Source organism: Pigmentiphaga litoralis, from assembly GCF_014651835.1.
GTDB classification, from domain to species: Bacteria; Pseudomonadota; Gammaproteobacteria; order Burkholderiales; family Burkholderiaceae_B; genus Pigmentiphaga; species Pigmentiphaga litoralis.
Genome location: NZ_BMXQ01000001.1, coordinates 1,312,472 through 1,427,814, shown reverse-complemented (window position 1 = coordinate 1,427,814; position 115,343 = coordinate 1,312,472). Strand labels below are relative to the sequence as shown.

At 65.7% G+C, this 115,343-nt stretch carries 99 protein-coding genes and 1 pseudogene (2 of these 100 running past the window's edge); 65 read left to right on the top strand and 35 right to left on the bottom strand.

Annotation, left to right across the window (positions count from 1 at the left end):
* The 3 genes from nuoN to IE116_RS06250 form a co-directional block, all read left to right on the top strand.
* Positions 1-1,204 carry the 3' portion of an NADH-quinone oxidoreductase subunit NuoN gene (gene nuoN, locus IE116_RS06260; RefSeq protein WP_189610756.1) on the top strand. Its footprint begins 278 nt before the window's first position, so the window shows 1,204 of its 1,482 coding nt (coding positions 279-1,482); the start codon falls outside the window, past its left edge; its stop codon occupies positions 1,202-1,204.
* 120 nt (positions 1,205-1,324) lie between these two features.
* Positions 1,325-1,645, top strand: a complete 321-nt coding sequence (locus IE116_RS06255) for a DUF2818 family protein (RefSeq protein ID WP_189610754.1) — start codon at positions 1,325-1,327, stop codon at positions 1,643-1,645.
* On the top strand, positions 1,642-2,268 hold the full coding sequence (locus tag IE116_RS06250) for an NUDIX domain-containing protein (protein WP_229828020.1): 627 nt from the start codon (positions 1,642-1,644) through the stop codon (positions 2,266-2,268). The genes IE116_RS06255 and IE116_RS06250 overlap by 4 nt, the downstream gene beginning before the upstream one ends.
* A 107-nt stretch (positions 2,269-2,375) precedes the next feature.
* Here the strand turns inward: IE116_RS06250 and IE116_RS06245 are convergent, their stop codons facing one another.
* Entirely contained in the window at positions 2,376-4,553 is a 2,178-nt protein-coding gene (locus tag IE116_RS06245; protein WP_189610751.1) for a malate synthase G, read from the bottom strand.
* A 452-nt stretch (positions 4,554-5,005) separates the two neighbouring features.
* Here IE116_RS06245 and IE116_RS06240 point away from each other — a divergent pair, with 452 nt between their 5' ends.
* The 4 genes from IE116_RS06240 to IE116_RS06225 all read left to right on the top strand — a co-directional run bounded on the left by IE116_RS06240 (position 5,006) and on the right by IE116_RS06225 (position 8,859).
* Complete coding sequence (locus IE116_RS06240; RefSeq protein ID WP_189610749.1) at positions 5,006-5,650, top strand: biliverdin-producing heme oxygenase; 645 nt, start codon at positions 5,006-5,008, stop codon at positions 5,648-5,650.
* 102 nt (positions 5,651-5,752) lie between these two features.
* Positions 5,753-6,697, top strand: a complete 945-nt coding sequence (locus tag IE116_RS06235) for a heme/hemin ABC transporter substrate-binding protein (RefSeq protein ID WP_189610747.1) — start codon at positions 5,753-5,755, stop codon at positions 6,695-6,697.
* A complete protein-coding gene (locus tag IE116_RS06230; RefSeq protein WP_189610745.1) occupies positions 6,694-7,797 on the top strand; it encodes a FecCD family ABC transporter permease in 1,104 nt (367 codons plus the stop codon). The genes IE116_RS06235 and IE116_RS06230 overlap by 4 nt, the downstream gene beginning before the upstream one ends.
* Before the next feature lie 3 nt (positions 7,798-7,800).
* On the top strand, positions 7,801-8,859 hold the full coding sequence (locus tag IE116_RS06225; protein ID WP_189610743.1) for a heme ABC transporter ATP-binding protein: 1,059 nt from the start codon (positions 7,801-7,803) through the stop codon (positions 8,857-8,859).
* An 80-nt stretch (positions 8,860-8,939) separates the two neighbouring features.
* Here IE116_RS06225 and IE116_RS06220 read toward each other — a convergent pair whose 3' ends face one another.
* Positions 8,940-10,568: an electron transfer flavoprotein-ubiquinone oxidoreductase gene (locus IE116_RS06220; RefSeq protein ID WP_189614475.1), complete on the bottom strand. Its 1,629-nt coding sequence runs from the start codon at positions 10,566-10,568 to the stop codon at positions 8,940-8,942.
* A 172-nt stretch (positions 10,569-10,740) separates the two neighbouring features.
* On the opposite strand from IE116_RS06220, the gene IE116_RS06215 reads away from it, so the two are divergent.
* From IE116_RS06215 to ftsB, 7 genes are all read left to right on the top strand, one after another.
* On the top strand, positions 10,741-11,439 hold the full coding sequence (locus IE116_RS06215; RefSeq protein WP_189610742.1) for a CoA transferase subunit A: 699 nt from the start codon (positions 10,741-10,743) through the stop codon (positions 11,437-11,439).
* Between the two features lie 10 nt (positions 11,440-11,449).
* Positions 11,450-12,112 (top strand): CoA transferase subunit B, encoded by a 663-nt coding sequence (locus IE116_RS06210; protein ID WP_189610740.1) that lies wholly within the window; start codon positions 11,450-11,452, stop codon positions 12,110-12,112.
* 88 nt (positions 12,113-12,200) lie between these two features.
* Positions 12,201-12,839 (top strand): hypothetical protein, encoded by a 639-nt coding sequence (locus tag IE116_RS06205; RefSeq protein ID WP_189610738.1) that lies wholly within the window; start codon positions 12,201-12,203, stop codon positions 12,837-12,839.
* A gap of 111 nt (positions 12,840-12,950) precedes the next feature.
* On the top strand, positions 12,951-14,609 hold the full coding sequence (gene pyrG, locus IE116_RS06200; RefSeq protein WP_189610736.1) for a CTP synthase: 1,659 nt from the start codon (positions 12,951-12,953) through the stop codon (positions 14,607-14,609).
* Positions 14,606-15,490 carry a 3-deoxy-8-phosphooctulonate synthase gene (gene kdsA, locus IE116_RS06195; protein ID WP_229828019.1) on the top strand — a complete coding sequence of 295 codons (885 nt, stop codon included), beginning with the start codon at positions 14,606-14,608 and terminating at the stop codon, positions 15,488-15,490. The genes pyrG and kdsA overlap by 4 nt, the downstream gene beginning before the upstream one ends.
* An 18-nt stretch (positions 15,491-15,508) precedes the next feature.
* Positions 15,509-16,792 carry a phosphopyruvate hydratase gene (gene eno, locus IE116_RS06190; RefSeq protein ID WP_189610733.1) on the top strand — a complete coding sequence of 428 codons (1,284 nt, stop codon included), beginning with the start codon at positions 15,509-15,511 and terminating at the stop codon, positions 16,790-16,792.
* Positions 16,793-16,804: 12 nt separating this feature from the next.
* Complete coding sequence (gene ftsB / locus IE116_RS06185) at positions 16,805-17,185, top strand: cell division protein FtsB (protein WP_189610731.1); 381 nt, start codon at positions 16,805-16,807, stop codon at positions 17,183-17,185.
* Between the two features lie 26 nt (positions 17,186-17,211).
* Here ftsB and IE116_RS06180 read toward each other — a convergent pair whose 3' ends face one another.
* Together IE116_RS06180 and hslO are read right to left on the bottom strand one after the other, a co-directional pair.
* Positions 17,212-17,841, bottom strand: coding sequence for a TadE/TadG family type IV pilus assembly protein (locus IE116_RS06180; protein WP_189610729.1), 630 nt, complete (start codon positions 17,839-17,841; stop codon positions 17,212-17,214).
* A 181-nt stretch (positions 17,842-18,022) separates the two neighbouring features.
* A complete protein-coding gene (gene hslO, locus IE116_RS06175) occupies positions 18,023-18,991 on the bottom strand; it encodes an Hsp33 family molecular chaperone HslO (RefSeq protein WP_189610727.1) in 969 nt (322 codons plus the stop codon).
* A gap of 94 nt (positions 18,992-19,085) precedes the next feature.
* On the opposite strand from hslO, the gene IE116_RS06170 reads away from it, so the two are divergent.
* A complete protein-coding gene (locus IE116_RS06170) occupies positions 19,086-19,964 on the top strand; it encodes a ferritin-like domain-containing protein (RefSeq protein WP_189610725.1) in 879 nt (292 codons plus the stop codon).
* Here the strand turns inward: IE116_RS06170 and IE116_RS06165 are convergent.
* A pseudogene (locus IE116_RS06165) lies at positions 19,888-21,636 on the bottom strand (acetate--CoA ligase); the annotation flags it as partial. The gene IE116_RS06170 and the pseudogene IE116_RS06165 sit on opposite strands and share 77 nt — an antisense overlap.
* A 205-nt stretch (positions 21,637-21,841) precedes the next feature.
* On the opposite strand from IE116_RS06165, the gene IE116_RS06160 reads away from it, so the two are divergent.
* Genes IE116_RS06160 through greB form a run of 3 tightly spaced genes read left to right on the top strand, consistent with a single transcriptional unit; the run spans position 21,842 to position 24,173 of the window.
* Positions 21,842-22,726, top strand: coding sequence for an alpha/beta fold hydrolase (locus IE116_RS06160; protein WP_189610724.1), 885 nt, complete (start codon positions 21,842-21,844; stop codon positions 22,724-22,726).
* Positions 22,727-22,752: 26 nt separating this feature from the next.
* Complete coding sequence (locus tag IE116_RS06155; protein ID WP_189610721.1) at positions 22,753-23,595, top strand: 3',5'-nucleoside bisphosphate phosphatase; 843 nt, start codon at positions 22,753-22,755, stop codon at positions 23,593-23,595.
* Positions 23,596-23,603: 8 nt separating this feature from the next.
* Positions 23,604-24,173 (top strand): transcription elongation factor GreB, encoded by a 570-nt coding sequence (gene greB, locus IE116_RS06150; RefSeq protein WP_189610719.1) that lies wholly within the window; start codon positions 23,604-23,606, stop codon positions 24,171-24,173.
* A 190-nt stretch (positions 24,174-24,363) separates the two neighbouring features.
* Here greB and IE116_RS06145 read toward each other — a convergent pair whose 3' ends face one another.
* The 5 genes from IE116_RS06145 to IE116_RS06125 form a co-directional block, all read right to left on the bottom strand.
* Positions 24,364-26,634 carry a RelA/SpoT family protein gene (locus tag IE116_RS06145; protein ID WP_189610717.1) on the bottom strand — a complete coding sequence of 757 codons (2,271 nt, stop codon included), beginning with the start codon at positions 26,632-26,634 and terminating at the stop codon, positions 24,364-24,366.
* Between the two features lie 229 nt (positions 26,635-26,863).
* Entirely contained in the window at positions 26,864-27,067 is a 204-nt protein-coding gene (gene rpoZ, locus IE116_RS06140) for a DNA-directed RNA polymerase subunit omega (RefSeq protein WP_189610716.1), read from the bottom strand.
* Positions 27,068-27,126: 59 nt separating this feature from the next.
* A complete protein-coding gene (gmk, locus tag IE116_RS06135; RefSeq protein ID WP_189614473.1) occupies positions 27,127-27,768 on the bottom strand; it encodes a guanylate kinase in 642 nt (213 codons plus the stop codon).
* Between the two features lie 37 nt (positions 27,769-27,805).
* Positions 27,806-28,498: an MlaC/ttg2D family ABC transporter substrate-binding protein gene (locus tag IE116_RS06130; RefSeq protein ID WP_189610713.1), complete on the bottom strand. Its 693-nt coding sequence runs from the start codon at positions 28,496-28,498 to the stop codon at positions 27,806-27,808.
* 87 nt (positions 28,499-28,585) lie between these two features.
* Positions 28,586-29,737 carry a mechanosensitive ion channel family protein gene (locus IE116_RS06125; protein ID WP_189610712.1) on the bottom strand — a complete coding sequence of 384 codons (1,152 nt, stop codon included), beginning with the start codon at positions 29,735-29,737 and terminating at the stop codon, positions 28,586-28,588.
* 185 nt (positions 29,738-29,922) lie between these two features.
* Here IE116_RS06125 and IE116_RS06120 point away from each other — a divergent pair, with 185 nt between their 5' ends.
* Entirely contained in the window at positions 29,923-31,791 is a 1,869-nt protein-coding gene (locus IE116_RS06120) for an alpha/beta hydrolase family protein (protein WP_189610710.1), read from the top strand.
* A 49-nt stretch (positions 31,792-31,840) separates the two neighbouring features.
* Here the strand turns inward: IE116_RS06120 and IE116_RS06115 are convergent, their stop codons facing one another.
* Positions 31,841-32,893: a VWA domain-containing protein gene (locus tag IE116_RS06115; protein WP_189610708.1), complete on the bottom strand. Its 1,053-nt coding sequence runs from the start codon at positions 32,891-32,893 to the stop codon at positions 31,841-31,843.
* A gap of 218 nt (positions 32,894-33,111) precedes the next feature.
* On the opposite strand from IE116_RS06115, the gene IE116_RS06110 reads away from it, so the two are divergent.
* From IE116_RS06110 to IE116_RS06095, 4 genes are all read left to right on the top strand, one after another.
* Entirely contained in the window at positions 33,112-34,167 is a 1,056-nt protein-coding gene (locus IE116_RS06110) for a S1C family serine protease (protein ID WP_229828018.1), read from the top strand.
* Positions 34,168-34,233: 66 nt separating this feature from the next.
* Complete coding sequence (locus tag IE116_RS06105; protein ID WP_229828017.1) at positions 34,234-35,250, top strand: AAA family ATPase; 1,017 nt, start codon at positions 34,234-34,236, stop codon at positions 35,248-35,250.
* Positions 35,225-36,247 (top strand): DUF58 domain-containing protein, encoded by a 1,023-nt coding sequence (locus tag IE116_RS06100; RefSeq protein WP_189610703.1) that lies wholly within the window; start codon positions 35,225-35,227, stop codon positions 36,245-36,247. Before IE116_RS06105 ends, IE116_RS06100 begins: the two co-directional genes overlap by 26 nt.
* A gap of 9 nt (positions 36,248-36,256) precedes the next feature.
* Complete coding sequence (locus IE116_RS06095; protein WP_189610701.1) at positions 36,257-37,309, top strand: VWA domain-containing protein; 1,053 nt, start codon at positions 36,257-36,259, stop codon at positions 37,307-37,309.
* 408 nt (positions 37,310-37,717) lie between these two features.
* Here IE116_RS06095 and IE116_RS06090 read toward each other — a convergent pair whose 3' ends face one another.
* Complete coding sequence (locus IE116_RS06090) at positions 37,718-38,734, bottom strand: tripartite tricarboxylate transporter substrate binding protein (RefSeq protein ID WP_373302953.1); 1,017 nt, start codon at positions 38,732-38,734, stop codon at positions 37,718-37,720.
* 159 nt (positions 38,735-38,893) lie between these two features.
* On the opposite strand from IE116_RS06090, the gene IE116_RS06085 reads away from it, so the two are divergent.
* From IE116_RS06085 to IE116_RS06020, 14 genes are all read left to right on the top strand, one after another.
* Positions 38,894-40,615, top strand: a complete 1,722-nt coding sequence (locus tag IE116_RS06085) for an IlvD/Edd family dehydratase (RefSeq protein ID WP_229828398.1) — start codon at positions 38,894-38,896, stop codon at positions 40,613-40,615.
* Between the two features lie 89 nt (positions 40,616-40,704).
* The gene (locus IE116_RS06080) at positions 40,705-41,406 is read left to right on the top strand and encodes a GntR family transcriptional regulator (protein ID WP_189610697.1); all 702 of its coding nucleotides are present in this window, start codon (positions 40,705-40,707) and stop codon (positions 41,404-41,406) included.
* A 99-nt stretch (positions 41,407-41,505) separates the two neighbouring features.
* Positions 41,506-42,369, top strand: coding sequence for a helix-turn-helix transcriptional regulator (locus tag IE116_RS06075; protein ID WP_189610695.1), 864 nt, complete (start codon positions 41,506-41,508; stop codon positions 42,367-42,369).
* 82 nt (positions 42,370-42,451) lie between these two features.
* Positions 42,452-45,622 carry a xanthine dehydrogenase family protein molybdopterin-binding subunit gene (locus IE116_RS06070; protein WP_373303036.1) on the top strand — a complete coding sequence of 1,057 codons (3,171 nt, stop codon included), beginning with the start codon at positions 42,452-42,454 and terminating at the stop codon, positions 45,620-45,622.
* Positions 45,619-46,437: an FAD binding domain-containing protein gene (locus IE116_RS06065; RefSeq protein ID WP_189610693.1), complete on the top strand. Its 819-nt coding sequence runs from the start codon at positions 45,619-45,621 to the stop codon at positions 46,435-46,437. Before IE116_RS06070 ends, IE116_RS06065 begins: the two co-directional genes overlap by 4 nt.
* On the top strand, positions 46,434-46,988 hold the full coding sequence (locus IE116_RS06060) for a (2Fe-2S)-binding protein (protein ID WP_189610691.1): 555 nt from the start codon (positions 46,434-46,436) through the stop codon (positions 46,986-46,988). The genes IE116_RS06065 and IE116_RS06060 overlap by 4 nt, the downstream gene beginning before the upstream one ends.
* Entirely contained in the window at positions 46,981-48,585 is a 1,605-nt protein-coding gene (locus IE116_RS06055) for an AMP-binding protein (RefSeq protein ID WP_189610688.1), read from the top strand. The genes IE116_RS06060 and IE116_RS06055 overlap by 8 nt, the downstream gene beginning before the upstream one ends.
* Positions 48,578-49,384, top strand: a complete 807-nt coding sequence (locus tag IE116_RS06050; RefSeq protein WP_189610687.1) for an enoyl-CoA hydratase/isomerase family protein — start codon at positions 48,578-48,580, stop codon at positions 49,382-49,384. The genes IE116_RS06055 and IE116_RS06050 overlap by 8 nt, the downstream gene beginning before the upstream one ends.
* Before the next feature lie 70 nt (positions 49,385-49,454).
* Positions 49,455-50,642 carry an ABC transporter substrate-binding protein gene (locus IE116_RS06045; protein WP_189610685.1) on the top strand — a complete coding sequence of 396 codons (1,188 nt, stop codon included), beginning with the start codon at positions 49,455-49,457 and terminating at the stop codon, positions 50,640-50,642.
* Between the two features lie 31 nt (positions 50,643-50,673).
* Positions 50,674-51,567: a branched-chain amino acid ABC transporter permease gene (locus IE116_RS06040; RefSeq protein WP_189610683.1), complete on the top strand. Its 894-nt coding sequence runs from the start codon at positions 50,674-50,676 to the stop codon at positions 51,565-51,567.
* Positions 51,560-52,522: a branched-chain amino acid ABC transporter permease gene (locus IE116_RS06035; RefSeq protein ID WP_189610681.1), complete on the top strand. Its 963-nt coding sequence runs from the start codon at positions 51,560-51,562 to the stop codon at positions 52,520-52,522. The genes IE116_RS06040 and IE116_RS06035 overlap by 8 nt, the downstream gene beginning before the upstream one ends.
* Positions 52,519-53,319, top strand: a complete 801-nt coding sequence (locus tag IE116_RS06030; RefSeq protein ID WP_229828016.1) for an ABC transporter ATP-binding protein — start codon at positions 52,519-52,521, stop codon at positions 53,317-53,319. The genes IE116_RS06035 and IE116_RS06030 overlap by 4 nt, the downstream gene beginning before the upstream one ends.
* Positions 53,312-54,019 carry an ABC transporter ATP-binding protein gene (locus tag IE116_RS06025; protein WP_189610679.1) on the top strand — a complete coding sequence of 236 codons (708 nt, stop codon included), beginning with the start codon at positions 53,312-53,314 and terminating at the stop codon, positions 54,017-54,019. Before IE116_RS06030 ends, IE116_RS06025 begins: the two co-directional genes overlap by 8 nt.
* A 230-nt stretch (positions 54,020-54,249) precedes the next feature.
* On the top strand, positions 54,250-55,806 hold the full coding sequence (locus IE116_RS06020) for a sensor histidine kinase (protein WP_189610678.1): 1,557 nt from the start codon (positions 54,250-54,252) through the stop codon (positions 55,804-55,806).
* A 58-nt stretch (positions 55,807-55,864) separates the two neighbouring features.
* Here IE116_RS06020 and paaG read toward each other — a convergent pair whose 3' ends face one another.
* The 3 genes from paaG to IE116_RS06005 are packed head-to-tail and all read right to left on the bottom strand — an operon-like array spanning position 55,865 to position 59,243.
* Positions 55,865-56,782: a 2-(1,2-epoxy-1,2-dihydrophenyl)acetyl-CoA isomerase PaaG gene (gene paaG, locus IE116_RS06015; protein WP_189610676.1), complete on the bottom strand. Its 918-nt coding sequence runs from the start codon at positions 56,780-56,782 to the stop codon at positions 55,865-55,867.
* Positions 56,779-58,023, bottom strand: coding sequence for an acyl-CoA dehydrogenase family protein (locus tag IE116_RS06010; protein ID WP_189610674.1), 1,245 nt, complete (start codon positions 58,021-58,023; stop codon positions 56,779-56,781). Before IE116_RS06010 ends, paaG begins: the two co-directional genes overlap by 4 nt.
* Positions 58,024-58,052: 29 nt before the next feature.
* Positions 58,053-59,243, bottom strand: a complete 1,191-nt coding sequence (locus IE116_RS06005) for an acyl-CoA dehydrogenase family protein (RefSeq protein ID WP_189610672.1) — start codon at positions 59,241-59,243, stop codon at positions 58,053-58,055.
* A gap of 165 nt (positions 59,244-59,408) precedes the next feature.
* Here IE116_RS06005 and IE116_RS06000 point away from each other — a divergent pair, with 165 nt between their 5' ends.
* From IE116_RS06000 to IE116_RS05980, 5 genes are all read left to right on the top strand, one after another.
* On the top strand, positions 59,409-59,888 hold the full coding sequence (locus IE116_RS06000) for a Zn-ribbon domain-containing OB-fold protein (protein ID WP_189610670.1): 480 nt from the start codon (positions 59,409-59,411) through the stop codon (positions 59,886-59,888).
* Between the two features lie 44 nt (positions 59,889-59,932).
* Positions 59,933-61,105 carry a thiolase family protein gene (locus IE116_RS05995; protein ID WP_189614468.1) on the top strand — a complete coding sequence of 391 codons (1,173 nt, stop codon included), beginning with the start codon at positions 59,933-59,935 and terminating at the stop codon, positions 61,103-61,105.
* Between the two features lie 121 nt (positions 61,106-61,226).
* A complete protein-coding gene (locus IE116_RS05990; RefSeq protein ID WP_189610668.1) occupies positions 61,227-62,777 on the top strand; it encodes a class I adenylate-forming enzyme family protein in 1,551 nt (516 codons plus the stop codon).
* Positions 62,778-62,892: 115 nt separating this feature from the next.
* Positions 62,893-63,870: a Bug family tripartite tricarboxylate transporter substrate binding protein gene (locus IE116_RS05985; protein WP_189610666.1), complete on the top strand. Its 978-nt coding sequence runs from the start codon at positions 62,893-62,895 to the stop codon at positions 63,868-63,870.
* 2 nt (positions 63,871-63,872) lie between these two features.
* Positions 63,873-64,844: an NAD(P)H-dependent flavin oxidoreductase gene (locus IE116_RS05980; RefSeq protein WP_189610664.1), complete on the top strand. Its 972-nt coding sequence runs from the start codon at positions 63,873-63,875 to the stop codon at positions 64,842-64,844.
* Here the strand turns inward: IE116_RS05980 and IE116_RS05975 are convergent.
* Complete coding sequence (locus tag IE116_RS05975; RefSeq protein ID WP_189610662.1) at positions 64,831-65,874, bottom strand: Bug family tripartite tricarboxylate transporter substrate binding protein; 1,044 nt, start codon at positions 65,872-65,874, stop codon at positions 64,831-64,833. The genes IE116_RS05980 and IE116_RS05975 overlap by 14 nt on opposite strands.
* Before the next feature lie 185 nt (positions 65,875-66,059).
* Positions 66,060-66,971 carry a LysR family transcriptional regulator gene (locus IE116_RS05970; RefSeq protein WP_189610660.1) on the bottom strand — a complete coding sequence of 304 codons (912 nt, stop codon included), beginning with the start codon at positions 66,969-66,971 and terminating at the stop codon, positions 66,060-66,062.
* A 102-nt stretch (positions 66,972-67,073) separates the two neighbouring features.
* Between IE116_RS05970 and IE116_RS05965 the strand changes: the two genes are divergently transcribed.
* The 3 genes from IE116_RS05965 to IE116_RS05955 are packed head-to-tail and all read left to right on the top strand — an operon-like array spanning position 67,074 to position 70,094.
* Entirely contained in the window at positions 67,074-67,988 is a 915-nt protein-coding gene (locus IE116_RS05965) for an SDR family NAD(P)-dependent oxidoreductase (RefSeq protein WP_189610658.1), read from the top strand.
* A 7-nt stretch (positions 67,989-67,995) separates the two neighbouring features.
* Positions 67,996-68,874 (top strand): MaoC family dehydratase, encoded by an 879-nt coding sequence (locus IE116_RS05960; RefSeq protein WP_189610656.1) that lies wholly within the window; start codon positions 67,996-67,998, stop codon positions 68,872-68,874.
* Positions 68,871-70,094: a CaiB/BaiF CoA transferase family protein gene (locus IE116_RS05955; protein WP_189610654.1), complete on the top strand. Its 1,224-nt coding sequence runs from the start codon at positions 68,871-68,873 to the stop codon at positions 70,092-70,094. The genes IE116_RS05960 and IE116_RS05955 overlap by 4 nt, the downstream gene beginning before the upstream one ends.
* 7 nt (positions 70,095-70,101) lie before the next feature.
* On the opposite strand, the gene IE116_RS05950 is transcribed toward IE116_RS05955, so the two are convergent.
* Genes IE116_RS05950 through IE116_RS05935 form a run of 4 tightly spaced genes read right to left on the bottom strand, consistent with a single transcriptional unit; the run spans position 70,102 to position 74,729 of the window.
* Entirely contained in the window at positions 70,102-71,028 is a 927-nt protein-coding gene (locus tag IE116_RS05950) for an ABC transporter permease (RefSeq protein WP_189610652.1), read from the bottom strand.
* A complete protein-coding gene (locus IE116_RS05945) occupies positions 71,028-72,104 on the bottom strand; it encodes an ABC transporter permease (RefSeq protein ID WP_189610650.1) in 1,077 nt (358 codons plus the stop codon). The genes IE116_RS05950 and IE116_RS05945 overlap by 1 nt, the downstream gene beginning before the upstream one ends.
* Complete coding sequence (locus IE116_RS05940; RefSeq protein WP_189610648.1) at positions 72,101-73,618, bottom strand: ABC transporter ATP-binding protein; 1,518 nt, start codon at positions 73,616-73,618, stop codon at positions 72,101-72,103. The genes IE116_RS05945 and IE116_RS05940 overlap by 4 nt, the downstream gene beginning before the upstream one ends.
* A gap of 49 nt (positions 73,619-73,667) precedes the next feature.
* A complete protein-coding gene (locus IE116_RS05935) occupies positions 73,668-74,729 on the bottom strand; it encodes a BMP family protein (protein WP_189610646.1) in 1,062 nt (353 codons plus the stop codon).
* 575 nt (positions 74,730-75,304) lie between these two features.
* On the opposite strand from IE116_RS05935, the gene IE116_RS05930 reads away from it, so the two are divergent.
* Positions 75,305-75,937, top strand: coding sequence for a TetR/AcrR family transcriptional regulator (locus IE116_RS05930; protein ID WP_189610645.1), 633 nt, complete (start codon positions 75,305-75,307; stop codon positions 75,935-75,937).
* A 47-nt stretch (positions 75,938-75,984) separates the two neighbouring features.
* Here IE116_RS05930 and IE116_RS05925 read toward each other — a convergent pair whose 3' ends face one another.
* Complete coding sequence (locus tag IE116_RS05925) at positions 75,985-78,300, bottom strand: bifunctional diguanylate cyclase/phosphodiesterase (protein ID WP_189610642.1); 2,316 nt, start codon at positions 78,298-78,300, stop codon at positions 75,985-75,987.
* Positions 78,301-78,418: 118 nt separating this feature from the next.
* Entirely contained in the window at positions 78,419-80,962 is a 2,544-nt protein-coding gene (locus tag IE116_RS05920; protein ID WP_189610640.1) for a hybrid sensor histidine kinase/response regulator, read from the bottom strand.
* Between the two features lie 346 nt (positions 80,963-81,308).
* On the opposite strand from IE116_RS05920, the gene IE116_RS05915 reads away from it, so the two are divergent.
* Both IE116_RS05915 and nadC read left to right on the top strand, forming a co-directional pair.
* Positions 81,309-82,280 (top strand): NUDIX hydrolase, encoded by a 972-nt coding sequence (locus IE116_RS05915; protein ID WP_189614467.1) that lies wholly within the window; start codon positions 81,309-81,311, stop codon positions 82,278-82,280.
* Positions 82,281-82,441: 161 nt separating this feature from the next.
* On the top strand, positions 82,442-83,338 hold the full coding sequence (gene nadC / locus IE116_RS05910) for a carboxylating nicotinate-nucleotide diphosphorylase (protein WP_189610638.1): 897 nt from the start codon (positions 82,442-82,444) through the stop codon (positions 83,336-83,338).
* 94 nt (positions 83,339-83,432) lie between these two features.
* Here nadC and IE116_RS05905 read toward each other — a convergent pair whose 3' ends face one another.
* On the bottom strand, positions 83,433-83,627 hold the full coding sequence (locus tag IE116_RS05905) for a hypothetical protein (RefSeq protein WP_189610637.1): 195 nt from the start codon (positions 83,625-83,627) through the stop codon (positions 83,433-83,435).
* A gap of 96 nt (positions 83,628-83,723) precedes the next feature.
* On the opposite strand from IE116_RS05905, the gene IE116_RS05900 reads away from it, so the two are divergent.
* A complete protein-coding gene (locus IE116_RS05900; protein ID WP_189610635.1) occupies positions 83,724-84,647 on the top strand; it encodes a bestrophin family protein in 924 nt (307 codons plus the stop codon).
* A gap of 94 nt (positions 84,648-84,741) precedes the next feature.
* Here the strand turns inward: IE116_RS05900 and IE116_RS05895 are convergent, their stop codons facing one another.
* Positions 84,742-85,929: an esterase-like activity of phytase family protein gene (locus IE116_RS05895; protein ID WP_189610633.1), complete on the bottom strand. Its 1,188-nt coding sequence runs from the start codon at positions 85,927-85,929 to the stop codon at positions 84,742-84,744.
* Between the two features lie 117 nt (positions 85,930-86,046).
* Positions 86,047-87,213: an MFS transporter gene (locus tag IE116_RS05890; protein WP_189610631.1), complete on the bottom strand. Its 1,167-nt coding sequence runs from the start codon at positions 87,211-87,213 to the stop codon at positions 86,047-86,049.
* Between the two features lie 76 nt (positions 87,214-87,289).
* Here IE116_RS05890 and IE116_RS05885 point away from each other — a divergent pair, with 76 nt between their 5' ends.
* Positions 87,290-88,186 carry a LysR substrate-binding domain-containing protein gene (locus IE116_RS05885; RefSeq protein WP_189610629.1) on the top strand — a complete coding sequence of 299 codons (897 nt, stop codon included), beginning with the start codon at positions 87,290-87,292 and terminating at the stop codon, positions 88,184-88,186.
* Positions 88,187-88,355: 169 nt separating this feature from the next.
* A complete protein-coding gene (locus IE116_RS05880) occupies positions 88,356-89,561 on the top strand; it encodes a hypothetical protein (protein ID WP_189610627.1) in 1,206 nt (401 codons plus the stop codon).
* A gap of 103 nt (positions 89,562-89,664) precedes the next feature.
* Here the strand turns inward: IE116_RS05880 and IE116_RS05875 are convergent, their stop codons facing one another.
* The 3 genes from IE116_RS05875 to IE116_RS05865 all read right to left on the bottom strand — a co-directional run bounded on the left by IE116_RS05875 (position 89,665) and on the right by IE116_RS05865 (position 93,043).
* Entirely contained in the window at positions 89,665-90,831 is a 1,167-nt protein-coding gene (locus tag IE116_RS05875) for an alpha-hydroxy acid oxidase (RefSeq protein ID WP_189610625.1), read from the bottom strand.
* A 63-nt stretch (positions 90,832-90,894) separates the two neighbouring features.
* Positions 90,895-92,013, bottom strand: coding sequence for a Fic family protein (locus tag IE116_RS05870; RefSeq protein WP_189610623.1), 1,119 nt, complete (start codon positions 92,011-92,013; stop codon positions 90,895-90,897).
* A 112-nt stretch (positions 92,014-92,125) separates the two neighbouring features.
* Positions 92,126-93,043 (bottom strand): YicC/YloC family endoribonuclease, encoded by a 918-nt coding sequence (locus tag IE116_RS05865; RefSeq protein ID WP_189610621.1) that lies wholly within the window; start codon positions 93,041-93,043, stop codon positions 92,126-92,128.
* Between the two features lie 258 nt (positions 93,044-93,301).
* Here IE116_RS05865 and rph point away from each other — a divergent pair, with 258 nt between their 5' ends.
* The 6 genes from rph (at position 93,302) to ntrC (ending at position 100,588) form a co-directional block, all read left to right on the top strand.
* Entirely contained in the window at positions 93,302-94,060 is a 759-nt protein-coding gene (gene rph / locus IE116_RS05860) for a ribonuclease PH (protein WP_189610620.1), read from the top strand.
* Between the two features lie 99 nt (positions 94,061-94,159).
* Entirely contained in the window at positions 94,160-94,759 is a 600-nt protein-coding gene (rdgB, locus tag IE116_RS05855; protein WP_189610618.1) for an RdgB/HAM1 family non-canonical purine NTP pyrophosphatase, read from the top strand.
* A gap of 34 nt (positions 94,760-94,793) precedes the next feature.
* On the top strand, positions 94,794-96,047 hold the full coding sequence (gene hemW, locus IE116_RS05850; protein WP_189610616.1) for a radical SAM family heme chaperone HemW: 1,254 nt from the start codon (positions 94,794-94,796) through the stop codon (positions 96,045-96,047).
* A 348-nt stretch (positions 96,048-96,395) separates the two neighbouring features.
* Entirely contained in the window at positions 96,396-97,808 is a 1,413-nt protein-coding gene (gene glnA, locus IE116_RS05845; RefSeq protein ID WP_189610614.1) for a type I glutamate--ammonia ligase, read from the top strand.
* 57 nt (positions 97,809-97,865) lie between these two features.
* Positions 97,866-98,957 (top strand): nitrogen regulation protein NR(II), encoded by a 1,092-nt coding sequence (gene glnL / locus IE116_RS05840; protein WP_229828014.1) that lies wholly within the window; start codon positions 97,866-97,868, stop codon positions 98,955-98,957.
* Between the two features lie 50 nt (positions 98,958-99,007).
* Positions 99,008-100,588: a nitrogen regulation protein NR(I) gene (gene ntrC, locus IE116_RS05835; protein WP_189610613.1), complete on the top strand. Its 1,581-nt coding sequence runs from the start codon at positions 99,008-99,010 to the stop codon at positions 100,586-100,588.
* Between the two features lie 103 nt (positions 100,589-100,691).
* Here ntrC and IE116_RS05830 read toward each other — a convergent pair whose 3' ends face one another.
* Entirely contained in the window at positions 100,692-101,228 is a 537-nt protein-coding gene (locus tag IE116_RS05830; RefSeq protein WP_189610611.1) for a MarR family winged helix-turn-helix transcriptional regulator, read from the bottom strand.
* 187 nt (positions 101,229-101,415) lie between these two features.
* Between IE116_RS05830 and IE116_RS05825 the strand changes: the two genes are divergently transcribed.
* The 8 genes from IE116_RS05825 (at position 101,416) to IE116_RS05790 (ending at position 111,636) form a co-directional block, all read left to right on the top strand.
* Entirely contained in the window at positions 101,416-102,561 is a 1,146-nt protein-coding gene (locus IE116_RS05825; protein ID WP_189610610.1) for an ABC transporter substrate-binding protein, read from the top strand.
* A gap of 9 nt (positions 102,562-102,570) precedes the next feature.
* Positions 102,571-103,611, top strand: a complete 1,041-nt coding sequence (locus tag IE116_RS05820) for a branched-chain amino acid ABC transporter permease (RefSeq protein WP_189610607.1) — start codon at positions 102,571-102,573, stop codon at positions 103,609-103,611.
* Between the two features lie 2 nt (positions 103,612-103,613).
* Positions 103,614-105,440 (top strand): branched-chain amino acid ABC transporter ATP-binding protein/permease, encoded by a 1,827-nt coding sequence (locus IE116_RS05815; RefSeq protein WP_189610605.1) that lies wholly within the window; start codon positions 103,614-103,616, stop codon positions 105,438-105,440.
* 5 nt (positions 105,441-105,445) lie between these two features.
* Positions 105,446-106,279, top strand: coding sequence for an ABC transporter ATP-binding protein (locus tag IE116_RS05810; RefSeq protein WP_189614465.1), 834 nt, complete (start codon positions 105,446-105,448; stop codon positions 106,277-106,279).
* Positions 106,276-107,061: a crotonase/enoyl-CoA hydratase family protein gene (locus IE116_RS05805; RefSeq protein WP_189610603.1), complete on the top strand. Its 786-nt coding sequence runs from the start codon at positions 106,276-106,278 to the stop codon at positions 107,059-107,061. Before IE116_RS05810 ends, IE116_RS05805 begins: the two co-directional genes overlap by 4 nt.
* Before the next feature lie 109 nt (positions 107,062-107,170).
* Positions 107,171-109,048, top strand: coding sequence for a feruloyl-CoA synthase (locus IE116_RS05800; protein ID WP_229828013.1), 1,878 nt, complete (start codon positions 107,171-107,173; stop codon positions 109,046-109,048).
* Between the two features lie 18 nt (positions 109,049-109,066).
* Positions 109,067-109,828, top strand: a complete 762-nt coding sequence (locus IE116_RS05795) for an SDR family NAD(P)-dependent oxidoreductase (RefSeq protein ID WP_189610601.1) — start codon at positions 109,067-109,069, stop codon at positions 109,826-109,828.
* An 11-nt stretch (positions 109,829-109,839) separates the two neighbouring features.
* Entirely contained in the window at positions 109,840-111,636 is a 1,797-nt protein-coding gene (locus IE116_RS05790) for an acyl-CoA dehydrogenase (protein ID WP_189610599.1), read from the top strand.
* Here the strand turns inward: IE116_RS05790 and IE116_RS05785 are convergent.
* From IE116_RS05785 to xth, 5 genes are all read right to left on the bottom strand, one after another.
* A complete protein-coding gene (locus tag IE116_RS05785; RefSeq protein WP_229828390.1) occupies positions 111,624-112,721 on the bottom strand; it encodes a porin in 1,098 nt (365 codons plus the stop codon). The two genes, IE116_RS05790 and IE116_RS05785, sit on opposite strands and share 13 nt — an antisense overlap.
* A gap of 188 nt (positions 112,722-112,909) precedes the next feature.
* Positions 112,910-113,779 carry a ZIP family metal transporter gene (locus IE116_RS05780; protein WP_189614463.1) on the bottom strand — a complete coding sequence of 290 codons (870 nt, stop codon included), beginning with the start codon at positions 113,777-113,779 and terminating at the stop codon, positions 112,910-112,912.
* A gap of 46 nt (positions 113,780-113,825) precedes the next feature.
* The gene (locus tag IE116_RS05775; protein WP_189610595.1) at positions 113,826-114,437 is read right to left on the bottom strand and encodes a superoxide dismutase; all 612 of its coding nucleotides are present in this window, start codon (positions 114,435-114,437) and stop codon (positions 113,826-113,828) included.
* Between the two features lie 135 nt (positions 114,438-114,572).
* Positions 114,573-115,064, bottom strand: coding sequence for a DUF2753 family protein (locus tag IE116_RS05770; protein WP_189610594.1), 492 nt, complete (start codon positions 115,062-115,064; stop codon positions 114,573-114,575).
* Between the two features lie 100 nt (positions 115,065-115,164).
* Positions 115,165-115,343, bottom strand: the 3' portion of a protein-coding gene (gene xth, locus IE116_RS05765) for an exodeoxyribonuclease III (RefSeq protein WP_189610592.1). It continues 601 nt past the right edge of the window; 179 of the gene's 780 nt are visible here — the last part of the coding sequence; the start codon falls outside the window, past its right edge; it ends in the stop codon at positions 115,165-115,167.

The following is a 115,343-nucleotide window of genomic DNA, read 5'->3' as shown; positions in this document are numbered from 1 at the left end:
CTATGGCCGCAGCTATGCGCATCTGCGTGGCATGCTGCGAGGCGGCGAACTGTATGTCCTGTCGCTGCTGGCGCTGCTTGGCCAGATGATCATGATCTCGGCGGGCAACATGCTGACGATCTATCTTGGCCTTGAACTGATGTCGCTGTCGTTCTACGCGCTGGTTGCCCTGCGCCGCGAGCATCCGGTGTCGACCGAAGCGGCCATGAAGTACTTCGTGCTGGGCGCGCTTGCCTCGGGTTTCCTGCTGTACGGCATGTCGATGATCTACGGATCGACCGGTACGCTGACGCTGGACGGCATCGCCCGCGCCGTGGCCGACCAGAACCAGGATCGCATGATCATGGTGTTCGGCCTGGTGTTCCTGGTCGCGGGTCTGGCGTTCAAGCTGGGCGTGGTGCCGTTCCACATGTGGGTGCCCGACGTCTACCAGGGCGCACCGACCCCGGTCACGCTGCTCCTGGGCGGTGGCCCGAAGCTCGCTGCATTCGTCATCATCCTGCGTCTGCTGGTCGAAGGCCTGGGCGATCTGTGGGCCAGCTGGCAGCCCATGCTGGCAATCATGGCCGTGGCCTCGCTGGCGATCGGTAACCTGGCCGCCATTGCGCAGACCAGCCTGAAGCGCATGCTGGCCTACTCGACCATCTCGCACATGGGCTTCGTGCTGCTGGGCCTGATGTCGGGCATCGTCGACGGCAACGCCGCCAACGCCAACAATGCCTACAGCTCGGCCATGTTCTACGTCGTCATCTACGTGCTGACCACGCTGGGCTCGTTCGGGATCATCCTGCTGCTGTCGCGTGCCGGTTTCGAATGCGACGAGATCAAGGACCTGGCCGGCCTGAACCGCCGGAATCCCTGGTACGCGCTGATCATGCTGCTGCTGATGTTCTCGCTGGCCGGCGTGCCGCCCACGGTGGGCTTCTACGCCAAGCTGTCGATCCTGCAATCGCTGGTGGGCGTGGGCCACGTCGGCCTGGCCATCACCGCCGTGGTGTTCTCGCTGATCGGCGGTTACTACTACCTGCGTGTCGTCAAGACCATGTACTTCGACGAGCCCACCGACACCTCGCCCATCGTGGCATCGATCGGCTTCAAGTCGGTCCTGTCGGTCAACGGCGCCCTGATGCTGGTGCTGGGTATCCTGCCCGCGCCGCTGATGGCCCTCTGTGTCCAGGCCATCGCCACGTCACTGAAGTTCTGAGGTCGATGCCCCGGGATTCTCGTCCCGGGGCATGATGCTTCTTCAAGGCCCGCCTGAACCGGGACCGCGTCCACCGCGACGCGTGTCCCGCCAGGCTTCCCTGCAAGGTGGTGCACGCTCTTGAAACAAACGCTCGCCATCTACGTTCTCGTATTCCTTGCGCTGGTCGGCGCGAATCTTCCCTTCCTTACCGAACGCCTGTTTGCCGTGCTGCCGTTCCGTCGCGCAGGCGCGATCGTTGCTAAGCCATTCTGGCTGCGCTTTGTCGAACTGGTGGTGTTGTACCTGCTGATCGGTTTGATCGGGCGCGGCTTCGAAGCCAGCCTGGGCAACGTCTTTCCGCAAGGATGGCAGTTCTATGCCATTACTTTCGTGCTGTTCCTGGTGCTGGCATTTCCCGGCTTCGTACACCGGTACTTGATGAGAAAGAGGATCGCATGACGGCAGACGAACTGCGCAAGGACCTGGACGCCGCGTCGGCGCGCATGAAAGAAGCGACACTGACCAGCGAATCCGTCTTCAAGGGCAAACTGCTGGACGTCTGGCGTGATACCGCGCAGCTGCCCAACGGCGCCACCGCCACCCGCGAACACTTCCACCACCCAGGCGCGGCGGCGATCGTGCCGGTCCTGCCCGACGGCCGCCTGGTTCTGGTCAAGCAGTATCGCTACCCGATGCACCGCGCCTTCGTCGAATTCCCGGCCGGCAAGATCGACGAGGGCGAAGCCCCCCTGGCCACCGCGCAACGCGAACTGCTGGAAGAGACGGGGTATCACGGCGGCGAGTGGACCGAGCTGACCACGATCCACAATGCCATCGCCTACTGCGATGAGCGGATCATCCTGTTCATGGCCGACGGCATCCAGGCGGGCAAACAGAACCTGGATGAGAACGAGTTTGTCGAGGTATTCACGGCCACGCTGGAGGAACTGCTGTCGTGGATCGCGGCGGGCGTGGTCACCGATGTGAAGACGATCATCTCGGCGTTCTTCGTCGAGAAATTTCGCGAGGGCAGGGGTGACCAGGTGCCGGTCCAAGGGCAGCCGGTGTCATCGGGCGCGTAGCGCGTCGCGGTCGACCGATAAAAAATGCCGCAGCGGCTCAGGCCCTGCGGCATTTTTCGTTGTTGGCGTCAATGCGGCGCCAGGGCGCTGGCGCCCTGGCCGGTTCATTAGGCCCGAGCCGCCTTCTGCTCCAGGCGGAAGCGATGCAGCAGCGGTTCCGTGTAGCCATTCGGCTGCGCCAACCCTTCAAACACCAACGCACTGGCGGCCTTGAACGCCAGCGACGTCTTTTCATTGCCCGACATCGGCTCATAGATCGGATCGTTGGCGTTCTGCTGATCCACGACTTTGGCCATGCGCTTCATCACTTCCTTTACTTCCGCTTCGGTCGTGATGCCGTGGCGCAGCCAGTTGGCGATGTGCTGGCTGGAGATGCGCAGGGTGGCGCGGTCTTCCATCAGGCCGACGTTATGGATGTCGGGCACCTTGGAGCAACCGACGCCCTGGGCGATCCACCGGACCACGTAGCCCAGGATGCCCTGCGCGTTGTTTTCCAGTTCCTGCTTGATGTCGGCGGCGGACCACTTGGAGGGGTCACCAATCGGCACGGTCAACAGGCCTTCGAGCAGTTGGTCGTCCACGTCGGCCAGACGGGTCTTTTCCAGTTCCTGCTGGACGGCCTGCACATCCACCTGATGGTAGTGCAGCGCGTGCAGGGTGGCGGCGGTAGGCGAGGGGACCCACGCGGTGTTGGCGCCGGCCTTGGGGTGCGCGATCTTTTGTTCGAGCATCGCTGCCATCAGGTCCGGCATGGCCCACATGCCCTTGCCAATCTGGGCGCGGCCACGCAGGCCGGCATCCAGGCCGATCAACACGTTGCTGCGCTCATAAGCGGCGATCCAGGCGGACGCCTTCATGTCGCCCTTGCGCATCATGGGGCCCGCTTCCATGGCGGTGTGCATCTCGTCGCCGGTGCGGTCCAGGAAGCCGGTGTTGATGAACGCCACGCGTTCGCTGGCGGCGGCGATGCACGCTTTCAGGTTGACGCTGGTGCGGCGTTCCTCGTCCATGATGCCCATTTTCAGGGTGTGACGGGGCAGGCCCAGCAGGTCTTCAATACGGTCGAACAGTTCATTCGCGAAAGCGACTTCGGCGGGGCCGTGCATCTTCGGCTTCACGACATAGAACGATCCGGCCCGCGAATTCTGCTTGCGCTTCAGGTCAGGCAGCGAGGCCAGGGTGGCCACGACGCCGTCCATGATGCCTTCCGGGATCTCCAGACCGTCCTTGTCCAGGATGGCAGGGTTGGTCATCAGGTGGCCGACGTGACGCACGAACATCAGCGAGCGGCCATGCAGCGTCAGGTCCTTGCCATCGGCACCGGTGTAGGTGCGATCGTCGTTCAGGCGGCGGGTAAAGCGCTTGCCGCCCTTGCTGACTTCTTCGGTCAGCGTGCCCAGGTTCAGGCCCAGCCAGTTGCGGTACACGTGCACCTTGTCTTCGGTGTCGACCGCGGCGATCGAATCCTCGAAGTCCATGATGGTCGTGAGGGCGGCTTCCATCAGCACGTCTTTCACGCCCGCCTTGTCGGTGCTGCCGATCGAATCGCTCTTGTCGATCTGGATCTCGAAGTGCAGGCCGTTGTGGCGCAACAGCAGTGCAGTCGGGGCCGAGGCATCGCCCTGGTAGCCGCGGAACAGCGACGGGTCTTGCAGACCGGTCGCCTTGCCGCCCAGGTCGACTTGCAAGCCGCCATCCACGACGGTGTACGACGTGGCATCGACGTGCGAGCCGCCGGCCAGCGGCGCTGCCTGGTCCAGGAAGGCGCGGGCGCGGATGATCACGGCCTGGCCGCGCTTGGGGTTGTAGCCGGCGCCGCGTTCCGCGCCGTCGGTGTCCGGCAGCGCGTCGGTGCCGTACAGGGCGTCGTACAGGCTGCCCCAGCGGGCGTTGGCCGCATTCAGCGCGTAACGCTGGTTCGATACCGGAACGACCAGCTGCGGACCGGCCTGTTCGGCGATTTCGGTGTCGACGTTGCGGGTGCTGGCCTTGACGGTAGCCGGCCGGGCCTGCAGGTAGCCGATGCTTTCCAGAAAGCTGCGATAGGCCGGCATGTCGGTGATCGGGCCGGGGTGGGCCTGGTGCCACGTATCGATGTCGGCCTGCAGACGGTCGCGTTCCTTCAGCAGCGCGCGATTCTTGGGCGCCAGATCATGCACGAGGCGGGAGAAGCCCTGCCAGAAGGTCTCGCTGTCCAGGCCGGAATCCTTGAGGGCTTCCTCTTCGATGAAGCGGTCCAGCAGCGAGGCTACCTGGAGGCCGTGGCGGGCGATGCGTTCAGTCATGGGGGGTTCTCCACACAATCTTGGGTAAGGAATCCGGGCGTGTACGGTGCAGCGCCCGGCAATAAGGGTTACGGTCGATGATAAACGCCAGCGCGCGTCACGCGGGCGCCGGATAGCGTGTATTGCAGTCACTAGTCTTTTGCGTGGGGAGTGGGGAAGGCGGCAACGGCGTCAAAAGATGAATCTGCCCATGACCTGCTCACTGCTAATGCGTATCATTGTCATTGAATGACCCAAGCGCCGTTCAGGGAACATCGCCTGTCCCCAGCCTGACTCGGGCTGGCCCAGGCAACGAGCCGGTCCAATGACGCGGTATCCTCCCTATACGCAGCGTGTGCGGCTACGCCCGGCCTGGTTCATTTTTATTTCAGCACGCGTTACCGCGGGGGTGCGGACGCCGGCGTCGGCCGCGACGTTCGCCTCAGTGTCAGCAAACGATTTTGAATCCATCCATGCAGAGTCCTTCCGTGTCGTCCCCCGTTTCCACCAATGCATCTGCCGGCGCAGCCACCCACGATACGTTGACCCTGTCCCGGCGGCTCAAGGCCGAGACGACCGCGCTGCATGACATGCTCGATCAACTGGTCATGTCTACCAAGCCATTCGACAACCGCGAGAACTACGGCCGCTTCGTGCTGACCCAGTATCTGTTCCAGCGGGATATCGAGTCGCTGTATGACGACGCGCGCTTGCAGGCCATGATTCCGGATCTGCCGTCCCGGCCGCGCCTGGCTGCGGCTGCGCTGGATCTGCAGGACCTGGGCGTAGTGGTGCCGGACGATGGCGATGCGCCCGCGGCGGCGCGGCTCGATATGGAAGAGGGCCTGGGCTGGTTGTATGTCTCGGAAGGCTCCAAGCTGGGCGCGGCGTTCCTGTTCAAGGAAGCGGCGGCCCGCCTGGGGTTGAGCGAGACGGTGGGCGCACGCAACCTGGCCGCGCCGGAAGGCGGCCGCGGGTCGGCCTGGAAGCGGTTCGTGCAGGTGCTCGACCACAACGATTTGTCGGCTGATGACGAAGACCGCGTCGTGGAAGGCGCGCGCCAGGCCTTCCACCGCTTCGCCGAGCTGCTGCGGCGCAGTTTTGGTCTTGTGGCGTAAGGGGTGGCCGTGGCGATAGATCAAGACGGCCAGCCGACGGAGCCCGGGTCGCCCGCTGCGGCGGTATCCGCGGGACGTCGCCGAGTACTGGGAGCGGCGCCTGTGTTGGCCCTGGCCTTGCCTGGTGCCGCGCTGCTGTCACGCGTGCTGCCAGCGCTTGCCGCCGCCGGCGTGCTGCCGATGTCTGCAGCGCAGGCTGCGACCACGGCGGCATCGCCATCCGCCGGCCCGGTCACAGCGCCCGCGGCGCGGCCCCGTCTGGTATCCGTCGGCGCCGGCACGACCGAGATCGTGTACGCCCTGGGGGCGCAGACGCAGCTGGTGGGCGTCGATACCAGCAGTCTGTACCCGGCCGTGGCGCAGGCGCTGCCCAAGGTGGGCTATCAGCGAACGCTGACTGCCGAAGGCGTCATGTCATTGGCCCCGCAGGTGCTGCTTGCCAGCCAGGATGCCGGGCCGCCTGCCGTCCTGGCGCAGATTGCAGCGGCGGGTGTGACGGTGGTGCGCGTGGATGGCGCCTATTCGTTCGAAGGCCTGCTGCAGCGTATCGGGCAGGTGGCCCACGCCACCGGACGGCTCGATGAAGGCGAAAAACTGTCGGTCTCGCTGGCTGCGCGCTGGGCCGACGTCATGGCGCAAGTGGACGCCAGGCCCCTGCGAACATCGTCGGGCACGCTGGCGACGGTTGCCTTCCTGATGCGGCACGGGCCGACCGTGATGGCGGCAGGCAGGGGGACGGGGGCGGACGCCATCTTGCGTCTGGCCGGCGCCCGCAATGCCTTTGGCAACGCGTTCGACAACTACAAGCCGTTGTCGGCCGAGGCGCTTGCCCAGGCCGCGCCGGACGTCATCATCGGTACCTACGACGGTACCCTCAGGCCTGGGGACACCGAGGCGCTCAAGGCGCTGCCGGGTGTTGCGCTGACACCTGCCGGGCGTAGTGGAGCCATGCGCAGCTTCGATATCGTGTTGCTGCTGGGCTTCGGTCCGCGGCTGCCCGACGCAGTCGAGGCGCTGCATCAAGGGCTGCTGCAGGCGGTGCGATGACGATCGCTTCAAGGCCGGCACCGACGCCCGTTTTTGCACGCTCCGGCAGCCCGGGCCGGGTGCCGGCGCCCGCCCTTTTTGGCGTGCTGGTTGCGCTGCTGGTCCTGGTGCTCGTCACGGCTGCAGGGAGGGGTGCCTATCCCATCTCGCCTTCGCAAGTGCTGGCGATTCTTCTCAGCAAACTTGGCGTATCCGACGGCGGTTTTGATGCGCAGCAGATGGGGGTGCTGTGGACGATCCGGCTTCCACGCGTCGTGCTGGGCGCCGCCATCGGCGCCTTGCTCGGGATGGCGGGCGCCACAATGCAGAGCCTGTTCCGCAATCCCCTGGCCGACCCCGGCCTGATCGGCGTGTCGAGCGGCGCTGCGCTGGCGGTGGCGCTGACGATCGTGTTCGGCAATCTGTGGTGGCCCGAATTGGCCGCGCAGGTCGGTCTGGCGCTGTACCCGCTGGCAGCCTTTGCAGGCGGCGTCGTCACTACCTTGCTGGTCTATCGCATTGGCCGGACATCGCTGGGCGTCTCGGTCGCGGCCATGCTGCTGGCAGGCATCGCGCTCAATGCCATCGCCTTCGCGCTGATCGGCCTGGCCAGTTATGTCGCCACCGACGAACAGTTGCGCAGCATGACGTTCTGGAACCTGGGCAGCCTGGCGGCGGCGTCGTGGCCGGTGGCCGGCGTGGTCAGTGCCGGCGGCGTGATGGCGCTGTTCGGCATGTGGCGGCTGCGGATTGGCCTGAATGCCATGGCATTAGGCGAGGCCGAGGCGCGGCATCTGGGTGTCCATGTGGACCGGCTCAAGACCTTGTCGATTGTTTTCAGTGCGTTGGCGGTGGGTTTGGCTGTGGCGTTCTGCGGCATGATCGGGTTCATCGGGCTGGTGGCGCCGCACTGCATTCGCCTGATCGCCGGGCCGGATGCCCGCGTCGTGATGCCGGGGTCCGCCTTGCTGGGCGCGGCGCTGACCGTGGGCGCCGATGTGGTGGCGCGGACCGTGGTCGCGCCTGCCGAGATGCCGATCGGCGTGCTGACGGCCCTGATCGGCGCCCCGTTCTTTCTGGTCCTGCTGCTGCGTGGCAAGGACCGGATGATGGAGGGCTGAACAATGACGGGACAGAGGTTTTTCTTGCGCGTGCCCAAGCCTGCGGCTGTCATGCCGGCCCGGTCCGCGTCGGTTAGCAAGACGGCCAGCACCGCTGCCGGTACCTTGGCTGCCTCGGTCATGGGCACTGACTATGCTACCGTTGCCACCACCACGCCTGTGTCGAGCCTCTACGCCGCGAACACCGCCGCCCAAGTGCCCGTGCTGCGTGTCGACGGCCTGAACGTCCATCGCCGGCAACGCGGCGGAGCAGACCATGCCGTGCTGCGAGACGTATCGGTATGCGTCGCCCCAGGCGAACTGGTCATGCTGATCGGTCCGAACGGCGCAGGCAAATCGACGTTGCTGGCCGCCGTATCGGGCGACTTGACGCCTGCATCCGGCCACATCGCGTTCGACGGCAAGCCGCTTGCGGCATGGCACCGAAAAACGCTCGCGCAGCGCCGCGCCGTCCTGCCTCAACGCGCCGGGCTCAGCCTGCCGTTCACGGTTCAGGAAGTCATCCAGCTCGGTTGCCTGGCCCGGACCGGATCGCACGCCGCGCTGGCGCGCATCGTCAACCAAGCGGCCACTGCCGCAGGCGTGGACCACCTGGCCGACCGGTCAATGACGCAGCTGTCGGGCGGCGAGCAAGCCAGGGTGCACCTGGCGCGGGTGCTGGCGCAGATCTGGCCGGAAGCCGAAAACGGGGCGGATGCCAGAACCTGGCCGGAAGGCGGAGCCGGGGCGGAAGCCGGCACGGTGCCGCCAACTCGCAATCTGTTGCTGCTCGACGAACCGTGCGCGAGCCTGGATCCCCATCATCAACACGCCGTCTGCACCGTGGTGCGGGATTTTGCGCACCGGACCGGCACGGGCGTGGTGATCACGATGCACGACATGAATCTGGCTGGCCAGTATGGCGACAGGGTGGTGGCGCTGTTGGACGGTGCCGTGGTCGCCGATGGAACGCCGCGCGATGTGCTGACGCGGTCGTTCGTGCAGCAATGCTTTGCTGTCGACGCCGCCCGCATGGATACCGACCGCGGGCTGATGGTGGCCACGCGGCCCTGGTCGAGCTAGGCCAAGCCAGCCAGGCCAGCGCGAAAAAAAAACCACCGTGCGGCAAGCACGGTGGTTTTTTCTTTAGCTGTGACTTGCCATCACATCTCGGTATACACCGGTCCTTCGCCGCCCTGCGGCGTGACCCACACAATGTTCTGTGTCGGGTCCTTGATGTCGCAGGTCTTGCAGTGCACGCAGTTCTGCGCATTGATCTGCAGCTTGTCGGCGCCGGCGTCGTCCTTCACGTATTCATACACCCCGGCCGGGCAGTAGCGGCCTTCGGGTCCGGCATACGTCGGCAGATTGATGCGCGTCGGTACGGTCGGATCTTTCAGGGTCAGGTGGACCGGTTCGTCTTCTTCATGATTGGTGTTCGAAATGAACACCGAGCCCAACCGGTCGAAGGTCAGCTTGCCATCCGGCTTGGGGTAGACGATAGGCGTGCATTCACTGGCCGGCTTCAGGTACACGTGGTCGGGCTTGGTGCGGTGGATGGTCCAGGGCATGTTGCCGCGTAGCACCAGCTGCTCGATGCCCGTCATCAGCGTCGCCACGGTGCGGCCCTTCTTGAACCACTGCTTGAAGTTGCGCGCCTTGTTCAGTTCTTCGAACAGCCAGGACGCTTCGAATGCGGCGGGGTAGGCCGTCAGTTCGTCATGGCGGCGATCGGCGACCACGGCGTCGAAGGCGGCCTGCGCAGCCAGCATGCCGGACTTGATCGCGGCATGGCTGCCCTTGATGCGCGACGCGTTCATGAAGCCGGCTTCACACCCGACCATGGCGCCCCCCGGGAACACCAGCTTGGGCAAGGACAGAAGACCCCCAGCCGTGATCGACCGCGCGCCGTACGAAATGCGCTTGCCGCCTTCCAGGAAGGCACGGATCGTCGGGTGCGTCTTGAAGCGCTGGAACTCTTCAAAGGGCGACAGGTAGGGATTGGCGTAATCCAGGCCCACGATCAGGCCGATGGCGACCTTGTTGTCTTCCTGGTGGTACAGGAAGGACCCACCGTAGGTGTCGCTTTCCAGCGGCCAGCCGGCGGTGTGGATCACCAGACCGGGCTTGTGTTTGGCCGGGTTGATCTCCCAGAGTTCCTTGATGCCGATGCCGTAGCTTTGCGGATCCTTGCCGTCGTTCAGCTTGAACCGCTCCATCAGCTGACGGCCCAGGTGGCCGCGCGATCCTTCGGAAAAGATCGTGTAGCGCGCATGCAGTTCCATCCCGGGCTGGAACTGGTCGGTCGGTTCGCCGTCGCGGCCCACGCCCATGTTGCCGGTGGCCACGCCCTTGATCGACCCGTCGTCGTTGTACAGGATCTCCGCCGCGGCAAAGCCCGGAAAGATGTCCACGCCCAGGCCTTCCGCCTGCTCGCCCAGCCAGCGGGTGACCTTGCCCAGGCTGACGATGTAGTTGCCCTCATTATGAAAACAGGGCGGCAGCATCCACGACGGCGTGGCGCGCGCGCCGGTGTCCGACAGGAACAGGAAGCGGTCTTCCGTCACGGGCACGTTCAGCGGGGCGCCTTTTTCTTTCCAGTCGGGAATCAGTTCGGTCAGCGCGCGGGGGTCCATCACCGCGCCCGACAGGATGTGGGCGCCGATCTCGCCGCCTTTTTCCAGCACACAGACACCGATCTCGCGGCCGGTCTCGGCGGCCAGTTGTTTCAGGCGAATCGCGGTGGAAAGTCCGGCAGGGCCGCCGCCAACGATGACGACGTCATATTCCATCGACTCGCGTTCAATCTCTTGCATGAGGAAAGTGCTCCGCGTGGGCGGGCGACGGGCCGCAGGGCCGGATGGCGGTTCCGTCACCAATAGGTTGGAAGTATTATTCTCGGATTGTATTTTAGGCGTTCACGTACGATCACGCTGAAACCAGCAGTCAACGAGGAAAAGATCAATGAATAAAGTCTATGCGAGCGCCAGAGACGCGCTGCTCGACATCGTGCGCGATGGCCAGACCATCGCGGTGGGCGGTTTTGGCCTGTGCGGGATCCCCGAGGCGCTCATCGACGCGCTGCGCGATTCCGGCGCCAGCCAGTTGACCTGCATCAGCAACAACGCGGGCATCGACAATGTCGGCCTGGGCAAGCTGCTGGCCACGCGGCAGATTCGCAAGATGATCGCCTCGTACGTGGGCGAAAACAAGGAATTCGAGCGGCAATACCTGGCCGGCGAACTGGAAATCGAATTCACGCCGCAAGGCACGCTGGCTGAAAAGCTGCGTGCGGGCGGCTCGGGCATCCCGGCCTTCTTCACCGCGACGGGCGTCGGCACGTTGATCGCCGAAGGCAAGGAAACGCGCGAATTCGACGGCCAGACGTACGTGATGGAACGTTCGCTGGTGCCGGACGTGTCGCTGGTCAAGGCGATGGTGGCCGACAAGAGCGGCAACCTGATCTTCAACAAGACCGCTCGCAACTTCAACCCGAACGTCGCCATGGCCGGCAAGGTCACGGTGGCCGAGGTGGAAAAGATCGTTGAAGTCGGTGAACTCGATCCCGACCAGATCCACCTGCCCGGCATCTTCATTCATCGCCTCGTGTTGAACGCGAATCCCGAAAAACGTATTGAACAGCGCACAACGCGCCCCGCCTGAGGAGACGACCATGGCTTGGAACCGTGAACAAATGGCGGCTCGCGCTGCGCAGGAACTGCAGGACGGCTTTTATGTGAACCTGGGCATCGGCTTGCCGACCCTGGTGGCGAACCACGTGCCGGCCGGACTGGAAGTCTGGCTGCAGTCCGAAAACGGCCTGCTGGGCATCGGCCCGTTCCCGCTGGAAAGCGAGGTCGATCCCGACATGATCAATGCCGGCAAACAGACGGTGACGACCCTGCCGGGTTCGTCGATCTTTTCGTCGGCCGACTCATTCGCGATGATCCGCGGCGGTAAGATCAACCTGGCCATCCTGGGCGCCATGCAGGTGTCCGGCAAGGGCGATCTGGCGAACTGGATGATCCCGGGCAAGATGATCAAGGGCATGGGCGGCGCAATGGACCTGGTCGCGGGCGTAGGCCGGGTCGTGGTGCTGATGGAACATGTGGCCAAGAAGAAAGACGGCACGACCGACATGAAGATCCTGCCCGAGTGCACCTTGCCCCTGACCGGCCTGGGCGTGGTGGATCGCATCATCACGGATATGGCCGTCATCGACGTGACGCCGGACGGCCTGAAGCTGATCGAGACGGCGCCTGGCGTGACCGTGGCGCAGGTGCAGGAACTGACGGGCGTCCCGCTCGACACGTCGGCGGTGACGGTTGCGGCCTGATATCAAAGGGGTTGCACGCAGGGCGGTTGCACGCAGGGCGGTTGCAAGCGGCGCAGCGGGCAGGGCAGGGGCGAGTCGTTTCACGGCCGTGCTGGTGCTGGCAGCGTTTGCTGCATTCGGCGCGGGCCTGGCCCGGGCCGAAGCGCCGGGGCCCTTGCTGCCACCGGCCCTGGCCATTCCGGCCGTGGCGTCGTCGGCACAGGCCTTCGTTCCTGACGGCTTTACCCTGGCCACTGAAGTCACCGGGGATCTGGGCGGCGCCTATCCGGGCGTCGTCCAGGTTTACGAAAACCGGCAGGGCCGCCGCGCCATGCTGGTGGGGCTGCGCCGGCCCAACGGCTTCGAGGCCACCGGCTGGGGCTTCGTATTGCCCTGCCGCACCTGCGGCGCCGACCTGCCTCCCGACCGCAACCTCCAGATCCGTATCCAGGGCGGGGCGATCATCGTGGTGGACCGTAGCGCATCGTCGGCCGACGGCACCACCACGCAGGCCGAACTGGTGTTCCGCCCCGCGGATGATCGCCGCGGCTGGCTGCTCACGACGCTGACGCAACTGACGGTGTTCACCAAGCAAGGGCGCGCCGAACAGTCCTACATCGACTATCGCCGTGGCGATACGCAGGACGCCGTAGGGCGTTTTGACGGCGCGCGTTTCGTGCCGGATCGCATAGACTCTGGTCGCACTGACGCAAGGGAATTGCCGCTGGACACGCTTGCGTTGTACTGAGCAGGTGGGCTGTCTCCAACGGTTACCGCACACAGTCCGGCAGGCCTGGCGCATACCCGCTATAATTCCGATTTCCCGCAAGCGCTCGGCAAAAACCGGGTGCAATTGGCAATGACCAAGTACGTATTTGTTACCGGTGGCGTGGTGTCTTCCCTTGGCAAGGGCATCGCTGCGGCATCCCTGGCTGCGATCCTTGAATCGCGTGGCCTCAAAGTCACCATGCTCAAGCTGGATCCCTACATCAATGTGGATCCCGGCACCATGAGCCCCTTCCAGCACGGCGAAGTGTTCGTCACCGAAGACGGCGCCGAAACCGACCTGGACCTGGGCCACTACGAGCGCTTCATCAGCACCCGCATGCGGAAGGTGAACAACTTCACCACCGGCCAGATCTATGAATCCGTGCTGCGCAAAGAGCGCCGCGGCGACTATCTGGGCAAGACCGTGCAGGTCATCCCCCACATCACCAATGAAATCCAGGACTACATCGCACGGGGCGCAGCCGCCGCGTGGGATGGCCAGGCCGACGTCGCGATCGTCGAGATCGGTGGCACGGTCGGCGACATCGAGTCGCTGCCCTTCCTGGAAGCCGTGCGCCAGATGAGCCTGCGCCTGGGCCGCAACAGCGCGGCGTTCATCCACCTGACGCTGGTGCCGTTCATTGCGTCCGCAGGCGAACTCAAGACCAAGCCTACCCAGCACTCGGTGCAGAAGCTGCGCGAAATCGGGATCTACCCGACAGCGCTGCTGTGCCGTGCCGACCGTCCGATCCCCGACGATGAACGCGCCAAGATCTCGCTGTTTTCGAACGTGCAGCTCGACGCGGTCATTTCGGTGTGGGATGAGGACTCGATCTACAAGATTCCGGCCATGCTGCACAAGCAGGGCCTGGACGATCTGGTCTGCGAAACGCTCAACATCCAGGCCAAACCTGCTGACCTGACGGTGTGGGACAAGCTGATCGAAGCCAAGGAACATCCGGAAAACGAGATCACGATCGCCATGGTCGGCAAGTATGTTGACCTGACCGAATCGTACAAGTCGTTGACGGAAGCCCTGACGCACGCCGGCATTCACGCTCGCACCAAGGTCACGGTCGAATACCTCGACTCCGAAGTGATCGAGACCGAAGGCGTGGGCGCGATGGCCAAGTACGACGCCATTCTGGTGCCGGGGGGCTTTGGCCGCCGGGGCACCGAAGGCAAGATCCAGGCAATCCGTTTCGCGCGTGAAAACAACGTGCCATACCTGGGCATCTGCCTGGGCATGCAGCTGGCCGTGATCGAATACGCCCGCCACGTGGCAGGCCTGAGCGACGCCAACAGCACCGAATTCGAACCGGATACGCCGCACCCGGTGGTAGCGCTGATCACCGAATGGATGGATCGCGAAGGCCGTACCGAACAGCGCACCACAGCGTCCGACATGGGCGGCACCATGCGCAAGGGCGCGCAGCGCGTGCCGGTCAAGGCCGGGACGCTCGCGCAGCGCATCTATGGCGATGAAGTGAACGAGCGCCATCGTCACCGCTACGAAGTGAACAACGTGTATGTTCCAAAGCTGGAATCGGCCGGCATGGTGATCAGTGCGCGCACGCCCACCGAAAACCTGCCTGAAATGATGGAGCTGCCGGCCCATCCGTGGTTCGTGGGTGTGCAGTTCCACCCCGAGTTCACGTCGACGCCGCGTAATGGCCACCCGCTGTTCTCGGCCTATGTGCGCGCCGCGCTCGACCGCAAACAGAAGACCTCTACCAAGGAAAACGTATGAGCCAGCTCGACGCGATGACCCGAACCCATTCGTTCTGCGGCTTCGACGTCGGCTTGCAGCATCCGTTCTTCCTGATCGCGGGCCCGTGCGTGATCGAATCCGAGCAGATGGCGATCGATACCGCCGGCACGCTCAAGGAAATCACGACGCGCCTGGGCATCCCCTTCATCTACAAAAGCTCGTTCGACAAGGCCAACCGCAGCTCCAGCAAGACCTTCCGCGGTCTGGGCATGGACTTCGGCCTGCGCGTGCTGTCCGAGGTGAAGTCGCAACTGGGTCTGCCGGTGCTGACCGACGTGCATGACATCGAACAGGTCGGCCCCGTGTCGTCCGTGGTCGACATGCTGCAGACGCCCGCCTTCCTGTGCCGCCAGACCGACTTCATCCGGGCCTGCGCCGCGTCGCTCAAGCCGGTGAACATCAAGAAAGGCCAGTTCCTTGCCCCGCACGACATGGTCAATGTCGTGGACAAGGCGCGCGAAGCCGCGATCGAAGCCGGCGGCGACGGCAGCAACATCCTGGTCTGTGAACGCGGCGCTTCGTTCGGCTACAACAACCTCGTGTCCGACATGCGCTCGCTGGCGATCATGCGCGAGACGGGCTGCCCGGTCGTGTTCGACGCGACCCACTCGGTGCAATTGCCGGGCGGGCAGGGCTCGACATCTGGCGGCCAGCGCGAATTCGTGCCGGTGCTGGCGCGCGCCGCGGTTGCGGTGGGTATATCTGGCCTGTTCATGGAAACCCATCCTGATCCCGCGCATGCGAAATCCGATGGTCCGAATGCGGTACCGCTGGGGCGCATGGCCGACCTCCTGGGCTCGTTGATCGAGCTGGACCAGGTGGCCAAACGCCATGGCTTCATCGAAAGCGATTTTCAGTAAACCACCACGAGACACATCATGAGCGCAATCGTAGACATCATCGGCCGCGAAGTCATTGACTCCCGCGGCAATCCCACCGTCGAATGCGACGTCCTGCTCGAGTCGGGGGCCATGGGCCGCGCGGCCGTGCCATCGGGCGCATCGACCGGATCGCGTGAAGCGATCGAACTGCGCGACGGCGACAAGAGCCGCTATCTCGGCAAGGGCGTGCTGCGCGCTGTCGAGAACGTGAACACCGAAATCGCCGAAGCCCTGATGGGCCTCGATGCGCAGGAACAGGCTTTCCTGGACCGCACCCTGATCGACCTGGATGGCACCGAGAACAAGGCCCGCCTGGGCGCCAACTCGATGCTGGCCGTGTCGATGGCCGTGGCCAAGGCCGCCGCCGAAGAATGCAGCCTGCCGCTGTATCGCTACTTTGGTGGCAGCGGCGCGATGAGCATGCCTGTCCCGATGATGAACGTGATCAACGGTGGCGCGCACGCCAACAACAACCTCGACCTGCAGGAATTCATGATCCTGCCGGTAGGCGCCCCGTCGTTCCGTGAAGCGATCCGCATGGGCGCCGAAGTGTTCCACGCGCTCAAGAAGCTGATCAACGACAAGGGTATGTCGACGGCCGTGGGTGACGAAGGCGGCTTTGCCCCCAACGTCGAAAACCACGAAGCCGCGATCCAGCTGGTCCTGCAGGCCATCGAAAAGGCCGGCTACGAGCCCGGCACGCAGATCGCCCTGGGCCTGGACTGCGCCGCCAGCGAATTCTTCCGCGACGGCAAGTATCACCTGGAAGGCGAGAAGGCCGCGCTGACCCCGCAGGAATTCACCCACTTGCTGGCTACCTGGTGCGACAAGTACCCGATCATCTCGATCGAAGACGGCATGGCGGAAGGTGACTGGGCGGGCTGGAAGTACCAGACCGAACAGCTCGGCAAGCGCGTGCAGCTGGTGGGCGACGACCTGTTCGTTACCAACACCAAGATCCTGCAGCAGGGTATCGACCAGGGCATCGCCAACTCGATCCTGATCAAGATCAACCAGATCGGTACGCTGACGGAAACGTTTGCCGCCATCGAAATGGCCAAGCGCGCCGGCTACACCGCCGTCGTGTCGCATCGTTCGGGCGAAACCGAAGACTCGACCATCGCCGATATCGCGGTGGGTACCAACGCCCTGCAGATCAAGACCGGCTCGATGTCGCGTTCGGACCGCATGGCCAAGTACAACCAGTTGCTGCGGATCGAAGAAGACCTCGGCGACGTGGCGCACTACCCAGGTCGTTCGGCTTTCTACAACCTCCGTTAAAAGCCGCCGTCCATGCGTCTGCTCACCCTGATCATCGCCTTGCTGCTGGTCGCGATCCAGTACCCGTTGTGGCTAGGCAAGGGGGGGTGGATGCGCACCTGGGAGCTGGAGCGGCTGCTGGCCGCCCAGCACGAGGTGAACGCCAAGCTCGAAACGCGCAATATTGCCCTTGATGCCGAAGTCCGCGATTTGAAAAGCGGGACCGACGCCATCGAAGAGCGCGCGCGCTTCGAGCTGGGCATGATCCGCGAAGGCGAAGCCTTCGTGCAGATCGTGGATGCATCGTCCGTCAACGCCCAGGCCGCCGCGCCTGGTGTGGCGGGAGCGCCTGCTGGAGCGCCTGCACCGGCTGCCCGGCCCTCGGCCGGATCGCAGCAACGTCCTTCGCGTTGAACGTGCCGGCGCCTTGGTTGGCGTCGTCAGCCCGCATCGCCTTCCTTCCAGCGTTCCCCTTCTGCATCCCACGGATTCTTTGCCGGATGTCTTTGCATCGGCATGGCCATGTCACGTCGAAGCACAACGAGACCGGCTCGACGTGCTGCGTCGGTATAGGGATCGTCGTCGCCTGAAGGAATCACGACGCGCCTGAGCATGTGCCCGACACCTGGAAAGAGCGGGGCATGCAGGTAGGTCAGGTCCAACACCAGAATGCTTGCGTCCGCCTGGCGGCTTTCTGTGCGCGGATCAGGTCGCACGCGAACCAGCCGGTAGCCGTTGATTGCCCACTGCGTGCGGAACGTCGCCAGGTGTGCCCTCACAGCTTCATGCCCGCGCGACAGATCCGTCTGTCCGCCTCCCAGCAAGGGAATCAATCCGCGTTCAAACGCCAGCCGCACGGCGCGCTGATCCGCACCCGTGACTGCACCTGCCCGGGCGGCTTCGAACAACGCATAGCTGATGGCCTGGCGCGCGACGGCCCAGCGGGTGACCTCGATGACCACGGCGCCAAGGAGGAAGAGCGGCAGGGCAACGACCAGGAATTCAACGATCGCCATGCCGCGGCGTGCGGCGCCGAGGGTGGGGTGACGATGACGAAGGCGGAAGCGCAAGGAAGGCATCCGCACAGTCTGCCGCCCCGGCCCCCGTGCCGCCATGCGGACCATTGCGCGGGACAATTGCTGGCCGCCACCCTTGCGCCGGTGCCGGCTATGGCGCACCGCGGTAAGGGCGAGGCATAAAAAAACGCGGGACCCAGCCCGCGCTTCCTTACTGCTTGACTGCATCACACCTTCAATGGCGCGCGTCGCTCTGGTGCCGCAGCGCCGTCGACTCCGTTGCGAACAATTCCGCCACATCGACGGGATCGAACTCGAACGCCTTGACGCAGTAGTCGCACTTGACCTCTACCCGGCCCTGTTCTTCGATGATGTCATCGACTTCGGCCTGGCCAAGGCGCAGCAGCACACTCGCCACTTTTTCACGCGAGCAGGTGCAGCGGTACTGGACCGGCAGGGGCTCGAACGCCGTCATCGTTTCCTGCCAGTACAGGCGGCGGATGATGGTGTCCGGCGTGACGGTCAGCAGTTCTTCGGGCTTGATCGTTTCGGCCAGGTGCTGGGCGCGGTCCCACGTGTCGGCCAGGTCCGCTTCCTTGTCGGCATCGGGCGCGCCCGCCGTGGCAGCTTCGTCGGTTCCGCGCGCGACGCTGTGGCCGCCCTGGTCCGGCAGCTTCTGCAGCAGCAGACCGGCCGTACAGTTCGCGTCGGCGGCCAGCCACATGCGCGTCTGAAGCTGTTCGGACGTCGCCATGTAGTGCTCCAGCACCTGGGCCACCGTGTCACCCTGCATGGCCACGATGCCCTGGTAAGGCTGCTGCCCGGCGTGCCGGTCCTGCGGGTCGAGCACGACCGAGAACCGGCCGTTGCCGCCCGGGCTCAGCAGCGTCTGCAGGGTGCCGTCCTCCGGCACCTCGTAGCCTTCGCGAATCTTGACCGTCGCCCGCATGCCCAGGTCGGCATGGCACTCGACCACGATCAGGCCGATGGGACCGTCGCCCTGCAGTTGCAGGACCACGGTGCCGTTGAACTTGATATTGGCAGCCAGCAAGGCAGCGGCCGCGACCAGTTCGCCCAGCAGCTTCTGCACGGCAGGCGGATAGTCATGGCGGGCCTGGATTTCCTGCCAGGTATCGCGGATGGCAACGACTTCGGCGCGTACCGTGTTGCCTTCGAACAGGTACTTTTTGAGATGGTCGGACAAAAATGCTGCTCCTGAACGCCGTGGCTCGTGGCCTGGCGGGTGGTACACGTCTGGTTACCGGCAAGATTGTACCGGCCCAGCCTACAATCGGCGCATGACAGAAACGAGTGAACTCCGCCGCCGCGCCTGCGAACTGCTGTGTCTGACAGACCCGGTCGAGAAGGCCGCCAGAACGCGTGAACTGCCCGCGTTGGGACTGACGGCCGACCCGGCTGCGGAATTATCCGAGCCCGCCGGGGTGCCGGGCCGCCCTGACAAGCCTGTCCAGGTGGCGCCGCGCGACGTGCCGACGCGTGGCATGGCCACGCCCGAGGCGCGCGCTGCGCTCATGCATGCGCTCGCGCATATTGAATTCAACGCCATCAACCTGGCCCTGGATGCTATATGGCGCTTTTCTGGCCTGCCACAAGGGTTCTACCAGGATTGGTTGAAAGTCGCGAGCGAGGAAGCCCTGCATTTCACGTTGTTGACCGACCACATGGCTGCCCATGGCGTGCGGTACGGCGACTTTCCGGCCCACGACGGCCTGTGGCAGATGGCGGAAAAGACCAAGGGCGATCCCCTGGCGCGCATGGCGCTCGTGCCGCGCACGCTGGAAGCTCGTGGCCTGGACGCCAGCCCGGCAATCCGGGCAAGACTGGCCCATGCCGGCGACCACGCGGCCGCCGGCATCCTGGACATCATTCTGCGGGACGAGATCGGCCACGTGGCGATCGGCAACCGCTGGTACCGCTATCTGTGCGATGCCGCCGGGCTGGACCCGGTCGCTCACTATCCGATCCTGAGCGAAGCCTACGTGGTGCCGGTGCTGCGGGGGCCGTTCAACTTCCCGGCGCGCCGGCTGGCGGGATTCACGGAGCCGGAACTGTCGGCGCTTGAGCAGGCAGCCGCCGCCGCGCGGATTCCTCCTCGCGAAAGCGCAGGGCCATCCGCCGCACCGTCCCGTTCACCGTCATCGGCAAAGCCGTCATGATTTCGACGTCGGCCGGCACCTGCCAGGCAGGCAGATGCTGGCTGGCGTAGTCCCGCAGGGCCTGCGCAAAATCTTCGTCGTCCCTGCCGGCCTCACCCCCCTCAGTGCTGGCCATGCGCCGGGTGACATACGCCTTGACCACAGGCAGCCGTCCGTTGACGCTATCTGCACCAGCCGATCCTGCACCAGCCGATCCCGCACCGGCCGGTCCGGCACTGGCCGATGATCCCGGATTCGTGCCCAGGCCTGCCGACGGCACGATGGCGACTTCCTCGATGCCCGGACAGCCCCGCAGCACGGCTTCCACCTCGTCTGGCACCACGGTGTGTCCGCCGTCGACCAGGAAGACATCTTCGATCCGTCCGGCGTACCAGAAGTAGCCGTCGTCATCGACCCGTGCCAGGTCGCCAGTGTGATGCCAGGTGCCGCTGACCGGCCGGCCGGCCTCTTCACCGCGCCAGTAGCCCAGGAAAAGCGCCGGGTCGGCATGGCCGTGGATGTCATAACGGTTCACGACGATCTCGCCGACGGTGCCCGGTGGCGCCGGGTGGCCCTGCGGCGTGGCAATCGCTACCTGGTGGCCTGGATACGGGCGGCCCATGCTGCCGGGGCGGCTCGGCCACTTGTGCCGGCTGTGGCCGATGATCGCGCGGACTTCCGCCTGGCCATAGGTTTCGTTCGGCACAACGCCCAGTTCGTGCTCGCACCGCGCTGCCAGCGCGGCGTCCAGGTGCGCGCCGCCGACCGCCATGGCGCGCAGCGACAGCTTGTAGCGTGTCGCGGCGTCAGGCACGGCGTCCAGCAGTCCGCGCAGCGCGGCCGGCTGCAGGCTGGCGTTGGTCACCTGGTAGCGCTCCAGCAGTTCGAACACCTGTTCCGGGGTGCTGGCATGGCGGCTGGCCACCAGCGGCTGACCGAAATACAGCGCGGGTAGCAGGCCATCGAACAAACCGTGGCCGCCGCCCCATTCGGAGGCCGTCCACAACACGTCGGTAGGCTGGGGAAACCAGTCCTGGGACGCCACGACCCCCGGCAGGTTGCCGATCAGGGACCCGTGCGACAGCACGACGCCCCGTGCAGGCCCCGTGGTGCCCGTCTTGTAGAGCAGGATGGCAGGATCATTCGCGCCGGTCGGGTGGATGTCGAACACGCTTTCCTGGCGGGCGATCAATGTGCGCCACGACAGGACGCGCTCGTCGTCCAGGTCGATGCCGATCGCCTGCCGCAGGAGCGGGCAGCGATCCGCGGCCGGCAGAACAGTTTCCGCGGCCATGCCGTCGACCAGCACGATGCGGGACTCGCTGTCCCGCAGGCGCTGTTCGACCACGTCGCCGGGCAACCGGGTCGACAGGGGAACGGTAATGGCACCCAGCTGATACACGGCAATGTGGGCGACGGCCGCTTCCGGGCGCTGGGGCAGGGCGATGGCGACGCGATCGCCGCGTTGCACACCCATGCGGCGCAGGCCGTTCGACAGGCGGTTGGCGTATTCATGCAGCCTTGCGAACGTCCAGACCTCGCGCTCGCCATGCATGTTTTCGGCATACAACGCGATGCGGCGCGCGTCGGCACTGGTCGCCGTCCATCGGCGGCAGCACGCGTCGGCGATGTTGAAACGCTGAGGAACCCACCATCTGAACGTGGTGTAGAGTGCCTGATACTGGTCTTCCATAACCCTCCGCTGGCGATTCAAGATCTCGGTCGGATCGGCGTGCGTGGTTCAGCCAGCCTTCGCTTATAACGCAATGATCGTTGACCTGACGGACATCCGCAATGTCTTTGCGGACTTCAGGGTCTGCCCTGCGCCAGGCTGCGTCACGTGTCCCCGAAGGGTGAGGGATAGCGCCCGTCCACGTTGCTAATTCTGGTAAGTAATCATGTACGTACCTCGTGTCCCATCCCGATCCGAAACCCTGGCCGTGCGCGGCGTTCCACACCATTTGCGGCACTGGGGCACGCCCGGCGCGCCGCTGCTGGTCGCCTTGCATGGGTGGATGGATGTTGCCGCCTCTTTCCAATTCGTCGCCGACCATCTGGCGGACCGCTGGCATATCGTCGCGCCCGACTGGCGCGGCTTTGGCCTGACCGGGGCGACGGGCGTCGACTGCTACGAATTCAGCGACTACCTTGGCGACCTGGACGCCATCCTGCGGCATCTGTCACCCGACGCACCGGTCCCCCTCGTGGGGCACAGCATGGGCGGGAACATTGCCATGCTGTACGCGGGCGTCCGGACCGGGCGGGTCAGCGCGGTCGTCAACCTCGAAGGCCTGGGCCTGCCGGGGACCCGCCCGGAAGACGTTCCCGCGCGGCTCGCAACGTGGCTCGACCAGCTGGTGGAGGGTGCGCGCTTGCAGGACTACCCGAGCCTGGACGCAGTGGGGGAACGCCTGCGCAAGACGAATCCCCGATTGACGCCCGACCGCGCCGCCTTCCTGGCCCGGCACTGGGCCCGGGAAGACAGCGGCCGCTGGGTGCTGCTGGCCGATCCGGCGCACAAGATCGTGAACCGAGTGGCCTATCGGGTGGACGAGGTGCAGGCCTGCTGGCGTGCGATCCAGGCGCCGGTGCTGTGGGTGGAAGCCGACGACAGCGACATCCTGCGCCGCATGACCGCCTTGCCCGACTATCGGACGCGGCTGGAAGCCGTGCCGACGCTGCGCCAGGCCACGGTGGCCGACGCCAGCCACATGCTGCACCACGACCAGCCGGCCGCAGTGGCGCAACTCGTAGCAGAATTCCTGCAGCTGAACAGCCGCTGACAGCAGGCCGGACTTACAATTGGGGTATGGCCTCCCCGCAAAACTTCGATCTGCACTGCCACTCCTGGATATCCGACGGCATGTTGTCGCCGCAGGATCTGGTGGCGCGCGCCCATGCCAACGGCGTGGACGTGCTTGCCCTGACCGACCATGACGAGGTCGCCGGGCTGGCCGACGCGGCCGCAGCGGCGGCGGATCTGGGCATCGGCTTTGTCCCGGGGGTCGAGATCTCGGTCACCTGGGCCAACGAGACGGTGCACATCGTGGGACTGCATGTCGATTCCGCCAATGCCGCGCTCAATGACGGACTGCGCGCGACCCGTTCCGGCCGCGAGCGCCGCGGCCGCGAGATGGCGGACCAGTTGGCCGCGGTCGGCATACCGGGCGCATTTGAAGGCGCCTTGCGGCATGCCGGCAACCCCGACCTGATCGGCCGCACCCACTTCGCACGCTACATCGTGGAGCAGGGCGTCTGCCAGGACGTGCGCGAGGTGTTCCAGCGCTTCCTCATCGACGGCAAGCCCGGTTACGCCCCGATGCGCTGGGCATCGCTTGCCGAAGCGGTCAGCTGGATCCGGGGCGCGGGTGGCATGGCGGTCATTGCCCATCCGGGCCGCTACGACTACACGCCGGTGCAGTTTCATGCACTGTTCGAAGAATTTCTTGGCCTGGGCGGCGTGGGCATCGAAGTGATCACCGGCAGCCATACCCCCGACCAATACCGCGAATATGCCCAGGTCGCCACATCCTATGGCTTCCTGGCGTCGCGCGGATCGGACTTTCATGGCCCGACCGAAAGCCGGGTCGACCTTGGCAGCCTGCCACCCTTGCCGGACCACCTTGCGCCCATCTGGCGCGACTGGGCCTGAGTACCGACATGAACAAAGCGTTTGTCAAAGAATCCGATGCCGACGAAGACGACGAGCTGCCCGAAGCCGTCGCCTTGCCGGCCGGGGTCCGCAATTACATTACCCCGGAAGGCTACGCGCGCTTGCGCGATGAATTGACGCACCTGATGACGGTCGACCGGCCGTCGGTGGTGCAGATCGTGTCATGGGCTGCCTCCAACGGCGACCGGTCCGAAAACGGCGATTACCTGTATGGCAAGAAACGGCTGCGCGAGATCGATCGGCGCATGCGCTTCCTGACCAAGCGTCTGGATATCGCCGAAGTGGTCGACAGCGCGTCGCAACCCAACCGGGATCACGTGTTCTTTGGCGCGACCGTCACGTATTCGGACAAGGAAGGCGAGACGCACACGGTCACCATCGTGGGCGTGGATGAAGCAGAACCGCTGCAAGGCAAGATCAGCTGGATATCGCCCGTGGCGCGGGCGCTGACCAAGGCCAAGATTGGGGACACAGTGGTGCTGCGCACCCCTGCAGGCATCGACGAGCTGGATATTCTTGAAGTGACGTATCCGGAGCCGGTGGAAGACGCCCGCTAAGGCGCAGGGCTACGCAGGACGCCAAGCAGGACGCCAAGCAGCAGGCGGTGCCGCAGGGTAGCGCTGCACTTGACGTCGCCGCCATGCGGCGTGGCGCAGGCCGCGCAGCACGCGTTGCAGGCAGAAAAAAGGCTGCGTACGGTCATCCCGTTACGCAGCCTTTTTTGCGTCATCCCGCAGACGCCTTTGGTCAGCCCTTGATCCGGATGATCCGCTGGACCTGGGGCACGCGCCGCAAGTAACGGATTACTTGCGCCAGATGCTGCCGGCTTTCGACCTGGACGGTAAAGTGCACCGCGACCGTGCTGGAGGCCTCGTCCTGCATCGACACATGGGTAATGTTGGCATCGGCTGCGGAGATCTCGGCCGCCACCCGTCCCAGCACACCGCGCTCTTGCCGCAGCACGACGTCGATGCGGGCCGTGAAGTGCTTGGACGTCTGGTCGTCCCAGGCCACATCCAGCCAGCGTTCCGGCTCGCGAGCACGCTGGCGGCGGGCATTGGGGCAGTCTTCGGTATGCACGACAAGGCCATGGCCCAGGCGCACATAGGCGACGATGCTGTCCCCCGGGATCGGCGTGCAGCAAGGCGCCAGTTGCACCGCCAGGCCTTCATTGCCCTGGATACGGATAGGCGTCGCCGCCGGATCGGTCGCCTCGTCCACCTGGGCGGCGGACGTGGCGATCGGGTCGCCTTCAGGCATGAAGCGGCGGGCGACGACGGCAGCCAGACGCTTGCCCAGTCCGATGTCGGCCAGGATCTCGTCGCGCGACCGCGCGCCGCTGCCACGGGCCAGCTTGTCCCAGACCGGGTCCGTCGACTCGGGCATCGGCAGCCCGATGGACTTGAGCGCCGACGCCAGCAGGCGCTCGCCAAAGGCCGCGGATTCTTCGTACTTGACGGTGCGCAGGTAGTGCCGGATTTCGGAACGGGCCTTGCCGGTGCGTACGAAATTGAGCCACTGCGCATTTGGCCGCGATGATTCCGACGTGACGATTTCGACCGAATCGCCGCTTTTCAGCTCGGTGCGCAGCGGCACGAATTCGCCGTTCACCTTGGCCGCCACCGTCTGGTTGCCGACGTCGGTATGGATGAGGTAAGAAAAGTCGATCGGCGTTGCGCCACGGGGCAGCGAAATGATCTTGCCGCGCGGGGTGAACACATACACTGCGTCGGGGAAGAGGTCCACCTTGACGTGTTCCAGGAATTCGCTGCTGTCGCCGGTCTGCCGCTGGATGTCCAGCAGCGATTGCAGCCACTGGTGGGTGCGCTTTTGCAGGTCGTTCAGGCTGACGTCGCTGGACTTGTACAACCAGTGCGCCGCCACGCCACTTTCGGCGACCTGATTCATGTCCCGGGTGCGCACCTGGAATTCGACCGGTGTGCCATAGGGCCCGACCACGGTGGTGTGCAGCGACTGGTAGCCGTTCACCTTGGGAATGGCGATGTAGTCCTTGAACTTGCCAGGCACCGGGCGAAACAGCTGGTGCAGCGTGCCCAGGGTCAGGTAGCACTCCGGCTGGGAATTAACCACCACCCGGAAACCATAGATGTCGAGCACTTCAGAAAACGATTTCTTTTGCTCGGTCATCTTGTTGTAGATGCCGAACAGGTTCTTTTCGCGGCCCAGCACGTCGGCTTCGATGCCGGCGGCGGGCAGGGCGGCGCGGACCGTGTCCTGGATCTTGCTGACCAGCTCGCGGCGATTGCCGCGGGCCGACAGCACCGCGCGCTGCAGCACTTGGTAGCGATGCGGATAGATCGCCTGAAAGCAGAGTTCCTGCAGCTCGCGGTAGATGATGTTCAGGCCGAGCCGGTGCGCGATCGGCGAATAGATGTCCAGCGTTTCGCGGGCCACGCGACGGCGCTTTTCGGGCGCCACCGCGCCCAGGGTGCGCATGTTGTGCAGGCGGTCGGCCAGCTTGATCAGGATCACCCGCACGTCGCGCGCCATGGCCAGCAGCATCTTGCGGAAGCTTTCCGCCTGCTGCTCGGCCTTGCTGGCGAATTCAAGGCGATCGAGCTTGGACAGGCCGTCGACCAGGTCCGCCACGTCAACGCCGAAGCGTTCGATCAGTTCCTGCTTCTTGACCCCCTGGTCTTCCATCACGTCGTGCAGCAACGCCGCCATCAGCGCGTCGGCATCGAGCTTCCAGCCGGCGCAGATCTCGGTTACCGCGATGGGGTGCGAGATGTAGGCTTCGCCGCTGGCGCGGAACTGGCCCAGATGCGACTCGTCGGAAAAGCGGTAGGCATCACGCACGCGGCGGACGTCTTCCGGGCTCAGGTACAGCGAGATGGTTTCGGTCAGGGGGGCCAGCGATACCCCGGCGGCGGGGGCATGGTAGGTAGCGGGCGTAGCGGAGGGCGCGAGCGGCGAATGGCCGTTCGAAGCGGGGGAGACTGCAGACGAGGGCTCGGGCGCGGACCCTGAACGTGAGGAAGTGACAGTAAATCCCATAGTCGTCGCAAGAGAGTCAGCAGGGGCGGCGACGACCGACCCTGCCCAGTACGGACGCGAGGTGCCTGTCTGGAGCAAAGGACAGGAGGCACTCGTCGAAACCCAGGCGAGCTGCGCGTGGGCGCACTGGAAGTTGGCATCGTCCGATCGGGTGGAAACTGTCTCCCGGGGCGTCTTGCGACGCAGGCGCCCCGAGTTCCACCACGCGGACTGGATACAGGCTGACTACTTAGGTGGGGACCTTCTTGAGCATTTCCAGACCAGTCTGGCCGGCGGCGATTTCACGCAGCGCGGTCACGGTCGGTTTGTCCTTGGTGTCGAGCTTGGCCGCATGGCCCTGCGCGAGCTGGCGTGCACGGTAGGTGGCGACCAGGGTCAATTTGAACCGGTTCGGGATGTGTTTCAAGCAGTCTTCGACCGTAATACGAGCCATGTGGGTCCCAGATAAAGTCAGTACAGATCAGAGCAGGAGCGCTGAAAAACGCGGCGCGGCTAGACGGGCGCCGGTGTATGGGGAATGCCGAGCTCGGAAAACAGCTGGGCGTGGCGCGCCGCCTGAGAACGAAAACGCAGCCGGGCGGCGGAAACGATGGTGTTCAATTCCGCCAGGGCTGCGTTAAAGTCTTGATTAATAATAACATATTCGGACTCGGGGGCGTGCGCGAACTCCCCGCCGGCTGCCAGCAGGCGCCGGGCAATCACCTGCGGCGCATCCTGGCCACGGTTGTGCAGCCGGGCTTCCAGCGCCTCGATGGACGGCGGCAGGATAAAGATGCCGATCGCCTCGGGGTACTTGGCCCGCACCTGGCGGGCGCCCTGCCAGTCGATTTCCAGCAGCACGTCCTGGCCTGCCTCGGTCTGGCGCATGATCCAGTCGCGCGGCGTGCCGTAGAAGTTGCCATGCACTTCGGCCCATTCCAGCAGGTCGTCTTCGCGCTGCATCTTTTCGAAGGCGGTGACGGAAACGAAGTGGTATTCCTTTCCGTCGGTTTCTTTGGGGCGAGGCGCCCGGGTCGTGCAGGAGATGGACAACCGGATCTCGGGGCTGCGGTCGAGCAGCGCGTTGACCAGGCTGGACTTGCCTGCGCCGCTCGGGGCGACGACCATGAATACGTTTCCGGCTCTTAGGGGCATGACAGCAGCTGGCAAAGGCGTAAGGATAGCAAACTCGCTACGGCGACACCTTCATCTGTTCGTTGCGGCTGCGCAAGGTCGTGATCAGGCCGTCGATGCCGCTTTGCGCAACGACCGGCGAGAACTGATTGCGATAGTTCTCGATGAACCAGACGCCCAATACGTTCAGGTCATAGATCTTCCAGCCCTGTGGCGTCTTTTCCATGCGGTAGTCCACCGGGATCGCGTCTCGGTCTTCATCGCTGACCAGCGTGCGGACCACGACGTCGGTGGCGGCGGCGTCGGCGCGGAAGGGGCGCATTTCCATCTTGGCCTGCGGCGAGATGCTGGACACCGCGCCGCTGTACGTGCGCACCAGCATGTTGCGGAATTCCTTGACCAGCTGCTGCTGCTGTTCAGGCGTGGCCTGGCGCCAGTGGCGGCCCACGGCAAGCCGGGTCGTCTTTTCGAAATCGACGTAAGGCAGGATCAATTCGTCCACGGCCTGGTTTACCTTGGCGGGCGAACCGGACTTCAATTCGTTGTCGGACCGGATGCGCGCGAGGACGTTCGTTGCTGCCTTTTCGATGATGGCGGCAGGCGGTTCCATGGGGTCCGGCGCCTGCGCGCGGACAGTGGGCATTGCGGCAATGGCGGCCACACCCAGCACCAGCGTCGCGACGCAGCGTCGCGCAAAGGCTGCGGGCGAGGGCACGCGTGCGGCGGTGATCGGGGTCGTTGAGGGGTACATGGTCGAAAACTCCAGACAGGGCAAGACAAAGGGTGCGCGGTGGGTCCGGGCGGCTCGCAGATCCGCGCCCGGTTAGCCTTTTTCACTCTACGCGAACTTGCTGGCCTTGGGGGTCGGCGCACTGTAAGCATCGGCAATCCGCCCCGTGCCGTCGATGTCGGCAGGCGCCTGGCTGGACACCTGCCCGGACATCTCGGCGCGGACACGGGGCAGTCCTTCGGGATACCGGGCCGCCACAAAGCTCAGCATGGCTTCCCGTATCTGGCAACGCAGCTCGAAGGCGGTTCCCGAATCGATCGCGCTGACCAGCAGACGGATCTGCATGGCGCGGTCGGTGGTGTCGACCACGTGCATGACGCAGACGCGTTGGTCCCACAAGGCGTTGGCATGGCAGACCCGTTCGAATTCGGCGCGGACCTTGTCGAGCGGCACGCTGAAATCCAGCCAAAGGAACACGGTGCCCAGGATCGTGGACGAGGTGTGGGTCCAGTTTTCAAACGGGTTTTCAATGAACCACTGCAGCGGCACGATCAGCCGCCGTTCGTCCCAGATCCGCACGACCACGAAGGCGCCGGTGATCTCTTCGACCCGGCCCCATTCGCCCTGCACGATCAGCACGTCATCGATGCGGATTGGCTGGGTGAAGGCAATCTGCAAACCGGCAATGAAGTTGCCCAGCACCGGCCGAGCGGCGATACCGGCCACGAGGCCGGCCACCCCGGCCGAGGCGAGCAGGCTGGCGCCAAACTGGCGCGCGCCCGGCAAGGTCAGCAACACGAACGACAGCCCCAGCAGCGCGATGATGAAATGCGCGCTGCGCGTAAGGACCCGCGTCTGCGTCAGGATACGGCGGGCGCGCAGGTTGTCCACGACGTCGTAGGGATTGAGGGTGACGACCGTGGCGCTGATGGCGTGGACGCATCGGTGCACCAGCCAGGTCATTGCCAGAATCAACGATACCGACACGACGTACGATGCGCCCACCAGAAACGGGAAGTCTTCGGGCGTGCCACTGAGCACCATGCGGACCGCAACCAGCATCAGCACCACCTGGCTGGCGCGATAGGCATAGCGCGTCATGGCGGTGGTGAAGGGCTTGCGGCGCGCCAGTCGGCGCAGCACCGCGATCAGCATGCGGTGAATCACAAAGGCGGCGAGCAGCGCCACGACGATAGCCGCACCGAACAGCAGCCACGGGCGTGCCAGCGCCAAGACGTTTTCGGGAAGGATCGCGTCCATGTCACCTCTCTGCTTGCGGTTGAGAAGTGATTCATCCTAACAAGCAAGGTGGGCCCGGGGCACGGACTCAAGTTTTTCCATTTGTGTGCACTGCAGCATGATCCGCATTGTCACGGTCGATGCCGGAACCTATCGAGGGGCTACAGTATCGAATCTGCTTTGCTCAACTTCCAAGGTGCCTGCCCATGACGACTTCCCCTGCCCGAACCGGCCCCGCCAAGCGTTACGACGTCAGGGATTTCTTTCGCAAGCCCGAGCGGTCGCAGTACCGCATCTCGCCCGATGGGAAGCACCTGGCCTTTCTGGCGCCGCATGCCGGACGCCAGAACGTGTTCGTTCAGCCGCTGGCCGCCGACGGCACCTTGTCGGGCGAACCGCGCGCGTTGACCTCCGAGACGGCGCGCGACGTGGGGGGCTATTTCTGGAAGGGCAGCGAGCATGTGCTGTATGTGAAGGACTTTGGCGGCGATGAGAATTTTCATGTGCTGTCGGTACCGATCGCCGGAGGCGCCGAGCCGCGCGACCTGACGCCCTTCGAGGGCGTCCGGGCGCAGCTGGTGGACGACCTGGAAGACGATGACGCGCATCTGCTGCTGTCCCACAACCACCGCGACAACCAGGTGTTCGACGTATTCCGTGTCGATGTCGCGACCGGTGAAGCCGAGCTGGTTGCGGCCAACCCCGGCAACATCACCGGCTGGGGAACGGACCACGACGGCAAGCTGCGTCTGGCGATCACCACCGATGGCGTCAACAACACACTGCTGTATCGCGACACGGAAACCGACGATTTCAAGGCCTTGCTGACCACGGACTTCAAGGAGTCCGTGTCGCCGCTGTTCTTTACCTTTGACAATCGCCGGCTGTACGTGTCGTCGAACCGGGGGCGCGACAAGGCGGCCATCTTCGAGTTCGATCCCCAGACCGCGCAGGAAGGCGCACTGCTGTTCGAGCACCCGGACGTGGATGTGTCGGGGCTGGCCTACTCGCATCGCCGCAAGGTGCTGACCGAGATCCACTACACGACCTGGAAAAGCGAGCACAAGGTGCTGGACCCGGTGCTTGGCGCGGTCTATGACGACCTGAAGCAGCAACTGCCGGGTTATGAGATTGCCCTGCAAAGCGCAACGCGCGACGAGACCCGCTTTATCGTTGCGACCTACAACGATCGGACGCAAGGTGCGCGGTATCTGTATGACAGCCAGTCCCGGCAGCTGACGCTGCTGAGCGTGATCCAGCCGCATCTTGCCGAGGATGACATGGCCGTCATGAAGCCGATTGAATTTGCGGCGCGCGATGGCCTGACGATTCGCGGCTACCTGACCCTGCCCGTGGGCGTGCCGGCCGAAAACCTGCCGGTGATCGTCAATCCGCATGGCGGGCCGTGGGCACGCGACGTGTGGGGCTTCAACCCGGAAATCCAGTTCCTGGCCAACCGGGGCTACGCCGTGCTGCAGATCAATTTTCGCGGGTCGACGGGCTTTGGCCGCGCGTTCTGGGAAGCCTCGTTCAAGCAATGGGGCAAGACCATGCAGGACGACATCACCGACGGCGTGGACTGGCTGGTCAAGTCCGGCGTGGCCGATCGCAAACGCGTCGCGATCTACGGCGCCAGCTATGGGGGCTATGCCACCCTGGCTGGCATCGCGTTCACGCCGGACCTGTACGCGGCGGCCGTGGACTATGTGGGCGTGGCCAACCTCTTCACGTTCATGAACACCATTCCGCCGTACTGGAAGCCCTTCCTGGACTCCATGCACGAAATGGTGGGACATCCGGAAAAAGACGAAGCGCTGCTGCGCGAAGGGTCTCCCGTCTTCTTTGTGGACAGGATCAGGACGCCGCTGTTCGTTGCGCAGGGCGCGCAGGATCCTCGCGTCAACAAGGACGAAAGCGATCAGATCGTGGCGGCGTTGCGGGGCAGGGGAGTCGAGGTGGAGTACATGGTCAAGGACAACGAAGGGCACGGCTTCCACAATGAAGAGAACCAGTTCGAGTTTTACGCGGCCATGGAAGCGTTCCTGGCCAGGCACCTGGACCCGCAAGCGGGCTGATTCGCATGGCAGGCAAGGCTGACCATCGCAGGGACCGGCGGTCAGCCGTTCATTGACGCCTGAACCAGACGACCGACAGGCCTGCTGCCAATACCGTGAGCAGCGCCGCAAGGGCGGCAAAGAGGGCGCTGATTTCGGTCTCGCGCTTTTCCATCGAGAACTTCAGGTTCAGGCCTTCGTAGATCTTGCGCAGGTCCGCTGCCGAGCTGGCCTGGAAGTATTCGCCCCCGGTCATCTGCGCCACCGCCTTCAGGGTGGGCTCGTCCAGCCGCGCGTAGAACGACCAGCCTTCATCGCCGATCATGGCGCCCTGGTTCGTGCCGAAGCCGACGGTGTAGACACGCACGCCGCGCTCGGCGGCCATCTTGGCGGCATCCAGCGGGTCCGGGCCGGTCGTGCGGCGGCCATCGCTGAGCAGGATGATTGCGCCACCCGTGTAGGACGCCGGCATGACAGGCGCCCGATTCTGCGCGGGCGCCGCCGGCTTGGCGCCAGCGGGGGGCAGGGCGCGCGAGCCGTAGCGCGAGCTGCTGCGGAACACTTCGGATTCAAGATCGATCCCGTCTTGCGGGAACAGCATGGCGAGCGCCAGGATCAGGCCGCTGCCTGTGGCCGTGCCACGCTGCAGCTGGAAGCGTTCGATGGCCGCGATCATGTCGGGCCGGCTTTCGGTAGGCGTCTGCACCACGGCAGCGGTGCCCGCGAACGACACGATGCCGAGCCGCACGCTGGACGGCAGCTCATCGATGAACTGTTTGGCGGCGCCCTGCGCCGCGAACATGCGCGTGGGCTCGACATCGCTCGCCTGCATGCTGCGTGACACATCCATGGCCAGCACCAGCGTCAGGTACTCGGCCGGAAGCACGACCGTGGCGCTGGGCCGCGCGGCCGCGAACAGCGCTGACATCATCGCTAACAAAAAAAGCAGGGGAGGGATGTGCCGGCGCAAGCGCTGCGCGGGTCCGAGCGCGTCGCGCACGAGCAGCATGCTGGAGTATCGAAGCACCGCTTTTTTGCGTCGCCGCAGCACGGCGATATAGACCGCGATCAGGAGAGGGACGAGGAGCAATGACCAGAGCAGGTCAGGCCATAAAAACCGCATGGGTGCTCCTTGATCGTCGGGCTGCAAGACGGAGGGAATCGTCAGCCCCAGTATGCACAGGAACCCTGTCGCCGGTAAAGACGGATGTACCAAATCCGGAGTGAAAGTGTTAACTTGGTTCTTGCCAGGCCGATTCGAATCTTGAGGGTCAGAGGATGAAGCGAGCACCGCTCTACAGCAGCACGAGTCGGCCGAAAACGGCATCGGGTGCGGAGTCCATGCCCTCGGCAGCTCCCCCTCCTTCCGCGTCTTCCCCTTCCGGTTCCGACCCTCGCGCGGCTCCCCCCGTTGTCTCGCGCACCCGCGCTTTCCTGCGACGCCACGACAAGGCCGCGATGTTCTTTTGCGGGCTGCTCTGCGCGGGCGTGCTTGCGGTGCTGCTTCGCGCCGCGCCAGGGGGCCAGGCCCAACTGACGCAGGAAGATATCGACGCGGCCGTACTCCATACGCTCGAGACACAATCGCTGCCGTCGCGCCCGGCGCGTGCGGCCGAGGCGGTGCGCCGTTCCGTCGTTCGGGTGCGCGGGTATCCCGATACGGTGCCTACACCTACCAAACCTGAAGGCGCCGTGCCCAAGGCGGACACCGTGCCGTCGCCGCAGGAACGCCCGCGCAACGATGGCGGCAAGGCGCCCGGGCGTCAGGCCGATGCTGCCAAGCCCGGCGCGCCGCGCGACGGTGAACGTGGCGCCAAGCCGGGTGCGCCCTCGGGCAAGAACGAAGCGCCCGACGAAGACCGCGGCAGTGTCGGGTCGGGCGTCGTGGTAGTCGAAGACGGCACCATCCTGACTAACTTCCATGTCATTTCCGGTTCGAAGCGCCTGGTCGTCACCTTCTTCGACGGGTTCGAATCCGAGGCCACGGTGGTTGGCGTCCAGCCCGACAAGGACCTGGCCGTCATCAAGGCCAAGTCCACGCCCGATGACCTTCCCCCCGCCACGCTCGGCAGCACGGCCAACCTGCGCCCCGGTGATGAAGTCGTCGCCGTAGGCTTTCCGTTCGGCATCGGGCCCTCGGTATCGTCCGGCGTCGTGTCGGGGCTGGATCGCGCGTTCGTGTCGCCGCAGGGCAAGCAGGAACTGACCAAGCTCATCCAGTTCGACGCCGCGGCCAATCCGGGCAATTCCGGCGGACCGCTGGTGTCGATGGATGGCGAAGTCGTCGGCATCGTCACCGCGATCCTGAATCCGACCGAGGCCCACACCTTCATTGGCATCGGGTTCGCGACCACCATTGAATCGGCGGGCAGCGCAGTCGGCATTCCACCGTTCTGATCGGGTTCATGCAGTCGTGCAGTCGTTCAGGCATCCATTCATTCGCATCGCTCAGGGAATTGGCTTATGGAAGACAAGGTAACGCAGGGACTGGACACCGCTTCGCTGATGGAGAAGGTGCTGTACGAAGTCAAACGGGTGGTGGTGGGGCAGGACCACTTTCTTGAACGCGTGATGGTGGCGATCCTGGCGCAGGGTCACTTGCTGGTGGAAGGGGTGCCGGGGCTGGCCAAGACGCTGACCGTCAATACGCTGGCGCGCACGCTGCGCGGATCGTTCAAGCGGATCCAGTTCACGCCCGACCTGTTGCCGGCCGACCTGATCGGCACGCGCATGTACAACCAGAAGAGCGGCGAATTCAGCACCGTGCTGGGCCCCGTGTTCACCAACCTGTTGCTGGCGGACGAAATCAACCGCGCGCCGGCCAAGGTGCAGTCCGCCCTGCTCGAAGTGATGCAGGAACGGCAGGTCACGATCGCGGGCGAGACGCACAAGGTGCCGTCGCCTTTCCTGGTCATGGCGACGCAGAATCCGATCGAAACCGAAGGCACGTATCCGCTGCCCGAGGCGCAGGTCGACCGCTTCATGATGAAGGTGCTGATCGACTACCCGAGCGAAGAGGAAGAGTTCGTGATCGCCTCGCGCGTGACGGGCGTGCCGACCCAGGTCGCGGCGGTCGCGTCCATCGAACAGCTGCGCGACATCCAGGCCGAGTGCCGCCGCGTGTATGTGGACCCCGGCATCATGCAGTATGCCGTGAAGGTGGTGTCCGCCACGCGCCGGCCGGAACGCTATGGCCTGGGCGACATGGCGCGCTACATGACCTTCGGCGCCAGCCCGCGCGCGACCATCAACCTGATCGAAGGCAGCCGCGCGCTGGCCTTCTTGCGGGGCCGCAGCTATGTGCTGCCCGAAGACCTGATCGACCTGGTGCCCGACGTGCTGCGTCATCGCCTGGTCCTGTCGTATGAAGCGTTGTCCGACGGACTGACCGCCGATCAGTTGATCATGCGGATCCTCAAAGCCATTCCTGCGCCTGACCGGCCATTGGACACCCATGTTCGGGTTGAAGCGACAGCGTAAGGCGGCACGCGCCGCGGGCGAGGCTGCGGCCACGCCCAGCCCCTCTCTGCCTGCGGCCAGCGCCGGCCTGCCCAATCCGGAACAGCTGCTGCAGCGGCTGGAATGGACCGTGGTGCGGCGGCTGGATGGCCTGCTGCAGGGCGACTACCGCACCTTGTTTCGCGGCTTCGGGCTTGACCTGGCCGAACTGCGCGAATACCAGCCGCAAGACGACGTGCGCTACATCGACTGGAACGTGACGGCGCGTCTGCAAACCCCCTACGTGCGCGAGTTCCAGGAAGATCGCGAGGTGGCGGGGTGGTTCCTGCTGGACCTGAGCGGATCGCTGGATTTCGGGTCCCAGGCGGTGCGCAAGCGCGGCATGTCGGCCGGCTTTGTCGGCGTGCTGGCCCGGCTGCTGACGCGCAATGGCAACCGCATCGGCGCCGTGCTGTATTCGGCCGATGGCATGCAGACCATTCCGGCGCGGTCCGGCCGGCGGCATGTGCTGCACGTGCTGGACAGCATGCTCAAGTCCAAGGCGGCCACCGCTCAGCGGCAGACCGACCTGCAGGAACTGCTGGTGCAGGCGCAGTCCGCCATCAAGCGGCGGTCTGTCGTGTTCGTGGTGTCCGACTTCATCAGCCAGCCTGGCTGGACCAAGGCCTTGGCGCAGCTCGCGCAGCGTCACGAAGTGGTGGCGGTGCGGCTGTATGACCCGCTAGAGCTGGAGCTGCCCGACCTGGGCATGGTCATGATGCAGGACTCGGAAACGGGCGAGCAGTTGTTCGTGGATACGCATGATCCGGGCTTTCGCAAACGTTTCATGGAAGCCGCGGCCAAGCGCGAGGCGGACCTGCGTGAGGCCTTGAGCAACGCCGGAGTCGATTGCCTGGAACTGAGCACGATGGACCGGCTGGATGCGGCGCTGCTGCATTTCATACGCCAGCGCAAACGGCGCGGGCAGCTTGCGTCGGGCGTGAATCCGTTGGCGCGGCGCGCCGGACGCCAAGGGTAGGGTGGCTAGATGAACATGGATCACTTCGGGCACCTGACCCTGCTGTGGCCCCGCATGTTGTGGCTGTATGTGCTGGTGCCGGTGCTGGTGCTGCTGTATCTGCGGCTGCTTGCGCGGCGGCGGCGCGTGGCGGCCAGTTATCCCAGCCTGGACCTGGTGGGCCAGTCAGTGGGCGACAGCCGCATGCGCCGTCATCTGCCGGCCTTGATCCTGTTGCTGGGCCTGTGCGCCATGCTGTTCGCGGTCGCGCGGCCGCAGGCGGTGGTGAAGCTGCCTTCGCGGCTTGAAACCGTGGTGCTTGCCATGGACATGTCGGGCAGCATGCGTGCCGACGACGTCAAGCCGAGTCGCATGGTGGCATCGCAAACCGCGGCCAAGGCCTTCATCGACGATCAGCCGCACAACGTGCGTCTGGGCATCGTGGCGGTTGCGGGCGCCGCCGCGCTGGTGCAGTCGCCGACACGCCTGCGCGAAGACGCCACGGCGGCCATTGATAATCTGCAGATCCAGCGCGGCACGGCATTGGGCAGCGGCCTGATCATCTCGCTGGCGACCTTGCTGCCCGCCGCTGACCTCGATGTGGAAGGCCTGATCAGCGGCCGGCCGACCTACGGCGCGGTGCCGCCCAAGGTCGATCCCGAAGCGCCGCCCGTCACGCCCGGGTCGAACCGGTCCGTGGCGATCGTGCTGTTGTCGGACGGTCAGAGCAATACAGGGCCGGACCCCATGAAAATCGTGGATGTGGCCGCGTCGCATGGCGTGCGCATCTACACCGTCGGGGTGGGGACGAACGAAGGCGCGACCTTGAGTGTGGACGGATGGTCGATGCGGGTGCGGCTGGATGACGAGGCGTTGAAGAAAATTGCCTCGGGCAGCGGCGGCGAGTATTTTCGCGCGGACAATGCCAAGGAGCTGAAGAAGATCTATCAGTCGCTGGCCATGCGGCTGGCGTATGACAAGGAAGAGCCGATGGAAATATCGGCGTTGTTTGTCGCGCTGGGGGCGATGCTTACGATGGCCGCCGCTTTACTGTCGATGTGGTGGTTCGCAAGGATACTGTAGCCCCCCCCTTGGCGCTTCGCGCCTCCCCCCAGGGGGCGGCACTGGCGGACTGGCAAAGCCAGATCCGCGGTGCCCTGATTTAGCCCCCCCTGGCCGCTTTGCGGCTCCCCCAGGGGCGGCACTGGCGGACTGGCAAAGCCGGATCCGCGGTGCCTTGATGTAGCCCCCCCTGGCCGCTTTGCGGCTCCCCCAGGGGCGGCACTGGCGGACTGGCAAAGCCAGATCCGCGGTGCCTTGATTTAACCCCCCCTGGCCGCTTTGCGGCTCCCCCAGGGGCGGCACTGGCGGACCGGCAAAGCCGGATCCGCGGTGCCCTGGTCTGCTCTGGCGGCTATTTGCTTTGATCGAAAAAGATTCGGCCCCGAGGCATTGCTGCTGTCGGGGCCGCGTTACTTCTTACTACGAGATTCAGTCGGCTTTTACGTTGGCGTCGGTGATGACCTTGGCCCACTTGGCCACTTCGCTTTTGATCGCGGTGGCGGCTTCTGCGGGTGCGGCGTAGCTGGCGATCACGCCTTGCTGCAGCAGGGCGTCTTTGGCGTCTTGCGTGCTGAGGGCTTTCTTCATTTCGGACGTCAGTTTGTCCACGACGGCCTTCGGTGTGCCGGCGGGAGCCAGGATGCCGAACATGGAGCTGACTTCGAAACCCTTCAGGCCGGCTTCGGCGGCGGTCGGGACGTCGGGCATCGTGCTGACGCGTTCTTTCGAAGCGACGGCCAGGGCGCGCAGCTTGCCCGACGCAATGAAGCCCTGCGCGGCAGGCGCCGTTTCGATCATGCTCTGGACCTGTCCGCCAACCAGGTCGGTCATGGCGGGGCCGCTGCCCTTGTAGGGAACGTGCAGCATGTCGATGCCCGCCATCTTCTTGAACATTTCACCGGCCAGATGCTGCGGCGAGCCGCTGCCTGACGATGCGAACGTCAACGATCCCGGCGACTTCTTGGCCAGGGCGATCAGCTCGGTCAGGTTCTTGGCCTTGACGGCCGGGTTCACGACGAACACCAGCGGCACGGAGCCGACGATGCCAACCGGGGTAAAGCTTTTTTCCAGGTCGTAGCTGACGGTCTTGGCAAACAGCGTCGCGTTGATGGCATGGCTGGTCAGCGCGCCCATCAACAGGGTGTAGCCGTCCGGTGCGGCGGTCGCCGCAGCTGCGGCGCCGATGTTGCCAGTGGCGCCCGCGCGGTTGTCGACGACCACCTGCTGGTTGAGCGCCAGCGACAGCTTCTGCGCAATCACGCGGCCGATCACGTCGGTGGCGCCGCCGGGGGGATAAGGAACGATCAGGCGTATCGGCTTGCTGGGATAGTCATCCGCAGCGTGCGCGGCGAAGGGACTTGCAGCCACGCCGGCCACGGCAAGCGCGAGCAGCAGGTGGCGACGCAGGGGATTGGGGGTGCGGGGGGAGGATGTACAGAGCTTCACGCGTCGATCTCCAGGCGTTTTTATAAGTAAGGGGTCACGCCCCTCTTGTGACCGACTATAGAAGCGGGTAGCATCATCGTCAAGAATATTATTGATAATTAAATCGACATGACCTCACAGCCTAAAGCGCCCAACAACGGCCACTCCACGACCCCCGAGATGTCCCAGGAAGGCATGTCGAAGGGGCTGACCAATTACGGGGACCGCGGCTTCTCGCTGTTCCTTCGCAAGGCCTTCATCAAGGGCGCCGGTTATACCGACAGCGCCCTGACGCGTCCGGTGATCGGCATCGTCAACACCGGCAGCGCCTACAACCCTTGCCACGGCAATGCGCCCCAGCTGATCGAAGCGGTCAAGCGCGGCATCATGCTGGCGGGCGGCCTCCCCATGGACTTTCCGACGATCTCGATTCACGAAAGTTTTTCCGCGCCGACCAGCATGTATCTGCGGAACCTGATGTCCATGGACACGGAAGAAATGGTCCGCGCCCAGCCGATGGATGCCGTGGTGCTGATCGGCGGTTGCGACAAGACCGTGCCGGCGCAATTGATGGGCGCGGCATCGGCCGGCATCCCGGCGATCCAGCTCGTGACGGGCGCGATGCTGACCGGCTCGCACCGGTCGGAACGTGTCGGCGCCTGCACGGATTGCCGCCGCTACTGGGCCTATTACCGCGCAGACCAGATCGACGACCAGGAAATTGCGGACGTCAACAATCAGCTGGTGGCCAGCGTCGGCACCTGTTCGGTCATGGGCACCGCCAGCACGATGGCGTGTATTGCCGAAGCCCTGGGCATGATGGTGCCGGGTGGCGCGTCGGCGCCTGCTGTCACGGCCGACCGGATCCGCATTGCGGAACAGACCGGCACGCTGGCCGTGCAAATGAGCAAGGACCGCCTGACCATCGACAAGGTGCTGACGGCCGAGGCCTTCGAAAACGCCATGCGGGTGCTGCTGGCCATCGGGGGTTCGACCAACGGCATTATCCACCTGACGGCCATTGCAGGCCGCATGGGCTTCGAAGTGGACCTGGAAGCACTGGACCGTTTTGGCGCGGAAACGCCGGTGCTGGTGGACCTGAAGCCGTCGGGCCAGCACTACATGGAAGACTTCCACAAGGCGGGTGGCATGATCACGCTGCTGCGTGAACTGAAGCCCTTGCTGCACCTGAACGCCATGACCGTCACCGGGCGAACGCTGGGCGAAGAGCTTGATGCCGCCAGCGCGCCGTTCAAGCAGGACGTGGTGCGCCCGTTCAACAACCCGATCTATCCGCAGGGCGGCATTGCCGTGCTGCGTGGCAATCTGGCCCCCGGCGGCGCGATCATCAAGCAGTCGGCCGCGGCGCCTGAACTGATGGAACATGAAGGCCGCGCCGTCGTGTTCGAAGATGCCGAAGACATGGTCACGCGCCTGGATGATCCGGACCTGGACGTGAACGCCGACGACGTGCTGGTGCTCAAGCGCATCGGCCCGAAGGGCGCCCCGGGCATGCCCGAGGCTGGGTACATTCCGATCCCGATGAAGCTGGCACGCGCGGGCGTGAAAGACATGGTCCGGATCTCCGACGGCCGGATGAGCGGCACGGCAGCGGGCACCATCGTGCTGCATGTGACGCCCGAAGCGGCCGTTGGCGGCCCGCTGGCCTACGTGCAGAATGGCGACCGCATCCGCCTGAGCGTCAAGAATCGCGAGATCGCGTTGCTGGTGTCGGCCGAGGAACTGGCCGAGCGGGCTCGCGTCGCGCCGGTCGTGGAACCGACAGCCGACCGCGGCTATCGCAAGCTGTTCATGACCACCGTGACGCAGGCCGACGAAGGCGTCGACTTCGACTTTTTGCGCGCGGCCACCATGACCGGCACCATCCCAAGAACGAAGTAAACCGGCGGCGGGTCCGGGCCAGCCCTGTTGATGTGCCATCCAAGGCATGACGCAGGTCTGGCTCGCCCCACGCCCGCAATATGACAGCCATGGACACAGCCCTGCTTCACGCGCCTGATGCGGCCACCCTTGACGACTCGGCGACCGACCCGGTTGCGCGGGTCGTTGCCGCATTGGAAGAGGACATCGTGCTGGGCGTGCTCAACCCGCGCGAACGATTGATCGAAGACGACCTGATGCATCGGTTCGGCATCAAGCGCCATGTGGTGCGCGAAGTGCTGGCGATGCTGGACCGCCTGGGCCTGACGGAACGGCGGCGCAACATCGGTTCCCTGGTGCGATCGTTCACGCCCAAGGAAGTGTCCGAGCTGTACCAGCTGCGGGCCTTGTTGGAAACGCAGGCGGCCAGCCTGATTCCGCAGTCGCCCGATCCGGAGGCGCTGGATGAACTGGTCGAGATCCAGCAGCAGCACGACGCCGCCGTCCAGGCCAACGATCCGCGGCGCGTGTTCCGCGCCAACGTGCGGTTTCACCAGGCCCTGTTCGGTCTGACGGGCAACGTCGTGCTGCAACGCGCGATTGCCGAATACGCGCGGCAGACGCACCCGATCCGTTTCAGTTCGCTGGTGTCGCCCGACTACCGGCAAAAAGCCTGCCGCGAACACTGGCAGATGATCGCAGCCCTGCAGGCGGGCGACCGCGATGCCCTGGTCACGCTGTGCCGCGAGCACCTGCTGCCATCGCGCGACGCCTACCTGAGCGCCAACCTGCATCGCTTCAGCCAGCCATGAGGGCGGTGTCGGCGTCCTGACATCGGCGTGTAAGATAGCTTCGGGCACAACAATAATGATCGACATGCCCGGGTCATCGAGGTCGATAAGGAGACGGGTGTGTCGACGGCTATCAGGATATTCCAGGGCAGGTTCGGCCGTGTCGCATTGCTCGACATGGACAAGCCGCTCGTCACGCATGCGCACCACCACTGCCATGTGCTGATCAAGGCAAGCGGCGCCGATACGGCCTTTCGTGTGCGCGACCGGATCACGCCGCTGACGGACGACACCGCCGTGCTCGTCAACGCCTGGGAATCACATTCCTACGAGCATCCCGGCGCGCTGGCGCCGCCCACCGTCATCCTTGCACTGTATGTCGAGCCGGCCTGGCTGGGCGAGATCCAGCGGCACCTGTCGGTCGCGGCGCATCCGCAGTTCTTTCCGAACCCCTGTGTCGAGATCTCGGCGCGGATCCGCAAGCTGGCGGACGACCTGGCCATGGAAATGCTGTACGCCGACGACATTCCGGCCGAGCGGCTCGAAACCGTGTTGTTCGATCTGATGATCGCCGTGATCGATCCGTTTTCGGAATGGCGCAACATGCGCCATCTGGTCCATGCGCAATCCGCGATCGGCGGCGATCCGCGCATCCGCAAGGCCATTGGGTACATGCGCCAGAACCTCGGCGCGGAATTCGACATGGACCGGGTCGCGCTGCACAGCGGGCTGTCCCGGGCGCACTTCTTCACGCTGTTCCGGCGCTGTACGCGCCTGACGCCCAACGTCTACAGCAATGTGCTGCGGATGGAAGCCGCGATCACCGACCTGACGCACACGCGCCAGCCCCTGGCCGATATCTCCTTGCGGCTGGGCTTTTCCGCGCCCAGCCACTTCACACGGTTCTTCCGGCAGCACATCGGCAGCGCCCCGACGGACTTCCGGCGCGTGGTGCAGCACTACGAAAAACAGACTCAAGGGTAAGTGACCGGATTCCTCGGTAAGGCCTTTCGCCCCGCCGCTGCCTAGACTGCGTCCATCGACATGAAGACCGATGGCGCAGCTGATGCGATCGTCGGCGGGACACAGAGACGTGAAAGCAGAACAGGACGCGGGCAAGCTTGCCCACGTCGGTCAACGGATGCCACGCGTCGAAGACGACGCGCTGCTGACAGGCCGCGGCCGCTTCGCCGACGACCTGGGCGCCCGGCCCGGCACCTTGCACGCGGCCGTGCTGCGCTCGCCGCATGCCCACGCCCGGGTGCTGTCGGTGGATGCCGCGCCCGCGCTGGCCTGGCCAGGGGTGCGCGCCGTGTTGACTGGCGCAGACGTCAAGGCCTGGACCCGGCCCTTCGTGGTCGGCGTCAAGAGCCCGATGGAACATTACTGCCTGGCGGTGGACACCGTGCGCTATGTCGGCGAACCGGTGGCCGTGGTCATGGCCGAAACCCGTGCCCTGGCCGAAGACGCGCTGGATGCCATCGTCGTTCAGTACGAGGCCTTGCCGGCGGTGGTGGATGTGGAAGACGCCATTGCTGCGGATGCCGCCTTGCTGCATCCGGCCGTGGGCAGCAACGTGCCCAGCGACCGCCACTTTTCATACGGCGATCCTGATGGCGCGTTTGCGTCGGCTCCGCACCGCGTTGGCCTGACCGTTCAGTACCCCCGCAATTCGTGCACGCCCATCGAGTGTTATGTGGTGCTGGCCGAGTTCATGCCGGGCGATGAAGGGTACGAGGCCACCTCCAACTTCCAGGGTCCGTTTTCCTTGCATACCGTGATGGCGCTGGCGCTGCAGCTGCCGGCTGCACGACTGCGGCTGCGCACGCCGCCCGATTCCGGCGGCAGCTTTGGCGTCAAGCAGGGTGTGTTTCCCTACATCGTCATGATGTGCCTGGCGTCGCGCAAGGCCGGGGCGCCGGTCAAATGGGTGGAAGACCGGTTGGAGCACCTGGTGGCCGCGACCTCGGCCACCGGCCGCGTGTCGACCATCCAGGCGGCCGTGGAAGACGATGGCCGCATATTGGCGCTGGACTTCGATCAGTTCGACGACGTGGGCGGCTACCTGCGGGCGCCGGAGCCCGCCACCTTCTATCGCATGCACGGCTGCCTGACCGGGGCGTACACGATCCCGAATCTGCGGGTGCGCAATCGCGTCGTGCTGACCAACAAGACACCGGCGGGACTGGTACGCGGGTTTGGCGGACCGCAGGTGTATTTCGCGCTTGAACGGCTGATGCAGCGGATTGCGGTCGAGCTGGGGCTGAACCCGCTGGACGTGTATCGCCGCAACTTCATCCAGCCCGATGCCTTTCCGTATCGCGCCGCGGCCGGCGCGTTGCTGGATTCGGGGAACTATCCGCTGGGCCTGTCGTTGGCCGCGGACCAGGGCGGGCTGGCCGACTTGCTGCAGCGGCGCGAGGCCGCGCGGCGGGAAGGGCGGTTGTATGGCATCGGCTATGCGGCGATCGTCGAGCCGTCGATTTCGAACATGGGCTATATCTCGACGGCGCTGACGCCCGAGCAGCGCGCCAAGGCCGGCCCCAAGAACGGCGCGATCGCGTCGGCCACGGTGTCGATCGACTTGCTGGGTGGCGTGACGGCGTTGATCGATTCGACGCCGCAAGGGCAGGGGCATCGTACGGCGGCCGCGCAAGTCGTGGCCGACGTGTTCGGCCTGCGTCCGGCAGACATCACGGTCAATGCCGAATTCGATAGCCAGAAAGATGCGTGGTCCGTTGCGGCGGGCAACTATTCCAGCCGTTTTGCCGGTGCGGTCGCGGGCACGCTGCATCTGGCTGCCGTCAAGCTGCGCGACAAGCTGGCCGCCATTGCCGCGCCGTTGCTGGCCTGTGAGCCGGCGGCGGTGTGTTTCGCCGGCGGGCAGGTATTTGCAGGCGCCACGCCCGAGCGTACATTGCCTTTCGCGCGGCTCGCCGCCGGTCCGCATTGGGCGCCGGCCTTGCTGCCGCAGGGCGTGGAAGTCGGGCTGCGGGAAACGGTGTTCTGGACGCCTGAGCAGCTTGAAGCGCCGACGGAAGATGACCGGGTCAATACGTCCGCAGCCTATGGCTTTGCCTTTGACATCTGCGCGGTGGAAGTGGACCCCGACACCGGCCGCGTGCGGATCGATCGCTACGTCACCTGCCATGACGCGGGCACCCTGTTGAATCCGGACCTGGCCGACGGGCAGATCCGCGGCGCCTTTGCCCAAGGCCTGGGCGCGGCGCTGATGGAAGAGTTTGCCTATGGTGGCGACGGCAGTTTCCAGTCCGGCACCTTTGCGGACTATCTGGTCCCGACGGCGTGCGAGGTGCCCGAGCCGGTCATCGTGCACATGTCGACGCCATCGCCGTTCACGCCCCTGGGTGCGAAGGGATTGGGGGAGGGCAACAACATGAGCACGCCGGTCTGCATCGCGAATGCGGTGGCGGACGCGCTGGGCGTGGCCAATGTGGTGCTGCCGCTGACGCCGTCGCGGGTCATGACGTTGATGGGGATGGAAGACAAGGCGCCCAGTGGCAGGGGTGTTGCGTCGACGACAGCGTCCGGCAACGTGCCGGACACCGTCAGCGAGACTGCCGGCAATCCGGCCACGAATCCGGCCGCGAAGGGCTCGGGCAAGGCAGGCAAGGGGCTCAGCGCGCAAGGCAGCGTCGACCTGGCTGCCACCCCTGAAGCGATCTTTGCGGTCCTGCTGGACCCGGTGGCGTTGGCCAAGGTCATTCCGGGCTGCCATGCGCTGGAGCGCACCGGTGAGAACCAGTATCGCGCCGACGTGACGCTCGGCGTTGGCATGGTCAAGGCCCGTTATGCGGCAGAGATCGGCCTGTCGGAGATCGATCCGCCGCATCGGCTGCGGCTGGCCGGGGCAGGAACCTCGTCGCTGGGCACGGCCAGCGGCAGCGGCAGCGTGGTGCTGACGCCGTCGGGCACAGGCACACGGCTGAGCTATGACTACCGTGCCGATGTAAGCGGCAAGGTGGCCGCGGTCGGCGGCCGCATGCTGGAAGGCGCGGCCAAGATCGTGCTGAAGCAGTTGTTCGAACAATTGGGCAAACAGGCGGGCGCAGGTGCATTGCCATCGGCCGCTGCATCGTCATCGACGTCGGTATCGACGGCCGGCCGCCCGTCGCTGTGGCGCCGCATGGTGGCCCGAATGTTCGGTGGCAAGCGGAGCGGTAACGAGACATCGCCAGCGAACCCCCCGTCGGGTGACTCAGGAGACGCGTCATGAAGCCCGGTCTTTACGACTACTACCGCTGCGACACGGTCGACGAGGTGCTGGAACTGCTTGCCCGGCATGGGGACGATGCACGCATCCTGGCGGGCGGGCAGTCCTTGATGGCGGCGCTCAACATGCGGCTGGCGCAACCCAAGGTGGTGATCGACATTTCCCGCATCGCGCCCCTGGCCTATGCGCGGGTCGCCAACGACGCACTCGTGATTGGCGCATCGGCCACGCAAGGCAGCGTGGAATGGCGCCCGACGCTGGGCGCCGAAGTGCCGCTGCTCAAGCTTGCGTTCCCGTACATCTCGCATTTCCAGATCCGCAATCGCGGCACCGTGTGCGGCTCGATTGCGCATGCCGATCCCAGCGCGGAACTGCCCGTGGTGCTGCTGGCGCTGGGTGGGCGTGTCGGCCTGCGGTCGCGCCAGGGCCGCCGCGAACTGTCGGCCGATGCGTTTGCGCAAGGCATGTTGATGACGGCCCGCCGGCCGGACGAACTGGTGGAAGACGTGAGCTACCCCGTGCATCGCGAAGGGACGCGCTATGCCTTTGCCGAGATGGCGCAGCGTCATGGCGATTTTGCGATCGCGGCGCTGGCTGCCTGCGTGGATGCCGACGGCATACGGCTGGCAGTGGGAGGGGTGTCGGATCGCCCGCGGCTGCTCAATATTGAGCGCCTGTCAGGTTCCGCACTGGATGACGCCCTCAACGATTTTGCATGGAGCCTGGAGGCCCAGGACGACCAGCATGCCAGTGCGCAGTATCGGCGGCATCTGGTGCGCCGCCTGGGGCGCCGAGTGATTCAGGAGGCAAGCGCATGAAAGCACTTGAACAACGCAGCCGCACGACGATTTCGATCCAGCTGAACGGCCAGGCCCGCAGCGGCGGATGCGACAACCGCACGTCGCTGGCGGATTTCCTGCGGCACGAACTGGGCGCGACCGGCACGCACGTGGGGTGCGAGCACGGCGTGTGTGGCGCCTGCACGGTGCGGGTCGATGGCTCGGCGGTGCGCGCCTGCATGATGCTGGCGGCGCAGGCCGAGGGAAGTCGCATCGATACCGTCGAAGGGCTGGCCCAGGCTGCGGCCGGCGCGCCGTCTTCGGCCACGGCCGTGGTTCTGGACGACCTGCAGCAGGCCTTCAAGCGGCATCACGCCTTGCAATGCGGATTCTGCACGGCGGGAATCCTCATGTCGTGCAGCGACTTCCTGCAACGCCGCCCGGACCCGAGCGAGACCGACGTGCGCGAGATGCTGTCGGGCCATCTGTGCCGATGCACCGGCTACACCAACATCGTGATGGCCGTGCTGGACGTGGCGTCATCCCGGCAAGCGCAGGCGCCTGCCGAACACGAGGACAATCATGCTTGATCTGGGCCGCACCTTCTTGCAAAGCGTGGAGCGCAGCCCCACGGCGCTGGCCATCATCGATGGCGATATCCGGCTGACCTATGCCGAGTGGTTCGACAAGGTGTGCCATGTCGCGGGCGGGCTTGCCGGATTGGGCCTGGGCCGCGGCGACCACCTGCTGGTGGTGCTGCAGAACCGCTGGGAAATGGCCACGCTGCATTGGGCCTGCCAGTTCCTGGGCGTGGTGGACACGCCGTTGAACTGGCGCGCGAAGCCCGATGAAGTCGAATACTGCGCGGTGGATTCCGGCGCCAAGGCCATCGTGTTCGAAGCGGTCAGCGCGGATGCGATAGCCGGTTCGCCACGGGCGCAGCAGATGGCGCGGATTCTGGTGGGGCAGGCCGAGGCAGTGCAGACCGACCCCAGCACCCAGGCCAATCCGCCCACCCTGTCCTTCGACGATCTGCTGATCGCACCGCCGCTGGACCGGGAGGATCCGCCCCTGGCGGCCGGTCCGGAAGACATCTCCCTGATGCTCTACACGTCGGGCACGACCGGCAAGCCCAAGGGCGTGCCGCGCCGCCATCGGCAGGAACGCGCGGCCGCCCTGGCGCACGTGGCGCAGAACAGCTATCGGCGCGGCGAACGCACCCTGGGCGTCATGCCGCTGTATCACACGATGGGTGTGCGGTCCTTGCTGTCGATGGCGATGGTCGATGGCCTGTTCGTGTGCGTGCCGCGTTACGACTCGGCAGCGGTGCTGCGCCTGATCGCCAGCGAACGCATCACCAATCTGTACCTGGTCCCGACGCTGTATCACGACATGCTGGCGCACCCAACCTTTGCGCAGACCGACGTGACATCGGTGACCAAGATCGGCTTTGCCGGCGCGCCCATGCACGACGCCTTGCTTAAGCGCATCGACGCGGCGTTCAAGCCGGAACTCTTCGTCAACCACTACGGGTCGTCCGAGGTCTATACCTGCACCATCAACCAGGATGCGGTGGCCAAGCCGGGCTGCGCCGGGCGCGCCGGGATCAACACCCGGATCGGCGTGGTGCCCCTGGACGCCGTTGCGCCGCACCCGCGCATCGCAGCCGGACAGGAAGGGCAGATCATTGCCGACCTGGCGGGCGACGAAGCCTTCGACGGCTACTGGAATCGTCCCGATGCCGACGCCAAGTCGCTACGCGGCGGCTGGTACTTCACGGGCGACACAGGCTATGTCGATGCCGATGGCGACCTGTTCGTGACCGGCCGGGTCGATGACATGATCATCTCGGGCGGCGAAAACATCTCGCCCGTGGACATCGAATCGGTGTTGTCCCTGCACCCCGGCGTTGATGAAGTCGCCGTCGCGGGGCTGCCAGACGAGCGGTGGGGCCAACGGGTCGTGGCCTTCGTCAAACGCCATCGTCACGCCGACACGGCGATCGACTCCGCCGTGCTCGACGCCTGGTGCCGCACGTCCGACCTCGTCAATTTCAAACGGCCTCGCGACTATGTGTTCGTGCAGGCCATTCCCAAATCGCCCGTGGGCAAAGTGCTGCGGCGCTGCCTGGTCGCCGGCGACTATGAACCCGAACATCCCCTTTCCAAGGAGCAAGACAGTGTCTGACCTCACACACCCCGCGCAGTCGCTGCTGGACGATCTTTCAGGCTTTCGGGTGGAGGTGGATGCCGCGCGCGAACGTGCCGACATCGTGCTCGACCGTGCGCCGCTCAACGTCATCACCATGCCGCAGCGCGACCAGTTGCGCCTGGTATTCGAAGCTCTGGATGCGGACCCACGGGTGCGCGTCATCGTGCTGCGCAGCATTGGCGAGCACTTTTCCAGCGGCGGCGACATCAAGGGCTTCATGGAGGCCACGCCAGAAAAAGTGTCGGCCCTGGCCTGGAATGTGGCCGCGCCGTTCCGCTGCTGCAAGCCGGTGATCGCGGCCAACCGGGGCTACTGCTTCGGCGTGGGCTTCGAGATTTCGCTGGCCTGCGATTTCCGGATCGTGACCGACACGACGCTGTATGCGCTGCCCGAACAGAAGCTGGGGCAGATCCCGGGATCGGGCGGGTCGGCCCGCCTGCAGAAGATGGTGGGGGTGGGCCGCACCAAGGACATCGTCATGCGCTCGCGCCGTATTCCCGGTCCGCAAGCGTACGACTGGGGCATCGCGGTCGAGTGCGTGGCCGATGCCGATCTTGAAAAGGCCACCGATGCCCTGGTGGACGAGCTGCGGGCGTTCTCGCCGCTGGCCCAGCGCACCGCCAAGAAATTGCTGAACGACACGGAAGATGCGCCGCTGTCGATTGCCATCGAGCTGGAAGGGCATTGCTATTCACGGCTGCGCAGTTCCGACGATTTTCGTGAAGGTGTCGAAGCCTTCCACGGCAAACGCAAGCCGGCTTTCAAGGGCAGTTGAACCGGGTTCGATTCCTTCGTACCCCACACGATGTGAACCCGGGCAACGGGTCGCTTACAGGAGACTTGCCATGAAGACGCTACAAAGAACTGCCGTCGCCGCACTCTGGTCTGCTGGCTTGCTCGGCGCGGTTGCGCCGGCGGCCCATGCGCAGACGGGCCCGCTGCGCATCGGTGTCGTGACGCCGCTGTCGGGCACCTACGCGCCGATCGGCGCGCAGGTCAAGATGGGGCTGGAGCTTGCGCTGACCGAAATCAATGCCGCCGGCGGCATCATGGGCCGCAAGGTCGAACTGCTGTATGAAGACGAAGAAGCCAACCCGCAGGTCGCGGTGCAGAAGGCCGAGAAACTGTTCCAGCAATCCAAGGTCGACTTCCTGACGGGCACCGTGAACTCCGGATCGACGCTAGCCGTGGGACAAGTTGCAGAACGCAACGATAAGCTGATCGCCACGACCGTATCGTTTTCGGATGCGATCACTGGCGACAAATGTTCGCCCAACGTGTTTCGCGTGAACGCCAAGGCGGGGCAGCAATCGGTTGCGCTGGCCGAATGGCTCGCCAAAGACAAGCCGGGCGCGTCGCTGTTCCTGCTCGGCCCCGACTACGAAATGGGCCGCAGCACCGTGGCTGCCTTCAAGGATGCAGCCACGCAGCGCGGCATCAAGGCCAACGGCGAGCTCTTCGCGCCGCTGGACAGCAAGGATTATTCGAGCTACTTCGGACAGATCCGGGCGGCGCGTCCGCAGGTCTTCTATACGTCGACCGCGGGCAATGACACGGTGCGCCTCTTCAGCCAGCTGGCCGAATACGGCATCAACAAGAACATTACGATGATCGGTGTGTCGGGCGCCATCACGGCGCAGAACATCAAGGCCATCGGCAAGAACGCCGAAGGCTTCGTGACCGGCGTGGGCTACACCCCCGAGATCGACAACCCGCAGAACAAGCGCTTCGTGGCGGACTTCATCAAGGCCAACAAGATCGCGCCGGATCTGTATGGGGCCGATTCGTATGGCGTCCTGTACTTCTACAAGGCCGCCGTGGAAAAGGCCAAGTCCACCGAAACCGCCAAGGTGCGCGCCGCCATGGAAGGCCTGAAGTGGGACACCCCGCAAGGCGAGAAGACCATGCGCGCCGCCGACCACCAGGCCATTCAGGACATGTATGCGGTCCGGATCGTCAAGGGCGACTTCACCATTATCAGCAAGGTGCAGGGCGACAAGGCCATCGGCCCCAGCACCTGCAAACGCTGGTGAGCCATCCCGCCGCAACGATCAAGGAACCGACATGAGCGCCTGGCTCGAGAGTCTGCAGTTCGTCTATGCGCCGCAGGTCGTCAACGGCCTGTCGCTCGGCGTGGCCGTGATCCTGATGGCGCTGGGGCTGACCATCATCTTTGGCCTGCTTGACGTCATCAACATGGCGCACGGCGAGTTCTATGCGCTGGGCGCTTACCTCGGGACATCCTTGCTGCTGACCGGCCTGAGCTTCTGGATCGTGCTGGTCTTGGTGCCGCTGGTCATGCTGCCGGTGGGCTATGCCACCGAGCGCCTGCTCATTCAGCGGGTGTTCCACCACAAGGACCGGCACATCCTGACGCTGCTGCTGACCTTCGGCATGGCCATCGTTCTGGAAGACGTGTTCAAGCTGATCTACGGCCCGAACTCGCTCAAGCCCGAATCGCCCATCGAGGGCGCCACGGAACTGCTCGGCATGATGTTCCCCACCTATCGCCTGTTCCTGATGGGGGTCGGACTGGTGATCGTGGCCGGTGTGTGGTGGGTGGTGTATCGCACGCGGCTGGGCGCCATCGTGCGCGCCGCGGCCTACGACCGGCACATGTCGGCGTCGCTGGGCGTGCCCGTGCTGCGGGTGTATGCCGGCACCTTTGCGTTTGGCGTCGCCCTGGCGGGGCTGGCTGGCGTGCTGCTTGCGCCGGTGTATTCGGTGTTCCCCACCATGGGCAAGGACTTTATCCTGATGGCGTTCTCGGTCGTGATCGTGGGCGGGCTGGGCAGCATCAAAGGGGCCATCGTGGCGGGCCTGTTGCTGACGCAGGTGCAGGCCTTGTCCAGCCTGTACATCTCGCCGGTGTGGTCCGACCCGCTGGTGTTCGGGATCATGGTGCTGGTATTGATGTTCCGTCCCCAGGGATTGTTCGGGAGGCTCGGTCATGGTTGATCAGACGATTCCTGCCCCCCGCCGGCGCGCGGGCCTGGCCACTGCGTTTGTCGTGCTTGCGCTGCTGGCCGCGCTGGCCGCCTGGTGGACCGGCGATACGTTCTACTTGCGCCTTGCCACCGAAGCCCTGATCTTTGGCGGCCTGGCCATGGCGGTGGATCTGCTGCTGGGTATCGCGGGCCTGCTGTCCCTCGGCCAGGCCTTGTTCTTCGGCTTTGGCGCGTACCTGTCGGGGCTGTTGCTGCGCGATGCCGGGATGTCGTTCTGGAGTGTGCTGGCCATTGCGACCGTGGCGGGCGCCGCGGCCGGTGTCGTGTCCGGGCTGATCGCGATCCGCGCACGCGGCGTCTACTTTGCGCTGATCATGTTCGGGCTGGCGCAGATCGCGGCCAAGGCGGTCTACAACGTGCAGGCGCTGGGCGCGTCCGACGGGTTGATGGGCGTGCCGGTGGTGCGCATCGGCGTGGGGCCGTACACCGTCTCCGCGTCCGATCCCCTGAGCTTTTTCCTGGTGGTACTGGTCGTCATCATGTTGATGTACGCCTTGCTGGCCTACCTGCTCGACACCCCCTTCGGGCGCAACATGCAGGCGCTGCGCGCGAACCCCTTGCGGCTGTCATTCCTGGGTTTCGATCCGTGGCGCTACAAGCTGGCGGCCTTCGTGCTGGCGGCCACCATCGCGTCGGTCGCGGGGGCGCTATACCCGATGTTGCGCGGCTTTGCGTCTCCCGAACTGCTGTACTTCCAGACGTCGGGCAATGCGGTCATTACGGTGGTGCTGGGCGGGGTCGGAACGCTGATCGGCGCGCTGTACGGCAGCGTGATCCTGTTCGGCCTGAAGTCGGTGGTGGGCACGTATACCGAACATCATTTGATTGTGATCGGTCTGCTGTTCATGGCCGCCGTCATCTTTTTCCCATCGGGGCTGGTGGGCGCGCTAAGGAAGAAAAAATGACCATGAGCCCAACGGCGGCACCGTCCGAACCCTTGCTGGACGTGCGTGGATTGAGCGTTCGATTTGGCGCATTGCGCGCAGTGGACGACGTCAGCCTGCAGGTCGTGCGCGGCGGCATCACGTCCCTGATCGGACCCAACGGCGCGGGCAAAAGCACGCTGTTCAACCTGATCAGCGGCGCCTTGCGGCCCACCGCCGGCACGGTGCTTTTCGATGGCGTTGACGTGACAGGCTGGAGTCCGCACAAGCTGCTGCGCGCGGGGCTGGCACGGTCGTTCCAGATCACCAACCTGTTCGTGGACCTGACCGTGCGCGAAAACCTGCGGCTGGCGGCGCAGGTACTGGAGAGTGGATGGCTGGCTCTGCGGCCGCTGGCGTCGTCCCATGTCGCGTCGGCCCGGGCCGATGAACTGCTGGAAGAGTTTGCCTTGCAGGCCAGGGCGCAGGACCTGGCCGGCGCGCTGTCGCATGGCGAGCAACGCCGGCTGGAGATCGCCGTGGCGCTGGCCTGCCGCCCCCGTCTGTTGCTGCTGGACGAGCCGACGCAGGGCATGTCGCATGCGGATACGGCGGACACGGCAGCCCTGATCAAACGGCTGGCAGGCGGCGTGTCCATCGTGCTGGTCGAACACGACGTGGGCCTGGTCATGGATGTGTCCGATCATGTGGTGGTGCTGACCCAGGGCAGGAAACTGGCCGAGGGCCCGCCGCGCACGGTGCGCGCCGACCCCCGCGTGCAGGCCGCGTATTTCGGCGAGGCCGCTCCCACCCACGGTGCGGAGGCCGCCCATGCTTGAGTTGAATGACGTCCACGTGCATTACGGGTTGGGTCATGTGCTGCAGGGGTTGAGCATCCGGGTTGGCGCCGGGGAAGTCGTTGGCCTGTTCGGCCGCAACGGGGTGGGAAAGACCACGACGATCAAGGCGGTGGCGGGTTGGCTGCCGCTGACGGGCGGCGACATCCAGTTCGACGGCAAACGGCTGTCGGGCCTGTCGGCCGACAAGGTCTGCCATTTGGGCGTGGGCCTCGTGCCCGAAGACAGGCGGATCTTTCCAGGACTGAGCACACAAGAAAACCTGGAGATGGGCTTCATGCAGGGTCCCCGGCTCAAGCGCGCCGAGGAGCAGGCGCGACTGACCGACATCTATGCCCGCTTTCCGCGCCTGGCCGAACGGCGCGCGCAGGCTGGCACGACGCTGTCCGGGGGCGAACAGCAAATGCTGGCGGTGGCCCGCGTGCTGCTCGGCAAGCCGCGTCTGCTGTTGATCGACGAACCCACCGAAGGGCTGGCGCCCATGGTGGTCGACGAACTGTTTTCGGTGATGCGCCAGGTGAAGGAACAAGGCCAGTCGATTCTGCTGGTGGAGCAGAACGTGTCGCGCGCACTGACCCTGTGCGACCGTTTTTATGCCTTGGAAAGGGGCAGAGTGGTCGCCGAAGGGAGCACATCGAATCCGGGGGATGTCGATGCCCTGATGCGGGCAATCGCCGTTTAAGGGCAGTGGAAGGCCGAAAATAGGCCGAACAGGGACAAAAAGGGCCAAAGCGGGGCGCTTGCAGGGCCGCCTTGTTCAGCTGGATGTCAGCCAGGCCGTGTGGTGGGGCAAACCGTGTTGGTTTCGTTCCATTGCACGGCCTGTGTGCATGAGCAGGGCGTCCTCGCGGTTATGATTCGGAACAGTTCCGGATGCCCCTACCTCTAGCGGCGACGGTATCGAGGTAGTGAATGTCCCAGCAGCCCCCCCAGGAAGTCGCCACCGCGGCTCTCAGCAACTCCAGCGCCAGGTTGAAGCGGCAGCATGAACTTGCCGTCGACTTTGCGATCGGGGCGCTGAAAACCCGGGACATCAAGCGGGTGATCGAGGAGGCCTGCCGCGTGGTCGCGCTTGGCCTGAACGCCCGTTTCGTGAAGGTGCTGCGTTACCGCCACGACAGCAGCACCCTGCTGCTCGAAGCCGGTACCGGGTGGGCGCAGGACGAAATCGGCACGACCGAGCTGTCGGCGGACGACGCCAGTCCCGCCGGGCACGCCTATGTCAGCGGCCGGGCGGTCATCTCGAACCACCTGGGCAACGAACACCGTTTCCGCACCCCGGATCTGCTGGTCCGATACGGAATCAAGCGCGCCGTCAACGTGCCGATCCGCGGCGTGCCCGAATCCTACGGTGTGCTCGAAGCCGACAGCGCCGACGACGAGGACTTTTCCGAAACCGACCTGGTGTTCCTCGAGGCCGTTGCCAACGTCATCTCGATGACACGCGAACGGGTCGTTGCCGAAGCCGACGAAAAGGAGCGCTACGACCACTTTTCCGAAACCGTCCTGAACGCCAGCACCGATTGCATCATGGTGGTGACGGCCGACGGCAACCTGGAATTCATGAACCGGCACGGGGTGACGCAGCTCGAAATCGCGGATTTCGAAGCGGTCAAGGGCCGGCCCTACGTGGCCTTCTGGGATGCCGAGGACACCGACAGGGCGCAGGCCGCGTTTGACCAGGCGCTGCAGGGCGTCGCCAGCCGCTTCGAAGGGATGTGTCCGACCGAGATGGGCGTGGCCAAGTGGTGGGACGTATCCATCTCGCCGATCCGCAACGAGCATGACGTGATTGCCCGTGTCGTATCGGTGGCGCGGGACATCACGGAACGGCATGCGCATGAAGAGCAGTTGAACGCGCTTGTGTCCATGCAGGAAAACAAGCTGTACAGCTCCGAACTGATGATGAAGGAAGTGCATCATCGGGTGCGCAACAGCTTGCAGCTGGTGCAGACGCTGCTGGCGCTGCAGGGTGACCTGAGCGGCGACGCCACGGTGTCGGCGCACCTGCAGGTCGCGGCCACCCGGGTAATGACAGTCGGGTCGGTGCACCAACGGCTGTACGAAGACAGCGGCGTCGAGGCGACCAATGCCGGCGCCTACCTGAGCGGGCTGATCGGCGACCTGCAGGTCCTGTCATCGGACCGGCAGATCGTGTTTGCGTCACCGACCATCACGGTGCCGGCGCGGCGGCTGGCGCCGCTGGGCCTGGTCACTGCCGAACTCGTGACCAACGCCTTGAAGTACGGCAAGGGTGACGTGCGCGTGTTCCTGGAAGCAAGCGGCGATGGTCTGAGGTTGACGGTGGAAGACGAGGGCGCAGGCTTCCCGGATGCCTTCCCCAAACCCCAGGGCACGGGATTGGGGATGCGGCTGGTCAATACCTACGCGGGACGCGGCAGGAACGCGATCACGGTCGACCGCACGGTGCCGTTCAGCCGCATCGTGGTGCTGTTCAAGACGACCTGAGCCGGCATCGGCGGAAGATGGCGCACGCCTGCCGCACCCTCCGCCATGCACCTTTCGGTCAGGTGCCCTTGAATGCCGGTTTGCGCTTCTGCGCAAACGCCGTGATGCCTTCCAGATAGTCTGCCGAGTACCCGAGTTCCCGTTGCAGGTCCCGTTCAAGATCGAACTGCTGTTCGAGTGTCTGGTCGGACGACGCCAGCAGGGCGCGCTTTGCGGCGGCGTGGGCGCGGGTCGGGCCGGCGGCCAGCCGCGCGGCGGTGGCCGCGATCGTGTCCTCGAGCTGTACGTCAGGAATGCACTGCCAGATGAGGCCCCACTGCTCGGCCTTTTGTGCGGTCAGCGGCTCGCCCGACAGCGTCCAGCCCATGGCCCGGCCCTGACCGATCAGGCGGGGCAGGAACCAGGTCGCGCCCGCATCGGGCAGCAGCCCGATCTTGTCGAACGCCTGGATGAATCGGGCCGATTCCACGGCGATCACGACGTCGCAGGCCAGGGCCAGGCTCAGGCCGGCCCCAGCCGCCACGCCGTTCACCACGCACATCACCGGAACGGGCAATGCCCGCAGGCGCAGGACCAGGGGCCGGTAATTCTGGTCGAGGCCGATGCCCAGGTCGCGGCGCTGGCCGTCGGGCAGAGGCGGGCGTTCCTGCTGGTCCTGCCCGGCGCAAAAGCCCCGGCCGGCGCCGGTCAGCACCACGCCGCGCAGGTCGGCTTGTGCTTCCAGAAAAGACAGCACGGCAGCCAGATCCGCAAACATCTGCGCGGACAGGCTGTTGAGGCGCTCGGGCCGGTTCAGGGTGATGCGGGCGACGCCGGCGGCGTAGGTGAACAGCAGCGTGTCGACGACAGGCAGCGCCTGAGCGGTGGGCTGCAAGGCAACGGGCACGGAGGCTGGGGGGAAGGATGCCGCTGCATTGCCTGCCGCGGCATTGGATGCGGTGGTTTCAGATGCTGGCTTGTCGGGTGCCGTCGTCATGCCGTGCGCTCCTTGCCTGCGGTGGTCGTGGAGGTAGTCGTCGTGGATGCGGTCGTCGTGGGCGCGGTCCGTTCCGTCGTCGGGTCCTTCGTGTCCGCCGTTCCGCGACCCGGATCCGGCACCTCCAGAGGCAGCGCGGCCATCTGCGCGTAGTGGTGCGCAGTGTCGCCCAGCACCAGGTCCACGGCGGTCAGCCGCTTGAAATAGTCCCCCACCTCCAGTTCGTCCGTCATGCCCATGCCGCCATGCAGCTGCACGGCCAGTTGCCCCACCAGACGGCCCGCGCGGGCGGCTTCGATCTTGGCGGCGGAAATGCGGCGGCGGCGCTCGGTGGCGTCGGGTTCGGTCAGGGCGGCCACGGCCACATAGGCCATCGACAACGCCAATTCCTTGGCGATCGCCATGTCGGCCAGCTTGTGCTGCAAGGCCTGGAACGCGGCCAGCGGCTGGTTGAACTGCTTGCGGGTGCGCAGGTAGTCGACCGTCATGGCCAGCAACTGCTCCATGGCGCCGGCGGCATGCGCGCACAGGGCGGCGATCCCCCAGTGCAACCCGGCTTCGATCGCCGTATCGGCGGCGTGTCCGTGCGCGAGCAGGGCGCTGTCGTCCAGTTGCACCCCGGTCAAGGTCAGCCGTGCCGCGCGGGTCGCATCCAGGGTCGGGGTGTCCAGCACCGCGACCCCGGGCGTGTCGCGCGGCACCATCAGCAGGACGGTCTCACCCGCTTCATCGGCAGCCGACACGATCCAGGCCGTGGCCGCGCCGCCATGCCAGACGGCCGATTTTTCGCCATCGAGCACCCAGCCCGACGCGCCCCGCTTGGCGTGCGTGCTGGCCGGGCGTACGGCGTAGCGGCGTCCGGGCTCCAGGTAGGCCAGCGTCAGGATCGCTTCACCACTGGCGATGCCTGGCAGCCAGCGCGCCTGTGCGTCGTGATTGCCGGCCTGCGCCAGCACGGTGGCCGCGATCACCGCACTGGGAATGACGGGCTCGGCCACCAGGCCACGGCCCAGTTCGACGTGCACCGGCAACAGGCTGGCCGGGTCTTCGCCGTAGCCTTCGTGGTCCGGGGAAATCGTCAGGCCCAGCACGCCCAGCTCGGCCAGTGCCGACCACGCGTCGGCATCCAGGGCGGCCTCGGTGCGCGCGCGCCGGCGCCGGGACAGCGTCCAGAATTCGCCCACCCGGCGGCGCAGGCTGTCGGCCAGCATGCGTTGTTCGTCGCTCAGTACAAAGTCCATGAGGGTTCTGTCCGGTTCGTCGTAGGGGATCAGCCGCCCAGCAGCATGCGGGCGATGATGTTCTTCTGCACCTCGGTCGTGCCGCCGTAGATGGACGTCTTGCGCATGTCCACATAGGCCGCGCTGGTGCGGGCGGCGCCGTCGGGTCCGGGCACGTCGGCATCGGTATCCGCTTCCAGCCACGCCGGGTCGTACGGCCAGGCGTCGGGGCCGGCCAGCTCCATGCGCAGCATGGCCAGGTCCTGCTGGATCTCGGATCCGCGGATCTTGAGCATGGACGTTTCCGGTCCGGGCGAGCCGTCGCTTTCGGCGGCCACGCGCAGCAACAGCATTTCAAGCGCCAGGATATCGATCTCCAGACGCGACACGCGATCACGCCAGCGCGGGTCCTGCGCCAGTGGCGCGCCGTCGTCGGCGCTGCCGGCCAGCAAGGCCTGGATGGCATCGAGCTCGCGGCGGCAATGGCCCAGCCCGGCAATACCGGTGCGCTCGTGGCCCAGCAGATATTTGGCGTAGGTCCAGCCGGCGTTCTCTTCGCCGACCAGATTGCCGACCGGCACGCGCACGTTGTCCAGCCAGACTTCATTCACGTCGTGACCGCCGTCCAGCGTGCGGATGGGGCGCACCGTGACCCCGGGCGAGCGCATGTCGATCAGCAGCAGGGATATGCCGCGCTGCGGCTTGGCGTCGGGGTCGGTCCTGACCAGGCAGAAGATCCAGTCCGCATAGTGGGCCAGCGTGGTCCAGGTCTTCTGGCCATCGACCACATAGTCGTCGCCGTCTTTGACGGCCTTGGTGCTGAGCGACGCCAGGTCGGACCCCGAACCGGGTTCGGAATACCCCTGGCACCACCAGTCGTCGAGCCGGATGATGCGGGGCAGCAAGCGGGCCTGCTGTTCGGCGCTGCCGAACTTCATCAGCACCGGGCCGAGCATGGTCAGGCCGAAGGGCAGCATGCGCGGCGCGCCGGCGCGAAAGGATTCGACTTCGAAGATCAGGCGCTGCAGCGGGTTCCAGCCCGTGCCGCCGTGTTCCTTCGGCCAGGTCGGTGCGCCCCAGCCGTGTTCATTGAGCAGGTGATGCCAGCGCAGGTAATCGTCCTTTTCCAGCCGCTGCTGGCGCAGCGACTTGTCGCGGATATCGGATGGCAGATGGGTCTGTACGAAGGTGCGCACCTCGTCGCGAAAGCGCCTTTCGTCGTCGGTCCAGGTCAGGTTCATGGTCGTGTCTCCTCACCGGTAACCATACCGCGCCTAGGGCTGCCAGTGCGCTTCATGGCATTGGAACCCCTTGTTCGGGAATGAAGAATGGTCAGCCGCAACGGCGCGCGGCCACACTGCGTCCAACGATAAGCCACATAAAACGATGAGACACAAGGAGACAGCATGGCGCCCCCTTTTCCTGACAAGTCCGGCTCGCCGCCCGCCAGCGCGGTCGGTGCGGAGCTCCACTATCGCCGCGCGCTGGACCAGGGGCAGTTCCTGATCCAGCGCTGCAAGGCCTGCGATACCTCGGTGTTCTATCCGCGCATGGTGTGCCCGCATTGCGGCAGCGATCGGCTGGACTGGTATGCGCCGTCCGGGGCGGCCACGGTCTATTCCACGACGGTGGTGCGCGGGCGTCCGCAGGACGGTGGGGATCGCAATGTGGCCCTGCTGGACCTGGCCGAAGGTGTGCGCATGATGGCGCGCGTCGATGGCATCGCGCCCGCCGACGTGACGATAGGCATGGCGGTACAAGCGCGGGTGCTGATGTCGGAAGAAGGCGGCAAGGTGGTGTTCGTGCCGGCGGGGGCTTCGGCGGTGTCCGCGGCAGGGCCATCGGCACATGCGGGAGCCCGGGCCGACGGCGGGGTGGCGGCATGACGGCGCGCGGGACAACGACGCAGGGGACCGCCGCACCGGGCGTGATGACGCTGGACGCCTTGCGGGGCGCGGTGGCGGTGGTGGGCGTGGGTCACGCTGGCCTCGGCCAGGCGAACGGCTTTACCGAAATGGAGATTCTGGTGCAGGCAGCGCACCGCGCGGTGAGCGATGCTGGCCTGACGCTGCAGGACATCGACGGCATCTGCACGGCCAGCGTGACGGCGCCGATGTGGGTCATGCCGGTGATCGAGCACCTGGGTATCCGGCCCACGTTCATTGACAGCACCATGCTGGGCGGCTCGAGCTTCGTCGCGCATCTGCTGCCTGCCATGCATGCCTTGGCCACGGGCCAGTGCAACGCCGTGCTGGTCTGCTACGGCAGCACGCAGCGCACGTCCAGCCTGAATCGCGCCGAGATCGCCCGCGTGCGCAAGTCCTTCGATCCGCAGCCTTATGAAGCGCCCTACGAGCCGCTCAACCCGCTCAGCTCGTACGCCATGGCGGCAGCGCGCCACATGCACCAATACGGCACGCGGCGCGAGGACCTGGCCGAAGTGGCCCTGGCCGCGAACAAGTGGGCGCAGCTCAATCCCGAAGCGCAGCAACGCACGCCCACCACGCTCGACGAGATCCTGTCGGCGCGCATGATTTCCGATCCGCTCAGTGTGCGCGATTGTTGCCTGGTCACCGATGGCGCGGGCGCCTTCGTGCTGACGCGGGCCGACCGCGCGCGCGATCTGGCGCGGCCGCCGGTCTATGTGCTGGGCAATGCCACCGCCGTGTGGAACCGCCAGATCTCTTCCATGGACGACCTGACGGTGACGGCGGCCACGCAGTCCGGCGCGGCGGCGTTCCGCATGGCTGGCATGTCGGCCGCCGATGTCGACGTGGCCGAGATGTACGACGCGTTCACCATCAACACGCTGCTGTTCCTGGAAGACCTGGGCTTCTGCAAAAAAGGCGAAGCCGGAGACTTCGTTCGCGGCGGCGCCATCGCGCCGGGGGGACGCCTGCCGGTCAATACCAACGGCGGCGGTCTGTGCTGCATTCACCCTGGCATGTACGGCGTCTTCATCATGATCGAAGCGGTCCGGCAGTTGCGCGGGGAGTGCGGCGCGCGGCAGGTGGATGGCGCTGACGTCGCGCTGGTGCATGGCAACGGCGGGACCTTGTCGAGTCAGTCCACGGCGATTCTTGGGACAGCGGCGACGTTGTAGGGATAGGTGTCACCCTCTGCTCACTTTTGACGCTGCTCAATCCTGCACGGGCTCAATGCTGATCGCGGTCGGCATTGAGCACGCGCGGTGAACGTCTTCTTTCTAATTTCGGTTGCCCGCCATGTCTTCTTCCTTGACCTTCCATTGCATTCACGACGTGCTGTCGCACCAGGCCCGCGAACGACCTCAAGCCGTCGCCCTGTTTGAGGAGGGCGGCGGCGTGCTGACCTATGGCGGGCTGTGGCAGCGCACGCAAGCCGCCGCGGCATGGCTGCGCGCGCAAGGCGTGCGCGAAGGGGACCGCGTCATGGTGGTCGGCGAAAACTGCAGCGACATGGTGGTAGCGTTGTTCGCGTGCAGTGTCCTTCACGCCTGGCCGGTCAGTGTGAATGCACGATTGAGCCCGCGCGAGCTGGGCGCGATCCGCGCGCATGCGACGCCAGCCCTGGTGCTGTACACCACGCAGGTGTCGACAGCGGCCGCGGCCCATGCCGATGCGGACGAGGCAACAGCGGCCGACCCCGCGGTGTGGTCCGAAGGGTGCCGGGTCAGCTGGGCTGCCGCGGGCGTGGATGCGGGCGAACGCACCGGGATCGACACCAGCGTGCCGGCCGATCGGGTCGCCTGCGTCATCTACACATCCGGCACGACTGGCGCGCCGAAAGGGGTGATGGTGCCGCATGAAGGGCTGATCCACTTTGGCCGCATCTCCAGCGCGTCGCGGCGGCTGACACCCGACGATATCGGGTATGCGGCCTTGCCCTTCTCGCACATCTTTGGCATTGCGACCGTGCTGATGGCGTCGGTCTATGCCGGCGCCAGCCTGGTGGTCCGCAGCCGCTTCGATGCGGCCGACGTCTTTGCCGCGCTCGAACATCCCGGCATTTCAATCCTGCAGGGCGTGCCCACCATGTTTTCGCGATTGATGGCCGTCGCGCCGCAAAACAAGGTCAAGGCGCCCGCGCTGCGCTACCTGTACACCGGCGGCGCCGCGCTGGACCCGACCCTGAAGGCCAGGGTGCAGGACTACTTCGGCCTGCCCATGCATCACGGCTACGGCATTACCGAGTATGCGGGGTCGATGTGCATTACCGATATCGATGCGCCCCGCGACGATGCGTCCGCAGGCCATCCCGTCGAAGGCGTGACCGTGCATATCGGGCCGCTGGACGAACCGTCCCGCGCTGGTGGCGTGACCGGCGACATCTTCATCCACGGCCCCGGCGTCATGCTGGGGTATTACCGCAATCCTGAACTCACCGCGAGCACGCTGCACCCCGGCGGCTGGCTTGACACCGGGGACGTGGGTTACATCGACGACAGCGGCGCATTGTTCATTGCCGGGCGAACCAAGGACCTGATCATTCGTTCGGGCTTCAACGTGTATCCGCTGGAAGTGGAAAGCGTCATCAACGCCTTTGCGGGTGTGCGCGCGTCGGCCGTGATCGGTGTGGAAGAGGCTGACCGCAATGAAGAAGTGGTGGCCTTTGTCGAACCCTTGCCGGGTGCGCACGTCGACTTCGGCGTTCTGCGCGACTTTTTGCGGGATCGGCTGGCTCCTTATAAACGGCCCGCGCGGCTGATCGCCATCGACACGCTGCCCACCACCGTCAGCGGCAAGATCCTGAAGCAGCCGCTGCGGGAACGTGTCCCGGCGCGCGCGCCGGCCTGACGCATTCAGGTTTTCGGCCTGCGTCACCCCCTGTCTGCACACAAGGTTTTCCCGAATCGTTTTCCCGCGCGACCACAACGTCATCAAGACGACCATAACAACGACGGAGACACCCATGACCCCATTTTTCCGGACCCGGTTCGGCCTCGCCGCAGCGATGCTGCTGGCAACCGTGCCTGCCGCGCACGCCAACACCTATCCCGATCGGCCCATCCGCCTGCTGGTGGGCTACGCCCCGGGCGGCCCGGTCGATACGACCGCGCGGGTATTCGCCAAGTACCTGGGCGAACGGCTGGGCCAGACGGTGGTGGTGGAAAACCGCGCCGGCGCCAGCGGCATGATCGCGTCCGACGCCACTGCCAAGACGGCGCCCGACGGCTACGTGCTGGGCTTTGCCGCCAGCCCCACGCTGACCATGTCGCCACAGGTCCAGCGCAGCAAGCTCTTCGATCCCCGTACCGATTTTTCCTTGATCGGACTGGTGGTCGACTACACCAATGTGCTGATGGTCGGGCCCGACGTGCCGGTCAGGAATGTGCAGGAACTGGTCAGCTATTCCAGGCAGCATCCCGACAAGGTGTCGTTCGGGTCGGCGGGCGTGGGCGCCTCCAACCACCTGTCGGCGGAACTGCTCAAGAAGGAAACGCGCGCGCCGATGCTGCATGTGCCGTATCGCGGCAATGCCCCGGCCATGCTGGATATGGTGGGCGGCAAGATCACGTTCATGTTCGACATTACGAGCACCGCCATTCCGTATATCCAGAGCGGCAAGGCCCGGCCGCTGGCGGTCACGTCGCGCACCCGCAATGCGGGCATGCCCGAGGTGCCCACCATGATCGAAGCCGGCGTGCCCGACTACGAAGTGACGGGCTGGTACGCCCTGGTCGGGCCGTTGAAACTGCCGGCCGCGGTGGAAGACCGGCTGAAGGCGGCCCTGAAGGAAGTGGGACAGGACCCGCAGTTTCGCAAGTCCATGACCGACGGCGGCTACACGCTCAATGTCGGTGATTCGGCGGAGCTCAAACGCCGCATCGATCGCGAGTATGCCTTGTGGGGTGACGTGATCAAGGCGGCCAACATCCAGGCGGAGTGACCATGACGGCGTTTTCTTCTTCCGAATTTCCCGGCAGCTTGCGGCTGCCCGTGATCGCGGCGCCAATGTTCCTGGTGTCGGGCCCCGACCTGGTGATTGCTCAGTGCACTGCAGGGATTGTCGGGACCTTTCCGTCATTGAACGCGCGGCCGCAGCCGGTGCTGGAAGACTGGCTGACGCGAATCGAAGCCGGGCTGGCGGCGTATCGGGAAGCACATCCGGACGCCGTGGTGGCGCCCTACGGCGTGAACCTGATCGTGCATCCTTCGAACCCGCGATGGGAAGGCGACCTGGAGATCCTGGCGCGCCGCCGCGTGCCGCTGGTCATCACGTCGCTGCATGCGCCCGATGCGGTCGTCAAGGCCGTGCATGCCTATGGCGGCAAGGTCTTTCACGACGTCACGCAGGTGCGGCACGCGCGACGTGCGCTGGCGGCCGGCGCCGACGGGCTGATCCTGGTGGCGGCGGGGGCGGGCGGCCACGCGGGGCGCTTGAATCCGGTTGCGTTCGTCAACGAAGTGCGGGCCTTCCATGACGGGCCGCTGGCCTTGTCAGGGTGCCTGAGCCACGGCAAGGACGTGCTGGCCGCGCAGGTGCTCGGTTGCGACTACGCCTATGTGGGCACGCCCTTTATCGCCACGACCGAATCGCTGGCGTCCGATGCGTATCGCGACATGGTGCTTGGCGCGCAGGCGGCCGATGTGGTCAACACGGCGTATTTTTCCGGCGTGCCCGCCAACTACCTGCTGCCCAGCATCGTGGCGGCGGGGATCGACCCCGCGGCGCTGGAAGCCGGCGCCGCCGCGCCCGTCAATCTCGACAAGGACGCCCGGCCCAAGGGATGGCGTGATGTCTGGAGCGCGGGGCAGGGCGTGGGCGCGGCGCAGGAAGTGCTGCCCGTGGAAGCGCTGGTCGCCCAATGGCAGCGGGAGTATGACGAAGCGCGCGAGCGCCTGGGCCCTAGTCGAGCGTGATGTTCGCTTCCCGGATGATCTTTTGCCACTTGTCGATCTCGGACTTGATGAACGCCTTGAAGGCATCCGGGGTTCCCGGCTTGGGTTCCGCGCCCGCGGCAAGCATCGCCTTGGCCGTTGCCGGGTCCGTCAGCAAACTGACGAGATCGGCGTTGACCCTTGCAATGATGGCGGGCGGCGTGCGTGCCGGCGCGACCAGCCCGCTCCATGAATACGCTTCGTAGCCCGGCAAACCCGACTCCGCGATCGTCGGCACGTCGGGCGCCAGGGCGGACCGTTCGGGATTGCCGACACCCAGCGCGCGGATCTTGCCCGCCTTGACGTGCGGCACGGCCGATGGACCATCGGCAAACATGATCTGCACCTGCCCGCCCAGCAAGTCCTGCATGGCCGGCGCGCTGCCGCGATAGGGAATGTGCTGCAGCTTGGCGCCCGTCATGCTGTTGAACAGTTCGCCCGCCAGATGCGTGCCGCCGCCATTGCCCGACGATCCATACGATAGCTTGCCCGGGTTGGCCTTGGCATAGGCGATCAATTCGGCCACCGATTTGATGGGCAATGACGGATGCACGACCAGCACGATGGGGAACACCGCCGCCATGCCTACCGGCACGAAATCCTTGACGAAGTCATAGCCCGGCGTGTTGGCCGACGTGGGCCGGACCGCGTGATGGATGGACGAAAAGAAGAAGGTGTGGCCATCGGGTTCGGCCCGCGCGGCCAGCTGCGCACCGACGATGCCGCCCGCGCCTGCGCGGTTGTCCACGATGGCCGGGACGCCCCATCGGGCGCCCAGCGGCTGTGCGGTAAAGCGCGCAGTCACGTCGACCGGACCGCCCGGCGGGAAGGGCACAATGAAGGTGACCGGGCGGCCGGGCCACGCGTCACTGGCCGCGTGCGCGGCGCCGGGCAGCATGCCGCCCACCGTGCCCAGACTCCAACCCCACCCCGCGCCCATGCCCGTTCCAAGCGCCGCGCCTAGCGTGGTGCCCAGTCCTGCGACGAAACGGCGCCGTTCCCGATGGACCATATGTGTCTCCTGATGTCGTTGTTATGGCGGCCAGGGCGCACGATGCCGTGCGACGGCCTGGGCCATTATTTACGAATCAGGGGCAAGGGGCGGATTCGTATCTGCGGAAGCCCCTCGTCGTTTGCGGCCAACCCCCGCGTCTTCCCGCAGCGGGATGACCCTGGGTCGGGGTCGCGCCTGCGAGGTCAACGCGGCGAAGGATCAGCCTGTGTCGCCCGCATGATGTGCTGGATGAAATCCTCGGCAAAGCGGGGCAGGTCGCGGCCGCGCTGCCGGCACAGCAGGCGGTCGCGCAGGGCCCACTCGTCGGCGAGCGGGACGACCTTCAAGGCTTGCGGGCGGCTGTAACGCGCGGCGCAGGCGCGGGGCACGATGGCGATGCCGGCGCCGGCTTCGACCATGCGGCACACGGCTTCGAAGCTGCCCACGTGCACGCGCTGGTTCACCCGCTTGCCCAAGCCGGATGCAATGTCTTCCAGGAAGGTCTGGATCGCGCTGTCCGGATGGATGCCGACAAACTGATAGTGCTCGAGCAGGTCGGCAAACTGCACGCGGGGCTCCGACGCCAGCGGATGCGTGAGCGAGGTCACCACCGCCAGTTCGTCGCGGAACAACGGGTACACATCCAGGCCGTCGCTGCTGATGGTGCCCGAGACGATCCCCAGGTCACCCGCGCCCGCGCGCAAGGCCAGCACGATGTCGACCGACGATTTTTCGGTCAGCTCGATATCGACATCCGGATGTTCCGGCAGGAAGGTGGACAGGGCGTCGGCCAGAAAGGAATTGGTGGCGGTGGTGTTCGCCAGCAGGCGCAGGCGGCCCTTCACGCCGCGGGTATAGGGCTGCAGGTCGGCGTTCAGGCATTCGAGCTGGCTGAAGATGGCGCGGGCATGGTGCAGCAGCACTTCGCCGGCCGGCGTCAACGACACACCGGTGGCAAGACGCACCAGCAGACGGGCCTTGAAGCCTTCTTCCATGTTCTTGATACGTGCGCTGGCGGCGGGTAGCGACAGGAAGGTGCGCTCGGCGGCGCGGGTCAGATTCCGGGTCTCGCCTACGTTCACGAACAGCCGCAGGTCGGTCAGGTCATGTCTCATGTTCCACCACGCAAAAGGGGGGCATTCTTATTCTTGAATGCTTGAATGTCTGCCGTTGAATCTACCATGCGTCAAAACGTGGTCAGACAGGAGACGCAGTCCATGAGCGATATCGTTGCAGGCAAGGTGGTGGTGGTGACGGGGGCGGGGGGTGGCATCGGCCGCAGCGTGGCGCTGGCGATGGCGGCATCGGGCGCGCGGGTCATCGTCAACGACATCGGTGTATCGCTGGCAGGGGAAGGCGGCGGGGACGGCCCCGCGCAGCAGGTGGTGGCCGAGATCCGCGCGGCCGGTGGCGAGGCGGTGGCCAACACCGACAGCGTGGCGTCATCGGAAGGCGCCAACCGGATCGTACAGACCGCGATCGACCACTTTGGCCGGATCGATGCCATCGTCAACAATGCCGGCAACCTGCGTGACCGCGTCTTTCACAAGATGAACGAAGACGAATGGCGCCAGGTGATCGACGTGCACCTGCATGGCGCCTTCTTTGTGAGCCGCGCGGCCGCGCCATTCTTTCGCGAACAGGAGTCCGGCGCGTTTGTGCACATGACGTCCACATCGGGCCTGATCGGCAACCTGGGCCAGGCCAACTACGCGGCCGCCAAACTTGGCGTGGTGGCGCTGTCGAAATCGATTGCGCTGGACATGTCCCGCTACAACGTACGGTCCAACTGCATTGCGCCGTTCGCGTGGAGCCGCATGACCAGCTCGATTCCGGCGGATACCCCCGAGGCCCGGGCACGGGTCGAAAAGCTCAAGAAGATGGAGCCCGGCAAGGTCGCGCCGCTCGCCGTCTACCTGGCCAGTGATGCCGCGCGTGACGTGACGGCGCAGCTGTTCGCGGTGCGCGCCAACGAGATCATGCTGTTCAGCCAGCCACGGCCGATCCGGTCGGTGCATCTGAGCGAAGGCTGGACGCCGGAATCGATCGCCGATGTCGCAATCCCGTCCATGCGCAAACAATTCTTCGCCCTCGAACGATCGCCGGACGTGATCGACTGGGATCCGATCTGAGCCCATCATGCCCCTGGATTACGCGACCCTGAAACACTGGGAATTTCCCGACGTGCCGCAGCGGTATGCGGCGAAAGACACCATGTTGTATGCCCTGGGGATCGGCCTGGGCGAGGACCCGTCAGACACCCGGCAACTGCGCTATGTGTATGAAGACGGCCTGGCGGCGTTTCCGACCATGAGCGTGGTGCTGGGCTATCCTGGCTTCTGGATGCGCGATCCGCGCGCCGGGATCGACTGGGTGCGGCTGGTGCATGGCGAACAGCGCCTGCGCATCCACGCGCCCCTGCCACCCGAAGGCGAGGTGGTGGGCCGAAGCCGCATCACCCATGTCATCGACAAGGGTGCCGACAAGGGAGCCATTGTGGTTGTCGAACGCAACGTGTTGAACTCAAACGGCGTCTGCCTGGCGACGCTGACGCAATCCACCTTCTGCCGCGGGGATGGCGGGTTTGGCCAGGGGGACGCCCCTGCGCCGCCGCTGCTTGCAACGCCCGACCGCGCCGCCGACGCCTCGGCCAGCCTGCCGGTATCACCGCGCGCCGCATTGATCTATCGCCTGAGCGCCGACCCCAATCCCTTGCATGTGGACCCGGCGGTGGCGCAGGCGGCAGGCTATCCGCGTCCCATCCTGCATGGACTGGCCTCGTTCGGCATGGCCGCGCATGCGATCGTGCGCGAGCGCTGCGACTACGACGCGAGCCGGCTGCGCCAGCTGGACGCGCGTTTTTCGTCGCCGGTGTATCCCGGCGAAACACTGGTGTTCGATCTGTGGGATGACGGGCCGGGTGTCGTGCGCTTTCGCGCGCGGGTGGCTGAACGCGATGTGGTGGCGCTGAGCCACGGGACCGCGGCGTTCGATCTATCCACGCAGGAGGCCGCATGACCGCCCGCCGCGCGCCGCTCGACGGCGTTCGTGTGCTGGACTTGAGCCGTATCCTGGCCGGGCCCTGGTGCACGCAGAACCTGGCCGACCTGGGCGCCGACGTGATCAAGGTGGAACGGCCCGGCGCGGGCGACGACACCCGTGGCTGGGGTCCGCCCTACATGAAGGATGCGGCCGGCGAGGACACGACAGAGGCGGCCTACTACCTGAGCACCAACCGCAACAAGCGGTCGATCGAGATCGACATGGCCACGCCGGAAGGTGCGCAGGTGCTGCGCGAGATGGCCTGCCAGTGCGACGTCGTGGTCGAGAACTTCAAGGTGGGCGGGCTGGCTCGCTACGGTCTCGACTATGCAACGTTGAGCGCGCTCAACCCTGCACTGGTGTATTGCTCGATCACCGGCTTCGGGCAGGACGGCCCTTACGCCACCCGCCCCGGGTACGACTTCATGATCCAGGGCATGGGCGGCCTCATGAGCATCACTGGCGAGCGCGACGGCCTGCCGGGTGCGGGTCCACAAAAGGCTGGCGTGGCCGTGACCGACATCGTCACCGGCATGTATGCCAGCGTGGCCATCCTGGCCGCCTTGACCGAACGCAGCCGCAGCGGGCTGGGCCAGCATCTGGATATCGCCTTGCTCGATTGCCATGTCGCCTTGCTGGCGAACCAGAACTCCAATTTCTTTACGAGCGGGGTGGCGCCGCAGCGGGCCGGCAATGCGCACCAGAATGTCGTGCCCTACCAGGTGTTCGCCGCGGCCGATGGTCACCTGATCGTTGCGACGGGCAACGATAGCCAGTATCGGGCCTACTGCCGCGCCATCGGCGCGCCGGAACTGGCCGAAGACGAACGTTTCATCGACAACCGGCGGCGGGTCATCAATCGTGATGTGCTGGTCGGCCTGCTGACCGACATCATGCAGCAGGGCCGGCGAGACGACTGGCTCGCCCGGCTCGAAGCGGTGGGCGTGCCGTGTGGACCGATCAACGACATCGGCCAGGTGTTCGACGATCCGCAGGTCAAGGCGCGCGGGCTGCGTGTCGACATGCCCCATCCGGCCGGGACCACTGCGCCGGTCACGGCCAGTCCGCTGCGGTTCTCGGCGATGCCGGTGGAATACCGCCACGCGCCGCCCAGATTGGGCGAGCACACGGCGCAGGTGCTGGCCGAAGTGCTCGGGATGGATGACGCCGAGCGGCGCCGGCGCCTGGGCAAGTGAGCTTGCCTCACCCCTGTCGGAACGGTTTTCCGATCGCCGCCGGCAGCCGCGCCGACCGGCCCAGGCCGGCCAGCACGGCCAGCGCCGCCAGGTAGGGCAGCATCTGGATCACATACGACGACACGGGCAGGCTGAAGGCCTGCACGCGCAACGACAGTGCCTCGGCCGCGCCAAACACCAGGCACGCGGCCAGGGTGCCCAGCGGCATCCATCGGCCCACGATGATCGCGGCCAGCACCAGATAGCCGCGGCCACTGGTCATGCCGTCGGTAAAGGTGCCCACCTGCTGCAAGGACAGCACCGCGCCGGCCAGTCCCGCAAAGGCGCCGCCGGCCACGATGGCCGCCATGCGCACCCGATCCGGCCGCGCGCCGGCCGCAAAGGCGGCCTGCGGGTTCTCGCCCACGGCCCGCAGCGTGAGGCCCGCGCGCGTGCGAAACAGGAACACCGACACCGGCACGATCGCCAGCACCGTGAAGTAGGTCAGCGGCGGCTGGGTAAACAGCAGGGGCCCGATCACGGGCAGGTCGGACAGGTAGGGCACCGACCAGGCCTGCAGTGTCGGGATGCGGATCACCGGCGCCTGGCCCTGGCCGACCAGCGCGCGCAGCATGAAGCTGGTCAGGCCCAGCGCCAGAATGTTCGATGCGATGCCCGTCACCATGTGTTCGGTATGGAAGCGGACCGTGGCGGTGGCCACCAGCAGGGCCAGGCCCATGCCGCCAAGCGCCGCGGCCACCAGGCCCCAGCCGATGTGGCCCAACAGAAAAGTGCCGATCACGCCAAAGAAGGCGCCGGTCAGCATCTGTCCTTCCAGGCCCACGGCGAACGTGCCGCTGCGCTCCGACAGGATGCCGCCCAGGGCGGCCAGCGCCAGCGGCGTGGCGATACGGATGCAGGCTGCAAGAAAGTCGGTGACGAATAGCGCGTCCATCAGATCTTCTCCGCGTCGGACCGGCCGATGGCGCACAGCACGAACACCATCGTCAGGCCCTGGATCACCAGCACCAGCGAGGACGGCACGCCAATCTGGCGCTGCATGGCCAGCGCGCCGGTTTCAAGAAAGCCGAAGAACAGCGCGGCCGGCAGGACATACAGGGGATTGAGCGCGCCCATCAGCGCGATGGCCACGGCGTTGAAACCAAAACCCGCCGAAAAGCCTTCAATCAGCCGGTAATGCACCCCGAGGCATTCGATGGCGCCTGCAAGTCCGGCCAATGCACCGGCGGATGCCATCAACCCGAACACCGCGCGGCCCGCCGACACGCCTGCATATCGGGCAGCAGAGGGGCTTGCGCCCACCAGCCGCCAGCGAAAACCGAGCGTGGTTCGCCAAAGCAGGAAGCTGGCGGCCAGCGCGGCCACCACCGCCAGAAGAATGCCGATGTGCAGATCGGTGCCGGGAATCAGCTTGGGCAGCCACGCGGCGCTTTCGAACAAAGGGGTTTGCGGAAAGCCCGCGCCGACTTCCCCCAACTCGCCGTGCAACACTTCGGCCACGATCAGCAGCGCGACGAAATTCATCAGGAGCGTCACCAGCACTTCATGCACGCCGCGCGTAATGCGGATGGTGGCCGCGATGCCCGCCCACCCTGCGCCGCCCAGGGCGCCGGCCGCCAGGCACAGCGGAATGAGGGCCCAGGCCGGCAGAGTGCCCCAGGTCAGCGCCACCACCGCGGCGCCGATACCGCCGATCGCAAGCTGCCCCTCGGCGCCGATGTTGATGACCTGTCCGCGAAAGCACAACGCAATGCCGACTGCGCACAGCAGATAGGGCGTGGTTTTGTTGAGACCGACAACCACCCGGTCCCAGGATCCGAAGGCGCCCATGACCATGTGACCATAGGCGTCGATGGGGTTCTTGCCCGCCATCAGGATCAGCATGGAGGTGATGACCAGCGCCAGCACAATGGATGCGACAGCGCGCAGCAAAGGCTGGGCGCGGCGCGCCGCGCCAAGGAAACGTCCCGCGCCCAGCGGGCGGGGCGAGGGAGAAGCGAGTGTGTTCATGCCACCTTCTTGCTGGCGCTGCCGGCAAGCGCCAGGCCAAGTCGTTCGATATCCGCATCCTTGCGGTCCAGCATGTCCACCAGGCTGCCTTCGGACAGCACCGCGATGCGGTCGCCCACCGCCAGCACCTCTTCAAGTTCGGACGAAATGTAGATGACCGCGCCGCCCGCATCGCGCAGCGCCAGCACCTGCTGGATTACGAAGCGCGTCGAGTCCGGGTCCAGGCCCCAGGTCGGCTGAAAGGCGATCAGGATGTCCGGGGCGCGGCCGATCTCGCGGGCCAGCGCGACCTTCTGCTGGTTGCCGCCCGACAGCGTGCGGGCCGCCACCATCGAGGACGCGGCGCGCACGTTGAACCGCGCGAGCCGTTCATTGGCAATGCGCCGCGCCGCGCCCCGATCGATCACGCCGCCGCGTGAATAGGGCGCTTGGTCGGCGTCGCGCAGCATCAGGTTGTCTTCCAGGCTCATGGCCTGGACCAGGCTGGTGCCCGACCGGTCGGCCGGCAGGTAGGCAATGCCGGCAGCCAGCCGTGAACGGGCATGGCCGCGGGTAATGTCCACGCCGTCCAGGAACAGGGCGCCACCACTTGCGCGGGTGATGCCCGCCAGCGTATCGGCCAGTTCACCCTGGCCGTTGCCGTCGATACCGGCAATGGCCAGGACTTCGCCGGCCCTGAGCGTGAAGCTCACGTCTTTGAGCCGTTGTGCGCCGCTGGCATCCCGTGCGCCCAGTCCTTCGACTCGCAGGCGTTCGCGGCCCGGTGGAGACTCGGCACGCGCCGCGGCAGGCGCCGGGTCGCGACCCACCATCAGGCGCGCCAGCGACTGGCGTGTCGCACCCTGCGTGGACTGCGCGCCCACGACCTGGCCATCGCGCAGCACCACCACCTGATCGGCGACTTCCAGCATCTCGCCCAGCTTGTGGGTGATGAAAATGACGGCGCGGCCTTCGGCGCGAAACCGCTTGAGAAAGTCCAACAGTTGCGCGATCTCGGGCGGCGACAGGATGGAGGTCGGCTCGTCCAGAATCAGCAGGTCGGCCCCGCGCAGGATCGCCTTCAGGATTTCGACCCGCTGCTTTTCGCCCAGGGCGAGCGATTCGACACGGGCCCCCGGGTCGATCGACAGGCCATAGCGCTCACCTGCCTCGCGAATGCGTTGAGCCATGGCCGCGGGCGCCAGCCAGGCGCCCCCGCCATGCATGCCCAGCAACAGGTTTTCGGTCACGGTCATCGCCTCGACCAGCGTGAAGTGCTGGTGGATCATGGCAATGCCGGCGTCGAGCGCGCCCTTGGGCGAGCCCACGGCCATTTCCCGTCCCTGATACACGATGCCGCCCGTGTCGGGCCGCACCATGCCGAACAGGATCTTCATCAACGTGCTTTTGCCCGATCCGTTCTCGCCCAGCAGCCCGACGATTTCGCCCCGTTGGACGGTCAGGTCAATGTTGCGATTGGCGCGCACCGCGCCGTAGGTCTTGGAGATGCCGCGCATCTCCAGCATGGTCGACATGGTGTGCGTGCTCGTGTAATTGAAAGATGAAAGCGGACCGGGCACAAGATCAGACGCCGCCGCGCGCGTCTTCTTTCTTCACGTCGAGCTTGAGCGCACCCGACGCAAACTTCTTCTTGATCGCTTCCAGTTCGGCGACCACTTCCTTGGGCACGCCCTTGCCATACGGCGTGTCCTTGGCAAACATCAGTTCGGCGCCCGGGCCGCCCGCCGCTTCATAGCCGTACATGGTCAGGCCCGGCTTGAGCTTGCCGGCCGATGCGTCGCGCGTGGCGGCCAGGTACATGTCGGGCCACTTTTCGACGATGGTCGTCACGACCTGATCGGGCGCCATTTCGGCATGCGCGAACGACCGGCCGCTGGTGTAGACCTTCTTTTCCTTGGCGGCCTGCACGATGCCGTTCTGGCCGGCGTTGAGCTTGCCGAACACGAAGTCGGCGCCGCCCGAGATCAACGCCAGCGCGGCTTCCTTGGCCATGGCGGCGTCTTCCATGTCCTTGATGTAGATGACCTTGACCTCGGCCGTGGGCTTGACGCTCTTGACGCCCTGGCGAAAGCCGCCGACCTGCTGGACCACGTTGGGCAGGCCTTCTAGACCGTTGACCGAGCCGACCTTGTTGCTCTTGGACAGACGCGCGGCCAGCACGCCCATCATGTAGCCCATCTGCGCATTGTCGTAGTCGACCGAGACCACGTTCTTGCCCGCGCCCGCACCGCCCGACCCGATGATGAACGTGACCTTTTCAAATTCCGGACCCACGCGTTGCGCGGCCGACAGGAAGCTGCCCGAGTGTCCGATGATGGACGTATAGCCGCGGCGCGCGTAGTCCTTCATGGCCTCGATGCGGTCGGCGGGCGCCACGTTCTCCGAGAACGCCACGTCATCGCCTGCTGCCTTCAGTTTGCCCACCGCGCCAAAGCCCGCGGCGTTCCAGCTCTGATCGTTGATCGATCCGGGCAGCAGCATGGCGACCTTGTCGGCGGCGCGCGCTTGCGGCGCAAAGGCCGTGGCCGCTGCGGCCGCCACGATGACGGCGGCGAACAGGCGCTGCGCGGTGAACAGGGAAGGGAGGGTCTGTGCCACGGGACGGGAAGCAGGCGAACGGGACATGGTGGTTCCTTGAAGGGACAGAGGGAGTGCCTGGAGTCGGTGCGGGCAAGGCCGTCGATGGTTGACGTCGACAACGGGTTGATGCTGACAACTCGGTGGGGCTGACAACCGGTTGGTGCTGAGAACCGGTTGGTGCTTGCAGCCATCGGCGGCCTAATTCGCGTGAATTAGCCAAAGCAGAATCCATGCCACTGGGCATGCACGAACGGCATCCGGTGGTGCGCCTGAAAACGGGCCCGCGCGGCGCACCGCGATGGCGCAATCGGGGCGGCTCATGCACCACGAACGCCCGGTTTGTCAGCCCGGGCGGGCCAATGCGGGTCCTATTGCCGCGATGCGCGCTGGCCCTGTTTTTGCTCCCAGGAAGTGTCGCGGGTCGCGCGTCGTCCATGCCGTCACGCTCAGACAGGTGAATTAGAACGCACGGCCCGCGCGGTCCTTGCAGCTGTTCCTTTACCTGTTCCTTGCGCTCGGTCCTCCTGCCAGTCCATCCCTGGGTGGTTGCCTTCTCTCGGCGGCCATTTCCTCGCAGTGGCCGTCTTCTTTTCATCCGTTCCGGAATCCCTTGCCCCCTGATGTCTGACCCTGCGCCGGATACTCCCACCTTGCTGATGGACGCGGCCGAAGCCCTCTTTGCCGAGCGCGGCATCGACCATGTGTCGATGCGGGAGATCGTGCGTGCCAGCGGGCAAAAGAATCTGTCGGCGGCGCACTATCACTTCGGGTCGCGCGACAGCCTGGTGGTCGCGGTGCTGGAGCGGCGTCTGCGCGAGATTGACCAGGGCCGGCATGCCCGCCTTGACCGCCTTGAAGCCTCGGGCCTGGCGCGCGACCTGCACGAATTGACGCATGCCTGCATTGCGGAACTGTGCGACCGGGTGGCCGATGCGCCGTGGGGGGCGCAGCATGTGATCGTGGCCAGCCAGGCCATGCTCAATCCGAAGTGGACCTATGAAGCGGTGATCGACCCTGCCTGCTTTTCAGCCATGACCCGGTTGGAGCGCATGGCGCGCCATCTGGCGCCCGCCATGCCCGACAGCTGCTATCAGCTTCGGATGCGGATGCTGCAGGACCAGATCCTGCATGGCGTCGCGCGATGGGTGCATCGGCACGGCACGGTCACGGCATCCAATGCCACGCAGTACCGCTACATGGTCAAGCACCTGACGGCCTTCGTCACGGCGGGGCTGGGCGCGCAGTTCGCCTGAGCGGGGCAGGGCGGCGGCAGCGCGTCAAGGCACGCCTGGATGCCAGGTCACTGTGCCGGGCTGTCCAGGTGGGCATAGGTCGATGCCAGGGGCCCGGGTCGTCCAACGTAGTAGCCCTGGATCTCGTCACAGCCCGCCGCCTTGAGCCGGTTCCACTGCGCCAGCGTTTCGACGCCTTCGGCCGTGGTGGACATGCCCAGGCTGCGCGCCAGGTCGACCACCGCACGCACGATACGCGCGGACTCTTCGTTCTCGCAGATGTCGGTCACGAACGAGATGTCGATCTTGATGCGGTCCGCCGGAAAGCGCCGCAGGTAGCTGAGTGACGAATAGCCGGTGCCGAAGTCATCGAGCGCGATGCTGACCCCGAGCAGGTGCAGCTGATCGAGGGTGGTGCGCACCTGCGCGTCTTCGCGCAGCAGCACCGTCTCGGTCATTTCCAGTTCGAGCCGATGCGCCGGCAGCCCGGCCTTGGACAGCGCGTCGCGCACGTGGCTGACAAGATCGCCGCTCAGGAACTGGCAGGCCGATACATTCACGGCCACGCGGATGGGGTCGGGCCATGTGGCTGCGGCCCGGCAGGCCTGCTCCAGCACCCAGCGGCCCATCGGAACGATCAGGCCAGTTTCTTCGGCGATAGGAATGAATTCGGAGGGCGGCGGCGCTCCCGTCCCGGGATGCTTCCAGCGCAGCAACGCTTCGAAGCCGCAGAGCGCCCCGCTCTGGTTGGCCAGCACGGGCTGGTAGAAGACCTCGAACCCTTCCGACGACAAGGCATCGCGCAGCGCCATCTCGACATTGCGACGGGCCTGCACGGCTTTCTGCATGGCCAGCTCGAACACCCGCCAGTTGCCGCGGCCGTCGGCCTTGGCGCGGTACAGGGCCAGGTCGGCGTTCTTGAGCAACTGGTCGGCGTCGGTGCCATGTTCAGGAGCCAGCGTGATGCCGACACTGGCCGTCGTTACTACCTGGTTGCCATCCAGCCTGCACGGTTCGGCAATGGCGTCGACGACGGCCTGCGCCTTGCGTTCGGCCGCCCCCGGGGTGTTGGCGTCCATCAGGATGATCGCGAATTCATCGCCGCCCAGCCGGGTGACCAGATCGTCCGGTCCCGCGCAGTCGACCAGGCGGGCCGCGATGACGCGCAGCAGGGAGTCGCCCGCCGGATGGCCCAGGGTGTCGTTGACCGACTTGAAGTAATCCAGATCGATCAGCAGCAGCGCCATGGGCCGGGTCAGCGGCGCGCCCACCAGGCCGCGCAGCCGTTCCGTGAACAGCACCCGGTTGGGCAGGCCCGTCAGCGCATCGTGCCGCGCGATATGGTTGGCGGCGTGGGTCAGCGCATGGTGGGCGTCGAGCTGTCGCCGCCCCAGCACGACGCAGGCGGCCAGGATCAGGCACAGCAGCAGGGCGGCGATCCCGATCACCAGCGCTTCGGGCCGCCATGCGGCGTCAACGGACGCAGTCGTGGTGCTGACCGCGACCGTGACCGGATAGCGTTCCAGCGCGCGAATGGCAATCAGCCGTTGCTGGCCATCGATGGGGCTGAGAAGGGCGGCAGCGCTGGCGGCGCCGGGTTGGGCAGCCGACCTGGCGAACGCCTCGCCCGTGGTCGTGGGGCCGGTGCTGGTGCCGACCGTGCCCGGAACCGGCGGATGGCGGACCAGCAGGGTCCCGTCCGAGCGGAACAAGCCAATCGCGCCGCCCTTGCCGACGTTGATGGTGCTGTAGAAACGCGCAAAGTAGTCCAGGCGCATGGCCCCCAGGATCAGGCCCAGCGCTTCGCCATCGCGCGCCGCAAACTTGCGCGCAAGGTAGATCGTCCAGCTGCCGGTGCCGCGATTTTCGACCGGCGCGCTCAGGTAGCTTTCCATGTCCGGATCGGCCATGAGCGTCTTGTAGTAATCCCGGTCGGCCACGTTGACGGGTGGCGTGGGCTGGTAGCGGCTGAAATTGCCGAGGTGCCCCTCCTGGTTGATCAGCGTCAGGGCTTCCACATAGGGCAGGCTGTCGAGCCGGTCCCGCAGCAGTCCGTAAACGTCTTGTTCGCGAATCCGGAAGTCGAAGGCTTCGGGGGTGTTGATGCCTTCGTTGCGCAGGCGCTCGACCAGGCTGGTCTGGACGGTTTCGAGGGCCTGGAAGGCCCGCTCGGTTTCCTGCGCCAGCACCAGCGCCAGATTGGCCAGTTCCTGCGATTTGCCGGCGATGACCCGGTGCTGCAGGTTCACGATCAGGGACAACGCGGCGATCAGGATGGCGGCGATGAGCGCGGCGCCGGATAGGGTGAGCCACCTGCCGGGGTGCGCGCGCCGGGCAGCCGATCCCGTCAAGGCGCGTTCAACGTGGGGCGGAGTAGCGCTCATGCAGGTGGCTTGTCAAATCCGGACCATCTATTGTGTCCTGATTCCGCCATGCTGCGTTTGGCCTGTGTAAATAAAACACTGCGGAAAAGCCCTGGGTTGCGGGCCGCGCCTCCGGCGCCTACCTGGGCAGGGCAGAGAGCCGGATCAACAGGGATGACATGTCATCGATGGTGAAGGGCTTTTGCAGCCAGGGTGCGTCGGGGATGGGCGTCTGCCGGGCGGGGTACCCGCTGGCGAACACCACATGCAGTCCATATTGCTCCCGCACCCGGGTGGCCAGTTCCACGCCGGACGTTCCCGCCAGTTCGACATCGGCCAGCAGCACATCGAAGCGCTGCGCGGCCAACAGGTCCATGGCCGCTTCGGCGGTGGCGGCACCCTCGGCCGGATAACCCAGGTAATCCAGGATCTCCAATGTCGCCGCCAGGGCGTCCGCATTGTCTTCCACGACCAGCACGCGCACCGGCGTGCCCGGCAGGCGGTGCACGGCGGGGGCATTGTTCAGCGCAAGCTGCGCCTGCTCGACGTGCTCGCGCCCGGCCAGTACATGCCGCAGCTTGCGCGCCAGGTCTTCGCGGCGGTAGGGCTTGCCCAGGAGCGCCACGCCCGGATCCAGACGTCCGCCGTGCACGATGGCGTTTTCGGTATAGCCCGATGTGAACAGCACTTCGATCCGCGGCTGCATGGCCTTGGCGCGGCGCGCCAGTTCCGGACTGCGGATCGGTCCGGGCATGACCACGTCGGTAAACAGCACGTCGATCGGCACGCCGCTGTCGATGACCGCCAGCGCGCTTTGCGCATCGTGCGCCTTCAGGACGTGGTACCCCAGCTCGACCAGCAGGTCCACCGCCGTGGCGCGCACGGCGGCGTCATCTTCCACGACCAGCACGGTTTCGGTGCCGCCGGTTGCGGCGCCTTCATACGCGGGCCGCGACACTTCTTCGACGGCATGCACCCGCGGCAGGTACATCTTGATGGTGGTGCCATGGCCGACTTCGGAATAGATCTTGAGATGCCCGCCGCTTTGTTTGACGAAGCCATAGACCATGCTCAGGCCCAGGCCCGATCCCTTGCCATCGGGTTTCGTCGTGAAGAAGGGCTCGAAGGCGCGCGCCATGACGTCTTCGGTCATGCCGCTGCCGGTGTCCGAGACGGCAATCATCACGTACTGGCCGGCAATGACCTCCTCATGCGCCGCCGCGTAGGCGTCGTCCAGGCTCGCATTGTTGGTTTCGAGCGTGATGCGGCCGTCGCCGTCCATCGCGTCGCGCGCATTGATCGCCAGATTCAGCAGCGCGTTTTCGAGCTGGTTGCGGTCGACATGCACATTCCACAGCCCACCGGCGATGACCGTTTCAAGTTCAATCGATTCACCCAGCGCGCGGCGCAGGATGTCGTCCATGTTGTTCAACAGGACCCCGGCATTCAGGACCACGGGTTCCAGCGGTTGCTTGCGCGCGAAGGACAGCAGTTGCGACGCCAGCTTGGCGCCACGCTCGACGCCGCTCATGGCCGACGCCAGACGGCGCGACGCGCGGTCGTCGGTATCCACGAACTGCCGCAGCAACTGCAGATTGCCGCCGATGACCTGCAGCACGTTGTTGAAGTCATGCGCGATGCCGCCCGTCAGCCGGCCGACCGCTTCCATTTTCAGGGCCTGGCGCCGCTGCGCTTCGCTGGCTTCAAGTTCGGCCGTGCGCTCTTCGACCAGCAGTTCCAGATGTTCGCGATGCCGCGCCAGTTCTTCCTGCGCCAGCTTGCGCTGCGTCACATCGCTGCCCTGGACGAAAATGCCTGAGACGCGGCCGTCGGGCTCGATCACGGGCTGGCACACCACGTCGACATAGCGCTGCGTGATCGGGTCGCCGCCCGCGCCGTGGAACTGCACGGGCAGGTCGATGCCGACAAAGGCCTGGCCGTCCGCAAAAGCCTTGTCCAGCATCTCGAACATGCCTTGCCCGGCCAGCTCGGGCAGGGCGACCCGGATCGGCTTGCCCAGCACGTCCTGCCGTCCGATCAGCTTGTAGTAGGCGGCGTTGGCGATCTGGTAGACGTGATTGGGCCCCTGCAGAAAGCACATGAAACCGGGCGCTTCTTCGAACAGCCGGCGCAGGTGCGATGCCTCCGCCTGAAGTACCTGGTTGGCTTCCTGCACGACCATGGCCCGTCGCAGCACGCGGCTCTGGACCGCGCCCGGCGCCGTGCTGTCGCTGTCTTCCTGGTCCATGCGGGTGGCGCGCAATTCCTTGCGCATCACCTGGATTTCGGTGATGTCTTCGGTGTGCTGCAACACGTACTCGACTTCGCCTTCGATGTCGAACAGGGGCGTGTGCGTGGCGCTCCAGTAGCGGTCTTCGATCACGTCGCCGGCATCGGTGCTGCGCGCGATCGCGTAATGGATGTAGGGCAGTTCGTCGCGCTTGCGTTGGTCGACGGCGCGGCGCAAGGAATCCTGCAGGGCCAGCCCGTTGCCATCGAGGTGGCCATTCGCATCCCGGCTCGGGAAGGCGTCAAAGATGTCCAGACCGACCAGGCCTTCCAGGGTACGACCCGTGACGCGCAAGTAGGTCTGGTTGGCCCCGACAATGACAAACCGGCGGTTCATCAAGAGGTAGGCGTTGGGCGACGCATTGAAAAGCGCTTGAAAATTGACGCCGTGCATAGAAAGTAAGGGACCTCGAGCTGATGCCAGGACAGAAACGCGGCCGCGCAATTCTATAGGCAAACGCGGCACTGGCGGGAGGACGATGTAACCGCGAAGGCCGACGTTGTGGGGTCATTGCCGAAAGATTTGCGTGAGAAGTTCAGGGAACGCTTCATGCGTGGGTCCTATAATCAGCGCGTGCCGCAGCCTGCGGTCATGCCCGATGGATGTTGCCGCCTTGACGCCGAAGCCCGACCTTCCTGCCGATGACCGTTCCGCTCCTGTGACTGGCGCCAGAAAACGCGTGGCCTTGCGCGGCGTGCGGCCGCAGGCGAGCGTCACGGGCCGGTCCGCGGGTGATGCCGTGTCGGGTGGCGCCTGTCTGAGCGCTGAACTGGTGGCCGTGCTGGTCGCGGTCACCGATGGCCAGCCGCGTGTCCTGACCACCCGCGATGGCGGCGCCTTGCCGTCCGGTCCCTTCCAGATGATGCATCGGTCCCTGCAGGCCGGCCTGCGCGCGTGGGTCGAAGCGCAAACGCATCACCCGCTGGGCTATGTCGAACAGCTGTATACCTTCGCGGATCGCGACCGCACCGACGTGGCAGAAGCGGCACAGGCGGGAGCCGATGCCGGCGACGCGTTCACGCAGGCTGCGGTGATCTCCATCAGCTACCTGGGCCTGACGCGCGAGGCCGATGGCGACCGGGTCGACCAGGTCGGCTGGCATGATTGGTATCGCTACTTTCCGTGGGAAGATCGGCGCACCGGGGAACCCGCCGTCGTCGCCGAGGCGATCCTGCCGGGCCTGACAGCGTGGGCGTCGCGCGCCGACGACAAGGCCGGTGCCGGCCGCCGCCGACTGCGTGCGGCGCTGGCGTTCGGCCTGGATGGGCAGGCGTGGAATGAAGAAGGGGTGCTGCAGCGCTACGAGCTGCTGTTTGAGGCGGGCCTGGTGCCCGAGGCCGTGCGGCGCGGTGTTGCCGATGCGACAGGCAGCGTGCCGGGCGATTGCATGCTGCATGACCACCGCCGGATCCTGGCGACCGGCATTGCGCGCCTGCGGGCCAAGATCAAGTACCGGCCCGTGGTATTCGAGCTGATGCCGCCGGAGTTCACGCTGCTGCATTTGCAGCAGACCGTCGAAGCCCTTGCCGGCCGCGCACTGCACAAGCAGAACTTTCGCCGGCTGATCGAACAGCAGGATCTGGTGGAAGAGACCGGCCATCTGGCCGTCGGGACGGCGGGCCGGCCGGCCAAGCTGTTCCGGTTCCGGGGGAGTGTGGTGCAGGAACGGTCGCTGGGCGGAAGCAAGCTGCCGTTGACGCGTGGGGGGTGAGGAACGGCGGGTGGAAGGCGGCAGGTGAACGAAGGCAGGTGAAAGGCGGGGGCGACAACGGCAACGATGGCGGGTTAGAAAACGCGCGTGTTGACGCAGCGATATGCTCAGGTTTAGCATAAAAGCACCCACTCCCTTTTTCTGAGCGTTAAATACTCATCATGAGCATTAAAGCTGCGTTTGCTTTGCCCCCCGATACCGACACTGCTGCCCGCACGGTGCCTGGACTTCCCTTCCTTCTGCTGGAGCCCGCCGTGCGCAATGCGCTGCTCGAAGACCTGGGCCGAGCCGGCGACCTGACGACCGATGCCATTGTGCCGTCGGGCGTCCAGGCGCAGACGCGACTGGTGGCCCGGCAGGACGGTGTGCTGGCCGGACTGGAACTGGCTCGCATCGCATTTCAGCTGATGAACCCTGCCTTGCGGTTCGACGCCCATGTGCAGGACGGCGCCCGGCTGGCGCCTGGTGCGACCATCGCCACGGTGCAAGGGTCGGCGCGCGCCATGCTCACAGCTGAACGCACGGCGCTCAATTTCCTGTGTCATCTCAGCGGCGTCGCGACCGCCACCGCGTCGATTGCCAATGCCATTCGCGACTATCGGGCACGGGTGACCTGCACTCGCAAGACGCTGCCCGGTTTGCGTGCTTTGCAAAAGTACGCGGTGCGGGTCGGTGGCGGCAGCAACCATCGCTTCGGGCTGGACGACGCGGTGTTGATCAAGGACAACCACGTCGCGATCGCGGGTGGCGTTCGCGAGGCAGTGACGCGGGCGCGTGCCGGGATCGGTCACATGGTCAAGATCGAATTGGAAGTCGACACACTCGCGCAACTGGACGAGGCGCTGGCGCTAGGGGTCGATGTCGTCCTGCTGGACAACATGTCGCTCGACGACATGCGCACGGCGGCCGGCATGGCGCGGGGCCGGGCGATCCTGGAGGCGTCCGGACGCATCACGCCTGAAACGGCGCCCGCGGTCGCCGCTACCGGGGTCGATCTGATCGCCATCGGGTGGATCACCCACAGCGCGCGCACGCTGGATATCGGACTGGACGCCTGACACAGGCACCAAGGCGCGATCGTTAGTCTGCGTTGCAACACGCGCTACGATCGGGCCGCGCGGCGCGCGGCACTGATCTTGAGCGCCGCGGTGGCTACGGATTCTTGCCCCGGTCATCCACCACCGATTGTCCTTCCGGCTTGTCGTGCTGCTCGCGTTCCGGCGAGATCGCGATCGGATCGCTGGCCGGAAACGTTTCTTCCAGCGCTTCGTCCAGCGCGTCTTCGTCATGCAAGTCGGGCGGGGAAGGCTGGGTGCTGGCGGGGGGCGAGGCGGGTGCGCGGGGCATGGTGGTCTCCTGCGGCGGCGTCATTGGGGCAATATCGACACATTACACCGCCGATTGCCGGATAATCGCGTTACAAAGCATGTCTTCGAGAAGCGCGTGATCGTCCGTCCCAAACTCAACTGGTTCAAGATGCTGTTCGTATGGAACGGCTCCGTGCTCAAGGCCGTGCTGCTGCCGCTGAGCGTCATCCTGGTGATTTCGCTTGCCGTCCTGTGGGCGCATTCGTCGGGCGGGACGTCCTGGCTGCATCTGAATCCCACGCCGTTCAGTCTGATCGGTGTCGCGCTGGCCATCTTCGTCAGCTTCCGCAACAACGCCAGTTACGACCGCTACTGGGAAGCCCGCAAGCTGTGGGGCGAACTGCTGATCCGCGCGCAAAACCTGACACGCCAGGCGGTGGGGGTGCTCGACGCTGCGCCGGGCGACCCCGATGCCCAACGGCTGGTTTCGCTGCTGTGCGCGTTTACCTATGCGCTCAAGCATCAGTTGCGCAGCACCGACCCGACGGACGTGCTGCACCGTTTGCTGCCCGCCGACGATGTCGCACGCACGCTGGCCCGGCAGTATCAGCCCGTGCATCTGCTGGACGAAGTGTCGCGACTGCTCGCCGGCTGGCGGCGTGACGGGCGGCTCAGCGACATTCTGTTCGATGGTTGCCAACGTCAACTGGATGGGCTGGGTGCGGTGGTGGCCGGGTGCGAACGCATTGCGTCCACGCCGCTGCCTTATGCCTACAACGTGCTGTTGCACCGAACGGTGTATTTCTTCTGTGCCTTGCTGCCGCTGGGGCTGGTCGACAGCATCGGCGCGGCCACACCCGTCATCAGCGTCTTCATTGCGTATGCCTTCATGGCGCTCGATGCGATCGCCAGCGAACTGGAAAATCCCTTTGGCGAAGAGCCCAATGATCTGGCGCTGACCGCGCTGGCAGTCAATATCGAGCGCACGCTGCGCGAGATGATCGGCGAGACGGCCTTGCCCGCCATGCCGCAGCCGGATGCGTTTTACCGCCTGCGTTAAGCCGCGTGTCCGGCTGCCATGACAAGGCTCGATACGGGCGGCCTCGGTTGACGGCTTTCCCTGAGTTGACCGCTTGCATCTCGGTTGACCACTGTCAGTTGGGCACGACCTCGAAGGCCAGGAACTGCGTGACCTGCGTGGCCGAGAAGTTGTCATCCGAAACGATCACCAGGCTATTGCGGCCATTGGGCAGGCGAGGACCCCAGGTCATGGCTTCCAGGTTATCGATCCTTGGCAGCCCCAGACGGTTGAAGTCCAGAATCAATGTCTTGCGCACAGGCGTGTACTGCGCGTTCCTGAGCGTGCTCAACGATTGCACGTCGGTCGCGCCGGTGACGTCGATGCGATACAGGCGCAGGTAGTTCGCGTAGACGCCGTCGGCGCCTTCGATGCCTGCGCGTTCCAGCACCAGAAATTGCGTATCGGTGATGGCCAGGATCTCGGAGACGCCGTTGTCGGCGTTCTTGCCGGGAGCCGGTGCAGCCGGGAACGCATCCAGTGGATAGGCAAACTGCGACAGCACCTTGCCCGTGCGATCCTGGCGTGTGATGCGCGACACGGCGCCGGCGGTGACCGACGGCAGCGGGCCGTCCTGATAGACCGGCCCTTCCATGGAGATCCACAGCGATTGTCCGTCGGGCGCAAAGGTCAGCCCTTCATAGGTGGCGTTGTTGCGGCTGCCCAATTCCTGCGAGGGCGACATCTTGAACAGGGGCGGCGTGGTCAGTTGCCCGATCGCCGCGCCGGTATTCGACACATGCAGCACCAGCGGGTCCAGGCCCAGCGAACGATTGCCTTCGCTGGTCACCCACAGGCTGGTGTCGGTGGGATCGAAACGGATGGCTTCCGGATCGGGTACCGTGCCGCCGCGCTGCGCGAACTGCGTGGCGCTCGGGTAGACGCTGCCGTCGGGCTGCTTCAAAGTCACGACGTTTGTCAGCGCAACGCGCGTGAAGGCCTTGTCGTCATAGCTCAATTGCGCTTCGTACAGGCGCGCGGGCGCCAGGTCGGACCGGTCGTCGCTGACCAGCATCCAGCGCTGCGTACGCGGGTCGTAATCGATGCCCGACAGGCCCCCCGCGGGCGTGTCCTGTACCGCCTGTTTGAACGCAATGCGCTGCTCGCCAATCAGGCGCAGCGACGCAACCGAGCGCGGCGCCGCCGACGGCGTGTCGTCGTCATCGTCGCTGCCGCCGCAGGCGGCAAGCGCCGCGACCAGCGCAACGGACAAGGTGGCGCGCAACAGCGCGGCAGGCAGGAAACGGGGATAAGCAGAGCGCATGGCGGCAAGGTCCGGAATCGGGGAGGGTGGCGCGCAGTATGGACCTGGCACATGACAGCGGCGTGGCGTGAGGGCCGAACCGACGGTTTGGATGACTACGCCTGGATCGGGGTGCCATCACGCTGAGTCAGAAGCGGCAGGCGCCCGCCGCTCGGCGTCGGCGCCCTGCCGGGTGACCAGGGCCAGCGCGGCCATCGCCAGCGTGATGGCCGCCGCGCCATACAGCGCCATGGCGGGCACGCGCGCCAGCAACAAGCCTGCGATCAGGGGGCCGGCGCCTGCGCCAATGTCACGCCAGATCGCCTGTGAAGCCAGGGCAGGCAGGCGGGCGGGGCCGGGGTAGCGGGCCATGACCAGCGGCGCAACCAGCGGCAGTTGCAGGGCGCGCAGTACCACGATGACCGCCGCCGCGCTCCACAGCCAACCGGCGCCAAAGGCGGCCAATGCGCCCGACGTGGCCAGCGACATGGCCACCAGCAGCCGCAGGGCGCCATGCCGATCGGCCAGCCGGCCGCCGACCGGGGCCAGCAGCATTTCCGACAGATAGCGCAAGGCAAGCAGCAGTCCCGCCACCAGCACGGCCTGCCCGGGCAGCAGGTCCTTGCCGAGAAATCCCAGGCCCAGAATGAACAGCCCGTCCAGGGTCAGGCCTTCGACAAAACTCCAGACGTTCAGGCGGTCCGGCCAGCGGATGCGCCGGCGGCCGGGGCGCGGCCCCGCATGGCCCCCCGAAGGCAGCAGGCGGGTCGCCAGCAGCCCCAGCAACGCCACCCCCGCCAGGATCACGAAGATGACGCGCGGGCCGTGATGCAGCGTCATCCATGCCCCGGCAGGCAGTGCGATGACCGGCCCCAGCGCGATCCATGCGCGCGATGCGCCGGTGCGCTGCGCGGCGCCCTGCACGTCGACCGTCGCCAAGGCTTGCGTCGACAGGTTCAGGGCGGCAAAGCACAGGCCCCATGCCAGCCGCAGCACCAGCAAGGCCCAGAACCCAGACAGGACACTATTGCCGTATGCGCAAAAAGCAGCCACGACCACGGCGATCGAGCACGTGATGCGGTCGCCGTGCCTGGCATAGAAGCGCGCGACCGCGCCATACCCGGCAATCCGCACCAGGCGGTTGGCGGCAAGCAGGCCACCCGCCTCGGCCAGGGAGATGCCGAAATCGTCGGCGTACATGGGAAGCAGCAGGTACAGCAGCACGTCGGCCGGCAGGGACAGCGCCAGGGCGATCGCGGCGTAGCGTGAATGGCGGTCGGCGGGAAGGGGAGAAAGAAGATTCATCGGAAAGAGGGTGCGCGCGCGACGGTGGTGCTGACAAACGACATTGCCGTGCTCGACCTGTGAGAATATTGCACACATGCCCGCGCGCCTGCCTCCCCTCAACGCCATACGCGCCTTCGTCGTCGCAGCCCGTCACCTGAGCTTTACCCGCGCGGCCGACGAATTGTGTGTGACGCATAGCGCGGTCAGCCGGCAGGTCAAGACGCTGGAAGACTATCTGGGAGTCCTGCTGTTCGAACGCCTGACGCGGCAGGTAATGCTGACCGCCGCCGGGCAGCGTTTCTACTCCGAAGTAGGCGGCGCCCTGGACCAGATCGGCGCCGCGGCGCAGGCCTTTACTGCCCGGCCGCCCGAACGCGCGGTGCGGATCAACGTGCGGCCGTCGTTCGCGGTGCGCTGGCTGATCCCGCGGCTGCCGGGTTTTGTCGAACGCTGCCCTGGCATCGAACCGCAAGTCATCACCAGCACCTTGTCGCCCGACAAGGCCGCCGACAGTTTCGATGTGGCCATCCGCCGTGGGCTGAAGGGGTGGCCGGCGGACCTGGCGCTGCAGCCCTTTCTGGAGGACGACGTGCATGTCGTTGCTGCGCCTGCCTTGCTGCGCACGCTGCCCATTGCCGACGTCCATGCCATTCGCCGCCACGTGCTGCTGTCGGCCAAGACCCGGAAAGACGACTGGCCTGACTGGCAGCGGTATGTGGGTCTGGCCCGCGTCAAGCCGGCCGGCACCTTGCAGTTCGACCATCTGCATTTCGTGCTGCAGGCCGCTGTCGATGGACTGGGCATCGCTTTGTGCCCCGCGTCGCTGGCGGGCAACGACCTGGCTACCGGGCGACTGGTGTCGCCCTTGCCCGCGTTCAGGATGCCCCTGCAGCGTTACTACTACTGCGTCTCGCCGGGGGCAGGACCCGAAGCACGGCAGTTCATCGCGTGGCTGGAAAGCGAGCTGGCGGCGCAGGGCAGGGCGGCATGACGTCCCATTCGAACGCTTCATGCCGGGCCCGTACGTTAATACGATTTTCCGACTTTCTTCTGCACCGCAGGGTGGTTCATGCGGGTGTTCGGTCCGCTGCCTTGCTGCGGTGCCATCCTTCGTTCCGCGCTTTTGCGCCCACTGCTTTCCCACGCCATAAGGCTCAAGCATGTCCTGGATAACCGCTCTGCTCGTCGCCCTGATTCTGGGTGGCTGTCTGATCAAGGCCGCGAATGCCATTGCCTGGGCCATCGCCGAGACGACGCGAAACCCGTCGCCCCCGCATGACACCGCGCGCACCGATGCGGTCCCGACGCCTGGCGCCGACGCATCCATGGCGGAGGGCAGCCTGGCAGGCGCATCGGCCGGCCAAGATCGAACCGTGGGCGGGCTCCCGTCCGGCGCGCGTGCCGATGGGTGGTCGCGCGCGGACCACGAGCGATGGCTGACCGCCATGAACGCCGACAGTGTGCTCGGGGCAACCACGCGCCGCACACTGGATCAGCTGGGCGAACTGATGACGCAGGCCCGCGGCCTGTCGGTCATGGCGCAGGACGCTGTTGCCGAGGCTACGCTGCTCGACGTCGACGCCGAGCCCTTTCACCAGTTGTTCGACCGGTCAAAAGACGTGGGGCAGCGCATCGGCGCCCTCAGGCTCTCGGTATCGGCCGCGCCGTACTTTGCCGACAAGGGCCAGTCCGACGATTGCGTGACCGCACTGTTTGCGTTCAACCGCGCGCTCGCGGCCTCGTTCACGGACTATGTCGGGTCGGGCGGATCATCCCGTCTGCCAGACGAACTGCGCCCCATTCTGTTCCCGCAAGACCTGCATGCCGTGGCGGACGAGGCACAGCGGGTGTACGACCGGTGGACCCGCGTGGGCGAGATGCAACAGGCAGTCTGCGCGCCTGATGACTACGTCGCGGCGGGCGAGTGGCTGGATCGCCAGCGCGTGGCAAGCGAGGCGTCCGAGACCGGCTGGCTGGCTGCCATGCTGCAGTCGCTGGACGATCCATCGCGCAAACGCGCGCACCTGGACCAGCTTATCGAGATCATCCTGCAGCCCTATCACTTCGTGACCGCAGGCTGTCCCGACCGGCTGACCCATGCGGTCAACACCGTCGGCATCGACATGGCGGCGCAGATCGTCATTGCCAGGATGCGGGATCCGTCGATGCTGGCGTGGCGCTTCGCGGATCAGCTTGAAGAAGCGTGGAACGAATGCCAGGTGTGTATCCGCGCGGCGCAGGACGACGCGGCATGGAGCCCGTGGGGCCACTTCGTGGAAAGCGTGGAGCGGCGCAAGTCGGGCGGTTTTCCTGCTGCACCGGCCTTTGCAAGCAGCGCCACCGTGGTGGATAAGGCGCCTGTCTGAGGGGGACGCCGGGCGCGGCCGTCGGCGGCGTCTTGCATTCGGCGCCATGGGCTTCTGGCGGCGCGTGCCTTCGGCGGTGACTTGCCTGAAAACGCGCCTGGCTTCACATCCCCGGCAGATCGCCCTCACGCACCAGATAAGTCGGCCCCAGGCCGGCAACGTCAGGACATCCCAGCAGCGCCAGGTCCACATCGATCTCTTTGCGCAGCAATTCCAACGCGCGGACCGCGCCGTCTTCGCCGCCCGCCGCCAGCCCGTACATGGCAGGCCGTCCGACGAATACACACGCCGCGCCCAGCGCCATCGCCTTGAGCACATCGGTACCCCGGCGCACGCCGCCATCCAGCATCACCGTCAGCCCCGGCGCCGCGGCGACCATCGCCGGCAAGGCGTCGAGCGTCGCGACCGCACCGTCCAGCTGACGCCCGCCGTGATTCGAGACGATCACACCGTCACACCCCAGCGCCTGCGCCTGGCGTGCGTCGCCTGCCCGCAGCAACCCCTTGATCACCAGCTTCCCGGCCCATTGCTCGCGGATCCACGCGATGGTCTCCCACCGCATCGACGCCCGCCCGGCCCGATGGTCCACCGTGGGCGCATCGATGATGCGTCCGCCACGCGTGGCAGTGAAGTTCTCGAAACGGGGCACGCCGCCCCGCAGCAGTGTCTGCGCAAAGGTCTGCAGCAACCACCGCGGCCGCAGCGCGCCCCCCGCCATCAGGCGCGGCGTCAGCTTCAAGGGCAGGCGAAAGTCATTGCGCAATTCGTTTTCGCGCGTCGAGGCGATCGGCACGTCCACGGTCACGACCAGCACCTTGACCTGAGCGGACCGCAACCGGCTGAGCAGCGGGCCGATCACGTCCTGCTGCGCCGGGATATAGGCCTGGAACCACGAGTCCGGCGCCGCCTGCATCACCCGCTCCAGCGCCACCGTCGACGCGCCGCTCAGCACGAACGGCACCTTCATCCGTGCGGCCGCGCGGGCCATCGCCAGATCGCCCTCGAACGCGCACAACCCCGTCACACCCATCGGCGCAACGCCCAGCGGCATGTCGTAACGCGTCCCGAAAATCTCCACTGCTTGGGACCGCTGGGACACGTCGACCAAGGAATGCGTCACGAACCGCCAGCGGTCGAACGCGAGCCGGTTGGCGACCAGCGAAGACTGGTCTTCGCTGCCCCCGCTCACATAGCCGTACAGGCTCGGGGGCAAGCGGCGGCGAGCGATCTCGGCCAGGTCGGCAATGCTCAAGGCGCGGGAATAGTGCATGGGGGACAAGTTTCCTTCGCGGGTTTCACCCGCAGTCAACGCGCAACATAACGCGAAACGCCGTCATTCGTCTGCAAGCTGGTAGGACGTGCTGCGTCCGCCACCTTCCAACTTCTTCAGCACACCCAAGGCCACCAACTGGGTGATGTCGCGCAACGCCGTATCCGCGGAGGTCTTGCCCATCGCCGCCCACTTGCTGCTCGTAAGCTTGCCGTCAAAGCCATCGAGCAGGCGATTCACCAGCTTGATCTGACGCGCATTCATTGGCGTGCCGGCCCAACGCTGCCAGAAACGGGACTTGGCCAGCACGCTGTCGAGCGTCAATTGCGCGCTGCCGATCGCGCGGTTAAGCGCGCCAAGGAACCACGCCAGCCACGCCGTCACGTCCATCGTTCCCTTTTGCGTGCGCTCGAGAATGTCGTAGTACGCCTTGCGTTCGCGCTGGATCTGCGCCGACAGGCTGTAGAAGCGCTGATCGGCGCCATCGGCACGCGCCAGGAACAAGTCGCCGACGGCGCGTGCGATCCGTCCGTTGCCATCATCGAAGGGATGCAGCGTCACGAACCACAGATGCGCAAGACCGGCCTTGAGCAAGGCAGGTTCGCCGGTGTCCGCGTTTGCCCAGGACAGGAAACGCGAGACCTCGGCCGGCAGCGTAGGTGCGGGCGGCGCCTGAAAGTGCACGACGCTACGCGTGACGGATCCGGAAACGACCTGCATCGGCCCGCTGGCATCGTCGCGCCAACGCGCCACGGCAATGGGCGACATGCCGGAATACCCCGTGGGAAAGAGCGCCGCATGCCACCCGAAAAGCCGGTCGGCGGTCAGTGGCTTGGCACGGGACGACGTGGCGTCGAGTACCATTTCAACAATGCCTTCGACGTGCCGGTCCACTGGCGCTACGGCGCCGATATCGAGTCCAAGGCGGCGGGCGATAGACGAACGGACGGACGCAACGCTGAGGACTTCGCCTTCGATCTCGCTGGTTTTCACGACGTCATCGGTCAGTGCGACCAGGCTGGCCTCGTCACGCAGCGCCATGCCCGCGTCAGCCAGGCGACCCAGCAACACGCCTTGTGCACGACTGACATCGGCAAGCGACTGGACGAGTTCAGGCAGCCGATAGCGCCACTGCGGCCAGTCGGGGGCCTGCCAAAGATAGAGGTATTCTCCGCGTTCCATGCGGTGATTAGACCGCATATTCACCGCAGCGGGAAGGAGCGCGGCACCGAATGCGGTGAACCTGCCGGAATTACCACAGCGTTGCTACGCCACCCGAGCACGCGCGCAAGCATCACTCGATGTTCTGCGCCTGCTCCCGCATCTGCTCGATCAGCAGCTTCAGATCCATGGCCGCGCGCGTCACTTCGAGCCCACCCGCCTTGGACCCCAGCGTGTTGGCCTCGCGATTCATTTCCTGGAACAGGAAGTCCAGCCGTTTTCCGGCGCTGCCCTTGTCTGCCTTCCCACCCGCCTTGCCGCCGACCAGCTGGCGCAATTCCGCCAGGTGCGAATGCAGCCGCGACAGCTCTTCGGCCACGTCGATGCGCAGCCCGAACAACGTCGCTTCATGCGCCAGCCGTTCCGACAGTTCCGCGCCCGTGATCGCCTGGAAGCCGGACGGAAAGGCGGTCTCGACGCTGTCGCGCAGCTTGCGGGCGAGCTTGTCGCGATAGTCGGCCACCAGTTGCGGCATGCGCAGGTCGACCTGTTTGACGATGTCTTCCACCTGAACGGCGCGGTCCAGGATCATGCCGGCCAGGCGCTCGCCTTCGCGTTCGCGGGCAGCGTGCAGCTGGGCAAGGGCGTCGCGCGCGGCGGTCATGGCGGCGTCGCGCCAGGTGTCTTCGGATTCTTCGGTGCCCTGCACGCCAGGCCAGCTGAGCAGGTCCGACAGGCGCGGCGGGGCGGCGTCGGGCACCACGGCCTGCACCTTGCGAAACAGGGCGGCGGCCTGCTCGAGCGCGGCCATGTTGAGCGCTTCGGGGTCGTTGCGGACACGGCGCTGGATGCCGGCGCGCACTTCGATCTTGCCGCGCGCAATCGAGCGCGTCAGCAGATCGCGCAGTGGCGCTTCGATGTGCCGCAGTTCGTCGGGCATACGAAAGTGCAGGTCCAGGAAGCGGCTGTTGACGCCGCGTAGTTCCAGCGACAGGGAACCCTGTTCGGTATCGGCGCGCGCGGCGCCAAAGGCGGTCATGCTGCGTAGCATCGGTGTCTGCCTGAAAAAAGAGTCGTGGCCGACCAGCGGTGCCGGCGGTGCGGCAGCTGGGTGGTCGGGGCCAGCTGCCATGATAAGGCCGACACTCCGAAAGCGGCACCGTGACGGCCGGCATCGGCTGGCCGACCTTGTCTGGCCAGCCAAGCATGGCACGGCCCGATGCACCGGCGTGCCACCGCGCCACCCGTACAATGGCGGATTGCCGACGCATCGCGTCCGCCGCCATTGCCTATCTGGAGTTTTCCCCTCATGACCGACCTGCCGATCCTGACCTGGAGCCGTCCTTCCGAACGCGCCGCCAACGCCCTGCGCGCCGTGGAAATCCGCCGCGGCTTTACCCGTTACGCAGAAGGCTCGGTGCTGGTGACGTTCGGCAATACGCAGGTCATCTGCACAGCCAGCATCGAAGAAAAAGTGCCGCCTTTCCTGAAGGGCAAGGGCGAAGGCTGGGTCACCGCCGAATACGGCATGCTGCCGCGCGCCACGCATACCCGCGGATCGCGTGAAGCGGCCAAGGGCAAGCAGACGGGCCGCACGCAGGAAATCCAGCGCCTGATCGGCCGCAGCGTGCGCGCCGTGTTCGACATGAAAAAGTTGGGGGAGCGCACCCTGCACCTGGACTGCGACGTGATCCAGGCTGACGGCGGCACGCGCTGCGCCAGCATCACCGGCGCGTTCGTGGCCGCGCAGGACGCAGTCAATGTGCTGATGGCGCAGGGTCTGCTGGCCGAGTCGCCGATCATCGATCACGTGGCCGCCGTCTCGGTCGGCATGTACAAGGGCGAGCCGGTGCTGGACCTGGATTACGACGAAGACTCGCAATGCGAGACCGACATGAATGTCGTCATGACCGGCAGCGGCGATTTCGTGGAAGTGCAGGGCACGGCCGAAGGCGCCCCGTTCACACGCAGCGACATGAACGCGCTGCTGGACCTGGCGCAGGCCGGCATTGCCGAGATCGTGGCCATGCAGCGCGCGGCGCTGGCCGCCGCCACGCCGGCCGCCTGAACTGAACGCGCCAAGCACCAAGCACCAAGCACCAAGCACCACGCATCACGCATCAAGCATCAAGCATCAAGCATCAAGCATCAAGCATCAGGAACACCCATGACAAAACTGGTTCTGGCGTCCAACAACGCCGGCAAGCTCCGTGAATTTTCCAGGCTCCTGTCGCAGAAGGGCTTCGACGTCGTCAACCAGGGCAGCCTGGGTGTGCCTGAAGCCGAAGAGCCGCACGTCACCTTCATCGAAAACGCCCTGGCTAAGGCGCGGCACGCCAGCCGCATCACCGGCCTGCCGGCGCTGGCCGACGATTCGGGCGTCTGTGTGGTCGCCTTGGGCGGCGCGCCCGGCGTCTACTCGGCGCGCTTTGCCGCCATGGCCAACGGCGGCGAAAAATCCGACGCCGCGAACAACGCGCTGCTGATCGACCGCCTGAAAGACGCTACCGACCGGCGCGCCTACTACTACGCCGCGCTGGTGCTGGTGCGCAGCGCCGACGATCCGCAACCGCTGATCGGCGAAGGCCTGTGGTGGGGCGAGATCGTCGCGGAGCCGCGCGGCGAGGGCGGCTTCGGCTATGACGCGCATTTCCTGTTGCCCAGGCTCGGCAAGACCGCGGCGGAACTGACGTCCGAAGAAAAGAACCGGGTCAGCCATCGTGCGCAAGCCTTGGCCGTGTTGATGGACAAGCTGGACACCTTCTGACGGTGCCAGCCCTCAACCCATTCCGGTCCTGACCATGCCCATCACCATCCCGATCCGCGTCGCCAACCAGGCGGCGCCCAAGCCCAAGCTGGCCATGCCGTTTGCGACGCCCGGCCAGACCATCCTGACGAGCCTGCCGCCGCTGGCCCTGTACGTGCACGTGCCATGGTGCGTGCGCAAGTGCCCGTATTGCGACTTCAATTCCCACGCCGCGCCCGACACGCTGCCCGAGGCGCGCTATCTGGAAGCGCTTGCGGCCGATCTGGATCAAAGCTTGCCGCTGGTGTGGGGGCGCAAGGTCGTGTCCGTGTTCATTGGCGGCGGCACGCCCAGCATGTTGTCGGCAGAGACGGTCGACGCCATGCTTGCCATGATCCGCTCGCGGCTGCCGCTGTTGCCCGACGCAGAAATCACCCTGGAAGCCAATCCGGGTACGGTGGAAGCCGGGCGCTTCCAGGCCTATGCCGCCAGTGGCGTCAACCGGATCTCGCTGGGAATCCAGAGCTTCGACGACGCCAGCCTGAAGGCGCTGGGACGCATCCACGATGGCAACGAGGCCCGCAGGGCCATCGACATCGCGCAGCGCTTCATTCCGCGCGTCAATCTGGACCTGATGTTCGCGTTGCCGGGGCAGACGGTGGACGCCTGTCGCCAGGACCTGGAGACGGCGCTGTCGTTCGGCACCACGCATCTGTCGGTCTATCACCTGACGATGGAACCGAACACGGTCTTTGCCAAATACCCGCCCATCCTGCCTGACGACGATCTGGCCTTCGAGATGCAGGACGTGATCGAAGACCGCATGACGGCGGCGGGCTTCGAGCATTACGAAGTGTCCGCCTACGCCAGGCCCGGCGCGCGCTGCTTCCACAACCAGAACTACTGGGAATTTGGCGACTACCTGGGCATCGGTCCGGGCGCGCACGGCAAGCTGTCGTTCCACGATCGCATCCTGCGGGAAGCGCGGGTGCGCAGCCCGGACACCTGGATGGCGCAGCTGCTTGCGCCGACTGAGGGCGCAACGCACCTTGCCGAGTCACGCATCGTTCCTCCGGCCGACCTGCCGTTCGAATTCATGCTCAATGCGCTGCGCCTGTCGGACGGGGTGCCCACCGCCAGCTTTACCGAACGCACCGGCCTCGGGCTGCAAGTGATCAGCCGCCCAATGGCGCAAGCGGTCAGGAAAGGGCTGCTCGATCCGGACCCGACACGCATCAAGGCGACGTCGCTGGGCGCCCGCTTTCTGAACGATCTGCAGGAACTGTTTCTGGGCGATCCGGAAACCTGACAGAACGCTTGCACGAAAACGGGCGGAAGGCCCTGCGCACTGAGTCGGTGCATTTTTGGCTTCGTCACAAAAACGCACCGACTGTGTGCCAACATTCTTGCGGAATGTCCTATATTGGTGCGCTGCGTCGGCATGTCCGCCGCGCCGCAATGTGCGAGAATTCGGCGCGGCCCTGCATCTTGCCGGGGCGCGATTTACCGGCGGTTACTGGCATGTAATGTGCTTATGTAGGACCGCAACTGTCCAGTATCGAGTCGCAGGCTCGGTCTGCGTGCACGACCAATTACGCTTGATCGACCGTGGAATGCTTCCCGGGCGGCAAGCCCTACGAGACTATCAGGAGCCCTAATGGCAACGCCCAAAGACGTCCTCAAACTGATCGCGGATAACGAGGTCAAGTTCGTTGATTACCGCTTCACCGACACCCGCGGCAAAGAGCAGCACGTTTCGGTGCCGGCCCACCAGGTGGACGAAGACAAGTTCGAGACTGGGCACGCCTTTGACGGTTCGTCGATCGCCGGTTGGAAGGGCATTGAAGCCTCCGACATGCTGCTGATCCCCGAGCCCGGCACGGCCCGCCTGGACCCGTTCCGCGAAGAAACCACCCTGATCCTGACCTGCGACGTGATCGAACCATCGGACATGAAGGGTTATGACCGCGACCCGCGCTCGATCGCCAAGCGCGCCGAAGCCTATCTGAAGTCCTCCGGTGTGGGCGACGCCGCGTTCTTTGGTCCTGAGCCTGAATTCTTCGTGTTCGACGGCGTGACCTGGAACGTGGACATGTCCGGCTGCTTCGTCAAGGTCAAGTCGGAAGAGGCCTCGTGGTCCACCGGCATCGACTATGAAGGCGGCAACATGGGCCATCGCCCGGCCGTCAAGGGTGGCTACTTCCCCGTCCCGCCGGTCGATTCCTTCCAGGACCTGCGTTCGGAAATGTGCCTGCTGCTCGAACAGCAAGGCGTGCCGGTCGAAGTGCACCACCACGAAGTCGCCGGCCCTGGCCAGCTCGAAATCGGCACCAAGTTCAGCACGCTGGTTCAGCGCGCCGACTGGAACCAGATCATGAAGTACACGATCTGGAACGTGGCTGCCGCCTACGGCAAGACGGCCACGTTCATGCCCAAGCCCATCGTTGGCGACAACGGTTCCGGCATGCACGTCCACCAGTCGATCTGGAAAGACGGCCAGAACCTGTTCGCCGGCAACGGCTACGCCGGCCTGTCCGAATTCGCCCTGTACTACATCGGCGGCATCATCAAGCACGCTCGCGCGCTGAACGCCATCACCAACCCGGGCACGAACTCGTACAAGCGCCTGGTCCCGCACTACGAAGCCCCGGTCAAGCTGGCCTACTCGGCACGCAACCGCTCGGCCTCGATCCGCATTCCTTACGTTGCGAACCCGAAAGGCCGCCGTATCGAAACGCGCTTCCCGGATCCGCTGGCGAACCCGTACCTGGCCTTCTCGGCCCTGATGATGGCCGGCCTGGACGGCGTGCAGAACAAGATCCACCCTGGCGATCCGGCCGACAAGAACCTGTACGACCTGCCGCCGGAAGAAGACGCGAAGATCCCGACCGTCTGCTCGTCGCTGGAACAAGCCCTTGAAGCCCTGGAAAACGACAACGAGTTCCTGACTCGTGGCGGCGTGTTCAGCAAGGAAATGATCGACGCGTACATCGCGCTCAAGATGGAAGACGTCACGCGCATGCGCACGACGACGCATCCCATCGAGTTCGACATGTACTACGCCTCGTAAGCAGGCATTGAGTCACTAGGGAGAAACGGGGCGGGCAATCGCCCCGTTTTCAATTGTATGAACAGCCTCGACCCCTCTGCGTCATCGGGCCATGCCGGTCCCGATTTTTCCGCCTTCGAAATGCTGGGCAGCGCCGTGCTGATCCTTGATGAGGACGGCCTGATACGCCATGCCAATGCGCCCGCCGAAGACCTGTTCGAGGTGTCGGTGCGCCAGCTGTACGCCATGCCGCTGTGCGATTTCTTTCGCGACGGCGACGAGCTCTACAAGTCATTCCAGGAAGCGATCTCGCAGCGGTTTGCCGACAAGCGGCAGATGCTGACGATCGATCGCATCGGCCGCGAACCGGTGCAGGTCACCGCCACGGTCGTCGCCCTGCAGGGCCATCCGTGGCCCGTGCTGGTCGAACTGCGCGAAGTCGAGCAACAGCTCAAGGTCGATCGCGAAGAGCGCCTGCTCGAACAGGCGCAGGCCAACCGCGAGCTGCTGCGCAACCTTGCGCACGAAATCAAGAACCCGCTGGGCGGCCTGCGCGGCGCGGCGCAACTGCTCGAGGCCGAGCTGGCCGACGCGTCCTTGACCGAATACACGCAGGTCATCATCCAGGAAGCCGACCGGCTGCAGACCCTGGTGGATCGCCTGCTGGTGCCGCATCGCGCGCCCCGTATCGTCAGCGACGTCAACATCCACGAAGTGTGCGAACGCGTGCGTTCGCTGGTGCTGGCGGAATATCCGCGCGGCCTGCGCATCGTGCGGGACTACGACACCTCGGTGCCGGAATTTCGCGGCGACAAATCGCAGCTGATCCAGGTGGTGCTGAACGTCGTTCGCAACGCCGCCGAAGCGCTGCACGAACGGATTGCCGAAGGCGACGCCGAGATCGTTTTGCGCACGCGCGTCGCGCGACAAGTCATTCTTGCCAAGCAACGCTTCAAGCTGGCATTGGAATTGCATGTGGTGGATAACGGTCCGGGAATTCCTTCGGAATTGCAGGACCGGATCTTTCACCCGCTGGTCTCCGGACGCGAAGGAGGCAGCGGTCTTGGACTGACGTTGGCACAGACTTTCGTTCAACAGCACGAAGGCCTGCTCGAATGCGACACCCGGCCCGGCATGACCGATTTCCGGATGTTGTTGCCGTTGCCCTGAATTGAGAGCCAGATGCACTATCCCCTGGATGCGTTCCCCGGAAGCAAGCGATGAAACCAATCTGGATCGTAGATGATGACCGTTCGATCCGCTGGGTGCTCGAAAAGGCCTTGGCGCGCGAAAACCTTCCGACCCGCAGCTTCGGCACGGCCCGCGAGGCCCTCGAGGCCCTGAACGACGATGTGCCCCAGGTGCTCGTCACCGACATCCGGATGCCGGGCGCCAGCGGCATCGAACTGCTTCAGGCCGTCAAGCGGCGTTTCCCGGCGCTGCCGGTCATCGTGATGACCGCGTACTCCGACCTGGAAAGCGCCGTCTCGGCCTTCCAGGGCGGCGCCTTCGAATACCTTCCCAAACCCTTCGACGTCGACACCGCCAGCGAGCTGATCCGCCGCGCCGTCGAAGAAAGCCTGCGTGAAGAAGCGTCGGCCGACGAATCGCTGGTCGGCACGCCCGAGATCCTCGGGCAGGCTCCCGCGATGCAGGAAGTCTTCCGCGCCATCGGCCGCCTGTCGCAGTCGCAGGTCACGGTCATGATCACCGGCGAGTCGGGCAGCGGCAAGGAACTGGTTGCGCGCGCCCTGCATCGCCACAGCGCACGGGCTGCCGGTCCCTTTGTTGCGATCAACACCGCGGCCATTCCGCGCGACCTGCTCGAATCCGAACTCTTCGGCCATGAACGGGGCGCCTTCACCGGCGCGCAAAGCATGCGCCGCGGCCGCTTCGAACAGGCCGACGGCGGCACGTTGTTTCTCGACGAAATCGGCGACATGCCAGCCGAACTGCAGACCCGTCTGCTGCGTGTGTTGTCCGATGGGAGTTTCTATCGGGTGGGCGGCCACAGCCCGGTGCACACCAACGTGCGTGTGATCGCTGCGACCCACCAGCACCTGGAAGAACGCGTCAAGCAGGGCCTGTTCCGCGAAGACTTGTTCCATCGCCTGAATGTGATCCGGCTGCGCCTGCCACCGCTGCGCGAACGGTCGGAAGACATCCCGCTGCTGGCCAAACACTTCCTGGCCCGCAGCGCCCGCGACCTGGGCGTCGACACCAAACGCTTCACGCCCGCGGCACTGGCGGCATTGGCGCGTTTCCCGTTCCCGGGCAATGTGCGCCAGCTGGAAAACGTCTGCCACTGGCTGACCGTCATGGCGCCCGCGCAGACCGTGGACGTGCAGGACCTGCCACCGGAATTGATGGACCAGGTCAGCCGCGACGCCGTGCTGGCCGACGGCGGCACCTTGCGTGCCGACAAGTCCGCCTTCGATCACAGCGGCTCATCGGCCTTCAGCCCGGTCATGGCCGACCGCAGCAGCGGTCCGGTGTCCGGCACGGCAAGCTACCTGCCCGGCACCGCACCGACCGATGCCGCCGCCGTCATGGGCTTGCCCACTGGCGACCGGGGCACGGCGCAATGGCTCAACGGCCTGCAGATCGATGTCGAGCAGCGCCTGTCGCGCGGCGACCCGGACATCATGCAGGCGCTCACGCGCCAGTTCGAAAGCATGCTGATCACCACCGCGCTGCGCGCCACGCGCGGCCGGCGGATCGAAGCGGCGTTGAAGCTCGGCATCGGGCGGAACACGATCACCCGCAAGATCCAGGATCTGGGGCTGGACGAGGGCGAATAGCCGGATTTGCTCTGCGGCATGCGTGCAATGAAACAAGGGACCTGCGGGTCCCTTGTTCGGCAATGCGTCAGTCCGCGCGCGTTCGCATGGGGCACCTTATGCCTCAGGGCTCGGCCACCTTGTCCAGCAGGGCAATCAGCGTGCGCCGTTCGTCGGCCGACAGTTTCTTCGAGATCGCCTTTTCGTAGCGCGCGGCATTTTCCCGCAATGTCTTGAGTTCCTTGACGCCGTGGTCGGTCAGGAACAAGGACCGCGTGCGCCGATCGCCTTCGGTCAGCCGGCGGTCGATCAGCCCCAGCCGTTCCAGTGCATCCACCACTTTCACCACGCTGGGTCCGGTGATGCCCAGCCGCGCCGCCAGCGCCGACTGGTTGATGCCCGGATCCGTATCAATGATGTTCAGCGCCGTCATGCGCGCGGGTGTCATCTCGCCGGCCATGACCATGTCGAACAGCATGGTGTATGTGCGCACCTGTGCCCGCTTGATGCAGTAGCCCAGGGAATCCCACATCTGGCTCAGATCTTCGGGTACCAGGTGGGGCGCGGCTGTGTCGACGTCGGACGCGCCGGGCGTGGTCTTGCTGGCGTGGCCGGACACGCGGGCGGATCGCTTGCGTGCGGAGGGACTGGCTTTCTGCATTGAATCGAGGCTGGGGCTAGGTAAAGCAGAGAAGAAGGGCGCGAGCTAGGGGATGCCCGAAACAGGCAAAACCCGTAGGGCGGACTTTACCATTGACTAACTGTTAGCCAGGCTAATAAGATGCCAGGCAAATGAATTGCACTTAGCAATCGGGCAGCCCCCGGCCGCCGACCCCCGAGGAGACTTCATGAAAACCCGCAACAAGGCATCGTTCGCGCTCGCGCTTTCCCTGGCGTTCACCGCCGCCCACGCCGATCTCACGGTGGGCGTCAGTCTTGCACTCACGGGCCCGGGCGCGTCCCTGGGCCTGCCGGCGCGCAACGCGCTGACGCTCTGGCCCGAGACCATCGCCGGAGAAAAGGTACGGGTCGTCGTGCTCGACGACGCAGCCGATCCCACGATCGCCATGAAGAACGCGCGCCGCTTCATTGAAGACAAGGTCGATGTCATCGTCGGCGCATCCAATACGCCCGCCACCATCGCCATTGCCCAGGTAGCCGATGAAGGGCAGACAGTACAGATTTCGCCGTCGCCCGCCGAACTGCAGCCCGGACGGGACAAGTGGGTGTTTCGCGACGTCATGCACGCCGAGTACTACACCGAAGGCATCCTGCTGGCCATGAAGGCCGCGGGCGTCAAGACATTGGGCTTCCTGGGGCTGTCGGACGCCTACGGCGAAAGCCATCTCGTCGCGCTGGACAAGCAGGCCGCCGGCATGGGCATCAAGGTGGTCGCGGTCGAACGGTTCACCCGGGCCGACACCAGCGTCGCAGGCCAGGCCCTGAAAATCTCGGCGGCGCGCCCCGACGCGGTCTTCGTGGTGGCGGTGGGGGGCGGCGCGGCACTGCCGCAAAAGGCGCTGAAGGACCGCGGCTATCGCGGCAAGATCTATCACACGGCGGCGTCGCTCACGCCCGACTTCGTCCGGCTTGCCGGCAAGGATGCCGACGGCGCGCAGGTGATGTCCGGACCGGAGCAGGTCGCCGAACAGCTGCCCGAAAGCCATCCTGGCCGCAAGCGTGCCCTTGAATTCGTGCAGGCCTACGAAAGCAAGTACGGCGCAAAAACGCGCACGCAGTTCAGCGCGCACATCTACGACATCGGGATCATGCTGCAACAGGTGGTGCCGCTTGCACTCAAGCAGGGCAAACCGGGCACGGCCGAGTTCCGTTCGGCGCTGCGTGATGCGCTCGAGAACACCGGCGCCGCGGGCGGACTTGTCACCACCAAGGGCGTGCTGCGCTATACGCCGTCCGACCATTGGGGGTATGGCCCGGACGCGCGGGTGATGGTCACCTGGCGCGCGGGCGACTGGCACATTTCCCAGCCCTGAGCCGCCGACATGGAATCCTTCGCCATCACTACGGCTTTGCTGCAGGACGGGGTGACCACCGGCGCGGTCTACGCGTTGCTGGGCATGGCCACGGTCCTGCTCTTCGTGGTCACGCGCGTCATCTTCCTGCCGCAGGGGGAATGGGTGGTCTTCGGGGGCCTGAGCCTGGCCATGCTCCAGGACGGCAAAGTGCCGGCCACCATCTGGCTGCTCGCGGGATTGTCGGTGGTCGCAACCCTGCTTGAGTTCGCGGCCGCGGCACGTGACCGCGAACCGCAGCGCTTCGCCCGCATTGCGCTGACCTGTCTCTGCATCCCCCTGGCCATCGTCGCGCTGACCGTCTGGGCGGCGCAGGCCGCCTTGCCTCTGGTGGCGCAAGGCCTGGTCGCGACGGCGCTGGTGACCGCCATGGGGCCGCTGCTCTATCGCATCGTCTATCGCCCGATGGTGGACGCCAGCGTACTGGTGCTGATGATCGTGTCGGTGGGCGTGCACTTCGTGCTCAATGGGCTTGCCCTGCTGTTCTTTGGCGTGGACGGCTTTCGCACGGTGCCGTTCTGGGACGTCCAGCTGCCCCTTGGCGACCTGTCCTTGAGCGGGCAGAGCATTGTCGTGGTAGTGGCCACCGCCATCCTGATTGCCGCCTTGTGGCTGCTGTTCGAACGCACCTTGTACGGCAAGGCGCTGTGGGCATCGGCGTCCAATGCGCTGGGCGCGCGCCTGGTGGGCATATCGGTTCCGTTCTCGGGCAGCGTGTCGTTCGGCATCGCCGCCTTCCTCGGCGCCCTGTGCGGCATTCTGATCGCGCCGGTCGTGACGCTGTATTACGACTCGGGCCTGCTGATCGGATTGAAGGGGTTCGTCGCCGCCATCTTTGGCGGGCTGGCGAGCTACCCGCTCACCCTGGCCGGCGCGCTGCTGCTCGGCATCTTCGAGTCGGGTGTGTCCTACGCCGCCAGCGCCTTCAAGGAAGCCATCGTGTTCCTGTCGGTCATCCCTGTCTTGCTGTGGCTGTCGATGCGCGGCGGTGCGCACGACACCGAGGAGTGAGCATGAAATCGGTCGATATCCCTTTGCAAAGCGCTGTCGCTCCGGCGTCGTCGGGCCGCGGCGCCACGCGGCGCCGGGCGTTGCAGATCGCCCTGATCCTGCTGGTCGCGGGACTGCCTTTGTCCGCAGCCATCCCGGAGTTCTGGATCTCGCAAGCCAACTACATCGGCCTCTATGCACTGGTCGTGCTCGGGCTGGTGCTGCTCACTGGCGTGGCGGGCCTGACCTCGTTCGGGCAGGCCGCCTTCGTCGGCATCGGCGCCTATGCAAGTGCGTATCTGAGCAGCACCGTCGGCGCACCGTCCTGGGCAACGCTGTTGTTCGGCCTGGTGGTCACGGGCGGGTGTGCGTACGTGATCGGGGCGATCACCATCCGCATGTCGGGGCACTACCTTGCTCTGGCCACGATCGCGTGGAGTCTCGCGCTGTACTACCTGTTCGGAAGCATCGCGGCGCTCGGCAAGTATGACGGGCTTGCCAACCTCGCGCCCATGTCCCTGTTCGGGATCGAACTGCGCAGCGGCCGCGCCATGTACGGGCTGATCTGGGCCTGTGTCGGCCTGTGCGGATGGGGCCTGTGCAATCTGCTCGACTCACAGCCAGGCCGCGTCATGCGCGCGCTCAAGCACGGACGCCTGCTGACCGAATCGTTCGGCGTGGACACCGTGGCCTGCAAGCGCCTGATCTTCGTGCTGGCGGCGATGCTTGCCTCAGTGGCCGGCTGGCTGTACGTGTACCTGCAGCGTGCCGTGAACCCGACGCCGTTCGGGCTGAACGCCAGCCTTGAATACGTGATCATGCTGATCGTCGGCGGCATGGCCAATGTGTGGGGCGCCGTCGTCGGCGCGGCGCTGGTCAAGCTGCTGCAGGATCAGTTGCAGACCGTGCTGCCATCCTTGTTGGGCATGGCCGGCAACTTCGAATTGATTGTGTTCGGCGCCATGCTGATCGTGTTGCTGCGCTTTGCACCGCAAGGCGCCTGGCCCTATCTGCGGCGCCTGGTGCCCGACCGCGCGCCCCGGCCCGTGCTCGCGTCCCCGCCCTTGAACCGGCGCACGCTGCACCACAGCGGTGGTCCCTTGCTCACCCTGACCGACGTAGGCAAACGGTTTGGCGGTCTGCAGGCGGTCGACGGTGTCAGCTTTCAAGTCGCGCCAGCCCGCATCGTTGCGTTGATCGGGCCCAATGGCGCTGGCAAGTCGACCACCTTCAACCTGATCACTGGCGCGCTGTCGGCCAGCGCGGGCCAGATCGCTTTTGGCACGACGCGCATCGACGGCCTGCCTGCCCGTGAGATTGCACGCCTTGGCATGGCGCGCACCTTTCAGCATGTCAAGCTGGTTCCTGGCATGACGGTCCTGGATAACGTCGCGCTGGGTACCCAGCTGCGCGCGCCATCGAGCGTGTGGCGGTCCGCGCTGCGCCTGGATCGCGCGGTCGAGCGGCAACGGCTGCACGAGGCGGCGCAAGCCCTGAAACGCGTGGGCCTCGACGGCCTGATGCATGCCGAGGCAAGCAGCCTGGCGCTCGGGCAGCAGCGCCTGGTCGAGATCGCGCGGGCGCTGGCCAGCGACCCGTCATTGCTTTTGCTGGATGAGCCGGCTGCCGGCTTGCGGCACCTTGAAAAACAGGCGCTGGCCTCGCTGCTGGCGGCCTTGCGCGCCGAAGGCATGACCCTGCTGCTGGTCGAGCACGACATGGACTTCGTCATGGGGCTGGCCGACCGCATCGTCGTCATGGTGTACGGCAAGAAGATCGCCGACGGCAGTCCCGCCGAGATCCAGCGGCATCCGGCCGTACGCGAAGCCTACCTTGGGAGCGACGCATGAACGCCATGTTGAACCGCGTCGATGCGCCGGCGCCCGCCGAAGCGATCGACGGCGCCGTCGACACCACGCCACCGCTGCTCGACGTGACCGGTCTGTGCGCCAGCTACGGCAAGGTAGACGCCTTGCTCGGCGCCACGCTACGCGTCAAGGCGGGCAGCATCGTGACCGTGATCGGTCCGAACGGCGCCGGCAAGTCAACACTGCTCAATGCGCTGATGGGCGTGCTCAAGGCCCGAGGCGAGATCCGCCTTGATGGCGAATCGCTGATGCGGCGCGATGTCGTCGGCCGCGTCATGCGTGGCATGGCGCTGGTGCCTGAAAAGCGCGAGCTGTTTTCGGACATGACGGTGGCCGACAACCTGCGGCTGGGCGGTTTCCGGCGCTACCGGGCGGGGGAGCCGCAACCCCTCGATCAGCTGGATTGGGTCTACCACCTGTTCCCGCGGCTTGAAGAGCGCGCGCGCCAACTCGCCGGCACGTTGTCCGGCGGCGAGCGGCAAATGCTTGCCGTTGGGCGCGCCCTGATGGGCAAACCGCGGCTGCTCATGCTCGATGAGCCCAGCCTGGGCCTGGCGCCGCGCATTGTGCAAGAGGTGCTGGACGTCGTGGCGACGCTGCGCGGACACGGTGTGTCCACGTTGCTGGTCGAGCAGAACGCACGGGCCGCGCTGCGTGTCGCGGACTACGGCTACGTATTGGAAAACGGCTGCGTGGTGTTGCAAGGCCCCGCCAGCGATCTCGAAAGCCACCCGAAGGTGGTTGACGCTTACCTGGGACTCGCCCGGCATGCGCCGGAGCCGGTCCCCCATTCTTCCCTTGTTCAAGAGGCGGCACGATGACCGACAACACCCCCCACGCCCTGGTCCGTCAGCAGATCGACGACGACATCGCGATTCTTACATTGAACCGGCCCGCCAAGCGCAACGCCATCAGCCTGCCGGTCATCAGCGCGTTGCGTTCGGCATTCGAGAACCTGCCTGCATCGGTACGCGTCGTGATCCTGAACGGGGAGGGCGATCACTTCAGCGCCGGGCTGGACCTGTCCGAACTGACCGCGTCAACGCCCTCGGAAAGCATGATGCATTCGCACCAGTGGTACGCGGCGTTCCGCCAGATCCAGTTCGGGCGGGTGCCGGTCATCTCGGTGCTGCACGGCGCCGTGGTGGGCGGCGGATTGGAACTTGCCGCCACCACGCATGTGCGTGTCGTCGAAGAGAGCGGCTATTTCGGCTTGCCGGAAGGCCAGCGTGGCATTTTTGTCGGGGGCGGCGGGTCGGTTCGCATCTCCAAGCTGATCGGGTTTTCGCGGGTGGCCGAAATGATGCTGACCGGCCGGGTGTACAGCGCCGCCGAAGGCGTGCAATTGGGGCTCGCGCACTACCTGACCCCTGCCGGAGACGGCATGCGCAAGGCACGCGAACTGGCGCGGCGCATTGCCAGCAACGCGCCCTTGTCCAACTTCGCGATCCTGAATGCGCTGCCGCTGATTGCGGAACAGCCGATGGAACACGGCTTGATGACCGAATCGCTGATGGCCGCCATGACGCAAGGGGACGACGAGGCGAAGCAGCGCGTCGCCGCCTTCCTGGACAAGCGGGCCGCCAAGGTGGTGCCGACCTGAGGGCAACCCACCGGCGGTGCGCCCGGCGCACCGTTGGTCAGGCTTGTTCAGACCCGGCTCATACAGACGCGGACGTTCGACGATCCGCGCGACTTCGAGGAGACACACCATGACCCCAACCTTGCCCAGCATGCCGCCGGCGCGGGCTTTCCGGCCCATCCACTTCGGGCCGTACGCCGCGGAAGTCACCCAACGTTCGGACGGCGCCTGGCTCTTGCGCGCCACCGATCCCTTGCAGCCCAGTCCTGCACGGGTCACCGAGCTGCTGGTGCGGTGGGCGCAGCGCACGCCCACCGCCACGTTTCTGGCAAGACGTGATGCCGCGGGCCAATGGCAGCATCTGAGCTACTGCGACGCCCTGACCCGGGTGCGCCAGCTTTCGGAAGCGCTGCTGCAACGAGGCCTGAGCGAAGATCGGCCTTTGTTGATCCTGTCCGGCAATGACATCGAACACGCGCTGCTGGGACTGGCCGCCATGCATGTCGGGCTTCCCTACGTTCCCTTGTCGCCTGCGTATTCGCTGCTGGCGACCGATGGCGCCAAGGTGCGCCATGCGGTCGAACTGCTCACGCCAGGCATGGTATTCGCATCCGATGGCAGCGCGTTTGCCCGCGCGATCATGGCAGCGGTGCCCGGCGACGTGGAAGTTGTCCTGGTCAAGGGCGAGATCCCCGGGCGCACGCACACGACCTTCGCCGATCTGCAAGCCACGACAGCCACCGCGCGGGTCGAGTCGGCTCACGCAGCGGTCACCGCGTCCACGATCGCCAAGTTCCTGTTCACGTCCGGGTCCACCCGGATGCCGAAAGCCGTGATCAACACGCACGGCATGATCTGCTCGAACCTGCAGATGTACACGCAGTGCTACCCCTTCATGGGCGAAGACCGGCCCGTGCTGGTCGACTGGCTGCCGTGGCATCACACGGCGGGCGGCAATCACAATTTCGGGCTGGTGCTATATCACGGCGGCAGCCTGTTCATCGACGAAGGCAAACCCACCGACGACGGATTTGCGGAAACCTTGCGCAACCTTCGCGAGATTTCTCCGACGGTGTATTACTCCGTGCCCAAGGGCATGGACCTGCTGACGCGCGCGATGCGAGACGACGCTGCATTGCGGGCATCGTTCTTTGCCCGGCTGCGGTTGATTTTCCCTGCCGGTGCGGCGCTGTCACGCGCCGTGCAGCTGGCCATCGACGACCATGCGGTGGCCGCCTGCGGCTATCGCATTCCCATGACGATGGGGCTGGGCATGACGGAGACCGCACCCTTCGCGATTTCGGCGCACCTGCCGGACTGGGTCGCCGGAAAGATCGGCCTGCCGGCGCCTGGCGTGACCGTCAAGCTCGTCGCGCACGGCGACAAGCTCGAAGTCCGGTACAAGGGCCCGAACGTCACGCCCGGCTACTGGCGTCAGCCGGATCTCACCGCCGATGCGTTCGACAGCGAAGGGTTTTTCTGCAGCGGTGATGCAGCGCGATTCGAGAATCCGGCCAACCCGGAGCAAGGCCTGGTGTTCGACGGACGCATTGCCGAAGACTTCAAACTGAGCAGCGGCACCTGGGTCAACGTGGGGGACGTCCGCGCCTCGCTCGTGGCCGCCGGCGCGCCCCATCTGATGGACGCCGTCATTACTGGCCAGGACCGCCACGAACTGGGCGCCTTGCTGTTTCTGCACGGTCCCAGCCATGCTCAGCTGACCGCGGCGGGCAACGAGGCCGGGCTGGCCGCATGGGTACAGGGCGTCCTGGATGCGTGCGCGGCGCGGGCGCACGGCAGTTCCTTCCGCGTCTGCCGCGCCATGGTCATGATGCAGCCGCCCTCGCTCGCGTCGGGTGAAATGACCGACAAGGGATCGATCAATCAGCGCATGGTGCTGGCACGCCGCGCTGACCTGGTGGAAAGGCTGTATCAGGACCCGTCGGATGCGGGTGTCGTTCGTCCCACCGCACGGGTGTCGCCGCTCGGCAGCGGCGTATCGGCATGACCTTGAAGGAGACCTCTCATGCAACTCGTTGATACTCCTGTTCTCGTCACCGGCGGTGCGTCCGGCCTCGGGGCGGCGACGGCACGTCGGCTGGCCAGGGCGGGGGCGCGGGTCGCGGTGCTCGACATCCAGCTCGACGCTGCACGGCAGTTGGCCGACGCCATTGGCGGGCTGGCGTTGCACTGCGACGTGACCGACACGCCGTCACTTGAAGCCGCACTGTCTGACGCTGCGGCTGCCCAGGGTCCTGCTCGCCTGCTGGTCAATTGTGCCGGCGGTGGCGCGCCGGGCCGCATCGTTGGCAAGGACGGACCCATGCCAATGGAAGCGTTCCGCCGCATCCTGGAGCTGAACCTGATTGGCGCGTTCAATGCGACGCGTCTTGCCGCCGCGCGGATGATGACGCTGGATCCGCTGGCCGATGGCGAACGGGGCGCCATCGTCTTCACGACGTCGGCCGCGGCCTTCGAGGCCCAGGTCGGTCAGGCAGCGTATGCCGCCGCCAAAGGCGGGCTGACCGCACTGACGCTGCAGATGGCGCGCGAATTCGCGCCTTTCGGGATTCGTGCCATGGCCATCGCCCCCGGCATCTTCGATACGCCCCTGCTGCAGACGGCGTCCGAGCCGGTTCGTGCGTCGTTGGCGGCGGCGATCCCCTTTCCGTCGCGCCTCGGCCGGCCCGACGAATTTGCCGATCAGGTCGTCAACATCGCAACATGTGCCTATCTGAACGGCGAGACGATCAGGCTGGACGGCGCGATACGGCTCGCGCCCCGCTGAAGGAGGCTGCCGTGCTTGCGTTCGAGCCGCCGCTGCGCGACATCCGGTTTCTGCTGTTCGAGGTGCTCAGTGCGCCGGATCTGCCGGGCAGTCTCGCCGGCGCGCAGCACCTGGACAGCCTTCTGGTCGACCACATTGTCGACGCAATGGGGCGTTTCGCGATAGACACCATCCTGCCCCTCAATGCAGGCGCCGATGCGCAGGGGTGTACCTGGACGGCGTCCGGCGTGCAGACACCTGCCGGTTTTCCAGAGGCGTATGCCGCCTTCTGCGCTCAAGGATGGCCGCTTCTATGCGCCGATCCGGAACTGGGCGGCGAAGGCCTGCCGCACGTGCTGTTCACGATCCAGCAGGAAATCCTGAGCGCCGCCTGCCATGCGTTCGTCATGGCGGAGGCCGTCAATCCCTGCGCGCTGGCGTGCCTGCAAGCGTCGGCGTCGCCTGACCTGATCGCGCGCTGGGGGCCCTTGCTTGCCGACGGATCCGTCCTGGCCACGATGTGCCTGAGTGAGGCGCAGGCCGGCTCCGACCTTGGCTTGCTGCGCACCCGGGCCGCGGTGGCGCCTGACGGCAGCTACCGCATCACCGGCACCAAGATCTTTGCCAGCGGCGGCGATCACGACCTGACGGCGAACATCGTGCACCTGGTGCTGGCCCGCCTGCCCGATGCGCCGCCGGGCACCCGCGGCCTGACCTTGTTCCTGGTGCCCAAATGGCTGGAGGATGGAACGCGCAACCGGGTGCATTGCGACGGGATCGAACACAAGATGGGTTTGCATGGCAGTCCCACGTGCACCCTCCGGTTCGAGGGGGCCGTGGGGTGGCGGATCGGGGACCCGCAGCGTGGCCTTGCCGCCATGTTCCCCATGATGAACCGTGCACGCTTGCTGGCGGGCGCGCAGGCGGTGGGCCTGGCGGACATTGCGTGGCAGAACGCGGCGCGGTATGCCGGCGAAAGACGGCAGGGCAAGGCGGTCAGTACGCCAGGCACCACCCTGGCCGAGCCCAGCCTGCTGATCGCCCACCCCGACGTCGCGCGCATGCTCGCGATTCAACGCGCCTGGGTGGAAGGGGGCAGGGCGCTGATCTGCTGGTCCGCTGCGCTGATCGACGCCTCAGTGATGGACGCCGCCGTGATGGACGCTGCGCGGGGCCATTGCGACCCGGCGCACCGCGCCGATGCGGCCGCCTTGCTGGGATTGCTCACGCCCATCGTCAAAGGTTTCGTTTGCGAAAACGCGCAACAGGCGGTGAGCCTGGCGCTGCAGGTGCACGGCGGGCACGGCTACATGACTGCCACTGGCATTGAACAATTGCTGCGCGATGCGCGTGTCATCACCCTGTATGAAGGCACGACTGGCATCCAGGCCATTGACCTTCTGCAGCGCAAAGCACTGGGCGATGGCCACGGCCTGGCTGTCTTGCTGGCGTCGATCGACCGTTGGACTCGCCGATCCAAGGGCGAGGGCGCTACAGCGCATGATGAGGAGATCGATGCCGCCCTCGCCACGCTCGCTGGCACCGTAAAGGACGTCACGACCTTGCTCGCTACCGCGTCCGAGCCGGCCCGCCTGGCCGCCGCAAGCTCGTACCTGCGCCTGCTGGGGCATCTGGCGACGACCTACCTGTGGGCGCGCATGCTGCACGCCGCCGCCGCCAACCCGACGCAGGAGCCTTGGCATGCAGCCAAGCGGGACACCGGGCGTTTCTACGTTCGGCAGTTGCTGCCAGAGGCCTTGTGGCTGGCTGCGGCCATTCAGGCGGACTCGGCCGTTTCGTCATCCGTGAACGGCCCTCAGAAGAGGTGACGCATCCCTGCCATCACGCCTGCCTGATTGACGCCATAAGACAGTCCGCTCAAGGCCTGCCCGCCACTGACCGACAGGTTGGCGCCGGCGTTGTTGTCGATGAAGCCCGCCAGGCCGTACACCGCCGTGCGCTTGCTGATGGCGTAGGTGGCGCGCGCCGCGGCAAGCGTGGACTTTCCGTTGTCGATCGACGAGCGCAGCCGGGCGATTTCGGCGTCAAGCGTCCAGGCTGCCGTCAGGGGATAGCTGGCGCCCAGGTAGTACAGGTCGCTATCCGACTTGACTGCGGCGCGCGTGGTGCGCGCGATCCAGCCGGCCCCCAGTTTCAACTGGCCGAACTTGACGTAACCCGTCAGCAAGTGGCGGGTATCCGTCCGGTCGCTGTCCGTCAGTCCGCCAGCGGCGTTGGGGCCGCCCCGGAACTGATCGTAGCCCACCGCCACGCCGCCCCCACGGGTGTCGTACTTGAGCGTTCCCGCCACCTGGCGGCAGGCCTTGCGGTCATCGGCGCGTTCGCCCGGGCAGTTGGTGGCTGCCGGGCCACCCGCTGCCGACACGTCACGCCCCAGACTGTAGGTCAGCACCGTCGTGAATTTGTCATAGGTGCCGCGATAGCCGATGGCGTTGTCCGACCGCGTGTTCGGAATGTAGTTGTCCAGGCTGCCCAGACCGTACACCGCCGGTCCCATGACGTCGGAATCGCCAATGGCAAACAAGGTGGCGTTGTACTGCCGGCCGAAGGTCAGCTGCCCGAGGCGCGAGCCCAGCGCGACCCAGGCTTGACGTCCGAACAGCCGCCCGCCCTGGCCCTGGACGCCGCTGTCTGTTCCAAAGCCGCTTTCCAGCGCGAACGACACCTTCAGTCCGTCGCCAAGGTCTTCCTGCCCGCGCAGTCCCCATCGCGAAGCCATGAGGCCTCCCGTGACGTTCGGCATGCGCAGCACACCGTTGCCCGCAGCGTTGGCGTGGGTCACATACTCGAGACCCGTATCCATGGCGCCATACAACTGCACGTTTTGTGCACATGCGCCGCTGCTGGCCACCGCCAGGCCTGCTAGCCCTGCCAGGCCCGCTCCCCACGTCAGTGACGGGCTGAAACGCTGTAGGTCGCGACGCAGTGATGCCTTCCCTTTTCTTGCTCTTGCCATGCTGTCCCTCCTCCGTGAAAAGATTCACCGGGTGAAAGGATAGCCAGGCTAATTAAATGGCGGTATCAACGCATTCCCTGTGCGTAAAGGCGCTTATGCGTCTGGGCGTGCTGGCAGCGTGCGGCTCAACCCAGCGCGGTATCCAGCAGCATCATGATCACGAATCCCATCATCAACCCCACGGTGGCATAGACCTCATGCCCCTTGCGGTGCGATTCGGGAATGATCTCGTGGCTGATCACGAACAGCATGGCGCCCGCGGCCAGGCCCAGTCCCCAGGGCAGCAGCGCAGCCGAATAGCTGAGCAAGGACGCTCCCAGCACGGCGGCAACCGGCTCCACCAGGCCAGACAGAATGGCGAGCACAACCGCCGTCACGCGGCGGTATCCGATCGACGCCAGCGCGATCGCCACCACCAGCCCTTCAGGTACGTCCTGAATCGAGATGCCCGTGGACAACGCGGCCGCGCGCAGCGGGTCGGTACTGGCGAAGGCCACGCCGATGGCAAGACCTTCCGGAATATTGTGCAAGGCAATCGCGAACACGAACATCCATGTCCGTTTGACGGCCAGCGGGGTGGCGTTGCCCTGGCGGCCTTCGACACCCTTGATGAAGTGTTCGTGCGGAAGCCACCGCTCCATCAGCAACAGCATCAGCGCACCGAGCAGAATGGCGCCGCCCACGATCAGGCCGGCTTCCCAGGGGCCGGCGCCCTGGTCCTTGGCGGCGGCAATGCCGGGCACGACCAAGGAAAACGCACTGGCTGCGAGCATCACGCCCGCGCCGAATCCGAACAGGCTGTCCTGCACGCGGTCGGACATGCGCTGCGAGAACAGCACCGGCAGCGCGCCCAAGGCCGTTGCCCCGGCGGCCATCAGGCCGCCCAGCAGGGCGTTCATCACCCTGGGATCCTGCATTGCGGTGGTGGTCCACGCGCGGTGCAGCAGGATCACCAGGCCCGCAAGGGCAATGGCCGCCCCGATGCGCTTGCGCATCAGGTGCCAGCCATTGGGAGCCGGGCGGCTGCTGGCGGCCACGTGATCAGCCCTTGGCGGCGTCGAAACGGCGGGACACTTCCTGCCAGTCCACGACGTTGTAGAACGCCGAAATGTATTCCGGGCGGCGGTTCTGATACTTCAGGTAGTAGGCGTGTTCCCACACGTCCAGGCCCAGGATGGGCGTATTGCCGGTCATGAGCGGGCTGTCCTGGTTGCCGGTGCTCTCGACCACCAGCTTGCCGGCCGGCGTCACACTGAGCCAGGCCCAGCCACTGCCGAAGCGGGTCAGCGCCGCCTTGGTGAAGGCGTCCTTGAAGGCGTCATAGCCGCCCAGGTCCGAATCGATGGCCGCCGCCACGCTGCCGGTCGGCGCGCCGCCACCCGACGGCGACATCACCGTCCAGAACAGGCTGTGGTTGGCATGGCCGCCGCCGTTGTTGCGGACGACGCCCTTCAGGTTTTCGGGCAGCGAGTCGATCGACTGGACCAGTTGCTCGACCGGTTGGTCGCCAAGCGGGTTGTTTTCCAGCGCCGCATTGACGTTGTTGATGTAAGTCTGGTGGTGCTTGGTGTGATGGATTTCCATCGTCTGGGCGTCGATATGCGGCTCCAGGGCATCGTAGGCATACGGCAGTGCTGGCAGGGTATAGGGCATGGTGTGATCTCCGTGGACAGAATGGAACAACAAGAGGCCGAGCGGGTGTCGTGGTGACAGGGGCGGGGGTGGCCTGGCGGACTGCGCCGCAACGTTCGTGCCGGCTGTGGCCGTGGCGGTGGCGGCGCGTTCCCGTCAATGGCTGGGAAATTCGGCAGCGGCGACCACCGTCAGACCCTGGCGGCCGTGGGCCAGACTGGCCTGCACGCGCGCATGCGTGGGCGTCGTGCGGGCGCATCGCAGCAATTCATGCAGGGTCTGGCGCGTATGGCGCAGCGCGGCCTGACGCAGCGCCAGGTCGGTGTCCGGATCGGCAATGAGCCGCTGCAGCAGGTCGTGCGCATCACATACGTGCTGGATCGCGTCGTCGTCCGCGTTACTCAGCCGGTGCAGATCCGCCAGGTTGTGGTGGGAGACCACCAGCGCCGCCAGGGACGCGTCATGATCGGGCCAGTCGCCGACCAGGGTCTGGGCGATTCGCAGGGCAAGGCGGTAGTGGCCCAGGGCCGTCGCGGGGTTGGCGCCGGTGAACGCCTCGTTCCCGGCCTCGATCGCCCGTTTCCATTGTTCCATCGGGGTGCCGGGCCGCAGCGGCAGCACGGCAGAGGGGAGGGAGGAAGGATGCACGATGGACTCCGTCGATACGGTCGCACGCCGCATGGCGCACGTGACATCCCCCTAATTTAGCAGAAATGAGAAGCGTTCCTGTTTCGAAATGGAAGCGTGATCAAAGATCCAGCGTCGCCACCACCGGCGTATGGTCCGACGGCTGTTCGTTGCGCCGGGGCGTCTTGTCGATGGTGCAGGCGCGGCACACCGCCTTGAGCGGGTCGGACAGCAGGATGTGGTCGATGCGCAGGCCTGCGTTCCGGCGAAAGCCCATCATCCGGTAATCCCACCAGCTGA

Coding starts and splice junctions, on each gene's coding strand:
- IE116_RS06155 (WP_189610721.1), top strand. CDS start 22,753: ATGGCCTCCCCGCAAAACTTCGATCTGCACTGCCACTCCTGGATATCC.
- paaG (WP_189610676.1), bottom strand. CDS start 56,782: ATGACGACGGCACCCGACAAGCCAGCATCTGAAACCACCGCATCCAAT.
- glnL (WP_229828014.1), top strand. CDS start 97,866: ATGAACAGCCTCGACCCCTCTGCGTCATCGGGCCATGCCGGTCCCGAT.
- IE116_RS05810 (WP_189614465.1), top strand. CDS start 105,446: ATGTTGAACCGCGTCGATGCGCCGGCGCCCGCCGAAGCGATCGACGGC.
- IE116_RS05930 (WP_189610645.1), top strand. CDS start 75,305: ATGTCTGACCCTGCGCCGGATACTCCCACCTTGCTGATGGACGCGGCC.
- IE116_RS05940 (WP_189610648.1), bottom strand. CDS start 73,618: ATGTCGACCATGCTGGAGATGCGCGGCATCTCCAAGACCTACGGCGCG.
- IE116_RS06170 (WP_189610725.1), top strand. CDS start 19,086: ATGACAGAAACGAGTGAACTCCGCCGCCGCGCCTGCGAACTGCTGTGT.
- IE116_RS06100 (WP_189610703.1), top strand. CDS start 35,225: ATGTTCGGGTTGAAGCGACAGCGTAAGGCGGCACGCGCCGCGGGCGAG.
- IE116_RS05970 (WP_189610660.1), bottom strand. CDS start 66,971: ATGAGACATGACCTGACCGACCTGCGGCTGTTCGTGAACGTAGGCGAG.
- ftsB (WP_189610731.1), top strand. CDS start 16,805: ATGCGTCTGCTCACCCTGATCATCGCCTTGCTGCTGGTCGCGATCCAG.
- IE116_RS05865 (WP_189610621.1), bottom strand. CDS start 93,043: ATGCTACGCAGCATGACCGCCTTTGGCGCCGCGCGCGCCGATACCGAA.
- gmk (WP_189614473.1), bottom strand. CDS start 27,768: ATGCCCCTAAGAGCCGGAAACGTATTCATGGTCGTCGCCCCGAGCGGC.
- IE116_RS06065 (WP_189610693.1), top strand. CDS start 45,619: ATGAAGCCCGGTCTTTACGACTACTACCGCTGCGACACGGTCGACGAG.
- IE116_RS05985 (WP_189610666.1), top strand. CDS start 62,893: ATGACCCCATTTTTCCGGACCCGGTTCGGCCTCGCCGCAGCGATGCTG.
- IE116_RS05870 (WP_189610623.1), bottom strand. CDS start 92,013: ATGGAACGCGGAGAATACCTCTATCTTTGGCAGGCCCCCGACTGGCCG.
- IE116_RS06110 (WP_229828018.1), top strand. CDS start 33,112: ATGCCCTCGGCAGCTCCCCCTCCTTCCGCGTCTTCCCCTTCCGGTTCC.
- glnA (WP_189610614.1), top strand. CDS start 96,396: ATGGCAACGCCCAAAGACGTCCTCAAACTGATCGCGGATAACGAGGTC.
- IE116_RS06240 (WP_189610749.1), top strand. CDS start 5,006: ATGCAGAGTCCTTCCGTGTCGTCCCCCGTTTCCACCAATGCATCTGCC.
- IE116_RS06145 (WP_189610717.1), bottom strand. CDS start 26,634: ATGGGATTTACTGTCACTTCCTCACGTTCAGGGTCCGCGCCCGAGCCC.
- IE116_RS05925 (WP_189610642.1), bottom strand. CDS start 78,300: ATGAGCGCTACTCCGCCCCACGTTGAACGCGCCTTGACGGGATCGGCT.
- IE116_RS05955 (WP_189610654.1), top strand. CDS start 68,871: ATGACCGCCCGCCGCGCGCCGCTCGACGGCGTTCGTGTGCTGGACTTG.
- rpoZ (WP_189610716.1), bottom strand. CDS start 27,067: ATGGCTCGTATTACGGTCGAAGACTGCTTGAAACACATCCCGAACCGG.
- IE116_RS06245 (WP_189610751.1), bottom strand. CDS start 4,553: ATGACTGAACGCATCGCCCGCCACGGCCTCCAGGTAGCCTCGCTGCTG.
- IE116_RS06210 (WP_189610740.1), top strand. CDS start 11,450: ATGGCTTGGAACCGTGAACAAATGGCGGCTCGCGCTGCGCAGGAACTG.
- IE116_RS05950 (WP_189610652.1), bottom strand. CDS start 71,028: ATGGACGCGCTATTCGTCACCGACTTTCTTGCAGCCTGCATCCGTATC.
- IE116_RS05815 (WP_189610605.1), top strand. CDS start 103,614: ATGAAATCGGTCGATATCCCTTTGCAAAGCGCTGTCGCTCCGGCGTCG.
- IE116_RS06035 (WP_189610681.1), top strand. CDS start 51,560: ATGGTTGATCAGACGATTCCTGCCCCCCGCCGGCGCGCGGGCCTGGCC.
- IE116_RS05960 (WP_189610656.1), top strand. CDS start 67,996: ATGCCCCTGGATTACGCGACCCTGAAACACTGGGAATTTCCCGACGTG.
- IE116_RS05805 (WP_189610603.1), top strand. CDS start 106,276: ATGACCGACAACACCCCCCACGCCCTGGTCCGTCAGCAGATCGACGAC.
- IE116_RS06120 (WP_189610710.1), top strand. CDS start 29,923: ATGACGACTTCCCCTGCCCGAACCGGCCCCGCCAAGCGTTACGACGTC.
- IE116_RS06080 (WP_189610697.1), top strand. CDS start 40,705: ATGGACACAGCCCTGCTTCACGCGCCTGATGCGGCCACCCTTGACGAC.
- IE116_RS06025 (WP_189610679.1), top strand. CDS start 53,312: ATGCTTGAGTTGAATGACGTCCACGTGCATTACGGGTTGGGTCATGTG.
- rdgB (WP_189610618.1), top strand. CDS start 94,160: ATGACAAAACTGGTTCTGGCGTCCAACAACGCCGGCAAGCTCCGTGAA.
- IE116_RS06005 (WP_189610672.1), bottom strand. CDS start 59,243: ATGAACCTGACCTGGACCGACGACGAAAGGCGCTTTCGCGACGAGGTG.
- IE116_RS05920 (WP_189610640.1), bottom strand. CDS start 80,962: ATGCACGGCGTCAATTTTCAAGCGCTTTTCAATGCGTCGCCCAACGCC.
- IE116_RS05885 (WP_189610629.1), top strand. CDS start 87,290: ATGCCCGCGCGCCTGCCTCCCCTCAACGCCATACGCGCCTTCGTCGTC.
- IE116_RS05890 (WP_189610631.1), bottom strand. CDS start 87,213: ATGAATCTTCTTTCTCCCCTTCCCGCCGACCGCCATTCACGCTACGCC.
- IE116_RS06160 (WP_189610724.1), top strand. CDS start 21,842: ATGTACGTACCTCGTGTCCCATCCCGATCCGAAACCCTGGCCGTGCGC.
- IE116_RS06040 (WP_189610683.1), top strand. CDS start 50,674: ATGAGCGCCTGGCTCGAGAGTCTGCAGTTCGTCTATGCGCCGCAGGTC.
- IE116_RS05975 (WP_189610662.1), bottom strand. CDS start 65,874: ATGGTCCATCGGGAACGGCGCCGTTTCGTCGCAGGACTGGGCACCACG.
- hemW (WP_189610616.1), top strand. CDS start 94,794: ATGCCCATCACCATCCCGATCCGCGTCGCCAACCAGGCGGCGCCCAAG.
- IE116_RS06030 (WP_229828016.1), top strand. CDS start 52,519: ATGACCATGAGCCCAACGGCGGCACCGTCCGAACCCTTGCTGGACGTG.
- IE116_RS06115 (WP_189610708.1), bottom strand. CDS start 32,893: ATGCGGTTTTTATGGCCTGACCTGCTCTGGTCATTGCTCCTCGTCCCT.
- IE116_RS05825 (WP_189610610.1), top strand. CDS start 101,416: ATGAAAACCCGCAACAAGGCATCGTTCGCGCTCGCGCTTTCCCTGGCG.
- IE116_RS06045 (WP_189610685.1), top strand. CDS start 49,455: ATGAAGACGCTACAAAGAACTGCCGTCGCCGCACTCTGGTCTGCTGGC.
- IE116_RS06085 (WP_229828398.1), top strand. CDS start 38,894: ATGTCCCAGGAAGGCATGTCGAAGGGGCTGACCAATTACGGGGACCGC.
- IE116_RS06055 (WP_189610688.1), top strand. CDS start 46,981: ATGCTTGATCTGGGCCGCACCTTCTTGCAAAGCGTGGAGCGCAGCCCC.
- nadC (WP_189610638.1), top strand. CDS start 82,442: ATGAGCATTAAAGCTGCGTTTGCTTTGCCCCCCGATACCGACACTGCT.
- IE116_RS05880 (WP_189610627.1), top strand. CDS start 88,356: ATGTCCTGGATAACCGCTCTGCTCGTCGCCCTGATTCTGGGTGGCTGT.
- IE116_RS05945 (WP_189610650.1), bottom strand. CDS start 72,104: ATGAACACACTCGCTTCTCCCTCGCCCCGCCCGCTGGGCGCGGGACGT.
- eno (WP_189610733.1), top strand. CDS start 15,509: ATGAGCGCAATCGTAGACATCATCGGCCGCGAAGTCATTGACTCCCGC.
- IE116_RS06070 (WP_373303036.1), top strand. CDS start 42,452: ATGCGATCGTCGGCGGGACACAGAGACGTGAAAGCAGAACAGGACGCG.
- IE116_RS05830 (WP_189610611.1), bottom strand. CDS start 101,228: ATGCAGAAAGCCAGTCCCTCCGCACGCAAGCGATCCGCCCGCGTGTCC.
- IE116_RS05990 (WP_189610668.1), top strand. CDS start 61,227: ATGTCTTCTTCCTTGACCTTCCATTGCATTCACGACGTGCTGTCGCAC.
- IE116_RS06130 (WP_189610713.1), bottom strand. CDS start 28,498: ATGTACCCCTCAACGACCCCGATCACCGCCGCACGCGTGCCCTCGCCC.
- IE116_RS05775 (WP_189610595.1), bottom strand. CDS start 114,437: ATGCCCTATACCCTGCCAGCACTGCCGTATGCCTACGATGCCCTGGAG.
- IE116_RS06020 (WP_189610678.1), top strand. CDS start 54,250: ATGTCCCAGCAGCCCCCCCAGGAAGTCGCCACCGCGGCTCTCAGCAAC.
- IE116_RS05935 (WP_189610646.1), bottom strand. CDS start 74,729: ATGTCCCGTTCGCCTGCTTCCCGTCCCGTGGCACAGACCCTCCCTTCC.
- IE116_RS05780 (WP_189614463.1), bottom strand. CDS start 113,779: ATGCGCAAGCGCATCGGGGCGGCCATTGCCCTTGCGGGCCTGGTGATC.
- greB (WP_189610719.1), top strand. CDS start 23,604: ATGAACAAAGCGTTTGTCAAAGAATCCGATGCCGACGAAGACGACGAG.
- IE116_RS06215 (WP_189610742.1), top strand. CDS start 10,741: ATGAATAAAGTCTATGCGAGCGCCAGAGACGCGCTGCTCGACATCGTG.
- rph (WP_189610620.1), top strand. CDS start 93,302: ATGACCGACCTGCCGATCCTGACCTGGAGCCGTCCTTCCGAACGCGCC.
- IE116_RS05995 (WP_189614468.1), top strand. CDS start 59,933: ATGACGCTGGACGCCTTGCGGGGCGCGGTGGCGGTGGTGGGCGTGGGT.
- IE116_RS05800 (WP_229828013.1), top strand. CDS start 107,171: ATGACCCCAACCTTGCCCAGCATGCCGCCGGCGCGGGCTTTCCGGCCC.
- IE116_RS06000 (WP_189610670.1), top strand. CDS start 59,409: ATGGCGCCCCCTTTTCCTGACAAGTCCGGCTCGCCGCCCGCCAGCGCG.
- IE116_RS06230 (WP_189610745.1), top strand. CDS start 6,694: ATGACGATCGCTTCAAGGCCGGCACCGACGCCCGTTTTTGCACGCTCC.
- IE116_RS05980 (WP_189610664.1), top strand. CDS start 63,873: ATGACGGCGTTTTCTTCTTCCGAATTTCCCGGCAGCTTGCGGCTGCCC.
- IE116_RS05905 (WP_189610637.1), bottom strand. CDS start 83,627: ATGCCCCGCGCACCCGCCTCGCCCCCCGCCAGCACCCAGCCTTCCCCG.
- IE116_RS05820 (WP_189610607.1), top strand. CDS start 102,571: ATGGAATCCTTCGCCATCACTACGGCTTTGCTGCAGGACGGGGTGACC.
- IE116_RS06250 (WP_229828020.1), top strand. CDS start 1,642: ATGACGGCAGACGAACTGCGCAAGGACCTGGACGCCGCGTCGGCGCGC.
- IE116_RS06010 (WP_189610674.1), bottom strand. CDS start 58,023: ATGGACTTTGTACTGAGCGACGAACAACGCATGCTGGCCGACAGCCTG.
- ntrC (WP_189610613.1), top strand. CDS start 99,008: ATGAAACCAATCTGGATCGTAGATGATGACCGTTCGATCCGCTGGGTG.
- IE116_RS06220 (WP_189614475.1), bottom strand. CDS start 10,568: ATGGAATATGACGTCGTCATCGTTGGCGGCGGCCCTGCCGGACTTTCC.
- IE116_RS05875 (WP_189610625.1), bottom strand. CDS start 90,831: ATGCACTATTCCCGCGCCTTGAGCATTGCCGACCTGGCCGAGATCGCT.
- kdsA (WP_229828019.1), top strand. CDS start 14,606: ATGAGCCAGCTCGACGCGATGACCCGAACCCATTCGTTCTGCGGCTTC.
- IE116_RS06060 (WP_189610691.1), top strand. CDS start 46,434: ATGAAAGCACTTGAACAACGCAGCCGCACGACGATTTCGATCCAGCTG.
- IE116_RS06125 (WP_189610712.1), bottom strand. CDS start 29,737: ATGGACGCGATCCTTCCCGAAAACGTCTTGGCGCTGGCACGCCCGTGG.
- IE116_RS06095 (WP_189610701.1), top strand. CDS start 36,257: ATGAACATGGATCACTTCGGGCACCTGACCCTGCTGTGGCCCCGCATG.
- IE116_RS05795 (WP_189610601.1), top strand. CDS start 109,067: ATGCAACTCGTTGATACTCCTGTTCTCGTCACCGGCGGTGCGTCCGGC.
- IE116_RS05965 (WP_189610658.1), top strand. CDS start 67,074: ATGAGCGATATCGTTGCAGGCAAGGTGGTGGTGGTGACGGGGGCGGGG.
- pyrG (WP_189610736.1), top strand. CDS start 12,951: ATGACCAAGTACGTATTTGTTACCGGTGGCGTGGTGTCTTCCCTTGGC.
- IE116_RS06225 (WP_189610743.1), top strand. CDS start 7,801: ATGACGGGACAGAGGTTTTTCTTGCGCGTGCCCAAGCCTGCGGCTGTC.
- IE116_RS06105 (WP_229828017.1), top strand. CDS start 34,234: ATGGAAGACAAGGTAACGCAGGGACTGGACACCGCTTCGCTGATGGAG.
- IE116_RS05895 (WP_189610633.1), bottom strand. CDS start 85,929: ATGCGCTCTGCTTATCCCCGTTTCCTGCCTGCCGCGCTGTTGCGCGCC.